This is a genomic window from Hydrogenophaga sp. (assembly GCF_030373225.1).
In the GTDB taxonomy this organism is placed as follows: Bacteria; Pseudomonadota; Gammaproteobacteria; order Burkholderiales; family Burkholderiaceae_C; genus Hydrogenophaga.
Genome location: NZ_JAUCZG010000009.1, coordinates 1 through 115,343, shown reverse-complemented (window position 1 = coordinate 115,343; position 115,343 = coordinate 1). Strand labels below are relative to the sequence as shown.

The 115,343-nt window shown below is 66.2% G+C and carries 75 protein-coding genes and 2 pseudogenes (1 of these 77 running past the window's edge); 18 read left to right on the top strand and 59 right to left on the bottom strand.

Going from position 1 to position 115,343, the window contains the following annotated elements; translation table 11 throughout:
- Nucleotides 1–35,419, bottom strand: partial view of an LEPR-XLL domain-containing protein gene (locus QUV35_RS07415; protein ID WP_300872129.1) — the 5' portion only. The gene continues 6,905 nt to the left of window position 1, outside the view; only the first 35,419 of its 42,324 coding nucleotides appear in the window; it begins with the start codon at nucleotides 35,417–35,419; its stop codon lies beyond the left edge, outside the window.
- A 408-nt stretch (nucleotides 35,420–35,827) separates the two neighbouring features.
- Nucleotides 35,828–36,529, bottom strand: a complete 702-nt coding sequence (locus QUV35_RS07410) for a response regulator transcription factor (RefSeq protein ID WP_300872127.1) — start codon at nucleotides 36,527–36,529, stop codon at nucleotides 35,828–35,830.
- A 149-nt stretch (nucleotides 36,530–36,678) separates the two neighbouring features.
- Here QUV35_RS07410 and QUV35_RS07405 point away from each other — a divergent pair, with 149 nt between their 5' ends.
- Complete coding sequence (locus QUV35_RS07405; RefSeq protein WP_300872125.1) at nucleotides 36,679–38,766, top strand: sensor histidine kinase; 2,088 nt, start codon at nucleotides 36,679–36,681, stop codon at nucleotides 38,764–38,766.
- Complete coding sequence (locus tag QUV35_RS07400; RefSeq protein WP_300872123.1) at nucleotides 38,763–39,464, top strand: response regulator transcription factor; 702 nt, start codon at nucleotides 38,763–38,765, stop codon at nucleotides 39,462–39,464. The genes QUV35_RS07405 and QUV35_RS07400 overlap by 4 nt, the downstream gene beginning before the upstream one ends.
- Nucleotides 39,465–39,485: 21 nt before the next feature.
- Here the strand turns inward: QUV35_RS07400 and QUV35_RS07395 are convergent, their stop codons facing one another.
- The 31 genes from QUV35_RS07395 to fliF form a co-directional block, all read right to left on the bottom strand.
- The gene (locus QUV35_RS07395) at nucleotides 39,486–40,604 is read right to left on the bottom strand and encodes an EscU/YscU/HrcU family type III secretion system export apparatus switch protein (RefSeq protein WP_300872121.1); all 1,119 of its coding nucleotides are present in this window, start codon (nucleotides 40,602–40,604) and stop codon (nucleotides 39,486–39,488) included.
- A gap of 3 nt (nucleotides 40,605–40,607) precedes the next feature.
- Nucleotides 40,608–41,189 carry a tetratricopeptide repeat protein gene (locus QUV35_RS07390; RefSeq protein WP_300872119.1) on the bottom strand — a complete coding sequence of 194 codons (582 nt, stop codon included), beginning with the start codon at nucleotides 41,187–41,189 and terminating at the stop codon, nucleotides 40,608–40,610.
- Between the two features lie 180 nt (nucleotides 41,190–41,369).
- Nucleotides 41,370–42,134, bottom strand: a complete 765-nt coding sequence (locus QUV35_RS07385; RefSeq protein WP_300872117.1) for a hypothetical protein — start codon at nucleotides 42,132–42,134, stop codon at nucleotides 41,370–41,372.
- The gene (gene motB / locus QUV35_RS07380; protein WP_300872115.1) at nucleotides 42,134–43,201 is read right to left on the bottom strand and encodes a flagellar motor protein MotB; all 1,068 of its coding nucleotides are present in this window, start codon (nucleotides 43,199–43,201) and stop codon (nucleotides 42,134–42,136) included. Before motB ends, QUV35_RS07385 begins: the two co-directional genes overlap by 1 nt.
- Nucleotides 43,201–44,061 (bottom strand): flagellar motor stator protein MotA, encoded by an 861-nt coding sequence (motA, locus tag QUV35_RS07375; RefSeq protein ID WP_300872113.1) that lies wholly within the window; start codon nucleotides 44,059–44,061, stop codon nucleotides 43,201–43,203. The genes motB and motA overlap by 1 nt, the downstream gene beginning before the upstream one ends.
- 33 nt (nucleotides 44,062–44,094) lie before the next feature.
- Entirely contained in the window at nucleotides 44,095–44,931 is an 837-nt protein-coding gene (locus QUV35_RS07370; RefSeq protein WP_300872111.1) for a hypothetical protein, read from the bottom strand.
- Between the two features lie 23 nt (nucleotides 44,932–44,954).
- On the bottom strand, nucleotides 44,955–46,331 hold the full coding sequence (flgK, locus tag QUV35_RS07365) for a flagellar hook-associated protein FlgK (RefSeq protein WP_300872109.1): 1,377 nt from the start codon (nucleotides 46,329–46,331) through the stop codon (nucleotides 44,955–44,957).
- A gap of 1 nt (nucleotide 46,332) precedes the next feature.
- On the bottom strand, nucleotides 46,333–46,710 hold the full coding sequence (locus tag QUV35_RS07360; RefSeq protein ID WP_300872107.1) for a hypothetical protein: 378 nt from the start codon (nucleotides 46,708–46,710) through the stop codon (nucleotides 46,333–46,335).
- A 1-nt stretch (nucleotide 46,711) separates the two neighbouring features.
- On the bottom strand, nucleotides 46,712–47,842 hold the full coding sequence (locus QUV35_RS07355; RefSeq protein ID WP_300872105.1) for a flagellar basal body P-ring protein FlgI: 1,131 nt from the start codon (nucleotides 47,840–47,842) through the stop codon (nucleotides 46,712–46,714).
- Nucleotides 47,842–48,564: a flagellar basal body L-ring protein FlgH gene (locus QUV35_RS07350; protein WP_300872103.1), complete on the bottom strand. Its 723-nt coding sequence runs from the start codon at nucleotides 48,562–48,564 to the stop codon at nucleotides 47,842–47,844. Before QUV35_RS07350 ends, QUV35_RS07355 begins: the two co-directional genes overlap by 1 nt.
- Entirely contained in the window at nucleotides 48,561–49,343 is a 783-nt protein-coding gene (flgG, locus tag QUV35_RS07345) for a flagellar basal-body rod protein FlgG (RefSeq protein WP_300872101.1), read from the bottom strand. The genes QUV35_RS07350 and flgG overlap by 4 nt, the downstream gene beginning before the upstream one ends.
- Nucleotides 49,344–49,362: 19 nt before the next feature.
- Nucleotides 49,363–50,100, bottom strand: a complete 738-nt coding sequence (flgF, locus tag QUV35_RS07340; protein ID WP_300872099.1) for a flagellar basal body rod protein FlgF — start codon at nucleotides 50,098–50,100, stop codon at nucleotides 49,363–49,365.
- Nucleotides 50,100–52,370: a flagellar hook-basal body complex protein gene (locus tag QUV35_RS07335; RefSeq protein WP_300872097.1), complete on the bottom strand. Its 2,271-nt coding sequence runs from the start codon at nucleotides 52,368–52,370 to the stop codon at nucleotides 50,100–50,102. Before QUV35_RS07335 ends, flgF begins: the two co-directional genes overlap by 1 nt.
- Nucleotides 52,371–52,380: 10 nt before the next feature.
- Nucleotides 52,381–53,088, bottom strand: a complete 708-nt coding sequence (locus tag QUV35_RS07330; protein WP_300872095.1) for a flagellar hook capping FlgD N-terminal domain-containing protein — start codon at nucleotides 53,086–53,088, stop codon at nucleotides 52,381–52,383.
- Complete coding sequence (gene flgC, locus QUV35_RS07325; RefSeq protein WP_300872093.1) at nucleotides 53,085–53,492, bottom strand: flagellar basal body rod protein FlgC; 408 nt, start codon at nucleotides 53,490–53,492, stop codon at nucleotides 53,085–53,087. The genes QUV35_RS07330 and flgC overlap by 4 nt, the downstream gene beginning before the upstream one ends.
- The gene (gene flgB / locus QUV35_RS07320; RefSeq protein WP_300872091.1) at nucleotides 53,489–53,902 is read right to left on the bottom strand and encodes a flagellar basal body rod protein FlgB; all 414 of its coding nucleotides are present in this window, start codon (nucleotides 53,900–53,902) and stop codon (nucleotides 53,489–53,491) included. The genes flgC and flgB overlap by 4 nt, the downstream gene beginning before the upstream one ends.
- Nucleotides 53,903–54,056: 154 nt before the next feature.
- Nucleotides 54,057–55,208: a carbonic anhydrase gene (locus QUV35_RS07315; RefSeq protein WP_300872089.1), complete on the bottom strand. Its 1,152-nt coding sequence runs from the start codon at nucleotides 55,206–55,208 to the stop codon at nucleotides 54,057–54,059.
- A 31-nt stretch (nucleotides 55,209–55,239) separates the two neighbouring features.
- Nucleotides 55,240–55,881 (bottom strand): hypothetical protein, encoded by a 642-nt coding sequence (locus QUV35_RS07310; protein WP_300872087.1) that lies wholly within the window; start codon nucleotides 55,879–55,881, stop codon nucleotides 55,240–55,242.
- The gene (locus QUV35_RS07305; protein WP_300872085.1) at nucleotides 55,871–56,644 is read right to left on the bottom strand and encodes a flagellar biosynthetic protein FliR; all 774 of its coding nucleotides are present in this window, start codon (nucleotides 56,642–56,644) and stop codon (nucleotides 55,871–55,873) included. Before QUV35_RS07305 ends, QUV35_RS07310 begins: the two co-directional genes overlap by 11 nt.
- A gap of 2 nt (nucleotides 56,645–56,646) precedes the next feature.
- Entirely contained in the window at nucleotides 56,647–56,916 is a 270-nt protein-coding gene (locus tag QUV35_RS07300) for a flagellar biosynthetic protein FliQ (protein WP_300872083.1), read from the bottom strand.
- 3 nt (nucleotides 56,917–56,919) lie between these two features.
- Nucleotides 56,920–57,687 (bottom strand): flagellar type III secretion system pore protein FliP, encoded by a 768-nt coding sequence (fliP, locus tag QUV35_RS07295; protein ID WP_300872081.1) that lies wholly within the window; start codon nucleotides 57,685–57,687, stop codon nucleotides 56,920–56,922.
- A complete protein-coding gene (locus tag QUV35_RS07290; RefSeq protein WP_300872079.1) occupies nucleotides 57,684–57,977 on the bottom strand; it encodes a flagellar biosynthetic protein FliO in 294 nt (97 codons plus the stop codon). The genes fliP and QUV35_RS07290 overlap by 4 nt, the downstream gene beginning before the upstream one ends.
- Nucleotides 57,974–58,354, bottom strand: coding sequence for a flagellar motor switch protein FliN (fliN, locus tag QUV35_RS07285; protein WP_300872077.1), 381 nt, complete (start codon nucleotides 58,352–58,354; stop codon nucleotides 57,974–57,976). The genes QUV35_RS07290 and fliN overlap by 4 nt, the downstream gene beginning before the upstream one ends.
- Complete coding sequence (gene fliM / locus QUV35_RS07280; RefSeq protein WP_300872075.1) at nucleotides 58,351–59,361, bottom strand: flagellar motor switch protein FliM; 1,011 nt, start codon at nucleotides 59,359–59,361, stop codon at nucleotides 58,351–58,353. The genes fliN and fliM overlap by 4 nt, the downstream gene beginning before the upstream one ends.
- A 22-nt stretch (nucleotides 59,362–59,383) precedes the next feature.
- A complete protein-coding gene (locus QUV35_RS07275) occupies nucleotides 59,384–60,106 on the bottom strand; it encodes a flagellar basal body-associated FliL family protein (protein WP_300872073.1) in 723 nt (240 codons plus the stop codon).
- A gap of 29 nt (nucleotides 60,107–60,135) precedes the next feature.
- Nucleotides 60,136–61,632 (bottom strand): hypothetical protein, encoded by a 1,497-nt coding sequence (locus QUV35_RS07270; protein WP_300872069.1) that lies wholly within the window; start codon nucleotides 61,630–61,632, stop codon nucleotides 60,136–60,138.
- Between the two features lie 24 nt (nucleotides 61,633–61,656).
- On the bottom strand, nucleotides 61,657–62,145 hold the full coding sequence (gene fliJ / locus QUV35_RS07265) for a flagellar export protein FliJ (protein WP_300872067.1): 489 nt from the start codon (nucleotides 62,143–62,145) through the stop codon (nucleotides 61,657–61,659).
- Between the two features lies 1 nt (nucleotide 62,146).
- Nucleotides 62,147–63,544, bottom strand: coding sequence for a FliI/YscN family ATPase (locus QUV35_RS07260; protein WP_300872064.1), 1,398 nt, complete (start codon nucleotides 63,542–63,544; stop codon nucleotides 62,147–62,149).
- Nucleotides 63,541–64,188, bottom strand: a complete 648-nt coding sequence (locus QUV35_RS07255) for a FliH/SctL family protein (protein ID WP_300872062.1) — start codon at nucleotides 64,186–64,188, stop codon at nucleotides 63,541–63,543. Before QUV35_RS07255 ends, QUV35_RS07260 begins: the two co-directional genes overlap by 4 nt.
- A gap of 36 nt (nucleotides 64,189–64,224) precedes the next feature.
- Nucleotides 64,225–65,334: a flagellar motor switch protein FliG gene (fliG, locus tag QUV35_RS07250; protein ID WP_300872060.1), complete on the bottom strand. Its 1,110-nt coding sequence runs from the start codon at nucleotides 65,332–65,334 to the stop codon at nucleotides 64,225–64,227.
- Between the two features lie 54 nt (nucleotides 65,335–65,388).
- On the bottom strand, nucleotides 65,389–67,299 hold the full coding sequence (fliF, locus tag QUV35_RS07245; protein WP_300872058.1) for a flagellar basal-body MS-ring/collar protein FliF: 1,911 nt from the start codon (nucleotides 67,297–67,299) through the stop codon (nucleotides 65,389–65,391).
- Between the two features lie 127 nt (nucleotides 67,300–67,426).
- On the opposite strand from fliF, the gene QUV35_RS07240 reads away from it, so the two are divergent.
- The 4 genes from QUV35_RS07240 to QUV35_RS07225 are packed head-to-tail and all read left to right on the top strand — an operon-like array spanning nucleotide 67,427 to nucleotide 70,587.
- A complete protein-coding gene (locus tag QUV35_RS07240; protein ID WP_300872056.1) occupies nucleotides 67,427–68,578 on the top strand; it encodes a HAMP domain-containing sensor histidine kinase in 1,152 nt (383 codons plus the stop codon).
- Between the two features lie 8 nt (nucleotides 68,579–68,586).
- Complete coding sequence (locus QUV35_RS07235; RefSeq protein WP_300872053.1) at nucleotides 68,587–70,014, top strand: sigma-54 dependent transcriptional regulator; 1,428 nt, start codon at nucleotides 68,587–68,589, stop codon at nucleotides 70,012–70,014.
- The gene (gene fliE, locus QUV35_RS07230; RefSeq protein ID WP_300872050.1) at nucleotides 70,011–70,340 is read left to right on the top strand and encodes a flagellar hook-basal body complex protein FliE; all 330 of its coding nucleotides are present in this window, start codon (nucleotides 70,011–70,013) and stop codon (nucleotides 70,338–70,340) included. Before QUV35_RS07235 ends, fliE begins: the two co-directional genes overlap by 4 nt.
- A 40-nt stretch (nucleotides 70,341–70,380) precedes the next feature.
- Nucleotides 70,381–70,587 carry a hypothetical protein gene (locus QUV35_RS07225; protein WP_300872046.1) on the top strand — a complete coding sequence of 69 codons (207 nt, stop codon included), beginning with the start codon at nucleotides 70,381–70,383 and terminating at the stop codon, nucleotides 70,585–70,587.
- 50 nt (nucleotides 70,588–70,637) lie between these two features.
- Here the strand turns inward: QUV35_RS07225 and QUV35_RS07220 are convergent, their stop codons facing one another.
- From QUV35_RS07220 to QUV35_RS18905, 8 genes are all read right to left on the bottom strand, one after another.
- Complete coding sequence (locus QUV35_RS07220) at nucleotides 70,638–72,257, bottom strand: FMN-binding glutamate synthase family protein (protein ID WP_300872044.1); 1,620 nt, start codon at nucleotides 72,255–72,257, stop codon at nucleotides 70,638–70,640.
- A 111-nt stretch (nucleotides 72,258–72,368) separates the two neighbouring features.
- On the bottom strand, nucleotides 72,369–72,719 hold the full coding sequence (locus tag QUV35_RS07215; protein ID WP_300872042.1) for an EscU/YscU/HrcU family type III secretion system export apparatus switch protein: 351 nt from the start codon (nucleotides 72,717–72,719) through the stop codon (nucleotides 72,369–72,371).
- A 15-nt stretch (nucleotides 72,720–72,734) separates the two neighbouring features.
- Complete coding sequence (locus tag QUV35_RS07210; RefSeq protein ID WP_300872040.1) at nucleotides 72,735–73,778, bottom strand: hypothetical protein; 1,044 nt, start codon at nucleotides 73,776–73,778, stop codon at nucleotides 72,735–72,737.
- A 43-nt stretch (nucleotides 73,779–73,821) separates the two neighbouring features.
- The gene (gene fliS / locus QUV35_RS07205) at nucleotides 73,822–74,232 is read right to left on the bottom strand and encodes a flagellar export chaperone FliS (protein WP_300872038.1); all 411 of its coding nucleotides are present in this window, start codon (nucleotides 74,230–74,232) and stop codon (nucleotides 73,822–73,824) included.
- A 90-nt stretch (nucleotides 74,233–74,322) separates the two neighbouring features.
- On the bottom strand, nucleotides 74,323–75,720 hold the full coding sequence (gene fliD / locus QUV35_RS07200) for a flagellar filament capping protein FliD (protein WP_300872035.1): 1,398 nt from the start codon (nucleotides 75,718–75,720) through the stop codon (nucleotides 74,323–74,325).
- A gap of 72 nt (nucleotides 75,721–75,792) precedes the next feature.
- Complete coding sequence (locus tag QUV35_RS07195) at nucleotides 75,793–76,185, bottom strand: flagellar protein FlaG (protein ID WP_300872033.1); 393 nt, start codon at nucleotides 76,183–76,185, stop codon at nucleotides 75,793–75,795.
- 101 nt (nucleotides 76,186–76,286) lie between these two features.
- Nucleotides 76,287–77,540 (bottom strand): flagellin, encoded by a 1,254-nt coding sequence (locus QUV35_RS07190; protein WP_300872030.1) that lies wholly within the window; start codon nucleotides 77,538–77,540, stop codon nucleotides 76,287–76,289.
- 153 nt (nucleotides 77,541–77,693) lie between these two features.
- Nucleotides 77,694–77,969: a flagellin gene (locus QUV35_RS18905; RefSeq protein WP_366945408.1), complete on the bottom strand. Its 276-nt coding sequence runs from the start codon at nucleotides 77,967–77,969 to the stop codon at nucleotides 77,694–77,696.
- A 96-nt stretch (nucleotides 77,970–78,065) separates the two neighbouring features.
- Between QUV35_RS18905 and QUV35_RS18900 the strand changes: the two genes are divergently transcribed.
- The gene (locus QUV35_RS18900; RefSeq protein WP_366945407.1) at nucleotides 78,066–78,401 is read left to right on the top strand and encodes a pentapeptide repeat-containing protein; all 336 of its coding nucleotides are present in this window, start codon (nucleotides 78,066–78,068) and stop codon (nucleotides 78,399–78,401) included.
- Nucleotides 78,402–78,935: 534 nt separating this feature from the next.
- Here the strand turns inward: QUV35_RS18900 and QUV35_RS18895 are convergent.
- The 3 genes and pseudogenes from QUV35_RS18895 to QUV35_RS07175 form a co-directional block, all read right to left on the bottom strand.
- Nucleotides 78,936–79,346 (bottom strand): annotated as a pseudogene (locus QUV35_RS18895) (flagellin FliC); the annotation flags it as partial.
- A 160-nt stretch (nucleotides 79,347–79,506) separates the two neighbouring features.
- Nucleotides 79,507–79,662: pseudogene (locus QUV35_RS07180) on the bottom strand (flagellin); the annotation flags it as partial.
- Nucleotides 79,663–79,711: 49 nt separating this feature from the next.
- Nucleotides 79,712–80,086: a hypothetical protein gene (locus tag QUV35_RS07175; RefSeq protein ID WP_300872024.1), complete on the bottom strand. Its 375-nt coding sequence runs from the start codon at nucleotides 80,084–80,086 to the stop codon at nucleotides 79,712–79,714.
- A gap of 256 nt (nucleotides 80,087–80,342) precedes the next feature.
- Here QUV35_RS07175 and flhA point away from each other — a divergent pair, with 256 nt between their 5' ends.
- The 4 genes from flhA to QUV35_RS07155 all read left to right on the top strand — a co-directional run bounded on the left by flhA (nucleotide 80,343) and on the right by QUV35_RS07155 (nucleotide 85,817).
- On the top strand, nucleotides 80,343–82,424 hold the full coding sequence (flhA, locus tag QUV35_RS07170; RefSeq protein WP_300872021.1) for a flagellar biosynthesis protein FlhA: 2,082 nt from the start codon (nucleotides 80,343–80,345) through the stop codon (nucleotides 82,422–82,424).
- A 63-nt stretch (nucleotides 82,425–82,487) separates the two neighbouring features.
- Nucleotides 82,488–84,170 carry a flagellar biosynthesis protein FlhF gene (gene flhF / locus QUV35_RS07165; protein WP_300872018.1) on the top strand — a complete coding sequence of 561 codons (1,683 nt, stop codon included), beginning with the start codon at nucleotides 82,488–82,490 and terminating at the stop codon, nucleotides 84,168–84,170.
- Nucleotides 84,167–85,093: a hypothetical protein gene (locus QUV35_RS07160; protein WP_300872016.1), complete on the top strand. Its 927-nt coding sequence runs from the start codon at nucleotides 84,167–84,169 to the stop codon at nucleotides 85,091–85,093. The genes flhF and QUV35_RS07160 overlap by 4 nt, the downstream gene beginning before the upstream one ends.
- Nucleotides 85,094–85,097: 4 nt before the next feature.
- Nucleotides 85,098–85,817, top strand: coding sequence for a sigma-70 family RNA polymerase sigma factor (locus QUV35_RS07155; RefSeq protein WP_300872013.1), 720 nt, complete (start codon nucleotides 85,098–85,100; stop codon nucleotides 85,815–85,817).
- Here the strand turns inward: QUV35_RS07155 and QUV35_RS07150 are convergent.
- The 12 genes from QUV35_RS07150 to QUV35_RS07095 form a co-directional block, all read right to left on the bottom strand.
- Complete coding sequence (locus QUV35_RS07150; RefSeq protein WP_300872010.1) at nucleotides 85,803–86,225, bottom strand: hypothetical protein; 423 nt, start codon at nucleotides 86,223–86,225, stop codon at nucleotides 85,803–85,805. The two genes, QUV35_RS07155 and QUV35_RS07150, sit on opposite strands and share 15 nt — an antisense overlap.
- 2 nt (nucleotides 86,226–86,227) lie before the next feature.
- Nucleotides 86,228–86,551, bottom strand: coding sequence for a flagellar biosynthesis anti-sigma factor FlgM (locus QUV35_RS07145; RefSeq protein ID WP_300872007.1), 324 nt, complete (start codon nucleotides 86,549–86,551; stop codon nucleotides 86,228–86,230).
- Between the two features lie 11 nt (nucleotides 86,552–86,562).
- Nucleotides 86,563–87,276, bottom strand: a complete 714-nt coding sequence (gene flgA / locus QUV35_RS07140) for a flagellar basal body P-ring formation chaperone FlgA (RefSeq protein ID WP_300872004.1) — start codon at nucleotides 87,274–87,276, stop codon at nucleotides 86,563–86,565.
- On the bottom strand, nucleotides 87,273–88,748 hold the full coding sequence (locus QUV35_RS07135) for a hypothetical protein (RefSeq protein WP_300872001.1): 1,476 nt from the start codon (nucleotides 88,746–88,748) through the stop codon (nucleotides 87,273–87,275). Before QUV35_RS07135 ends, flgA begins: the two co-directional genes overlap by 4 nt.
- 38 nt (nucleotides 88,749–88,786) lie before the next feature.
- The gene (locus QUV35_RS07130; RefSeq protein WP_300871999.1) at nucleotides 88,787–90,271 is read right to left on the bottom strand and encodes a hypothetical protein; all 1,485 of its coding nucleotides are present in this window, start codon (nucleotides 90,269–90,271) and stop codon (nucleotides 88,787–88,789) included.
- Nucleotides 90,268–90,627 carry a hypothetical protein gene (locus QUV35_RS07125; RefSeq protein WP_300871996.1) on the bottom strand — a complete coding sequence of 120 codons (360 nt, stop codon included), beginning with the start codon at nucleotides 90,625–90,627 and terminating at the stop codon, nucleotides 90,268–90,270. The genes QUV35_RS07130 and QUV35_RS07125 overlap by 4 nt, the downstream gene beginning before the upstream one ends.
- Nucleotides 90,624–91,778, bottom strand: a complete 1,155-nt coding sequence (locus QUV35_RS07120) for a PDZ domain-containing protein (protein ID WP_300871993.1) — start codon at nucleotides 91,776–91,778, stop codon at nucleotides 90,624–90,626. Before QUV35_RS07120 ends, QUV35_RS07125 begins: the two co-directional genes overlap by 4 nt.
- Before the next feature lie 11 nt (nucleotides 91,779–91,789).
- Nucleotides 91,790–92,632 (bottom strand): hypothetical protein, encoded by an 843-nt coding sequence (locus QUV35_RS07115; RefSeq protein ID WP_300871991.1) that lies wholly within the window; start codon nucleotides 92,630–92,632, stop codon nucleotides 91,790–91,792.
- Nucleotides 92,625–93,212, bottom strand: coding sequence for a hypothetical protein (locus QUV35_RS07110; protein WP_300871990.1), 588 nt, complete (start codon nucleotides 93,210–93,212; stop codon nucleotides 92,625–92,627). Before QUV35_RS07110 ends, QUV35_RS07115 begins: the two co-directional genes overlap by 8 nt.
- Nucleotides 93,213–93,544: 332 nt before the next feature.
- Complete coding sequence (locus tag QUV35_RS07105) at nucleotides 93,545–94,606, bottom strand: AAA family ATPase (protein ID WP_300871987.1); 1,062 nt, start codon at nucleotides 94,604–94,606, stop codon at nucleotides 93,545–93,547.
- A gap of 181 nt (nucleotides 94,607–94,787) precedes the next feature.
- On the bottom strand, nucleotides 94,788–95,225 hold the full coding sequence (locus QUV35_RS07100; RefSeq protein WP_300871984.1) for a polymer-forming cytoskeletal protein: 438 nt from the start codon (nucleotides 95,223–95,225) through the stop codon (nucleotides 94,788–94,790).
- Between the two features lie 480 nt (nucleotides 95,226–95,705).
- Entirely contained in the window at nucleotides 95,706–96,293 is a 588-nt protein-coding gene (locus tag QUV35_RS07095; protein WP_300871982.1) for a response regulator, read from the bottom strand.
- Between the two features lie 226 nt (nucleotides 96,294–96,519).
- Between QUV35_RS07095 and QUV35_RS07090 the strand changes: the two genes are divergently transcribed.
- From QUV35_RS07090 to QUV35_RS07075, 4 genes are all read left to right on the top strand, one after another.
- A complete protein-coding gene (locus QUV35_RS07090) occupies nucleotides 96,520–96,900 on the top strand; it encodes a hypothetical protein (protein WP_300871980.1) in 381 nt (126 codons plus the stop codon).
- Between the two features lie 426 nt (nucleotides 96,901–97,326).
- Nucleotides 97,327–99,153: a TolC family protein gene (locus QUV35_RS07085; protein ID WP_300871978.1), complete on the top strand. Its 1,827-nt coding sequence runs from the start codon at nucleotides 97,327–97,329 to the stop codon at nucleotides 99,151–99,153.
- A gap of 7 nt (nucleotides 99,154–99,160) precedes the next feature.
- On the top strand, nucleotides 99,161–101,410 hold the full coding sequence (locus tag QUV35_RS07080; RefSeq protein WP_300871976.1) for a type I secretion system permease/ATPase: 2,250 nt from the start codon (nucleotides 99,161–99,163) through the stop codon (nucleotides 101,408–101,410).
- Between the two features lie 20 nt (nucleotides 101,411–101,430).
- Nucleotides 101,431–102,594, top strand: a complete 1,164-nt coding sequence (locus QUV35_RS07075; RefSeq protein ID WP_300871974.1) for an HlyD family type I secretion periplasmic adaptor subunit — start codon at nucleotides 101,431–101,433, stop codon at nucleotides 102,592–102,594.
- 448 nt (nucleotides 102,595–103,042) lie between these two features.
- Here the strand turns inward: QUV35_RS07075 and QUV35_RS07070 are convergent, their stop codons facing one another.
- Nucleotides 103,043–103,246 carry a hypothetical protein gene (locus QUV35_RS07070; protein ID WP_300871972.1) on the bottom strand — a complete coding sequence of 68 codons (204 nt, stop codon included), beginning with the start codon at nucleotides 103,244–103,246 and terminating at the stop codon, nucleotides 103,043–103,045.
- Between the two features lie 393 nt (nucleotides 103,247–103,639).
- Here QUV35_RS07070 and QUV35_RS07065 point away from each other — a divergent pair, with 393 nt between their 5' ends.
- The 3 genes from QUV35_RS07065 to QUV35_RS07055 all read left to right on the top strand — a co-directional run bounded on the left by QUV35_RS07065 (nucleotide 103,640) and on the right by QUV35_RS07055 (nucleotide 109,830).
- Nucleotides 103,640–105,832, top strand: a complete 2,193-nt coding sequence (locus tag QUV35_RS07065; protein ID WP_300871969.1) for a PAS domain-containing hybrid sensor histidine kinase/response regulator — start codon at nucleotides 103,640–103,642, stop codon at nucleotides 105,830–105,832.
- Between the two features lie 224 nt (nucleotides 105,833–106,056).
- The gene (locus tag QUV35_RS07060) at nucleotides 106,057–106,554 is read left to right on the top strand and encodes a hypothetical protein (RefSeq protein WP_300871966.1); all 498 of its coding nucleotides are present in this window, start codon (nucleotides 106,057–106,059) and stop codon (nucleotides 106,552–106,554) included.
- Between the two features lie 66 nt (nucleotides 106,555–106,620).
- Nucleotides 106,621–109,830 carry a VCBS domain-containing protein gene (locus QUV35_RS07055; protein ID WP_300871964.1) on the top strand — a complete coding sequence of 1,070 codons (3,210 nt, stop codon included), beginning with the start codon at nucleotides 106,621–106,623 and terminating at the stop codon, nucleotides 109,828–109,830.
- A 236-nt stretch (nucleotides 109,831–110,066) separates the two neighbouring features.
- Here the strand turns inward: QUV35_RS07055 and QUV35_RS07050 are convergent, their stop codons facing one another.
- Together QUV35_RS07050 and QUV35_RS07045 are read right to left on the bottom strand one after the other, a co-directional pair.
- The gene (locus QUV35_RS07050; protein ID WP_300871961.1) at nucleotides 110,067–111,326 is read right to left on the bottom strand and encodes a DUF5666 domain-containing protein; all 1,260 of its coding nucleotides are present in this window, start codon (nucleotides 111,324–111,326) and stop codon (nucleotides 110,067–110,069) included.
- 44 nt (nucleotides 111,327–111,370) lie between these two features.
- Nucleotides 111,371–115,060, bottom strand: a complete 3,690-nt coding sequence (locus QUV35_RS07045) for a peroxidase family protein (RefSeq protein ID WP_300871959.1) — start codon at nucleotides 115,058–115,060, stop codon at nucleotides 111,371–111,373.
- Nucleotides 115,061–115,343 lie beyond the last annotated feature (283 nt).

Below are 115,343 nucleotides of genomic sequence, written 5' to 3'. Positions count from 1 at the left end.
AATTCAGCGTGACCTCGTTCTTGTCGATACCACCGGTACCCGGCACAAACTTGCCGCCGACAAAGTCAGGCAGGCTGACATCGCTGATGAAGAAGCCGTCGACCACCTGCAGGACGTTGCCCGTCTCGAAGGCCTTGCGGATGCCGAAGGTATCAAAGCCGAACGCGAGATCGACCTTTGCCGCGACGCCCCCGAAGGCGCCAATTTCCAGCACCGGAATCGGGCTGGGAATGCCCACCAGCGGCAGCAGGGGAATGCTCGCGATGACCGCATCAAAGCGGAAGCCGAACTGCAACAGCGGCATCTCGTAAGTGAACAGGGTGGCGTCACCACCGCTCAGGATCTTGGCCCAGTTGGCGATGTCGCTGACGTATTCCCACATGCGGAAGCCGGAGCGGGCCGACATGCTGCTGCTCCCGCCTGTGGACCCGTTCTCGACTTCCTGGATCAGGGCCGCAAACTCGCTGCTGGGCGTGCTGCTCACACCGCTGCCCAGTCCGACCATGTCCAGCAGGTTGCCGGTCTCGAACGACACGTTCTGGCTGCCAATGCCGTAGATGCTGCCCAGCAGCAGTTCGCCGCCGTTCTTGGCAATGCCGTCCAGCATGGCCGGCAAGGCCAGCATGGTGCGCGCAGCGTCCACGAAAGACCAGTCGATGGTTGGAATTTTCGGAACCCTGGGGGCATTGATGTCGTTGATGACATCGACCAGCAGGTCGATCACGCCCTTGAGGGTGGGATCGGACAACAACACATCGAGGCCATCGATGGGGGTGTACAAGGCATCGAGAATCGGGCGAATCGGCTCCAGCATGTCGGCCACCTTCTGGGCCACCGGGGCCAGGAAGTCCAGCACGAAGGAGTTCAGATCCATCCGCAGGTACTCGACGTTGAGCGAGGGTGCCGCGAAGTTGTCGCCCAGACGCCAGTTCCAGTCAAAGACGATGTCGGCCTTGAGTTTCGGCAGGATGCTCGCCCCCGCAATCGACAGCGTGGTGGCCAGACGCACATTGGCCTGCAGACCAAAGTCAAGGTCGAAGGCCTGCGTCGGGTTGCCCAGGATGCCGCCCAGGGTGAGGCGGTTGGCGCTGTTGCCGTTGAGCCCGATGTACAGGCCACCCGCCAGCCCGCTGGGCTGAAAGCCGGCCTTGAGCGCATCGGTGTCCTGGTCCTCGACCTCGGCCTTGAAGAACAGGAATTGCCCATCGCCGGCAAACGGCGTGGTGACATCGGGGTCCAGCGGCGCGCCGTCCAGGTACAGACCCACATCGAAGGCGAACTCCGGCGTGCCGTCGGCGTTGCTGCTCAGGTAGAAGCCGTCCTTGGCGGACAGGCCGAAGCCGAAATCGAACGACCAGTCCACAGCCAGCGCAAAGCCGCCATCGATGTTGAGGTTGATGCCGGGAATGTCGAAATCGATCGGGATGTCGATGCCGCCGCCAATCAGGCGTCCACCCAGCTGGGCATTGACCTGCAAGGCGTCGGCGTGGTCGGGCAACTCCATGCCCAGCTTCCACTCGGTGATGCGCACGCCATTGGCGTCGTACAGGCCCACATCGACGTCGTCGATGCCGACCACACCATCGCCATTGGTGTCCTGCAGCATCTGCAGTGAGGTGAAGGTCTGGTACAGCGTTCCCTGCACCACTTCCAGCAACTTGCCTTCGCCGCGCAGGCTTTCGCGCAGATCCAGCAGCAGGCCGCTGCGCAGATCGCCGATCATGCCGCCGGCCTGCACCAGCTTGCCGCCAATCAGCGGAATGTCGCTGGCCAGACTGCTTTCGAACAGGTCTTGAACCACGCCCAGACCCATGTCGATGCCGTCGAGCAGCGGCGACGGATCGTTGATGAGGTTGAGCAACACATTGCCGGCACCGGCGGCCGCGTCTTCAACCACGCCGACGATGTCGGGCAACTCGAACAGGATGGGCGAGTCCGCGCCTTTGGTGGGGTCGTTGGCCAGATGCAGGAAGAGCTGGCGAAGACCATCACCTTCGTACACCGGGTTGGTCTGCAAGCTCATGCTGCCCAGCGGCAGCTGGAGCGCGCCCAGCATCACCGCCATCGGCAGGTCCATCGAGAAACCGCCGATCAGGTCGACCGTGACGTCGCCCTGCTTGTAGCCCAGCACCAGACGGGCGGCCTCGGGGGTTTCGCCCTGCGCATCGAGCTGGCCATCGGCATCGAACACGATGTGGCCATCCACCACGCCCACAGCCAAGGCACCAATGCCGAACTTGAGGGCCAGATCTTCGCCCACGAAACGCGCGCCGACCTCCAGCCTGGTGGCCTCGCCGATAGCGATCACCGGTGGCTTGTCTTTGGTGTCCCGGCCCGGCAGTGCGATTTCCACCGCCAGCACCAGGTTGGCAAAGGCTTCCAGGTCGATGCGGGCACCCCCGTTGATGTTGACCAGATTGCCCAGCTTGCCGTCCGACGGCAAGCCGGCCAGCGCCAGCAGGCTGTCCACGTCGAGGTTGACGTTGAAGCTCGACGCGTAGGCCGCGCCCAGGTTCAGGCTCATCTCGAGCACGCCCTTGTCGGCGTTGACCGCGAGCCGGAAGAGATCCGGGTCGCGGATGCCGAGTGCCGCCTCGATCGTGAGTTCAACCTGCTGGAACAAGGCCGTCGGGGTGGAACCCGCGGCCTGGATGCCGGCGAGGAAGGTGTCGGTGAAGTCGAGCAACTCGCTCAGCGAACGGTCGATGATGGGCAGCGCCTGGGTGTAGAAGGCCTGCTGGCCCAGCACATTGGTCACCACCTCGATGCCCGAGCGCAGGCCTTCGACGATGACCGCATAGCCCAGGTTGCTGACGTCAAACGCCCGGCCCAGATCGGGCAGCACCGCGATGACGTCGTTCACGCCGGTGGGGTTGGCCCGCTGCCAGGCATCCAGGTCAAACGCGGGGTCGGTCACGACCTGGAAGGACGAGAAGTCCAGCAGGTTCTGCACATAGATGCCCAGCTCGAGGTCTGGCGCGATCGCAATGTCGATGACACCACCGCTGACGCTCAGGCCCTTGATGCGTGCATAGGCTTCGCCGCTTGCACCGAATTTGAAGTCACCCAGGAAGGAGCCGGTGAGCAGGTCCCCGAAGCTGTAGCGCGCGCTGTCGGTGGTGGCCGGATCGCGATCGCGGTCCAGCACCAGCTCGATACCGGCGCTCAGGCCCACACCCGAGCCGCTGCCTGCGCCACCTGCGGTCATGCCCAGGAAGCCCAGGGCAACGGCGACTTCGAGGTCGACCACCGTGAGCGTCACATCGCCAGCCAGACGCAGCTGGTCGATCGCAAACGCCACGCCAGTCGGGCCCAGGTTGAGGATCAGGTCCACACCGGCGCTCAGATCGAGATCGAAGGTCCCGCGCGCTGATGTGGACAGCGCCAGGGCACTGCCGAAGTTGAAGCCCAGATCGATCGGTGTGTCGATGCCGACCAGCTTTTCCTTGAACACGATGGGCAGACGCAGGTCTCCCGTGACCGGGTTCCAGGACGCCAGTTGCCCGGCCCCCAGCACGCCCGAGGCGTTGAGCGCTGCGACGAATTCCTGCACCGTCTGGATGCGCTGCACCGGGGCCTCGACCTGGTAAGGAAGGACGGTGGTGGTGACGCCAAAGACGCTGGAGAGCACCAGCGAATCGCCGGACGCACTGACCTCGGTGATGCTCACGGTGCGCGGACTGCCGTCAATGCGCACCAGCTTGCCCACCATGTCGGCGGTGAAGACGGTGCCATCCGTGGCACGCAGGACGGTGGAGCCCTCGGTCACATCGGCCAGGCCCGAAGCCAGCACGGTGACCGGGCGGTTGAAGTTGATCTTGCCGATCACCTCGCGGTCAAACAGGTCCGCCAGATCCAGCACCTGGTCCAGTGCGTCCTTGATGAAGGGCAAGTCGCCCACCAGGGCGGCGGTGTCGACCGTCTGCAGGTAGTCGAGCAACTCGGGAAGCGCCAGGATCAGACGTTCGATCGAGACACTGCCAAAACTCAGGAACTGGTCAAAATTGACCGCGGCAAATTCAAGCGGCGGTCCACCGAACAGGCTGCCGTCCACCGTGAGGCGGGCGGCCTTGGCCGGATCCAGCGAACCGAGCTCGACACCGGCCACCGAGGCGTACACCGGCAGGTCAAGCTGGACGTTGTTCTGGGTGAGCGCGAAGTTGAATGCCCCGTTGACCAGACTGGCCGTGCCGCCCAGGACAGCCGAGAAGCTGCCTTTTTCGGCCCCAAGCTCGTTGCTGCCGATGCTCACACCCAGCGGACCGAGCAAGGCAGCAAAGACGATGTCGTTGGCTGCCAACTCGGCGCCAAAACTCAGTTCGTTGAGCGCGAAGCTGGCTTTCAGACCATCGGTCCAGTCGACCTTGAACTCCAGATCAACCGCTGCAGACACGGCCGCCGTGAGCGCCACCGAGCCGTCCAGCGTCAGGCCGATGGCCTCGAAGCCGGCGGAGAAATCGACAGGGAGCTCCAGCACCGACGCCAGCGCTCCCTTGAAGCCCAGCTGCAGGCCCTGGGTGTCGAAGACAAAGAACAGGCCTTCCCCGGCCTCGTTGGACACTTCGTCCAGCAGCTGCGGCGCCCAGTTGGCTTTCAGGTAGGCGTCCAGACCGCGCAAGGTCTTCAAACCGCCGGCCAGCGCCGGCGCGGGCAGCAGCGGGTAGGTTGTGGGATCCAGATAGGCCTGGATGTAGTCGCCCACACCCAGCAGGCGCGAGATGCCCACCAGTTCGTCGAGGCGCAGGTCGATGAAAGGCAACGGTGCGGCCGCTTCCAGACCCAGCTTCAACTCGCTCAGCGGCGCTGCAAGACCCATCAGGGCACTTTCCAGCACACCCCCGATGGAGACGTCAATACCGTCGCTGAGCTGCAAGTCCACCACATCGGCAGCGTTGGCGAACTGAACCACCACGGTTTCACTGCCCGCCAGCACACTGCGGTTGATGGACTGGCCACTCTGGTTGATGCGAATGGCCAGGCCGGCAATCAGGTCCACCCCTTCAAGCAGCGGCACCACGGTGCGACCGGAGGCGTTCAGCGCCCAGCCGCCGTTGGCTGTGACCACCAGACCGACCTCGCCGTCGTAAACAGACACCGTCTTGCCGCCCAGCTCCACCGTGAGCTGCAACGCGGTGCCACCCACCAGCATCTCACCGCCTTCGAGCGTGAAGCCGAAGCTGCCCTGGATCTCGAACAGGTCGGCCAGCGCCAGCGTCAGGTCGCCCCCGATACTCAGCAGCTCGCCGCTGTGGCCCAGCTTCACGCCACCGGTGCTGGTGGCAGGCGTCTGGGTGAAGTCGATGGCCACACCGGCGCTGTCGGCGGTGTTCAGGCTCACGGACAGGCCACCGGCCTTGACCGTCAGGCCGGGAACACCCTGCAGGCTCACGGCTTGTGCACCGGCCTGCAAGGCCACATAGCTCTGGCCGACCGTGCTCTGGCCAATCACCATGGACAGGCTGGCACCTTCGACCACCAGCGCCACGCCGCCGTATCCGGCGCGCATCGTCAGGCTGTCGGCGGTGAAGGTGGTGACGGACGTCATCAGTTCGGATATGCCGTTGCTCATCACCACCCGCTGGTCAGAGGCGCTGCCGATGCCGACCCGGCCCTCGATGCTCAGGTAGTCGCCCACCGTGATCGCCACATCGGCGCCCAGCGAGAAGAACGCACCCCGGCTGGCCGCAAAGTTCAGCGCCAGCGAGGTGTTGGCGTCCAGCGCCAGGGTCAGCGGGTCCTTTGCCCAGTCATAGACCGGGGTGGTCGTGCCCGACACACCACCGGCGGCCTGGTTGAACTGCAGGCCAATGCGCGTGGCCGAGAAGTTCAGACCGGCCACATCGGCCAGACCGAAGTCGACCTCGACCCCCACGCTGGCCGCCTTGGCGTCCATCGCAGACCAGCTGCGCGCGGTTTGACCCGCTGCCGGCCTGGCCTCGGTGTACAGGGCAAAGCCGAGCTCGACACCACTCAAGGCAATCGCCGCACCGCTGCCACCGGCCACGCCGGCATCCAGCAAGGCTTCAAGATCGCTTGCAGCGGCCACCAGGGTGTTGACCACCACGGTCTCTTGGCCCACGGTGATGCTGCGCTCGGCCTGGCGCAACAGCACCGTGCCGGAAGCGGTCAGCGCATCGCCGACCCCCAGGTTGAACGTGCCTGCTGCTTCGAACAGCTGTCCCTTGAAATCCAGGGTGGCCACCGGCGTTGCCGGGCTGCCAAAGCGCTGAACCTGGGCCGTCCAGTCCAGGGTGGCGGCATCACTCAGTGGGGAGATGACCACACCGCTTGACCCGCCCTGCTCGTCGACGCCGGACGTGATGCCATACACCTGGTTCAACCGCAACCGCACATCGGTGCCCTGGGCCACCAGGCCAAACGACTCGGCGCCCACCACTCCCAGCGCAGCGGCGCTGCCGTCCAGGCTGAGCCAGCTGCGTGTCTCTGCGCCCACCTGGCCCGTGGCCAGCACCAGGCCGACGTTCAGATTCTCGATCGCAAAGCCCAGTCCGCTGCCGGAACCGGCAAAGCCGTCCACGCCCGCACCGCTCACGCGCAGCACCGTGGCCTGCACCGTGCTGCCGTCGCTGAGCATGAGGTCCTGCCGGCCCTGCTCGAAGCCCATGCGCCCATTCAGGCGCAGCGTGTCTCCGACTGCGATCTCCACATCGCCCACCACACGCACCACCGGCCCGACGCTGCCGTCCAGCGCCAGGTGGATGCTGCTGGTGTTGCCGGTGCCGATCACCAGCGGCGTGGTCTTGAAGTCCAGCACACTGCCGTCGCTGGCAGCCTGGTTGATTTCCACAGCGAGCGAGGTCACCGACAGCGTGATGCCATCGACACCCACCACCGCAGCCCGTGCGGCCTCGGCGGTGAGCGCAGTCCACTGGCGGGACGGTGCGGCCTGGTCGCTCAGCAAGGCCAGGCCAAAAGCCATGTCCTCCAGCACAAAGCCCACCGCATCGGGGTTGATGCCGTCCGGCTGGCCGTCACCGTTGGCATCGGCACCGACGCGGTAGGGCCCGTTGACCCCCGCAAAGGCACTCAGCCCCGTGCCGCCCACCGTCAACGCATCCACCGTGACGGACGTGCCGTCGGCCAGCTTCAGTTCACGGGTCGATTTCGCAAAGCCCAGGGAGCCCGAGACCTGCAGGTAGTCGGCCACACCCAGCTCGAACGAGCCCGAGGCACGCACCAGCGGGCCGGCGGCACCGTCCAGCGTCAGCGCCATGGAGGTGCCGGTTCCGGTCACCACCCCGAGGTTCTTGCGCTGGAAGTCGATCACGCGCTGGGCCGCCTGCTCACCGGCTTGCAGGCCGGAGACCAGGTTGATGTCGACCACGATGCCCGAGGCCGCCAGGGTGATCCCGTCCAGACCCACCACCGCCACCTCGGCGGCGCTGGCCTGCAGCGCCAGCCAGCGGGCGCTGGCCAGCGCGGCCGGGCTGTCGCCAGGCACGGCCGACAGCAGCGCCAGGGCGAAGTCCACACCGCCGAGCGTGAAGCCCATGGCGTCTTCATTCACGCCGTCGGGCACGCCGTCGCCATCGACGTCTGCGCCCGTGCGGTACGGCCCGTTCAGCCCAGCAAACGCGTTCAGATTGCTGCCGCCCACGGTCAGGGCGTCCACCGTCACATAGGTGCCATCGGCGAGCACCACCTCGCGGGTGGACTTCTCGAAGCCGAGCGTTCCACCGACATGGAAGAAACCCCCGACGCTGATCTCGAACCCGCCCGAGACCCGGATCAGCTCGCCGAGCTTTCCGTCCATGGCCAAGCCGAGGCTGCTGCCGGGGCCGGTGACCACGCTGATCGCGGTGCCGGCGTTCTTGAAGTCAATCACCCGATCGGCCCGCACGGCGCCCGCGCCCAGTCCGTTGACCAGGTTGATCGCCACGTTCAGGTTCTCTGCCTGCAGGGTCAGGCCATCGACGCCCACAAAGGCGACCTTGCCTGCGCTCGCTTCGAGCGCCGTCCAGGTCACACCCTCAAGCCCCGGCTGGCCAGACTTGGCCGCGAACAGGGCCAGACCAAACTCCACCTCTTCCAGCACGAAGCCCAGGGCTGCGCTGTTGATGGCGCCCGCTGCGTTGCGGTACGGGCCGTTGAGGCCGGCAAACGCGTTCAGACCGGTGCCGCCAAACGACAGGTAATCGGTCTCGACCACCGTGGCATCGGCCAGCGTCACGCTGCGGCTGGACTTCTCGAAGCCCATCGAGCCGCCGACGTTGAAGAACCCGGCCACACCGAGCTCAAAGTCGCCCGAGGCGCGCAGCAACTCGCCCACGCTGCCGTCCACGCCGAGCTGGCGAGCGGACTGGCTGCCGGTGGCCACCTTGAGCGAGCTCGCTCCCGCGGAAAAATCGAGCACCCAGGCATCGGCGTCCTGGCCGGCGGCCACGCCGGCCACCAGGTTCACCGCCACCTCGATCCGGCTCGCCGATGCCGTCACCGACGGCACACCGACCAAAGCCACCTCACCCGCGCTGGCTTCCAGCGTGGTCCATTGCAGGCCCGCCGCCGGGCCCGAGGCCTCGCGCGACCAGGCCAGTGCGAGGCCAAACTCCGCGTCCGACATCGTCAGCCCGAGCGCGCTGGCGCTGGTCTCGTCGGGCAGGCCGTCGCGATTGGCGTCCGCACCGCTGCGGTAAGGGCCGTTGATACCCACAAACGCGTCCAGGCCGGTGCCCCCGAAGGTGAGCACGTCGGCCACCATGGTGGCGTCGTTGGCCAGGGTCAGCGTCTGGCGCGATTTCTCAATCGCCACGCTGCCATTGAGGTGGACAAAACCGCCCACCGAGATCTCGAACTGGCCGGCAGCCCGCACCACCTCACCCAGTTGGCCGTCGACGCCCAGCAGCAGCGACTTGCCCGTGCCGGTGACCACTTGCAAGGGCATGGCTGCAAAGTCGATGACTTTGCGCTCGTCGTCGCTGCCGTTGACCTGGTTGATCGTCACCGAAAGGTCGGTGGGTTTGAGCACCAGGTCGGCGGGCAAGCCCACCAGCAGGTCGATCGCACCCACGCTGGCCTGCAGGGCGGTCCAGCTCAGGCCGTCCAGCGAAGCCGAAGCCGCGTCTTTCTGGCCCGGCTTGGCACTGAGCAGGGCCAGGCCGAACTCGACCTCGCGCACACCAAAGCCGCGTGCTTGCGGGTTGACGCTGCCGTCCTCCAGCAGGTAGGGGCCGCCGATGCCCACAAAGGCATCCAGGCCGGTACCGCCCACCGTCAAGACCTCGGTCTCGACCTCGCTGCCATCGGCCAGCGTCACGGTGGTCGAGGACTTCTCGAAGCCCAGCGAACCCTCCACATGGAAAAATTCGCTCACCGACAGGGTCACGTCGCCCGTGGCCCGCACCAGCTGGCCCTGTGCGCCGTCCATCGACAGCGCCAGGCTGCGCCCGGTGCCGGTCACCACCGACAGGTTGCGGGCCGCAAAGTCGATCACCTTGCGGTCGGCATCAAAACCGGCCGGCACGCCCGACACCAGGTTGATCGCCACGCCGATGTTGCGCACCGCGATCTCCACATCGGGTATGCCCACCACCGTCACCTCGGCGGCCGACGCCTGCAGCGCGGTCCAGTTCAGACCTGCTGCCGCCGGCTGCCCGGGCTGGGCCGAGAGCAAGGCCAGGCCAAACTCGACCCCGCTCAGGCTCAGGCCGATCGCGTCAGGGTTGACCACCTGCGTGCCCTGCTTGTAAGGCCCGCCGACACCGGCAAAGGCCTCCAGGCCGGTGCCGCCCACCGTCAGCACCCGGGTTTTCACGCTGCTGCCGTCGGCCAGCACCACCTGCTCGTCGGCGGTGCGAAAGCCCATGGAGCCGGCCACGTGGAAGAAGCCCCCCACGGCCAGCTGGAAGTCACCGGCCAGCACCAGCTGGGTGCCGTTGGCTCCCAGGAAGTCAATGGCCATCGTCTGGTCGCCGACCGCCACCAGCCGCACCGCCGCCGGGGCGGGAGCGAAGTCGATCACCGTGCCGTCGCTGCCCAGGTTGATGGCCACCGACAGGTTCGAGGCCTGTGCCTGCACACCTGCGATGTCCAGACCCAGCGGCGTGCCCTGCTCGGCGCCGGCCTTCAGGCCCAGCCAGCTGCGATCGCTGCCCTGCTCTCGGTGGAAGCTCACGCCCACATCCACACCCGTCAGCGCAAAGCCGGTGGCCAGCGGGTTGAGGTCGTCCGGCACGCCGTCGTTGTTGGCATCGGCGCCGGTGAACTGCGGGCCGTTGAGGCCCGCGAAGGCAGACAGACCCGTGCCTCCCAGGCGCCAGGCCAGGGTCTTGGCCAGCGAGCCGTCGCTGAGCGATACCTCGCTCAGACCGTTCTCCAGCTGCAGCCGCCCGGCCAGGTGGAAGAAGTCCGACACCCGCAGGCGCACATCGGCCTCGTAGCGGCGCTCAAAACCGAAGTGATCGGGGTTGAGGAACAGACCAATGGCGTCGTTGTCGGCCTGGGTCGCACCCAGCAAGCCGAGTTCGGCCACCGGGCGCTGCGCCACCACCAGGCGCAGACCGGTCTGGGCGGTTTCGCCGTCCACCGCATCGACCCGCAGGAAGCTGCTCCCGTCGTCGTGACCAAACAGGCCGCTGGCGTCGTTGAACCGACCCAGGATCGACGTGGCCTGCAACAGCTGGAACGCCTCACCGAGCACGGGTGTGAAGCCATCCTCGTTGTGCAGCGCCAGCCGGCCGCTCAGCGTCAGCTGGCCGGTCACTTCCATGCGGTCGAACTGGCCGACGATGCGGCCGGTCTCGGCATCGACCGCAGCCGGTGCGACCCCGCCGAGGCGGAAGGTGTAGGTCTGGCCGGCCAGCAGCGTCTGGTTGCCCAGCACCTGCAACAGGCCCGGCGTGCCACCGAAGGCAAAGCCGGCCCGCGCCTCCAGGCCGTTGGCCGCGGCGATGCGCACCAGGCCGGCACCCGCCAGCAGGCGCGCCTCGCCGTTGAGGATCACCCGATCGGCCGCCGCCAGATGGATCTCACCGTCGCCGGTGACCGCGCCGCCAGGCATGGCGCCGGTCTGGGACGCACCTTCAAATTCGATCACCTGACCGGTGGTCGACACACGAATATCGCCCCCGGCTGCCTGCAGGCCCGCGCCCACCAGGCGAAGCGAAGCCGTCGATGCCAGGTGAATGCCACCCTGGCCGGCCTGCGCCTGCAGCGTGGTGGCCGCCACGTCCAGCACGCGGCCCGCGCGGCCCACCGCATCGGCCACGTTCAGCGCGATGTGCAGAGCCTGCAGATCCAGGTCGTCGGCTCCCGCCGCATCGGCATCGAGCAAGGCGCCCAGGCGCGACGTCACGCCCAGCGTGCCGGTGCTGGCCACCGAGGCCAGCACCACGTCGCCCGCCGCACTCAGGTCCACCGGACCGGTTGCCGTGATTTGTGCGCCTTGAGCCTGCGACAGGGAGCCCCCCTGCGCGTTCAAGCTCACCGAGGCCGCCGTCAGGCTTGACCCGTTCAGCTGGGCCCAGTTGCCGGCGGCGCTCAGGTGAACCGAACCGTCCACCGCCTGCACAGCGCCCACCAGGCGCATGCTGCCGGACGCATTCAGCCGCAGCTCGTCCGCACCCAGCAGGTCGAGCGCCAGCACGTCCACATCCCCGGCCACGGTCATGCGGGCATTGCCCGCCTGCACCGAGACGCTCAGGCTGCCGGTCTGCACCCGCAGCCCGGCGGTCTGGCCGGTGGCCCCGATGCCGGTGGCCGCACCCAGGCTGACCTGGACGCCGGCGACATGGGGATAACCGTCGTCCGAAGCGCCGTCGATGGCGCCGGCCAGGGCGCTCAGCACAACACTGCCGCGCTCGGCCACCACGGTGCCCACACGCAGGTCGCCCGCCATGGCATGGATGTGAATGTCGGCCGTGCCGCTGCCTTCGGCCAGACCGGCCGCGGCGCTGAGCACCCCGCCGTCCAGCACCACCTGCAGCGCCGCGCCGCTGGCGCCCACGCCCTGGCCCGCGGCCAGCACGATGTTGCTGGCCTGCAGCTGCCCCGCGGGCAGCGAATGCACCAGTGCACCCGTGGCACTGAGGTCCAGCGTGCCGCTGGTGAGCAGGCTCGCGCCCAGGGCAATGTCGCCACCGGCCACCAGCTTCACGCTGCTCAGCACGTGACCACTGGTCACGCCCACGGTGATCGTGCCCGTGGCGCGCACCCACAGCGCCCCGTTGAAGCCGCTCAAGCCGCTCAGGAATGCATCGTCGATCGTGACATCGCCGTCGCGCAACACCGCGCCTTCCCGCTTGGTCTGGTTCTGGCTCAAGCGGCCGCCACCGATGAACCCCACCGCCAGCAGCGACAGGGACAAGGTGGTCAGAGGCTCGATGGCCTCGGCGTCGAGGTCCATGGTGCCTTCAACGCTTTCCAGCGTGACCTGCGCACCCGCTGCGGCCTGCACCGTCTGCACCACCAGGTCGCCCGCGTTGCGCACGTCGATGCCGCCACCGGCGGCCCGCAGGTCGACCAGCGTCAGCGCACGCAGGCTGCCGTCCGCATTCGCCGCCTGGCTCAGGGTGATGCCGCCCACCGCACTGCTGGCCGACACCTGGTCCACCGAGAGGGTGAGGGCGGTCGCGATCTCGCGGGCCGACAACACCAGGTCGGCCGCGCGCAAGGCTGGGTCCCGCAACGTCGCGGCCTGACGCAGCACCCCCTGTGCCGCGCTCAGTTCCAGCCGGCCTGCGGCCGACGCATCGATGCGCCCCTCCAGCACGATGTCGCCCGCACCACCGGCCACCAGGGCCACACCGCCGCTGCCGCTGCGGATGGCAAAACCACCGTCGAGCACCGGCGTGCTGCGCACGGTGATGCTGCCGTCCACCGTTGCCACCCGCACGCCCCCGGTGCCCGAGGTGAACAGGCCGCTTTGTGCACGGTCGGTCACCTGCACGGCATCGGAACCGGCCCACGACCGGAACAGCACCAGGTCGCTCACCGCACCCAGGGTCAGGTCGCCCTGGTTGAGCAACACGATGTCGCCACCGCCGCTGCGGGCGCTGAGCGTCTGCACATCGGTGCGCAGCGCCGCGCCGGTCTGGCCGATGGCGCTGCCGGCTTGCAGACGCAAGGAACCGGCACGGATGTCGGTGATGTCGGCCAACCCCCGGCTGATCGCGCCGCCCTGCGCCACCAGGCTCACCATGCCGGAGCCGGCATCCACCCGGCCCAGCGCCAGGCTGTCCAGGGCCGCCAGTCGCACCGTTCCGCCCTGGCTGTCCACCACCGTGCCGCTGGCCATGGTCAGTGCACCACCCAGCGCCTCCATGTCGATCACACCCCCGAGGGTGGACACCCTCGAATCGCCTTCGATCCGCAGGGCGCCGGCCGATTGCAGCAGCACCGTGCCCGCCACACCCGAGGCCTGACCCGCTGCCGGGTCCACCGCCAGCGTGCGCACATCCAGCGCCACCACCACATCGGCCGCCAGCGTCAGATCACCGGCCAGCGTGGCCAGGGCCACACCGCCGGCCGTGCTGTTCAAGCCGGTGGCGGTGTCGCTGAGCGCCTGCGTGCCGGTGGGCACCACGCGTGAGAGCGCCACCGCGACCGCGTCGATGCGAATCGCCTGCGCCGCACGCAGCGCCAGCTCGCCACCCGCTTGCGCGGCCACCCGGGCCACGCCGATCTCCAGCGGCTGCCCGGCACGACCGAGGCTGCCCACATTGCCTGCGGCCTTCACCAGCAGGGCGCCGCCTTCCAGCGCCAGCACACCTGGGGTGCCGCCGACGATGTCGCCCGTGGCCGAGACCAGGGCGATGTCGCCACTGCCCGCCACCACACGGCCCAGGAGGATGTCGCCCGCCGCGGCCAGGCGCACCGAGCCACCCAGCGAAGCGTCTGTGGTGATCAGCGCACCCGGGCGCTGTTCCAGTTGGCCGGTCATGGCCTCGATGTCGATGCTGCCGCCGCGGTTGCTCACCGTGGCCGTGGCACGCTGCACCACCGAGCCCTGCGCCAGCAGGCTCATCGACGCGCCCACGGCGTTCACGGTGGAATTGAGCGTCAGGTTCCCTGCGCCACCCGACACGTCCGTGCCCAGATCGGCGCCCGCCTGCAGCAGCAGGCGGAGCGGGCCGTTGCCCTGGCCGTCCAGCGCCACTTTCGCGTCCATGCGCAGGTCGCCACTGGTGCGAACCAGCACGCCGGCGTCGGTGTTGCCGATCACCAGACCGTCGCCCACCACCGCCAGGTCGCCCCGGTTGTCGATGGCGATCAGGCCGCGCAGCGAAGCTGGCCCCGTGGTGGTCGCCTGCAAGGTCGACACCTCGGTGACCAGTGCGCCGTCCGGGAAGGAAGGACTTGCAAACTGGCCGATCAGGCCGCTGGCCTTGAGCACCAGGTCTGTGGCGCGCAGGTTGGCGCGCTCGCCATCGAGCGCGTCGCGGGCGTCCACGATGTCGCCCGTCTGCACAACCAGTCGGGCTGTGCTGCCGGCTTGCAAGGTCCCCAGGCGCGCATCGCCAGACACCACGTCCAGGTTCAGATGCCCGCCTGCGGTGGCCTGCAGACGCCCACCGATGATGGTGAGCAACAAGGCATCTGTCGCAGCGCCGCCGATGTCGCCACCGGCACGCAGTTGCATGTCGCTCGCCTGCAAGTGGGTGGTCTGGCCGGCAGCACCGGTCACGTCACCCGTTGCATCGAGCCGCAACCGGTCCAGCCCCTGAAGGCGCTGGACCGTGATGTCGCCGTTGGCACCGATGACGACATCGCCTTCGGAGCGCACGTCAACCTGGCCACTGACGGCCACCCGCACTTCGTCCCACACCTGCACCAGCACACGTTCGATGACGAAGTTGTTGGCCACCACGTCGCCGGTCTTGAGGTCGGCGACGTTGTCCCGTGAGGAGGCCACCACGGCGGCGTTGCCAGCCGCGGAAGGGGGCACTTTTTCCCAGAACTCGATGTTGTTGAACACCGCTTCGCTGCCGATGAAGAAAGTGGCGTCCGGTCCCTTGTAGCGGTAGAGCGCGTAATCCACCCGAAGAACGTCGCTGGGTCGCGCCTGGGCCAGCACCGCCTTGTGCTCTGCCGACAGCAGATCAAACTGACCCGGGTTGCTGATCGTCATGCGGCCGCTGGAGCGGCCCACGTCGGTGCCGTCGCCCCGCGTGAGCAGCGTGAGGTTTTTCGCCTCGATGTTGAGCAGGCCGGTGGCCTCCACCGGCGCCTGGCCGGGCATGGGTGCATGCGGATACAGGCGGGCCATCAGCGCCGGTGAGAGCGTGTAGCGGACCTGGTCTGCGCTCACCAGCCCTTTGTCGACCAGGGCCTGCAGGCGCGCGTCGAGCACGCCGCTGCTGCTGTCCAGGCGCAGGCCGGTGTAGGCGGCGTTGACGATGGAGCCGTCGCGGGTGTCGAGCAGAACGTCGCCGCCGATGGACGTGATGGAGGCCGTGGCACCGGCGATGGTGCGGGCCGCGATCAGCCGCAGATCGCCGGCCACTTCCTGGATCCGGATCTCGCCGCTGGCGCGGGCGGCCACACCGCCATTGCCGGTGCGGTTCGAGTCGAGCCGCACTTCCATGCCGCCCAGGCCGGCGTCGAGTTCGACCCGGTTGCCTTCGACCATGCCGTTGCGACCGTCGATGCCGTTGTAGGCACGCACACTGACGTCGCCACCGGCCAGGATCTGGCCCAGCTTGAACGACCGATCGGCGTCGTCGTCCAGCAAGGTGATGTTGATGTCGCCCGCCGAGCGGATGTGGGTGAGTCCGGTGACGTTCTGCAGCGTCACGCTGATGCTGCTGAGCGTGTCGATGATGGGCGCAGCGCCCGAAATGACGGCGTCCCGACCAAAGCTCAGTTGATCGGCACCGATCGAGACGGTGCCCGGGGCAGCGCCGGCGAACGGATTGTCCAGCGGTGGCAGGATGCCCAGGGCGTCGGGGTCGCCACCCAGGCTGACGCTGCCAGACATGACCAGCGCGCCCTTGCTCTGGATGTTGATTTCAGGGGTCCTGGGCCCTTCAATGAAGCTGACGGCGATCGGGTGGTCGGCGCGCAGCGCATGCGTGTAGTAGTCCTTCAGGCCGGTGACCGTGATGGTCTCCACGTGGATCGTCTTCTTGCTGAACCACCCACCGCCGGTCTTCCAGGTCTTGACCGTGCGGCTCGAGTTGACGTAGTCGCTGGCGTATTTTTCCGTCTTGGTGTCGACCCAGGCACGCGCCTGCTCGATCGTGCCGAAGGATTCTCCGGTGGCGATCCAGAGCGAGGTGTCACCGAAATCGGTGCTGATCAGGCTCACCTGTTCGGCAGAGCCGACATAGGTGTAGACACGGCGTGACGCGACATCGACCACCTTGGAGAGGTCCTTGACCAGCGCCACGGTTTCATCGACACGCTGCTCGTACACCACCAGGTAGGCGAAGTCACTGGCCACGGCGCCACTGGGCAGCCGGATACCACTGGTCAACCCTTCGGACTCCAGCAATGGCGTCGCGTCGCGGAAGGCATCGTCCTCCTTCACCTTGTTCTTGTCGGCGATCAGACCATCGATCTCGAACAGGCCCGGAATGATCGAGAAGCTGTTTTTCTCGAACTTTTCCAGCCGGGTGCGGGTTTTTTCCTGGCCCTCGACCCAGACGTAGTACTGCCCCTCCTCGGGGCGGTACAGCAAGACCTCGTCGATGCCGTGCAGGCCGGTGGCGCCCTGTTTGTCGTAACGGATGGCCTGGATGTCGCCCGGGATCGCCGGATCGGCCGGCACCAGCACACCCTGGAACTGCTCGACGGTGACCTGCCCGTTGCGGGCCTCATAGACGCTTCTGCTCAGGGTGCCGCTGTCGGTGATGGTGATGGTGCCGACCCGGTTGGTCGACACATCGATGCGGTCGGCCGCCAGCTTCCAGTTGCTGTGGTTGGTGATGTTGACGCTGGCGTAGCCGCTGGCCACCCGCAGGTGACCGTTGCCGGTGCTGACGATCTGCCCAGTCAGGTTGATCTTGCCGCCTTTGGCGACGATGGGGTCGAGCAGGATGGTGCCGCTGGCCGCATCAAAGAAACCGGTGACCGGCACGTTGTCCGGCCCGTAGCTGATGCCCGCCAGGGTGTTGCCCAGCGCATCGGTGAACCCGGTGGAAACACCGGGGCTGAAGCTCTCGTCGATCACCAGGGTGTACTGGTCCACCCCGCTTTGCACCAGACCGTTGATGTTGAGGTACTTGGCACGGATGTTGATGTCACCCAGCGCCAGCACCCGCGAACTGTTGTCCAGGATGCCGCTGAGCAAGCCCGACAAGGCCGGATCGCCGAGCGAACCGAACACGATGGCCGCTGACCGTCCCTGGTCGTTGAACACCCGGGATGAAAAGTCGCGGGTGTAGTTGACGTACTGGCGCGGGTCGGCCCCGGTGTGGTACCAGGCGTCGCTGCTGAGGTCAAAATTGCCTTTGGCGGCGATTTCGACCGTCTTGGCGCGCAGCTCGCCGGTGACCGAAATGCTGCCGTCCAGGTTTTTCAGCACCAGGCGGCCGGCCTCGTTGACCACGTTGCCGCGCACATACAGGTCTTGCGGCAGCGGGGGAATCGTCAGGTCGTAGGCGGCGCTGGGGTAACCGTCCTGGACGATCTGGATCAGGCTGTCGGCTGCACCGGTGCCATCGGCCGAGACCTTGACCGAGTTGAAATAGACATGGCCTGCATCCAGCACCACCAGCTCACCATCGATCATCGTGGTGCGGCTGTTGCCTGACACACCCACGTTGTTGACCTGCAAACCGAACGGGGTCGTGTTCAGCACGTTGATGGTGGCGCCCTGTCGGGCCACAAACTGGCTGGCAATGGTCGCGGGCAGCGGTTTGCTCGCGGCATCGGCCTCGATGAGGATGGAGCCGGGCGAGGCGAACAGGTCGGGCAACTCAACCACAAAGACATCGAGGTCCTTGGGCGCGACCAGCGTGCCCCCCTCGCTGCCCAGGGTCTCACCGATGCCCAGATCCTTCAGGGCTTGCTCGACCTGATCGAGTTCGGCCTGGTAACGCGCAATCGCTTCGGCGTTGCCGGCGTGGCTGGCGATCCAGCCCAGGATCGTCTCGCGCTGGTCGATCAGCTTGTTGCCCACATTGGCGTAGACCAGGCGTGGCGTGGCCAGCTCGCGCGGCTTGATGATGTAGAACTTGCCTTCCAGGCTGGTGCGGAAGTTGCGGCCAATGTCGCTGCTGAACAGCAGCGCCTCGGACCAGACGTCCGAGCTGGTGTAGTTCTGCGCGGCCAGATCCAGCGTCTGTTCTGTGCCGCTGTAACGGTAGATCTCGCCGTTGAAGCGCACATAGGTGATGCCCGCCTGGGCCAGCACCGTGCCGCTGGTGACTTCCAGCACCTGCACCTTGTTCCACTGCCGGGCGTCGCTGTAGTCCTGCAGTTCCAGCTGCAGGTCGGTCTGGGCGTCGGCGCCCGGATTGAAGACATAAAACGCGCCGGTCTCACCGCCGAGGGCCACGCGGCTGCCATCGAGCTTGTCGGCAGCGACCTCCACCAGAGTGCCCGCGCCAATGTTGATCGCGATGTTGTCGGCCTGCAGCAGGGCATACACATAGTCCTGGTCGGCGTCCAGGTTCAGCGCCGCCTTCTCCAGCGTCGTCAATGCGGTGCCGATGCGGACCGGATCGAGCTTGGGCTCACCGTTGACCACCATGGGCAGCACATGCATCAACAGCTGGTTCTGAATGCCCGCTTCAATGCGCACCTGCTCGGTCACGCTGACGCGGTTGCTGCTGTTGATCTTCCCGCCATCGGGCACATCCACGGCGTACGGGATCAGCGACAGGGACAACACCAGTCCATCGGTGTTGGGCAGGCTCAGGCTCTCCTTGGCCACCAGATTGACATCTCGCAGCGCGCGCAGCGACGAGCTGCCCGAGAGCAGCACCTCGTTCTTTTCATCGATCACCATCGTCGGCACCGGAATGCCCACCCCGGCCAGACCCACCAGGGTCATGTTGGCCTGGGCATCGCCGCGCAACAGGTTGGGAATGGCAAAACCGTCACGACCCGCGTAGAGGTTGACGTTCATCGCACGCAACGAGGCGTCGTGGGCCGAGATCACGTTGCTGGCGTTGATGCGGCCGGTGGCGATCGAGCCACCGCCACTGACCGCCGCAGCGGAGAACAGCGTGCTGCCGGGGTTCACCCGGGTGTCCGTCTTGGCGGTGACGGTGATGTCGCCACTGTTGTTGGAGAGCGTTGCCCCGTTGAGGAACACACCGGTTTCGGTGTGGGTCCTGAGCGCCGATTCACCCACCGACAGGCCCAGGCCCGAGACGCCCTCGATCCGCACGTTGTCGGTCGCAAGGACGTCGATGAAGGCCTCCATGCGCAGTTTGCCGGGGGCGGCAGCGTCACCCGCCACCACCATGCGCGTGCCGTCGCCCAGGCTGACCCGCGCGCTCATGGGATTCGATGCACTGCCGAAACTGGTTTCGCTCAGCAGCACGCTCACATTGACCAGGCCGGCCGAGCCGGAACGCAGGTTGTCCTGCAGGGAATAGCGGTCCTTCTTGACCCGGTTGTTGGCCAGCACGGTGATGCTGCCGGCCTCGATGCTGTTGTTGGCGCCAATGCGGACATCGGCGGAGCTGTTGAAGCTGTTGCTCACCAGGGCGCCACTGCCGGCGAGCAAGCCCACCGCCAGGTTCAGGCTCTGTGAGTCCACGTCCTGGTCATGCACCACGCTCAGCACCAGGGTGCCCACGGCAATGTTGTTGTTGTCGCCCATCACCAGCACGGCCTGGCTGTCCATGGACAGGCTGGAATAACCACCCGAGATACCCACCAGCGAGCCGCCGGTGGCGGCCACGCTCTGGACATCGAGGATGTCCTTGCTGTCCACATCGATGTTCAGACGGCTGGCCTGCAGGTCCACCGCATGGCCCAGGCCGGCCAGCACGCGGGCACGCTCCTTGATGGTGGCCGAGGACACGCCCACCGAGACCCCGGTGCTGACACTGATGGATGCGGTCTCGACGTTGGCCGTCTGGCGCCCCAGCGCCTTGATGTCGACTTCGGCGGCGCGCACCGTGCTGGTGCGAATGCCGGCGGTGATTTCCGGATTCAACTCGATCAGCGTCACGGTGCCACTGGCAGCGGCGGCGATCGCGCCCAGGCTCACGGCGGTGGCCTCGACCAGTGCGTCGGCCCGCATCAAACCTTCGGACACCACCAGCAGCTTGCCGGTGGTCTGAACCGTGGCATCGCTGATGTCGGCATCGATCAGCGAGTCGATCACGGCACTGGCGCGCGCACCACCGCCGGCCAGTGAAATCAGCCCCGCCGCGGCGGCCACGGCCTGTGCCCGGGCGTCGATCACGGCACCCCCTCGGGCGCTCACCTGAATGTCGCTGCCCGCCTGAACATTGGCGCCCTTGAGACCGGCCAGCACCGACTGGTCGATGCGGTTGTCGGCCAGTGACACACCCACTGCGGCAGCGCCGCCGATGCCGATGGCCGCCGCCAGCGAGACCGCCTTGGCATCTGCATCGATGCTGGAGAAGTCCTGTGCCCGCAGGGTGATGTTGCCCTGGGCCAGCAGGGTCGCGTCGCCCGCCGTGACGCTGCGCCCGGCAACAGCTTGAACCACCGCGTTCACATGGTTCTCGGTGTTCACCCCGGCGCCGCTCAGACTGACCGCGACCTTGCCGCCCGTGATCGCTGCGGAGACCACCAGGATGCTGGCATCGACCCTCTGCATGGCGTCGGCCAGTACCTCGATGTGGCGCCCTGCGCTCAGGCTGGCACCCTCGATGACTGCCTGCACCCGCAGCGGCTGCTCGACCACCACCTGCTCCCACAACTCGCGGTCAGCGTAGTCCTGGGTGACCAGCAGGTTGTCCTTGACCCCGTCACCGTCCACGTCCTTCTTGCCCAGCGTCTGCTTGCCGATGTAGCGGTAGGTGTCGCCCGCGCGGGCACCACCACTGCCAGGGGCGAGGTACACGGTGTCGCCGGTACGGATCTGCAGCGGGTTGTCAAGGCCCGAGGTGTGGGTCGCCGAGGTGCTCGAACCGGGGTCCGAGCCAATGTAGTTGCGGGCAATGCCCACGCCGATGGAGGCACCGACACCGACGAGGCCACCCGCCGCGGCCACCGAAAGGCCCATGATGGATGAGGTGATGGTGGCTGAGTTGATGGCGCTCACGGCCACGTCGCGGGCCGCCAGCAGCGTGCTGTCGATCACCAGCGCGCTGCTCTCGCCCAGGATCACGTTGGTGGCCGAAGCGCCTGCGCCGGACAAGGCAATGCCCGCGGTGCCGCCAAAACCGGCCGCCACAGAGGCCGCGATGGCGGTGGATGCGATGTAGGCCTGTTCAAACGAACGAACCTGCACATCGCCTGCGCGGGCGACCAGCTGATCCTCGACCGCTCGCACCGCCGCCACCACCCGGTTGTCGATGTGGTTGCGCGCCAGCGCAGCGCCGATCGACAAGGAAACGCCTGCTGTCCCCCCCACCGAAGCGGCAATGGAGGCTGCACCGGCAAACACGTTGATCACCGAGCGATCAACCGCCAGCACCTCGACCGCATTGCCTCGAATGCCGCGCGCCCGGTCACCATCGATCTCGGCGGTGATGTCCATCGCGATCCGGTTGTTGGCGCCCACGCCCGAGCCACTGGCCGCCACGCCCGCCGTGCCGCCGCCGGCAATGGCTGCTGAGCCGCTGAGCACCAGCGCACCGATGCGCTGTTCTGCGGTGGCCAGCACCTGGATGTCGCCGCCCGCGTTGATGCTGGCATCCAGCACCGAGGCCCGGGTTTGCGCCCGCAAGGCCGGCGCCTCATCGGTGTAGCCGATCCAGTTGCGCGCCAGCGCGATGCCGATCGACGCCCCCACGCCAGCAGTGCCCCCGGCGCCCACTGCCAGGGAAACAGCCGCCACGATCGAGCTGATCGCCGCCGTGTTGACAGCGGTCACAAACACGTTGCCGGTGGCGGTGGCATCGCCGTTGGAGAGTTGCGCCACCGTGCTGTTGAGCACCTCGTTGTAGGCCACGGCGCCCGCGCCGCTGACCGCAATGCCCGCCGTGCCCCCCACCGCCAGTCCCAGCGCGGCCGCGGCCGACACCGCGTGGATGGTGCTGTTGCCCACCTGCAGAAGCGTGGGGTTGGCCGCGTTCAGCTGCAGCGTGTAACTGCGGCCATTGGCCAGCAACAACTGCCACGAGCGACCACGCTCCAGCACCCGCAGCACAAGCTCGGGCTCCACCACCTTGAAGCGTGTCGTGTCGGCGTAATTCAGCGTGCCGAGATCCCCATCCAGGGACGTGCTGCCGGTGAATTCGTAGACCCGCCCACCCGTTCCGCCCAGGGCGTAGCCCCCGGCCAGCTTGACTTTCTGTCCTGGCTTGAGCTCTTTCTGGCCATCGCCCGAGGTGAGGTCCCAGTCGGCCGTGAGGCTCGGTGCGGACGGCAAGGCCATGCCGTTCAATCGCAGCGCATCGGCCAGTTTCGACAGCAGACCCAGGTCCTTGCTGCGGTCCAGCATGTATTCGTCCCGGCCCTCCGTGTCCTCATCGTCCGGGTCGCTGGTGGCAGCATCATCGAGCACCGCGGCCGACAAGCCGGCGGTGGTGGCGAGATCGATGGTGAACAGGGGCACCGACCGGGAGACCGCGCTGATGCGCAGGTCGCCAGAGCGCGCCGTCACCGTCTGCGCCGCATCGATGCTGGCCAGCGTGTCGCCGGCCACCGCGTTGAAGGCGAGACTCAAACCGATGGTGACCGAAATGCCGGCCTTGCCACCCAGCGATGCGCCGATCGAAGCCGCACCGGCGATCGCGTTGATGCTGGCCGCGTTGTCGGCCAGCACCGTGATCTGGTTGGCAGCGATCGCACCGCTGTTGCGGATCTGCGCGCGCACATCCACCAGGATGTTGTTCTCGGTGTAGACACCGGCGGCAGACACCGCCACACCCGCCTTGGCCGAAGCCGCCACACCAACCGTGCCGGCCAGCACCACCGCGCCGATGCTCGCGGTGGAGGTGGCCAGCACCGTCAGGTTGCCTCCGGCCTGAACGCCGGAGCCTTCGATCAGTGCCGTGGTCTCGGCCCGGCTGGGGGTGATCGCCACACGGCGCCACTGGGCCCGGTCGTGGTAACTCTGCGCGCCCAGGCTGATGCCGTCCTTGTCGTTGCGGCTCTCGCCGGTGTATTCAAACACCTGCCCGATCTGTGGGCCCTTCGTGATCAGCACGGTATCGCCCGTGCGCAGCGCGTTGGGTTTGTCTTCGTTGTTGTAGGTGATCGGCGGCGTCTGGCTGCGGTCCCAGCCAATTTCGTTCATCGCCACCGACAGGCCCAGGGCCACCGCCGGCGTGGCTTTGGACCCAAACCCCACGGCGAGGGCAGCGGCGCGCACCAGTGCATCGATGCGCGCGGTATCCAGCGCCAGCACATCGACATGGCCGCCAGCGCTGATGTCGCTGTTGCGGATCACGGCGCTGCTGCCGCCCAAAATGGTGTTGACCGCGATCGCGCCGCCGCCGGCCACGGCCACCGAACTTTTCAAACCAGCCGCCACGGCAACCGCCGTGGCAGTGGCCGTGGCCTCAATGGAGCCGCTGCGCTCCACTGTCACCAAGACATCACCCGCCACCGACACCGCCAGGCCAGCGGCCAGGGAGGCCGATGCCTCGCTGCGCAAGGTGTTGCGCGCCATCGCAAAACTGATGGACACAGCGGTGGCTTCACCGGTACCGACGCCAACAGAAATCGACGCCGCCTCGACGTCGGACACGATGGACGAACGCTCGATGGTGCTGACCGACAGCTTGCCACCGGCCTTCACGCCAGACGCACTCGCGCCCAGCGTGGCCGCACTCGACGTGCTGACCAGGTTCAGGCTCAGGATCGCGCCCACGGTGATGCTGCTCGCCCCGCCTGCGGGGGTCACACCAATGGCCGCCGACGCGTTTTCAATGCGGGCGTCGATGGCGGCGTTGGAGTCGGCTCGGATCACGATGTCGCCACCCGCCGCGATGGAAACCGCCTCGGTCACGGCGCGCGCGTGCACCGGATCTTCGGTGCCGAACACGCCACCCGCGAGCGTGTCGATGGCGTTGGCGAACACGTTCTGCGGGTTCCAGCCCACCGTGTTGAAGGCCAGCACCGCACCAATGGCGTAGCCGCCCGAGCTCACGCTGGAGTCGATGGTGCTGACAATGCGCGCGCTGTCCACGGCTTCCACACGGAAGTTTCCACCGGACTGCACACTGCTGCGGTTCGCCAGCGCATCGGCGGAGGCCAGCACCAGGTTGGTGACGATGACCGCGTTGACAGCCACGTCCTCGCCCTCGCCAAACGCACTGCCGCCGCTGGACTTCACCGTGCTGTCGGTCTGCGCGAGGATGCTGGCGTTTTCGGTCGCCAGAATGTGCACATGGCCCACGGCTTCAACCTGCTGCCCCAGCAGCAGGGCCTTGACGCCGCTTCGAACGTCGTTGCGCACGATCAGGCCACCAAAGGCCATCGAGTCCGAATCCGAAATGTTGGTGCTCAAGCCCGGCACCAGATCTTTCGGATCGGTGGAAGGCAGCGACTGCCAGCGCGACTTGTTGGTGAAGTCCTGCACGCCCAGGTCCAGCGCGCCTGGCGTGCCGAGAAACAGGTAGACCTGCCCGGCCTCGCCGAGCACCTTGCGCCAGCGCTGGCTGTTGCTCCAGTCTTCTTCGACCAGATCGGGCGTTTCCAGGGCGGTGCTGCCCACGTATTCAAAGACATCGCCCTCGGCCGCGCCCTCGCTGTCGAACTTGATCTCGACCCGGTCACCGGCTTGCACGGTGTCGGGTTCGTCGTAGCTGTTGTAGGCCGCACTGCCCACGCGCACCAGAGTGCCCTTGGCCACGGTCTGCGTGCCGGACCGGTCGGTAAAATCCGTGCCTGCGCTGTTCACGATGAAGCCCGTCACCAGGCCCATGCCACCGTCGTTCTGGGTGGATGCGATGGCGGACAAGCGCGAGATGGCGCGGATCGACGCGTTTTCCGTGGCCTCAATGACGACGTTGCCCGCTGCTTTCACCACCTGGTTGGTGGCGTTGCTGCTGCGGATCGCGGCATCGGTGACCGCGCTCACCATGTTGCTGCTCAGCACGGCGCCCACGGCCAGACTGGACGCGTCCGTGAGGGCCGAGGCCTTGGACTCGGTGTCGTTGTCCACCAGCGCGCGCAACACGGCGCGGTTCGTGGCGGTGACGCTGACGTTGCCGGCTGAGGTCACCTGGGAATCGGTGATGTAGGCGCGCACACGCGCCGGGTCTTCGTTGCCGATGTCGGTTCCGATGAGGGCGTCGATCGTCTGGAACAGGATGTTCTGTGCTTCCCAGCCGATGGTGTTGAAAGCCAGGGTGACGTTCACGCCGGTGTCACCCGACTGCACATTGGCCACGTTGCGCGCGTCGATGAACGCATGGTTGTCGGCGTTCACGGCCACGTCGCCGCTGCGGCTCTGCACCTGGCTGCGCAGGATCTCGGCGTCGGCATGCGACAGCACCAGGTTGGTCGCGATCACACCGTTGACGGCCAGGCTCGTGCCCTCGCCCAGCGCACTGCCGCCCGACGAGGTGGCCTCGCTGTTGTTCACGGCACGGATGATCGCCTCTTCGAGTGCCTGCACCTGGATGGCAGCGGCGTCGATGCGCGCGTCCGAGATGCGGGCCACAGCGCCACTGCGCACGTCGTTGCGCACCACCAGCACGCCCACCGCCACCGAATCGGAATCGCTGATGTTGAGTTCGGGAATGGCCTGGGTCGAGGTCTTCTCGAACCAGTAACCCAGATCGCTGAAGTCGGCGGCCGCCAGATCCACCGTCGAGGCGGTGCCCATGTAACGGTACAGACCGCCAGGCGTGCCGCCGGCATCGTGGTCCTGCGCCAGCCGCACCAGGTCGCCAAAGACCAGGCTTTGTTCGCCGTCGGTGCTCAGGTAGTCGAAGTCCTTGACGGAGAGGGCGTTGAGCGAGTTTTTCAACACGCTCACACCGCCGGTGTTGCTGGTCACCGACGAGGCGACCAGTTTCATGTTGGCGTAGACGCCAGCCGCATCGCTGGCGCGCAGGACAAAATCGCCGCCCGCCACCACATCATCGGTGCGGCCCTGCGGCCGGACGTAGGTCGATCCGTATTCGATGGTGGCCACGGCGCCCGCCGCCACCATGTTGCTGGCCAGCACCGCCGAGGCACCCACGCCCGAGGCGTCATACAGCGCCGAGGCCGAGGACGACGCGGCGTTGCTCAATGTGGCATTGAGCTGAACCGCATTGGTGGCTTCCACCGTGAGGCTCCCGCCGGCAGACAGGGCGGTGTCGAGCACCCGGACCCGGGCCTGGGACGGCTGCGCATCGCCGATGGAGGTGCCGATCAGCGCGTCCAGCGCCTGGAAGAGGATGTTCTGTGACTCCCAGCCCAGCGTGTTGAAGGCCAGCGACACGCCCACCGCGGTGTCGCCACTGGTGGTCACGCTGTTGAGGGTGGCGTCGATGCCGCTGGCGTTCTCCGCCGTCACCGACACGTTGCCGGTGGCATCCAGCGTGCTGGAGAGCGCTTCGACCACGGCGTCGGACAACACCAGGTTGGTCACGATCATGGCGTTCACCGCCAGGCTGGTGCCGGTGCCAAACGCGCTGCCGCCAGAGGAGCTGACCATGCCTTCAGACAGGGCCTTGAGATCGGTCGCTTCCAGCGCAGATAGCAGCACATCGCCGCCGGCGCGCAGCTGGCTGTTGTTGACCATCGACTTGACCGAACTGCGCAAGTCGTTGCGCACCACCAGGCCGCCGACACCGATTGCATCGGACTCTGTGAAGCTCAGCGACGGGATGGCCGCGGCGATGTTGCCCGGCACCACACGGGCCCAGTCGGCGCCCAGAAAGTCTTCCTTCGCGAGATCGATCAGCGTGCCACCGAAGTCGACACTCGGATCGCTCGCCACCGGAACCGCAGCCACATAGCGGTACACGCCGCCGCTCACGCCCCCGGCGGTGTGACCGCTGGCCACACGAACCAGGTCACCGCTGGCGATCGTCCGGTTGCCCGAGCGGCTGGAATAGTCGTAGCTGCGGGTCAGGTCGCTGATCAGCCCGCCCACCAGGCTGGAGCCCAGGTCGTTGGTCGTGCTCGAAATGGCCTTCAGGTCGCTGCTGGCGTCAATGCCCGCTCTTTCACGGGCGTCCACCTTGACAGTGCCACCGGCCGTCAGGCGACTGTTGTCCACCGTGACCAGGGCTTCACTGGCCACGCGGTTCATGGCCAGCACGGCACTCACGGCCATGCTGGAGGCGTTGAACAAGGCCGAGGCTGCCGAGGTGCTGTCGTTGGTGAGCTTCGCGGTGATTTGCGCGGCCTGGATCGCCTCCACCTGCACATGGCCGCTGGCGGTGACGGTGCTGTTCGTCACGCGGGCCACCGCACCCGACGCCTGCATGTCGGCAATCTGGGTGCCGATCAGGGCATCCACCGCCTGGAACAGGATGTTTTGCGGTTTCCAGCCCAGGGTGTTGAAGGCCAGCATCACGCCCGCGCCGGTGTCACCGCTTTTGGTCACGCTGTCGTTGGTGGCGTTGATCGCGGAGGTGTTGGTGGCGCGCACCACGGCATCGCCGCTCAGGGTGTCCACCACGCTGCGCAGCAACTCCGCCGTGGCGCCTCCCAGCACCAGGTTGGTCGCAATGGTCGCGTTGACCGCCAGGCTCGTGCCCTCGCCAAACGCACTGCCGCCCGAGCTCTCTGCGTAACTGTCGAGCACCGCCTTGATGGTGGACTGCGCGCGCGCATCCACCAGGGCACTGGCCGACTGGACACTGGCGTCGCTCAGTTGCGCCGTGGCGCCACCGCGCACATCGTTGCGGACCACCGCAGCGCCGATGGCAATGGCGTCGGAGTCGCTGACGTTGCCGATGCCGGGAATGGCGTTGGTGCTGAGCACCTCTTGCCAGAGGTCCAGGTCGGTGTAATCGGCGTCTGCAGGCGTGAAGCTCCCGCTGACACCCATGTAGCGGTAGATGTTGCCCGCGTCGTCCCCGTCAACGAGCTTGACGCGTTCGTCGAACTTGATGGTGTAGGTGCCGGTGTCGGTGTTCAGGAATTTGGGCGCCTTCACCATGTCCGACACGGTGGACACGGTGTTGCGCAAGATGTCGACACCACCGAGGTTGGTGGTGGTCGAGGAAGCCACCAGCTTCACGTTGGCGAACACGCCGGCCGTGTCGCTGGCACGCACCGCAAACGCGCCGCCCGCGGTGATCTGGCGCACCAGGTCGGAGGGCAGCACAAAAGTGGCGCTGAAGTCCACCTGTGCCAGCGCGCCGGCGGCCACCATGTTGCTGGCCAGCACCGCCGATGCGCCGGTGCCGGAAGCGCCAAAAAGGGCCGAGGCTTCCGACGTGGCGGCGTTGCTGAGGGTGGCGTTCAGTTGCGCCGCATTGCTGGCGTCCACCAGCACGTCACCACCGGCGACCAGCACCGTGTCCAGCAACAGCGCCTGCGCCCGCGACGGTTTGGCATCACCGATTTCCGTGCCGACCAATGCATCGATTGAACGGAAAAGTATGTTCTGCGGCTCCCACCCGAGGGTGTTGAAAGCCAGCACCACGCCCACGGCCGTGTCGCCGCTCTTGGTCACGCTGTTGAGCGTGGCGTCAATGGCGCTGTCGTTGTCGGCCGTGGCGCTCAGGTTCCCCCCGGCGCGCAGCGTGCTGGCTTTCACATCCACCAGCACATCGGCCAGCACCATGTTCGTCACGATCATGGCGTTGACCGCCAGGCTCGTGCCCTCGCCAAACGAGCTGCCACCCGAGGAGGTCACCATGCCTTCGGACAGCGCGCTGAGCTGGGTCAGGGACACGGCGGCCATGTTCAGGTCAACGCCGGCCGAGGCCTGGCTGTTGGTCACCGCGACCTTGACCTGACCACGCAGGTCGTTGAGCACCACCAGACCGCCCACGCCAATGGCGTCGGAGCCGGAGAGGTTGAGGTTCGGCAGCAGTTTGGAAGCGGCCTCGGGCAGCACGCGCTGCCAGTCCGCACCAAAATAATTGACACCCGACAGTTTGGTGCTGGTGTCCGCTCCGCTGTAGCGGTAAACGCCGCCGGCCACACCGCCGGAGCGGTGGTCAGATGCCACCCGCACCAGGTCGCCTGCCTTGAGGGGCTGTGTGCCCGAGCGGGTGGTGAACTGGTAGCCCGCGCTCAGGTCGCCGATCAAGCCGCCGACCAGGCTGGCACCTGCATCGTTGGTGGTGCTCGATATCGCCTTCATGTCGCTGTTGGCCTTGATACCCGCCTCTTCCCTGGCCAGTACATCGATGCGACCGGTCGCACCCAGCGTGCTGCCCTCCACCGTGGCCAGGGCTTCGCTGGCCACCCGGTTCATCGCCAGCACGGCACTCACCGCCAGGCTGGAAGCGCCAAACAATGCCGACGCCGCCGAGGTGCTGTCGTTGCTCAGGCTGGCTGTCAGTTGTGCGGCCTGGATGGCCTCCACCTTGACGTGGCCGCTGGCTGTCACTGTGCTGTCCACCACGCGGGCCACGGCGCCGCTGGTGTCGATGTCACCGATCGACGTCCCCACCAGGGCGTCCACCGCCTGGAACAGGATGTTTTGCGCTTTCCAGCCCAGGGTGTTGAAGGCCAGCATCACGCCCGCGCCGGTGTCACCGCTTTTGGTCACGCTGTCGTTGGTGGCGTTGATCGCGGAGGTGTTGGTGGCGCGCACCACGGCATCGCCGCTCAGGGTGTCCACCACGCTGCGCAGCAACTCCGCCGTGGCGCCTCCCAGCACCAGGTTGGTCGCAATGGTCGCGTTGACCGCCAGGCTCGTGCCCTCGCCAAACGCACTGCCGCCCGAGCTCTCTGCGTAACTGTCGAGCACCGCCTTGATGGTGGACTGCGCGCGCGCATCCACCAGGGCACTGGCCGACTGGACACTGGCGTCGCTCAGTTGCGCCGTGGCGCCACCGCGCACATCGTTGCGGACCACCGCAGCGCCGATGGCAATGGCGTCGGAGTCGCTGACGTTGCCGATGCCGGGAATGGCGTTGGTGCTGAGCACCTCTTGCCAGAGGTCCAGGTCGGTGTAATCGGCGTCTGCAGGCGTGAAGCTCCCGCTGACACCCATGTAGCGGTAGATGTTGCCCGCGTCGTCCCCGTCAACGAGCTTGACGCGTTCGTCGAACTTGATGGTGTAGGTGCCGGTGTCGGTGTTCAGGAATTTGGGCGCCTTCACCATGTCCGACACGGTGGACACGGTGTTGCGCAAGATGTCGACACCACCGAGGTTGGTGGTGGTCGAGGAAGCCACCAGCTTCACGTTGGCGAACACGCCGGCCGTGTCGCTGGCACGCACCGCAAACGCGCCGCCCGCGGTGATCTGGCGCACCAGGTCGGAGGGCAGCACAAAAGTGGCGCTGAAGTCCACCTGTGCCAGCGCGCCGGCGGCCACCATGTTGCTGGCCAGCACCGCCGATGCGCCGGTGCCGGAAGCGCCAAAAAGGGCCGAGGCTTCCGACGTGGCGGCGTTGCTGAGGGTGGCGTTCAGTTGCGCCGCATTGCTGGCGTCCACCAGCACGTCACCACCGGCGACCAGCACCGTGTCCAGCAACAGCGCCTGCGCCCGCGACGGTTTGGCATCACCGATTTCCGTGCCGACCAATGCATCGATTGAACGGAAAAGTATGTTCTGCGGCTCCCACCCGAGGGTGTTGAAAGCCAGCACCACGCCCACGGCCGTGTCGCCGCTCTTGGTCACGCTGTTGAGCGTGGCGTCAATGGCGCTGTCGTTGTCGGCCGTGGCGCTCAGGTTCCCCCCGGCGCGCAGCGTGCTGGCTTTCACATCCACCAGCACATCGGCCAGCACCATGTTCGTCACGATCATGGCGTTGACCGCCAGGCTCGTGCCCTCGCCAAACGAGCTGCCACCCGAGGAGGTCACCATGCCTTCGGACAGCGCGCTGAGCTGGGTCAGGGACACGGCGGCCATGTTCAGGTCAACGCCGGCCGAGGCCTGGCTGTTGGTCACCGCGACCTTGACCTGACCACGCAGGTCGTTGAGCACCACCAGACCGCCCACGCCAATGGCGTCGGAGCCGGAGAGGTTGAGGTTCGGCAGCAGTTTGGAAGCGGCCTCGGGCAGCACGCGCTGCCAGTCCGCACCAAAATAATTGACACCCGACAGTTTGGTGCTGGTGTCCGCTCCGCTGTAGCGGTAAACGCCGCCGGCCACACCGCCGGAGCGGTGGTCAGATGCCACCCGCACCAGGTCGCCTGCCTTGAGGGGCTGTGTGCCCGAGCGGGTGGTGAACTGGTAGCCCGCGCTCAGGTCGCCGATCAAGCCGCCGACCAGGCTGGCACCTGCATCGTTGGTGGTGCTCGATATCGCCTTCATGTCGCTGTTGGCCTTGATACCCGCCTCTTCCCTGGCCAGTACATCGATGCGACCGGTCGCACCCAGCGTGCTGCCCTCCACCGTGGCCAGGGCTTCGCTGGCCACCCGGTTCATCGCCAGCACGGCACTCACCGCCAGGCTGGAAGCGCCAAACAATGCCGACGCCGCCGAGGTGCTGTCGTTGCTCAGGCTGGCTGTCAGTTGTGCGGCCTGGATGGCCTCCACCTTGACGTGGCCGCTGGCTGTCACTGTGCTGTCCACCACGCGGGCCACGGCGCCGCTGGTGTCGATGTCACCGATCGACGTCCCCACCAGGGCGTCCACCGCCTGGAACAGGACGTTTTGCGCTTTCCAGCCCAGGGTGTTGAAGGCCAGCATCACGCCAGCCCCGCTGTCACCACTCTTGGTGATGCTGTTGTTGGTGGCCGTGATGCCGGCGGTGTTGGACGCACGCACCAGAACGTCGCCGCTCAGGGTGTCCACCACACTGCGCAGCAACTCGGCGCTGGTGTCTCCAAGAACCAGGTTGGTGGCAATGGTCGCGTTGACCGCCAGGCTCGTGCCCTGACCAAACGCACTGCCGCCCGAGCTCTCCACATAGCTGTCGAGCTTGGCCTGGATCACCGAGCTGGCCACGGCCTCGATCGTCAGCGAGGCGCTGGCGCTCTGCACATCGCTCACCGATGCCTTCGCCCCACCGCGCACATCGTTGCGCACCACCACACCGCCGACCGCGATCGCGTCGGAGTTGCTGATGTTTCCGATGCTCGGAATGGCGTCGGTGCCGAGCACCTCCTGCCACAGGTCCAGGTTGTCGTAGGCCTCGGTGCTGGGCTTGATGCTGCCCTGCTCACCCAGGTAGCGGTAGATCTTGCCGGCATCATCGCCCTCGGCCACCTTCACCCGGTCGCCAAACTGAACCGGCACCGTGGCGGTGTTGCTGCTCAGGTACCGGGCCGGGTTGACGGCGTCCTGCAAGCTGCCCGCGAGGTCTCTGAGCACCTGGACGCCACCGTCGTTGCTGGTGGTCGACGAGGCCACCAGCTTCACATTGGCGTGCACGCCGATGTCATCCTCGGCACGCACCACCAGGTGGCCACCCACCACCGCCTTGGCCGGTGTTCGTTCAAACGAGGCGCGTGCGCCGGTGTTGATGCGGTTGCTGGCAAGCACGGCCGCCGCGCCCGCGCCGGACGCGCCGTACAGGGCAGAGGCTTTGCTCTCGGCCGCATTGGTCACGGTGGCGTTGACGTCGGCGCCCTGCACCGCTTCCACCGTCACGTCGCCACCCGCCTGCAGCCGCGTGCCCGCGATCTTAGCGACCACCTCGCTGATCTGGTTGTCGTTCCAGGCCGTGCCCAGCAGCGTGTCCATGCCCGCTGCCCAGACGCTGCCGATCGCCGCGCCGATCGAGTTGAAAGCCACCGCGATACCGACCGCCGCCCCGCTGCCGCCGGCCACGCTCGAAGCCGCCTCCGTGCGCGCCGACACAGCCGATTCGTTGTTCGCCAGCACCCGCACGCCGCCGTCTGTGCGCAGCTGGCTGTCCGTGACCACCGCCATCACGTCGCCGGTGACCTCGTTCCAGGCCACGCTGCCACCCAGGGCCAGCGAATAGGTGGGCAACAGCGCGCTTTGGCCGCCGTTGTCGACCAGGCTCTGCACATCCACCCGGGACGACAGTTCCTGCGCGTTGAGCGCCACCACGCTGATCGCAGCGGCATCCACCGAGCTGCTGGTGACCGATGCGGAAACAGACCGGTCCACCGTGTTGCCAGCCAGGGCCCGGCCCAGCGCCACCGACGGGAACTGCTTGAGATCGAGCTGGAAATCGCCCGACCGGGCCAGATACGAGCCGCGGTCGGCGGCGTCGACCAGGACACCGTCGCCCTGCGCCGGGCCCTGGAAGACTGTGTTGTCCAGCGTCGCCCAGACGCCGCCATCCATGGTCTGACGAACATCCTTGGCGCGGCCGATGTATTGACCGGCATGCTGCGCCGAGACCATGAGCCCCGCCGCCGACAGATCGGATTGCGCCACCGACGCCCTGGCACTGTCGGAGGCGTTGGTCTGCACGCTGCCCACCAGCGAAGAAACCACATCGGCGATCACCGCGCCACCGCTGGCGGCCCGAACCACCACGCCACCGCTGGCTCCGCCCGCCAGGCCACCCAGGCTCAGGCGCGCCGCCGTGGCACTGGTCGATGCGGTCCCAAGAGACGCCAGGGTGGTCTTGTCCAGATCGATGACGGTGTTGAGCAGGTCAAAACCGGTCAACGAAGTCAGCAGTGCATCCTGACTGGTCATCTTCACCAGCACATCGGCGGTGTTCAGGGCCTCCACCAGCAGGCTTTCGCTGCCACCCGCTGGAGACACCAACTGGCCGATCTGCAGCACCACGCCGCCCTGGATATCGGCCTCGGCACGCTGAATGGCGCTCACCGTGACCGAGCCCGTGCTGGCGAGCGACAACGCAGACGGTGCGGCCGAGGCGCTGTAGTTGCCCTGGCTGACAGCCACCACCGACAGACCCCCGGCACGAATCGAAGCCCCGGCCAGCAGCCGGGATTGCGCAACGCTGGAGGCCTGGATCGACAGATTGAGGGTGTCGGGGCTGTTCAGGCCCGCTTCGACCTCGCTGCGCGATTCAATCGCCAGCCAGCCCGAGGTGCTGATCTGACCACCCACGATCACCGATGACGCGGCATCGAGCTGCGCCCCGACGCCCGATGCGGCCGTGGCCAGGTCGCTTGCCAGCAAAGAGATGTTGCTGCTGGACAGCGTGACGCTGCTCTGGGGCACCACGATCTGCTCGGCCAGCACGGTGAGGGCGGTCGCGCCCAGTTGCAGCGCGCCCAGGGTGATCTGGTCGCGTCCCGTCCCGCCCTCCACCACCAGCTGCTGCGCCGGCAGCTGAACGACCACCCGGGTCGCCGCATCGGCACCGCTGCCCTGCACCGACAGGAAGGTGGTGGCGCCGTCGCTGAAGGTGCTCAGTTCGGCCGCGTTGTCGCCCGAACCCAGGGTCACGGTGGTCTGGCTCTCCAGGGACCGCGCGGTCAGCCAGACGCCATCGGCGTCCTGCCGGTACTCGAGGTAGATGCCGCTGCCCACAGCCAGACCACCGATGGCCGAGAACGAACCCTCGACGGCGCTGTAGTCAAGAATCTTGAAAGAGTCGCCCGCAGTCAGCTGAAAACCATCCAGCAAGACCACATCGAGCCGGCCATCGAGCTGGGCCAGACCCGCGATGTTGATCTGGTCATGACCCACACCCGGTGCGAGACCGGCGATCTCGATCTGCAGCACGGCATCGCTGCCCTGGGTGTAGTTGGCAAGGTTCTGGAGACCGGGCGAATAGCCCGGGCTCAGCGTGCCTTCGTTCACCAGATCGCCCACCAGCGTTCCGCTGCCCCCCAGCACCGCGCCGGGATTGATCTTCAAATGGGCATCCAGAGCACCCGCGGCCGGCGCCAGCAGGGCCAGGTCCACGTTTCCAGACCCGATGGTCATCCATTCGAGACCCGCGACCGCACCGGGGTTTGCCGCGCCGGCCGAACTGTGGTCGCCGTTGACCTGTGAGCCCAGTTCCTCGCCCGGCATGTCCGGCAGCTGGATGCGCTCGCCCGCGACACGAGCGCCCGTTTCGCCGAACCCGCTGCCGGCATCCCCTGCCGGCAGTGCCGCGTCCATGTAGGAAGAACGCACAGCGCCGCTTCCGACGCCGAAAGCGGTCCAGTCCACGGCAAACGAAGGCAGGGCCAGATCGAGATCCGATGGATAGCCCGACTGCTCGCGGGCCAGCATCTGGATGCGGTCTCGAGCAGACTCCTCACCCTGCCAGCCCATCCGCTCGTGAATGCCGTCGTACTCACCCCCATTGCGCGGCAGCACCACATGGGCTGCTGCCAGCAGTGGGTCGGCAGACAGCAGCACCCGCTGCTCGAGCGGCTCAACGCTGAACGCATTCCGCATCATGCGCTGCAGCAAGGGAGAGACACAACGGGTCGCAGAGCGGTGTTTGGTGCGGATCATGGTGTTCAGTGGGAAAAGGTGAAAGAGGGGGTGCGGGTGTGGGGAGGACGGGCCGCCATGAACGCTGTCATCGCATGCGTGAGCCGTGAAACCGGGCCGGGCTGCTCATGCCCCTTGCTTGTCCGCACCCGCAGGGTTGGCGGTCCATCCGTCAAGGCCGGCAAACTATGAAAAATGACGTTCAAAATATTGCTAATCGCTTTTATGAGGCAATTAACATTTTCTGGCATTTTTCCTGCGGCAGGTGCGGGGAACGCCCTTGGGCCGCTCGACCATCGGCGACGAATCACGACAAAAACCGACATTCGCCACCCGGCATCGTGTTGGGCGCCGACGCAGCGCAAGCGCGGCGCCAACCCCGTCCCGGCCAGGCCGGCCGTGCCGGCCGGTGACCGGCTCAGTCACGCTTCAAGAAGCACCGCAGCGAACAACAACGCCGCCGGTGAAGGCGTAGCCCAGGCCGTGCGCGGTCTCCACGGGCAAGGGGCAGCCGAGCGTTTCACGCACCTTGTTGCGCAGCCGACGCACCAGAATCTCCATGCGCCTGGGGTCGTAATAGCGGGGATCGTGACCCAGGCAATGCACGAGTTCCTGGCGCGAGACAGCCAGGCCAGGCGATTGCGCCAGCCGAGCCAGCAGCGCATGCTCGGTGGCGGTGAGCTTGACCACGCGACCCTGCGGTGAGGTCAGTTGCCAGGACATCCTGTCGAGCGACCAGACACTGACCGGGCCCGGCTGCAGGCGCTGCGCCAGCTTGTTGATCAGGGTTGACAACTCTTCCATCTGCACGGGCTTGACCAGATAGATGTCGGCCCCGGCCCGCACACCACTGACCCGTTCGCGCACTTCCCCGCGGGCCGTGGTGACCACCACCCCCTGGTCCTGGCTGCGCGCACGTTCACCCAGCCAATCCAGGCCGTCGCCGTCCGGCAGACCCAGGTCCAGCACCAGCACATCCACCGCATGCGCAGCCAGGTGCTGCTCGGCCTGGCGCAGGCTGCCGGCGCCGGCGACCCGATACCCCTCCATTTCGAGGTAGGCGACCATCGCTTCGCGCAGGTCGGGCTCGTCTTCCACCACCAGCACCCGAACCGGAGTGATTTGCTTCACGCTTTGTTTCTCCAGGGCCTGCCGGCCATCATCGGTTGCAAGGTCATCAGGTGTTTTCGCACCTCGGGAAGGGGTGTTTCATGTTAACTTAATGACTTTGATCGTTTAGGTCGTAAAAACCGACTGATTAACATCAAATACGACAAACAATGCTCAAAACACCGCCCCCCCGCACCACCGGGCGTTTGCGAGCGTCATGGACGGCGCGGCGAGCCATCGGGCTGGCGTTGCTGTTGGTGATGGCGGTGTTGGGTTGGCGTCCGGCCAGCGCGCTGCAGGTCACGGGCAGCGAAAGTGGCTCGGTGCGGCTGACAGAGCATGTCTCTGTGCTTGAAGACCCCCGGGCGCAATGGAGCATCGACGACATCCGCAGCCCCACCCTGAACCGGCAGTTCAAGCCGTGGTCTGGTGCGGGCAACATCAACCTGGGTTTTTCGTCGTCTGCCCACTGGGTCAAGGTGACGCTGCAGGGACCCTCGCGCGACACGGTTGCCGGGGTGCTGGAGCTGCCGTACTTTCTGCTGGACACGGTGGACTTTTACGCTCCCGGCCAGACCCCGGTTCACACCGGCAGCCGCTTGCCGCTGGACTCACGCCCCTTCCTGCATTCGGCGTTCGCGTTCCCCGTTCAGCTCGAACCCCGACCCGTTGATGTCTACCTGCGCGTGCAAAGCAACAACGGCGTGAGCGTGCCGCTGTACTGGTGGCCCCAACGGGCCTTCACGCACCACATGCAGAGCGTGCTTTTGCTCCAGGCCCTGTACTTTGGCGCCCTGGTGGCGCTGCTGATCTACAACCTGTTCCTGTTTGTCTCCCTCAAAGACAGGCGCTTTCTGCTCTACACCCTCTTCATGGGCTGCGGCGGGCTGGGCATGATCGCTGGCAACGGCCTCGGGCAGATGTTCCTGTGGCCGGGCCAGGCCGGTTTCGACACACTGGCCCAGACGCTGTTTTTGTCCATGGCCGGCGGCTTCGGTCTGATGTTTGGTTGCGAGTTCCTGCAGGCTGGCCAGCACACACCACGGCTGGCGCAACTGATCAGGCTGTGTGCAGCCGGCTTCATCACCGTCGCGCTGTTGACACTTGGCGCGCTGTGGAGCGCTGCCGTGTTGAATGTGACAGCACAACTGGTGATGTGGATTGCCCTGGGCAGCAGCCTGCTGGTCATGTTCACGAGCGTGCGGGTGGTTCGCCTTGGCCAGAAAGGCGCTTTCATGTTTCTGCTGGCCTGGTGCGTGCTCTGGGCGGGTGTGCTGATCGCCGTGCTTCGCACCTTTGAGCTCCTGCCCACCAACACCTTCACTGCCTATGCGGTGCAAATCGCCACAGCCTTCGAAATGCTGCTGCTGGCCTTCGCCCTGGCCGACATCGTTCGCCAGGAACGCCAGGAGAGGGAGGCGGCACAGCAGGACGCACTGCGTGCACAGCAAAGCCTGCTGGATGCCTCGCGCACAGCCGAGCAGACACTCGGGCGCAATGTGCAGGCACGAACCGAACAGCTCGAACGCGCCCTGACCACGGAACGCCAGCTGCTCACGCAGTACATGTTGTTCGGCGCCCTGATTTCACACGAGTTCCGCAACCCCCTGGGCATTGTGGACAGCCAGATCAGCCTGCTGCGCCGCGAACAGGAGCTGGGTTCGCTCCAACTGGAAAAACGCCTGGACACCATGGGCAAGGCCACGCGCCGTTTGCTCAACCTGTTCGACAAATGGCTGCAGGGGAACCAGCTGAGCCAATACTTCCAAGGCGAAAAACACGAGGCCATCGATCTGGCGCCGTGGCTGGCCACACTCATTGACGTGAGGGGCACGCAGGCCGACACCCCCCGGCTGCTGCTGCTGCCCTCCTCCACGAACGAAAGGGTCCGGGCCGACAAAAGCCTGCTGGAACTGGCGGTGACGAACCTGATCGACAACGCCTTCAAACACGCCGGCGCCTCCAGCGCCGTGGTGATCCAGACGCATGGCAAACCTGGCTGGGTGGGCATTTCCGTGACCGACCAGGGCTGCGGGATCGACGCCAAGCACCACGGCGCCGTGTTCAACGCCTACTACCGGGTCGAACAGGAACACCCGTTGCCCGGCCTGGGGTTGGGGCTGGCCCTGGTGCGCCGGGTGGTGCAACTGCACGCCGGGCATGTGGAACTCACCAGCGCTGCTGGCCAGGGCTGCACCTTTTGTATCTGGCTGCCGGACAGCACGCCCGCAGCACCCACCGGAGAACTTCTTTCATGAACAACAAAGACAGCACACACGGCCGCATTCTGGTGATCGAAGACGAATCCGACTTGCTGGACGCGGTGGTCAGCTACCTCAACCTCGAGGGCTTCACAGCCGACGGGGTGAGCAGCCTGGGTGCGGCCACGAACTGGATGCGAACCCACCAGCTTGACGTTGTCGTGCTCGACCTGGGGCTGCCCGATGGCGACGGACTCGCCTGGCTGAGCGGCAATGAACAGCTCAAAAACAAGGGTGTGATCGTCACGTCCGGACGCAGCAGTCCCGCAGACCGCATCGAGGGCGCGCGCGCGGGCGCCGACAACTACCTGGTCAAACCGGTCCCGCTGGAAGAACTGGGGTCGCTGTTGAGAAACATGCTTCGGCGGCTGCAGACCGAAACCGCGCAGGCCTGGACACTCAACCAGCTGAACTGGACGCTTCAAACCCCGGCCGGTCTGCGCCTGAAACTCACCCATTCGGAACTGATGCTGCTCAGCCGCCTGGCCGAGCAGCCTGGCAAGACCGTGGCGAGAAAGGACCTGGTCAACCTGCTGGGGCACGACCCGGACAACTACGCCTCGCGCCGCATGGAGTCGCTGGTGCGCCGCCTGCGCAACAAGGCCGAAGAGACACTGAACCAGAAACTGCCTCTGGAAACCGTCTACACGCAAGGGTATGCGTTTGCCTCCCCGATCGTGGTCGAGGCGGAGTGAGCGCGGCAGGCTCAGCGCCCTTCAGTCAGCCTCCGCCAGGCTGTCCTCGATGTGCACGAGATGGTCGGGCAGCGCCTGGGCCACACCCTGCTGGCTGGCATAAGCCCAGGCCAGCAACTGGGCAACGATGGCGTACAGGCGGGGCGGCACGGCCGCGCCCAGCTCCACATTCGACGACAGCCAACGCGCGAGCAGCGGTGATTCGGCCAGCGGCACGCCGCTGGAGCGGGCCAGCTCCCGGATCCGCAGCGCCACTTCATCGCAGCCCTTGGCCACCACCACCGGTGCCTCCATGCGCTCCCTGTCGTAGCGCAGCGCCACCGCATAGTGGGTGGGGTTGACGACCACCACGTCGGCCTTCTCGACCGCGCTCATCATGCGCCGCCTGGAGGCTTCGCGTTGCAGGGAGCGCAATCGGGCACGGATTTCCGGCGAGCCCTCGCTCTCCTTGTTCTCGTCCTTCATGTCCTGCAGGGACATGCGCATCTGGCGTCGAAAGTCGAACCACTGGAAGCTGGCGTCTGCAATGGCGATCAGGACCACCACCAGCATCAGCCACTGCAGTCCGCCCCCGAGCACGCCACCCATGCGAACCACAGCCGCCTGAACGGCCGCCGTGGGTGCGAGCATCAGACTGTCCCGTTGCAACAGGAAATAACCCACCCCCACCGCCAGCACGGCCAGCGTCACCAGCACACCCTTGACCAGTGCAAACAGGTTCTGGGCCGAGAACATGCGCCCGAGGCCGGCCACCGGGTCCAGGCGGCTGAGGTCGAACTTCGGTGAAAAAACGGGCTGCAAGCGGGTCAGTGCGAGCGGCGCCAGTGCGCCCAGTGCTCCCGCCACCAGCAGGAACCCCCCGACCACAAGGCCAAAAGCCAACAAGGGACCGGACGCCCAGCGCTTCAGATGCTCGAGCGGGTCGTCCCGTCCGTCCCACTCCAGCGCGCCGCTCACCAGGTGTTCTGTGGCCCTCCAGAAATAGGGTCCGAGCAACAGCACAGCGGCCGCTGCCAGCGCCAGCGCAAACACAAAGCTCAGGTCTCTGGACTGCGGGAACCGGCCCTCTTCGCGGGCTTTTTCCAGTTTTCTGTCACTGGGTTCAAGCGTCTTGTCTTCGCTGGTCTGGTCGGAAGCCATCGCTCACTCCTTCTCGGCCGCCTCCAGCTGCTCCACGATCTGATCGACCCTGGCGAGCTCCTCAGCGGTCAGACGCCGCTCCAGCTGGTCAGCCCACGACCGCGCGGCAGGCCCGCCCGCCTTCAAGGCCATGCGAAACCAGGCCAGGGCGGCCACCTCGTCCCTCGGGACACCGATGCCCTTGAGATACAAGGAGGCGAGGTTGAAGCGTCCGATCGGATCGCCGCGCCGGGCGGCCCGCAGATACCACTGGGCGGCCGAGGCGTTGTCACGGCTGGCCCCCACGCCGTTTTCATAAATCGATCCCAGCTTCACCATGGCCGCCACGTTGCCGCCATCGGCAGACGTGAGCAACCAGTGCCAGGCCCGCTGGGTGTCGCCCTGACCACCGACGCCCTGAAAGTACATCTGCGACAAATCGTATTGCGCGCGCACATCCCCGGCCTCGGCCAGCACGGTGTAGCGCTCGAACGCCTTCGCGTAATCGCCACCTTCAAACGCGCTTCGGGCCCGGTCGTAATCCGAACAGGCCACGACCCCCAGCGCGAGGAGCACCGTCACGAGACGAATCGACCAGGCCCTCATGCGGCTGCTCCGGTGCAGGTTGCGGTGAACAGGGGGCGATGGGACCTGTGGCTGGGCGTGTGCGATTTCATGAAGATGTCCTGCGGGGATCGGTTGGCGATGCAAAAATTCGGGGGCACCGGCGGCGGGGGCTGAGCGTGGAGGCGGGTGCGCTGGCGGCCTGCCCAGTCAGGGCACTGGTCACGGGGCTTTGCCTTCCCCGGTGTTGATGCCCATCTCCGGGCCGGACGGTGGCGGGCTTCGGTCGGCAGCCCTCGAGCGAAAGAGCAGTGAATACGCCTCCACCAGTTCCATGGAAGTGGGCGGTACCGCCTCGCGCATGGAAGCAAACGCATCCAGCGCCGCCGTCCGGCTGCCCTGGGCAGCGAACCCACGCACGGCACACAGGTAAAGCCTGGCCACCAGCACGGGCTCGGGAGGTGGCATCCGCTGTGCGAGATGCCCGGCCATGGCGCGACAGGCCGGGGCGTGATCCGCCTGTGCGGCCCGACCGAGGTAGCGTTGCGCGGTGGCGGCTTCCGTCGAGATCAGCCGCCGCAGGTGCGCCGTTCGGGCAGGCGCTCCCGGCTGGCGGTCCGTGCCCAGGCGTTTGGCATGCTTTTCCATGACCGCCAGCGACAACATTCCGCGCTGGTAGGCGGCTTCTGCGTCACCCGCTTCGGCCAGGTCTGCCACCGCCTGCAACAGTCGCCGGCTGGTCTCCAGGGCCTCCAGCAGGCGCGCCTCGTTGGTGACGCAGCGGGCCTCTGCCAGACAGACCTGCTCCGTCAGCGCCACCCGCTGGGCCGACGCGTACCGCTGCAGCAGCGAGGGCAGCGCGCCGCTGGCCGCCGCGGGAGCGGCCGCGGCCGGCAGGCCTTGTGCCGCCACCGAGGCGGCAAACAGCCCCCACCCCAGCGTCAGCAGGACAGCGGCCGGCAGCGAGCGCACAAATCGGATCCCCATCAACGCTGTTCGGGTAAAACCAGGGCCTGACCTCGGGTGCTGGAAACCGGGCGAGCAGGCGCCGGGGCCACCAGGCCCTCGGCGGCGCGGGGAATGGCCGAAGGATTGCCTGAACGGGTTTCAGGCGAGGCAGGTTCGGCCACGGCCCGCTCTGCCGGTGCAGCAGGCGCCACCGCGTTGGGCGCGAAGGCGCTGTTGCGGCCGTTGGCCGGCCGCGCCTGCTGCTTGAGCACCAGCAGCGAGATGCGCCGGTTCAGCGGATCGTTGGCGTCTGCGGGATTGAGCTGAACGCTGTCGGCAAACCCCGCCACCAGCGAGATCTGGGACGACTCGAACCCGCCGCCCACGATGGCCCGGCGAGCCGCGTGCGCGCGGTCACTCGACAGCTCCCAGTTGCCGTAGTCGGCCATGCTGCCGCCAAATGGGCGCGAGTCGGTGTGGCCTTCAATGCGCAACTTGTTGGGCAGACCACTGAGCACCCGTCCGATGGTGGTGAGCAGTTGCAGCGATTGCGCCGACATCTGTGCACTGCCCGACGGAAACATGGGACGGCTTTTTTCGTCAACGATCTGGATCCGCAAGCCATCGGACGTGATGTCCATGAAGATCTGGTTCTTGAACCGGTCCAGCGAAGCATCCGAGGCGATCTGCTGGTCCAGCGCCCGCTGGAGCTGCTCCAGCCGCTCTTCCTGCATCCGGTTGAACTGCGCCGTGACCTCTTCCTCGTTGCTCACCTTGCGCTGGGGTGTGTTGGAGTCTGCCCGGGCTTCCTGCCCGTCCTGCTTGAAGATGTTGTCGCCGCCGCCCTTGATGATGCGGGCCGCGTCTCCCGAGCCCGAGCCGCCATTGATGGACACGCGCAACGGGTTCTGGAAATAGGCCGAAATGCCGGCGAGATCGCCACTGGTGGTGGAGCCCAGCACCCACATCAGCAGGAAGAAAGCCATCATGGCCGTCACGAAGTCGGCGTAGGCGATCTTCCAGACGCCGCCGTGGTGACCGTGGCCCGCCTTCTTGATGCGTTTGACAACGATCGGCGGCAAGGGCTTGTTGGCGGTGGTGGCCACTATTTGGCCTTCGCAGCTTTGGTTTCGTCATCGAGCTCCTGGAAGCTCGGGCGAAGATCCGGGTAAAGGATCTTGCGGCCAAACTCCACCGAAGCCTGGGGCGTGAACCCGTTCATGTGGGCCAGCAACACCGTCTTGACACACAGAAAGGCCTTGGACTCGGCTTCGTTGTTCTGCTCCATGACGCTGGCCACCGGGCCGACGACCGAGTAGGCCAGCAAGATGCCGAGGAAGGTACCGACCAGCGCGGCGCCGATCAGCTTGCCCAGCTCCTCGGGCGGCAGACCGATCGAGCCCATGGTGTGCACCACGCCCATCACGGCGGCCACAATGCCGAACGCGGGCAAGGCGTCGGCCACTTTCTGCACCACCGTCACCGGCACGTGCGCCACCTGGTGGTGAACATCGAGCTCCTGCTCCATCAGGTTCTCGATCTGCATCACGTTCAGCGCGCCGCCCAACATCATGCGCAGGTAGTCGGTCAGGAATTCCACCAGGTGGTGGTCTTTCAGGATCGTGGGGTACTTCGCAAAAAGGGCGCTGGCTTTCGAGTCCTCGATGTCACCCTCCAGCGACATCAGGCCGTCGCGGCGAATGCGGTTGAGGATTTCGAAGAGCAGGCAAAGCAGGTCGAGATACAGGCGCTTGCTGGTGGCCACAGCGCGAAACGATGCCGGCACCGCCTTCATCGTGTGCATGAGGACACGGGTGTTGTTGGAGGCGATCAGATACCCCACTGCAGCACCCACGATGGTCAACACTTCGGTCGGTTGCCACAGCACGCGGAGGTGCCCGCCATGCAGTGCGTATCCACCGAGGACACACACCATGCCGATTATCCAACCCAAAGGGATAGTCATGAAAATTTCCGGAAGCTAAGAAAAGGTGAAGGCTCAGCGAATGAGGTCGAACAGGCTGGTCGACTCGATGCGCCCGAACATCGAGCGGGCCGCCTGGAGCTGGGCGCTGTACGTGGCCAGGCTCGAGGCCGCCTGCGCCAGATCGGTGTCGACCAGGGAAGAGCGGGCCGCCACCGCCGCATCGGCCACGCCCTGGTTGGCGTCCTGGTAGGTGGCGACCAGGCTCCAGCGGGTACCCACCGAACCCCGGGCGTCCAGCACGGCCGCGCGCAAGGCTTCGATCTGTTGGGCCGCCTGGCCGCGCTGCGCGTCCGTGCTGCTGGCCAGATCGAGCACCCAGTCCTGGCCGATCAACCCGGCCAGCGTGGTTTCCGCGCTGCCTTCCAGGGTGACCTCGGACGACATGGTTTGCCCGGGCCGGACTTCAAGCGCGGGGTGATCCGCGTCGGCCACGCCCTGGGAGAAGATCGGGCGCGCCTGGCTGTCACGGCGGGTGAGCTCGGCCTGGATCGCGGCCGCATCGAGCCGGAGACCGGTCGACAGCGCGTTCTGGGCGTCCGATGCCAGGGCACCGTTGCGCGAGCGGGCCAGGGCCTCGCCCATGCGCAGCAGTGCGTCACCAATGGCGGACAGGCTCAGATCGGCCTCGGCATAACGCATGTCCAGCTCGGACAGGTTGCCGGCATGCACTTCGGTGCGGGCTTTCACCTGGGTCAGGCGGGACGACTGCGACACAGCCGCCACGTCCTGGGACACGGCGTCGATGCCCCTGCCGGAGGCAATGCGGCCGATTTCGCGCGCCATCGCAGCGCTGCCGGAGCCCACCGCGTCGGCCGGCACCTGGTACATCTGGGCAGTGGAAACTCTCATGATCAATACCTTTCAAAAAGGGGTCAGCGGCCGACCACGGCCAGGATTTCGTCGAGCATGGCCGCGTTGGCTTGCAGCAGTCGGCTGGCGGCGGAGTAGGCCTGCTGGTAACGCAGCAGGTTGGCGGCCTCCTCGTCGAGGTTCACCCCCGACTGCGATTCAAAATCGCTTTTCAGTCGCTGCTCCACCGCAGCCGACGACGCCTGCCCGACCTCGTGCACCGTGACCTCGGCACCCAGGTTTGAGACCATCCCCCGCCAGCTCGACAGCAGCCCGTCCTGCAGGCTGGCGGCGTTCTGAGAGGATTCCGTGTCGTTCGCGGCTTGCGCGAGCTGGAGGAAGGCGGCCTTCACATCGGCTTCCGAAACCCCGGGCTGGCGCGAATTCCACGCCGCCAGCCGGGACAGTGCCTGGCTCAGGGGATCGGCGGAGGCCGTGCTTTCGGCGCGGGCGGCATCAAACAACGAGGTCAGGCGCTGCAAGGCCGGGTCCGGCGTGCCCGATGGCTGAAGCACCACCGACGGGTCGCGCGCCAGGCGCAGTTGCCCGCCCAGTGCACCACCCCATTCGTCGGCGCGCAGCGGCACCACCACCGACACCGCCTCCTGGCCCGTCGGATTGAGCCGCAGGCTGAAGCGGATCGGCTCACCCACGTCGTCCTGCAGGCCGGTGCTCTCGATCTGCCCGCCGTGCTCCCCGTTCACCAGCGGCTGCCCGTCCACAAAAATGCGCGCAAAACCTTCGTCGCTCACGCTCACGCCGGCACCGAGCAGTTCACCCGCGCGCAGCAGCAGGGCATCCCGGCGGTCGAGCAAGGCGGCGTCGGCCGTGCCACGGGTGGTGGCCATCGCGCGGTTCATCAGCACCAGTTCGCTGGCGAGCCCGTTGAGCTCATCGACCGCCAGAGACAGGTTGGCGCGTGCATCCGAGCGCACGGTGTTCAGGCTGTTTTCCACTTGCGCGGCCGAACCCAGCAAGGCGGTGCCTCGGGCCCGCACATCGGCCAGCGCCGCACCATCGGCCGGATTGCGCGCCAGGCCCGCCAGGCTCTTGAAAAAGTTGTTGATCGGCGCGTCCATCGCCAGGGCCGGATCGGCCGCCTCGCGGTCCAGGGCAGACAGTCCCTGGGCGACCGAGCTGTGGAACGCGGTGACCCCGGCCTGGGTGATGCGTTGCTGCTGCAGCAAGCCACTCCAGTCGCGGGCGAAGCCCGCCACGCTGACCCCCTGGCCAAAGCCGGGCACGCCGTTGGGCAGGGCACCGGTCACGCCGGTTTCCATGCGCCGGCGTGTGAAACCCACGGTGGCCTGACCCTCGACGTTCTGGGCCGTCAAGGCCATGCCGACCTGGGCACTCTGCAGGGCGGAAAGCGATGTGTGGGCAATGGAATTGGCGCTCATGTCAGTACCTGTGGGGTTGTGTGTTCAAAGGAATGACGGCGCTGCGCGCCCGGTCGATTAATCCGCCATCGCCGCCCGGTGACGGCAAGGCCGCAGCACCTGCGAGCGTCTTGGCCAGTGCAGCGCCCAGCCCCAGCCCGCCCCGGGAGGCGATCAGCTGGGCCAGGTGGTCGTCGGCGATCGCCTGGTAACCCGAAGCCGCCAGGGGCCCTTCACCGGCCTCGCTGAAGCTGGACGCCCTCACCTGCGTGAGCAGCTGGCGCACCAGCAGCTGTTCGAACTGGCTGGTCAGCGCGGGTGTGCCGGTGGCGGCCTGGCGTGCGGGCATCGGCGCATCGAAGGAGCCCGGAGCACGGCTGGGAACAATGGGTACAGGCATGTCAGATCACCTCGATGTCGGCTTTGAGCGCGCCGGCGGATTTCATGGCTTGCAGGATGGCGATCAGGTCACTGACGTTGGCGCCCAGCAGGTTGAGCGCGCGCACGACCTCGTCCAGCGAGGTGGCGGCCGGCAGCGCCAGCAGCGAGGCTGCGGGCTGCTCGATCGATGCCGAATCGATCGAACTCACCACCGTCTCGCCGCGCGAGAACGGTTGCGGCTGGCTCACCTCGGTGGTCCTGCCCACCCGCACCGTGAGCGACCCGTGGGAGACCGCGCAGGCATCGATCGTGACCAGCTGGTTCATGACCACCGAGCCGGTGCGGCCGTTGATCACCACCCGGGGCCGCTCACGCTCGGTCTCCACACGCACCTGCTCCAGCTGGGCCAGGAAGGCCACGCGCAGGGGAGCCTCGGCGGGCAGGCGGATCTGCATGAACCGTGCATCCACCGGCAGCGCGGTCCCGGCACCAAAACGCCGCTCGATGGCTTCGACCGCACGCTGCATCAGGCTGAAGTCGCTGCGGTGCAGCTCGAGCTGCAGGATCTCTTCGTCCAGACGGCCCGGCACCGCGCGCTCGACCGTGGCGCCCGCAGGAATGCGCCCTGCGGCCAGGTGGTTCACCTGCACCGAAGCACCCCCACCGCCAGCGCCCGCCCCCGACACCAGAAGGCTGCCCTGCGCCACGCCATACACCTGGCCGTCCGCGCCTTTCAGGGGCGTCATCAACAGGGTGCCGCCACGCAGGCTCTTGGCATTGCCCAGCGACGACACGGTCACATCAATGGCCTGACCCGGCCTGGAAAAAGCCGGCAGCGTGGCGGTGACGATCGCCGCCGCGGTGTTCTTGAGCTGCAGGGTTTGCCCGGGCGGCAGGGAAATGCCCAGCGCCTGCAACATCGAGACCACGCTCTGGCGCGTGAAGGGGGCTTGCGTGGTCTGGTCGCCGGTGCCGTCCAGGCCCACCACCAGGCCGTAGCCGATGAGCTGGTTGTTGCGCACGCCCGCGATGGACGAAATGTCCTTCAGGCGTTCGGCCAGCACCGCGCCCGGCAGCAGGAACACCAGCAGGGCACACAGCATTCGCCCATGGCGACCCAGGTGCCGCCCGATCGGAGACAGATGGAGCATCAGAACGGCCAGAACTTCAGGATCGCGCGCGTCAGGATGCCCGGTGACTGGGCATCGTCGGCCGCACCGCGACCCCGGTACTCGATGCGGGCGTCTGCCACCAGAATGGAAGGCACCGCATTGCCATTGAGGTCGGTCGGGTTCACGACACCCGAGAACCGGATGATTTCGTCCTCTGCACTGACCGCCAGGCGTTTCTCGCCGGCCACCACCAGGTTGCCGTTGGCGTACACCTCCATCACCGTCACCGTGATGGTGCCCGAGAAGTTGTTGGCCGCACTGCTCGAACCCTTGCCCTCAAAGCTGTTCTCGCTCGACGCACCCAGCGACATGCCCGCCCAGCGCTCGAAGATCGGCACCTTGGTGCCCGCGGTCACGCCCGCACCGAGCGAGCTTTCCTTGCTGGCGGCGGCCGAACTGCGCTTGCTGGCGGTGGTGCGCTCCTCGAGCACCACGGTCAGCGTGTCGCCCACCTGCCGCGCACGGCGGTCCTCAAACAAGGGCCGGTAGCCCGAACCCAGGCCGCCTGCAGAGGGAAACAGGCTGCCCTGACTGGCCGGCAACACCACCACCGGGTTGGGCTTGACCGTGGTCGCTGCGGGTTCGTCGAGGCGGCGATCGGCGGTGGACACCGCGCAGCCCGCCAGCACGAACAGGCACACACCCAGCACCGTGGCGGCCTGCCAGGCCCGGGAGAGGTGGGAGCGGGAAGGCTGGCTCACAGCTGACCCAGACGCTGCAGCATTTCGTCGGACGCCTTCACCGCGCGCGCATTGACCTCGTAGGCGCGCTGCGCCTGGATCAGCGAGACCAGCTCCTCGGCCACGTTGACGTTGGACGCCTCGACATAAAACTGCTTGAGCGTGCCGGCCCCGTCCACCCCCGGAACGCCGGCCGTGGGTGCGCCCGATGCGGCCGTCTCCACCAGCAGGTTGCCGCCGATCGAGGCCAGGCCTCCCTGGTTCACAAAACGGGCGATCTGCAGTTCACCCACCTGGTTCGGCGCCACCTGCCCTGGCAGCTGCACCGACACCTGGCCCGTCTCGCTGACCGTGATCGACAGCGCGTCCACCGGGATGGTGATGCCGGGCTCGAGCACATAGCCCGCCTGGTTCACCAGCTGCCCCTGCGCGTCGCGCGAGAAGTTGCCGTCGCGGGTATAGCCGATCTGTCCGTCGGGCAAGGTGACCTGAAAGAACCCCTGGCCGTTGATGGCCAGATCCAGCGGGTTGCCGGTCTGTGTGAGGTTGCCCTGCAGAAACATGCGCTCGGCCGCACCGGCCCGCACACCGGTGCCGACCTGCAAACCGCTGGGTGCCTGCGCCTGCCCGCCGGTGGGGCCACCGGCCGCGCGCAGGGTCTGGTAGAGCAGGTCTTCGAACACCGGCTTGACCCGCTTGTAGCCGGTGGTCGCGGCATTGGCGAGGTTGTTGGAAATCACGTCCAGGTTGGTCTGCTGTGCATCCAGCCCGGTTTTGGCAATCCAGAGGGATCGGATCATCGATTGGCTCCTGCTCGGGTCAGCGACCCGCGATCAATTGGTTGGCGCTGCGCGCGTTCTGGTCGGCATTGCGCACCAGCTGCATCGAGAGGTCGAACAGGCGGGCCTGGGCAATCATCTGCACCATCGCTTCCGACACGCTCACGTTGCTCGACTCCGAGACGCCCTGGCGCACACGCACCGACTTCGGGTCGGCCGCTGGCAGCGGGTTGCGCGACTCGAACAAGCCGTCGGGGCCACGGTCGAGCGCGCCCGGGTCGGCACGCACCAGTTGCAGGCGACCCACCAGGGTGCCGGTCACGCCGCCTTCGGTGCGCGCATACACGGCGCCGTCTCCGCCCACCTCGAGCAGCGAGCCCTGCGGCATCACCAGGTCACCGCCGGTGCCTTGCAGGGCAGCGCCGGTGGCGGTGCGCAACACGCCCGCTTCGTCCACCGTGAGCCGGCCCGCGCGCGTGTAGGCCGCCGAGCCGTCGGCCCGGCGCACGCTGAACCAGGCATCGCCTTCAAGAGCGAGGTCCAGCGGATTGCCGGTCTGCTCCATGCGCCCGCCCGCGCTGGAAAAGCCCGGCGTGGTCTGCACCGCCGAGGCCCTGGTGGGCGAGCCCGCGCCCTGCACCGGCACGGCGCGAAACGCCGTCAACTGCTCGCGAAAGCCGGGCGTGGCGGCATTCGCGAGGTTGTTGGTGGTGGCGGCCAGCTGGTCGACCGCATTGCGGGCGCCGGCCATGGCCGTGAAAACCATGCGGTCGATCATCAGCGGCTCAGGTTGATCGCGGTGGTCAACACGGTGTCGGCCGCCCTGATGCCCTGCGAATTGGCCTGGTAGTTGCGCTGCTGGATCATCAGCTTGACCAGCTCACCGGCCATGTCGATGTTGCTTTGTTCCAGCATGGCCGAGCGGATCGCGCCGAACGAACCGGCCGTGCCGGTTCCCAGCACCGGCTCGCCGGAGGTAAACGATTCGGTGAACACGCTCTGGGCGACGGCCTGAAGACCCGCCTCACTGTTGAACGTGGCCAGGACCAGCTGCCCTCCCACCAGCGACTTGCCGTTGGTGTACTGGCCGGTGATGACCCCCATCTCGTCGACGCTCACGCCCGTCAGGGCGCCAGGCGCATAACCGTCTGCCGTGGCTTCGCGCACCTGGAAGGCGGTGGCGTATGCCGTGATGTCGGAGAGGTCGAGCTCGAGGTCAAACAGCGGGTTGCCACTGCTGTCGGCCATTTCGGCATGGAACACCGCAGGCAGGGCGGGGTCGCCCGTGACCGAATTGCGCGTGAGGGAGCCGACCAGTTGACCGTCGACAAACTGCAGCGTGCCGATGCGGTTGGCCGCGACCGACAGTTTGTGCGCCAGGTCGGCGCTGGTGGCTGCCGTGTCCGCGTCCTGCTTGGCCAGCAGTGCGGCTGCGGTCGCAACGCTGCCGGCCAGCACGGCGCTGTCGGCCACGCCGTAGGCTTCGATCGCCGCATGGGCCGATGCACTCGCGGTGTTGAGGGAACGCGCGATCACGGCATCGCGGGTCAGTTGCGCCTGCGCCTGGTTGGCCACCAGTTGCGGGTTCGCCGTGTCAAAGTCGGTGAGGGCAGCGACGGCGACGGCGTCGGCCGCAATCAGGTCCACGTTGGTCGGATCCAGTGCCAGTGCGGCGGCAGAAGCCACGCCTGTTGCCTCCAGCGCCGTGCGCTGGGCCACCAGAGCATTCGCCGTGGTCAAGGCAGTCGCAGCTGAAGCCAGTGTGGGAGACGCCTGAAGGGCGCTCTGGAATGCGGTGAACCGGGTGGCCTGGCTCCCCAGAGCCACGGCGTACCCGCCCAGCTCGTAGTCACTGAGTGCGGCTGCCGCGCTGGCGGCCGCAGCCGTGAGTTCGTCGTAGCGAACCGCGTTCAGCGGTGACTCACCCGCCAGCGCCGCATCGGCCGCCGCCCTGGCAGTCTCCAGCAAGCCCTTGCGTCCGGTGGCAACCGCGAGATCGGCATTCGCGGTGGCCAGTGCGCTGGCCGCAGTCACCAGTGCGGCGGCGGCAGGCGACGCAGCACTCAGGGCCGCGCTCGGCGCGACCGCCGCGAGGACCGTCAGGGCCGCATCGCGCGTGGCCGCGGCGCCCGCTTCGTCGGCAACAGCCGCGCGGTAGTTGCCTGCCTTGGCTTCAGCATTCGCCGTGGCGGTGGCCGACGCATTGGCGACTGCGCGAGCCTGGGCAGCCGCTGTCTCTGCGGCAGCACCCAACATGCCGGTGCCCACCGTGCCGGCCGGCGCGCGCGTCAGCAACACACCATCGGCCATCATGTAGACCTCGTACTGGTTGGCGGTGGCCAGGGCAGGCGGTGTCGAAAGGCTTCGCGGATCGTTCAGCACCGTGGGCGCGACCTTCTTCAGGAATACCGTGACCTGGTGCGTGAGGCCCTTGGTGTCGTAAGCCGTGACCGTGGTGCTCGCACTGAAGGTGGACGCATCATCGGCAGCGAAGGTTTTGGGCACGTCGGTGGCCACGCCCCCCACCACCCGAACCGGCATGGCAAGGCGAACGTCCAGGTTCGCATCGACCCGGCCCTCGGAAGAGGCCACCGGCGCCACCGAAGTGGGTGGGAGCTTCAGGCCACCCAGGGCGCCCGTCACGCCGGTCAGGTCGGCATTGGGCTGGTAGCCCGTGAGGAACAGGCCGTTGGCGTTGACGATGTAGCCATTCTTGTCGGCCGAGAACAGACCGTTGCGGCTGTAGTAGTACGAGACCTCGTCACCCGCGGGCAGGCTGGCCATGCGGAACATGCCCTGCCCCTGGATAGCCAGATCCAGCGTCGAGCTCGATGCCTGCAGGGCGCCCTGCTCGTCCACCCGTTTGGTGCCGAAATCCGAGGTGCCCGAGGTGCCGGCCGATTGCACCGCCTTGAAGTACTGGTCCACAAACAGCGACTCGCGCGCCTTGTACCCCACGGTGGAGGCGTTGGACACGTTGTTGCTCGTGACCTGGATCGCTTCGGCCTGAACGGCCAGACCAGCACGGCTGATGTCAAAAATGCTCATGGAGTTGCCTTCAGGGTTTGGACAATTGGAAGAGGTCGACCGGCGCCAGCGAGCGACCGTCTGCGGTGATGAGTTGGGCACCCGAGTCGGTTCGGCTCACGGCGCTCACCAGGCCCTGCGTCAGGGAGGTGGTGGTCACGCTGGTTCCCTGGCCGTCGCTGGCTTCGGCCAGCAAGCGGTAGCGGCCCGAGGCGGCGCGCGCGCCGTCGTATCCGGCCCCGTCCCAGGTGAAGCTGTGCACTCCGGCCGACAGGGCGCCCAGGCTGAGCTCGTCGATCACGCTGCCATCGGCCGCCATCAGCTTGACGGTGGTCCGGGCACTGTCGCTGGCCAGCTTCAGGCCGAAACCGGCCTCGCCTGTTTCGGCCAGCGAAAGCTCATAGCCCGGTGCCAGCACCTGGCTGCCGATCAGCGATGCGTTGTTCATGAAGGCCTGCGCCGAGGTCTGCTCGAGCATGGCGCTGATGCTGCCGTTGAGTCGCTCGATGCCGCTGGCCGTGTTGAGCTGCGTGAGCTGGCTGGTCATCTGGGCAGGATCCTGTGCGTTCAGCGGATCCTGGTTCTGGATCTGTGCCAGCAGCATCTTCATGAAGTAGTCCTGCGTTTCCTTCGCAGAAGTTCCCAGGGTGTTTTTTCCCGCTGCCGCCGCATTCGTGGCGTTGGGGTCGTAGGCACGGATGCCCGCGGGCAGTGAACTGGTCGGGTTGCTTGCCATCATGTCCTCACCATGTCGATCACGCGCTGAAGCAGCTGGCGTGAGTTGTTCATCAAATCGATGTTCATCTGGTAGGAGCGCGACGCCGCCACCATGTTGACCATCTCCTCCACAGGGTCCACGTTGCTGCCCTGCACATAACCCGTGGCATCCGCGTGCGGATGACCGGGCTGGTAGGTGCGGCGCAACGGGGCCGCGCTCTCGGTCACGCCAGCCACCTCGACGCCCGCGGCCACGGAATCGAAGCTGGCCGTCGGGCGAAAGACCACCTGCTTGGCCCGGTAGGGCACGCCGTCGGCCGACGCGGTGGACTCGGCGTTGGCGATGTTGGAGGCGATGGCATTGAGCCGCTGGCTCTGGGCCACGGTGGCGCTGGCGCCGACACGAAACGCATTGATCAGGCTCATGGCTGTCCCGTCAGCGCCATCTGGCGCGAGCGCACGGTGGCGCTCAACAAGGCCGTGGCCATTTCGAAACCAATGGTGTTCTCGGCGTAGTGGGCGCGCTCGATGTCGGGGTCCACGGTGTTGTCGTCCACGCTCGGCTGCATCGAGGTGCGGTAGAGCAGCTCGGGCGCGGCGGGCGCACCCGCGGCGCCCAGGTGCCGGCTGTCGCTCACCGCCAGTGGCAGCTGGTTGCCCGGCTGGGTGCCCTGCATCTGCGCCTTGAGTTCGGCATCGAACGCGATGTCGCGCGCCCGGTAGCCCGGCGTGTCGGAATTGGCCAGGTTGGATGCAATGACCTGCTGGCGAAAGCTGCGCATCTTCAGGGCCTGGGCCTGGAATTGCATCGGGTCGAAGTCGGGAACGGTGTTCATGGTCACTCCACTGCAGATGGACTGGATTCGCAATACGCGTGCCAGCCGGCAACGCCTCTTTTTTGCCGGAACCGGCACGGCGCGGCGCAGGCGGGCGCTACTGGCGACCGCAGATTGCCGCTGGCGGCGGCAAGGTTTGCCGCCGCCGGCCTGGTCAACGGTCTTCCTTGATCAGCCGGCCGTTGGACGGCTGGATCGGTCGAGCATTCATCGGGTACAGGTGGGCAAAGGTCGCGATCTGCTCAGACGAGATCTGCACCGGTGATTTCAGGACCATCCACAACACGCCTTCGGTGCACGGGGGTGTGGTCAGCGACCCCATGTAGGTGACATAGCGGCGGTCCTCGGGCAGCAGCTTGTTCAGGTCCAGCGCTGCCGATGCGGCAACCTCCTGCTGCCTCTCCAGCGGCCAGTTGTTCCAGACCAGCTGCACCTCCGGGTGGTCCTGCCCTTCGGTCAGCAGCACCGCCAGCACCGCCAGCCGTCCATCGAGGTCCTTGTGCACCAGGTGCAGCACCATGTCGAAAGAACGCCCGTCCATGCGTTCTTCGGAGGGACGGTGGAAATGGAACTGGACCAGGTCGTAGCGTTTGCCCATCACCTCGATCGAGCTGCCGCGCGCAGGCGTGACCTGGATGGTGTGACCGTTGTCCAGCACCTTGAAGGCGCCCGAGCGGTAGTCGAAGCCGATCGGATCGAGCTTGACCTGGATGCCCGAGTGGATGTCGATGGGGCTTTGCCGCTGCCCCTTGGCACACAGCTCGTAGCCGGGCTGCAGCTTGCCCCACGCCTGCGGGCCATCAGGGCCGGAGTGAGACCAATGACCGTGACCTTCCGGCGCATGAGCCAGGCGCTGGACCGCAGCGAGGTCGGCCGGCGTGAGGGCGGTCTTGGGCTTCGCCGGGGCGCGACGTGGCTTCGCCGGCTCCACATCGCTGCTGCGCAGCACGATCTCGCCCGAGCCGGCGATGCGCTCGACCAACAGTTTGCGAAGGGCTTCGTTGCTGCCGACCGCATCGTCCGCCACGGCTGCGGGGTCAGGACCGGCCGGTGCTGCCGGGGTTGGCGCGGCAGCGTTTTTGGCCACCGGCCGGGCCTTGGGCAGGACTTCTTCCTGACCAGCCGCGGCCACCAGGGGCTTGACCGGCTTGAGTGCACCGGGAGGCACGGCCGGCGGCGGGCGTGCGCCCGGCGCGGACAAGGTCAGCGTGGGCGCGCTGGTCTCGGCGGCGTGTGTGAGGTTGGCCAAGGCGCACAGCAGTGCCCCGAACAAAAGTGGGGTGCGGATAGGACGGTTGAAGGTCATGGCGGTTACAGGAACAACAGGAAGGACAAGGTCAGAACACGGCCGCCTGGCGCACCGACAGCGAGGTGCTTCCGCGGCTGGGCCCGCGGGAGGGCCGTGGGGGAAGAAGCGGCAAGGCCGGCGCGGGCCGGGCGACACCGGGTCGCAGCTGCAAGGTGGCTTCGCAACGCGACCAGGCGGGCCCCGGCAGCGGCGGCAGCGCGAGCCCGGTGGGCGCAGCGGCTTCAGGCACCCTGGGCGCCACCAGAAAGCGCGACCACGATGGCGCCACCACCGGCGCAGGCCTGGCCCCTTCGAGCGGGCGAACACATTGCTGGATCGCCAGCGTCAGCTCACCGGCGGTCACGGCCAGTCCGGTCTGCAGACCCGCCGCCAGCGGCTGCAGGCAGGACTGGAACGCCAGCACCGAGACGGGTGTGGCAGACCCCTGCCGCGCCGCCAACGCCGCCAGCCCGGTGGACAGGCACTGCAGTTGCCCACCAAACTGCTGCGAGCGCGCGCAGAACTGCGGATCGTTCAGGCTCCACTGGTCCAGGCGCTGCTGGATGTCCGGCTCCCGCAAACCACAAGCCTGCAGGGCCTGCTGCCAGGTGTCCGCGAAGGCAGGGGGCTTGCCGCTCGATGCGCAGCCCATGAGCGCCAGCGTCAGCAGGGCAAGGGCCTCACCGCGCATACAGAAACCCCTGGTCGACAAACTTCAGGGCCGCAGCCGCAATGATTTCAGACAGCACCGGCAGCTGCAAAGTCACCAGCGCGATCACCACCAGGGCCAGCGGCGCGGTGACGGAAAAGCCGACCGACATCAGGTTGAGCTGCGGCGAGATCCGGTTGATCATGCCCAGCGTGAAGTTGGCAAACAGGTACAGCGCAAAGCTGCCGCAAGACATCACCAGGCCGATCGAAAAGGCGGTTGCCATCAGCTCCAGCACCGCAGCAGCGTCCCAGGCCGACGGCCAGCTGCCGAAGGGCACCGAGACAAAACTGAACGCCAGGCGCTCGATGAACAGGAGGTGCACATCGGCCAGGAACAGCGACGCGAGCACCGACATGCCCAGCAACTCACCGATCACGGTGGACGGCAGGGCCGAGTCGGGCGCCACCGTCTGGGCGAAGCTGAAACCCGCGTGCATCGACAGCGATTCGGCGAGGTAGTCCACCGCCAGCATGGCCAGCCGCAAGGACAGGCCGGCCACCACCCCGATGCCCAGCTCGGTGGCCACCGCCAGCCCGCCCTGTTGCGCCAGCTGCGCACTGTCCACCCAGTCCGGCGGCACCATCCCCAGGGTGAGCGCCAGCACGGGTGCGACCCGCAAGGCGAGCGGGAAGGAGCGGAACGCCAGCAGCGGCAAGGCCAGGAACAGCCCCAGCAGGCGAACCGACACCAGTCCCACCGTCAGGACAAATGGCTCGAGCAGGGTCAGGTCCAGGGCGTCCATGCTCAGCCCGCGATGTCGGGAATGCGCAGGATCATTTCGCGCAGGTAGTCCACATACAAGGTCAGCGACACCGGCCCGGTGAGCGCAATGACCACCATCACCGCGAGGATCTTGGGCACAAACACCACCGAGGGCTCGTTGATCTGGGTCGCGGACTGCAGGGCACCGAGCACCACGCCGACCACCAGCACCGCCAGCAGAATGGGCCCTGCCAGCACCACCGCCATCTTCAGGGCCAGCAACACCAACTCAATGACCAGACTGGTGTCCATGGCTTATCTCGACAGGTAGCTGTTGACGAGGGAACCAGCGAGCAGGCTCCAGCCGTCCGCCAGCGTGAAGATGATCAGCTTCAAGGGCAGCGAGAACATCACCGGTGACACCATCACCATGCCCACCGAGGTCAGGATGCTGGCCACCGCCAGGTCGATCACCACAAACGGCAGGAAGATCACAAAACCGATCAGAAAGCCGGTGCGGATCTCCGAGATCGCAAACGCCGGCACCAGCACCCGCAGCGGCACCGAGGCCCGGTCGGTGAGCGGCAGGCCCGACAGACGACTGAAGAGTTCAAGGTCCGCTTCGCGGGTGTGCTTGACCATGAAGGCCTTGAGCGGCTGAACGCCCCGCTCCACGGCCGCCTCCAGGTCGATCTGCTTGGCCACGTAGGGCTTCCAGGCGTCTTCCTGGATCTTCTCCAGCACCGGGTTCATCACGAAGAACGTGAGGAACAGGGAGAGCGCCACCAGCACCGAGTTCGGCGGCATGGACTGCAGACCCAGCGCCTGGCGCACCAGCGAAAACACGATCAGGATGCGGGTGAAGCTGGTCATCAGCATCAGGGCCGAGGGCAGAAAACTCAGCGCACTGAGCGTGAGCAGGGTTTGAACGGGCACGGTGTAGGCGGTGCCGCCGCCCGCCGTGGGGGTTCCGGTGACCAGGGGAATGTTTTGCGCCATGGCCGGCTCGGCCAGCACACACGCGCCCAGGACCGCGACCACCGATGCGCCCACACCCGGCCACCACGATGCGCTGCGTCTCATGAACCCACCACGCCGGCTGATGGCGTTGCCTCCGGTCTGGCCGGCTCCAGCCGGTCGATCAGCTGCACACCCTGCACACCCTGGCTCAACAGATAGCGCCGACCGTCGCACTCAACGAGCAGCAGGCGGTCTCTGCCGCCCAGCGCTGCGGCCTCCAGCGTGCGGATGGCCGCCTTCGAACGCAGGCCACCACCGCCACCCCGCGGACGCCGCCAGATCAACCACAGGGCCAGCACCACCAGCATCAGCAACAACAAGGCGGCCGAGCCGTACCCGGCACCAGCACTCACCGGTTCAGCTTTCGCAGCCGCTCGGCGGGCGTGACGATGTCGGTGAGCCGGATCGCGTAGTGGTCGTTGACGATCACCACCTCGCCCTGTGCCACCAGCGTGCCATTGACCACCACATCCAGCGGATCACCGGCCTGCACATCGAGTTCGATCACCGAGCCGTAGGTCAGGCCCAGCAGGTGGCGGATCTGCATCTTCGAGCGACCCAGCTCCACCGAGATCTGCACCGGCACGTCCATCACCAGCTCGATGTCGTTGCCACCATGGCCGGTTCCGGAGTCTTCCAGCAGGTTGTAGCCCGCGGGTTTCACGTGGGGGCGCCGGGTGTCGGCGCTCGCGGGTTCCGCCGCCTCGTTGGGCATGGTTTCTGTGTTCACGTTGGACCTTTTTCGAAAGAGAAATCGCCCGCGCCGGCTTCGCGTTCGCGGTACTGGGGGCCGAGCAGGCCACGGTCGGCGGGCTGGTTGCTCAAGGCCACGGGATGGTTGATCTCGGAAATCTTCACGGCGTAGCGGCCGTTGCGCACGCCGTAGGCGCCCTTGATCATGGGCAGGCCATCCACCACCACGGTGATCGGCTCCTGCACCTCGATCGGCAGGAGATCGCCGACGTTGAACGACAGCACCTCACCCAGCGTGCCCTGCCGCTTGGCCAGGGTGGCGACCATGGTCACGTTCGCCGACTGCATTTCGGCACGCAGGTTGTCCGACCAGTCGTTGTCTTCTTCGGCCTGGAACGCCTGCATCTGGCTGAACAGCAAGGACTTGATCGGCTCGAAGACCCAGAACGGCACGCAGAAGTCGACACTTCCCTTGCGGCCGTTGATGTCCACCACAAAGCTGCAGTGCAGCACCATCTCGTCGGCGTCGGTGATGCGTGCGAACTGGAAGTTGGTTTCCTGGCGCAGGAAATCGAACTTCAGTTCGTGCACCCCCTTCCAGGCCTTTTCGTACTCGGCCAGCAGGCTGTCCACCAGGCGGCGGATGATGCGCAACTCGATGGCGGTGTACTCCTTCGAGGTCACCTTGGGCGGCAAACGGCCTTCGCCGCCAAACATGTTGTCGATCGCGATGTAGACCACCTGCGGATCGATGATCCAGCAGCCCACGCCGCGCAGCGGCCGGATGTTCACCAGGTTGATGTTGGTGCGCTCGGGGAAGGCATTCACGAACACCTGGTAGGGCTTGAGTTCGGGCAGCCTCACCTCGAGCTCGATCGGGCGACGCACCATGTTGTAGAGCGTGAGTCGTGCGGTGCGGGCAAAACGTTCGTGGATCAGCTCCAGCGTCGGCATGCGCCGCTTGATGACCCGCGAACCCCGGTCAAAGGTGTAGGTCGGCAACGCGGCGTTGTCTTTGCCCGCGGGGGAAGATGGGTCGGTCATCGGGCGGCGGTTCCGGATGCGGTCACTGCATCACCATGGCACTGAACAGCACGGCCTGCACCGGCAGATCCATCTCGGTCACGCGCCAGAACTGCGCAGCCGCTTCCCTGGCCACCGTGCTGTAGGAGGCACCGTCGCTTTGTTTGGGGATGGCGCCCAGGCGCTCGAGGTTGCGCAGGTCGGCGGTGGACGGATCCTGCTGCAGGACAAAGATCGCGGTGAGCTGCGGCTCGATGATGGCGTTGATCACCAGCGCCAGGTCCTTCGACAGTGCCGCCTTGCCCTCGACCGTGGCCAGCTCCGAGACGCTGCGCGACGACAGCACGGTCAACATCCGGTCGCGCACCAGCGGCAGGAAATCGGCCACCCGCTTTTCGGTGGCGGCATCGCCCACCTGCAACACCACCTTGGTCTGCAGGTAGTGCTCACCGCCCTTGCCGGGCAGGTTCACCAGAAACTCGTCCAGCGAGGTGATGAAGACCGGCGGCTTGTTGCTCTTCTTGTTTTCCAGCTGTTTCATCAGGCGCTTTTCAACCGCCTCCGGCGTCGAGGCTTCGGCCTTTTTCTTCTGCTGATCGGCGCTCCACATGGTGTAGCCGCCACCGGCCAGCGCCAGCAGCACCACCACCGCCAGCCCCATGAGAATGGTTTTTTTGCCGCCGCCCTTGGCACTGCCCTGCGCGCCGGCGCCCTCGGGAGCGGATGACGCAGCAGCGCCTTTGATGATGGAGTCGAGTTCAGCCATGAAAACCTTGTTGTTTGAAATTGCCGCCGTCAGGCGTAGACACTGAGGGAAAGTCCACTGGCCTGCACACGGGGCAGGGGCAGCGGTGAATCGGGTCGGGAAGCCCCGGCAGCCGGCGCTGGTGCGCCCGGCCGCTCGTGAAAGCCGCGCTCGCGCTGGGAGAACGACGCGCCGGAGCGGTCGTGGCCCTGGCGAATGTCGACCTCCACACGCAGGCCGAAGTCGTCCAGCGCGTCCTGCAGCTGGTCGGTGCTCTCGCGCAGCGACCGGCCCAGGGCGTCGTCGTTGGTCCGCACGATCACCAGCGCCCGGCCGTTGCCGTCCAGACGCAGATCCATCTGCAGGCCCTCGGCCTCGGCGGGCGGCAGGAGCGGGCTCATGCCGTCAACGGCCGGCTCGGGCGCTGGATCCGCTTCGGCCATGAACACATCACTCGCCGGCGCGCCCGGGGCCGGCACCCCATCGGCGCGCTGCGCGCGCGCGTCAACAACCACCGGCGCATTCACCGGCAAGGGTGCAGCGGCCTCCTGCCGCACCACCACGGTTTCCTGCCCCGCATCCACCAGCAAGGCCTGCAGCCGCTCGGCAGAAGCCAGGCTGTCGATGCGCATTGACTCGACCGCCCGTTCTGTGACCGGCGGCACCCCCGCTTCGAAGGACCTGGTCGGCGAAGGCCCTGGCGGCGCGGCCCGTTGCCGCATGGGCGCGGCCGCATCGCTTTTGACCACGTTGACCATGCTGGCCGCGCCGGCAGACCGCACGGCATCGGCCACCGCCGTGGTGGCAGGCTCGGGGAGCTGCACAGGCAGCGCAGCGACCGCGTCGCGCGCTTCGGGTGCGGCTGACAGCCCGGTGGGCAACGCCACAGCGGCCTGGGCACCTGGCGGCGGCACAGCGGCCGAAACGGTGGCGCCGGACAGCGGCGGGTGCAAGGCGCTCGCCAGCGCCGGCTCCAACGCCTGCGCCGGTTCCACCAACGCAAGGGCAACGGTGTTCGACGGCGTGGGCGGCTCGCGCTCGCCAGCCAGCACCGGTGGCTGCACCGGCGCACCCGTCATCACAGGGGACACCCGCGGGGCACTGGCCTCCACCCCGGCATTCGCAGGCGCGGGGCCCGGCCCGGTTGCCAGAGCCAGAGCCAGAGCCGGGACCAGGGCTTCACTGGCCACCTGCTCCGCCACGTTTTCATCGGTCGCAGGCCGTGGCGGGACGTCGGCCACGGGTGGCTGTTCGGACCGCGGCGGCGCCTGCAGCGTCACGCCCGACACATGGGCGGCCGCGGTCTCGGCAAGCGTTGCCGTTGGCAACCCCGTCTCGTTCCCGGACGGCAAAACTTGCCGTTTGGCCCGGGCCGCCTTGTGCGGCGCCTCGCTGGCCAAGCCGGTGCCCGGTCCGTTGTCCTGCGAAAGCTGGCTCAGGCTCTGGAACTGCTCGGCAAAACTGCCCATCCCGTCCTCGCTCGGCAAGCGCTCAGCATCCCCCGCCAGGCCAGGCGGCATGGGAGAGAACGATGCGGTGGTGGACAAGTTCAGAGAGAAAAGCACAACAAATCAATCAGCAAAGTCAAATTTGGCATTGTTATCAGTGTTCGCACGTTCTGTGCCAGCGCGCCGCACCCAGCGCGAGGCCACCAGCTCGTCGATGCCCCGCTCTTCGCGGCGGGCCAGGGCCAGCTGCTCCTGCTGGCGGGCTTTCTGCCACAGGCGCTGCACGCCCTCGGTTCGCTGGCTTGCCTGCGCCAGTGCGGCGCGGGCGCTGTCGCAACGTTGCTCGTGCTCCTTCACCCGGGCCAGTTGCTCGCTGGCCGTGCCGTGCAGGCGCTGACCGAACGCCAGCGCGTCGGTGGAAAAGCCCACCACGCCGCCGGCACCCGCAGGGCTCAGCGCCGCCGCCCGGTACTCGGTTCCAAACGACTGCAACTGCTGCTGGATCTGCTGCGCACGCTCCAGCTGACGCAGCGCGGCACTCAGGCGGGTCGTGGCCAGGTCTTCATCGCGTCTGGCCAGCGCCAGCAGGGTTTCCAGGGTCTGCTTCTGCATCTCAGGCTCCCATGCCCATCACGCCGTCCATGGCTGCGAGCTGGGCCAGCGCCTGGTCGCGCCCCACGATCTCGTCCGGCGTTTGCTGCAGGTAGGCCTGCAGGCTGGGCCAGCTGCGCAGCGCCGCATCGAGCTCGGGGTCGCTGCCCTGGCTGTAGGCACCCATGGCCACCAGGTCGCGGCTGCGCAAATAGCGGCCAAACAGGCGCTTGACCTGGCGCGCGCGCGCCACCTGGGCGGCATCGGCCACCCGGGGCATCACGCGGGAGATGGAGCGCTCCACGTCGATGGCCGGGTAGTGGCCCGACTCGGCCAGCTCGCGCGAGAGAAAGATGTGCCCGTCGAGCACGCCACGCGCGGTGTCGGCCACCGGGTCGTTGCTGTCATCGCCTTCGAGCAGCACGGTGTAGAAGGCCGTCACCGAGGCCTTGGGATCGGCGTTGTTGCCCACCCGCTCCACCAGCTCCGGCAGGCACTGGAAGACGCTCGGCGGGTAACCCCGGGACACCGGCGGCTCACCCAGGCCGAGCGCAATCTCGCGCTGCGCCATGGCAAAGCGCGTGAGCGAGTCCATGATCAGCACCACGTTGCGCCCCTGGTCGCGAAACCAGGTGGCCACGTCGGTGGCGAACCAGGCACCGCGCACCCGCGCCAGCGGCGAGGAGTCGGCGGTGGCCACCACCACCACCGAGCGCTTCAGGGTCTCCGGCCCGAGGATGTCTTCGCAGAATTCGCGCACCTCCCGGCCTCGCTCTCCGATCAGGCCCACCACCACCACGTCGGCCTCGCAGCACCGGGCCAGCATGCCCAGCAGCACGCTCTTGCCCACCCCCGTGCCCGCAAAAATGCCGATGCGCTGCCCGCGCCCGATCGTCAACAGCCCGTTGATGGCCCGAACGCCCACATCGAGCGGTTCATGGATCTGCGTGCGGTGCAGCGGGTTGAGCCGCCCGCCGCCCTGCCCTGGCAGGTCTGTCAGGGACACCGGCAGGTTGTCCAGCGGACGGCCAAAACCGTCCACGATGCGGCCCAGCAGCGAAGCACCGATCGGCAAGGCCCTGCGCCGCTCTATCAGTTCGAAGCCCAGGCCGGCGTCGGCCGGTGTGCCGGCCGGGTAGACCAGCGCGCCCGGGCCCACGCCCGCATCGGCATCGATCGCCATCAGCTGGGTGATGCCGTGGTCGAACGACACACAGCAGGCCTCGATGGTGCGGCCGTCGCCGGTCCGCACCAGCGCCATCTGGTCGATCGCCAGCGGCAGGCCTTCCACTTCCAGGATCAGGCCGTTGATGCGCACCAGGCGGCCGCAGCGCACCGAGTTGGGTGCCACCGTCAACCGCCGCAGCGCCATGCCCAGGCGGTTGCGGGCCCGTTGCGCCGCGTTCGCAGGCGTGCTCACGGCAACAAGGGCAGGCCCAGGGCCGACCGCACCAGGGCTTCGCGCGCCGCGGGCCCGATGTCCAGGCGCGTGCCGCCCACCTCCACATAGGCGCGACCCGCCGGCACATCGGCATCGATCACGATGGCGTGGCCAAACGGCAGGCGGTAGTTGTTCAGCAGCTCGGCCCAGGTGGCTTCGTCGGCCGGTCCCAGGCGCAGCAGCAGGCGCTCGCCGGGCATGGGCAGGTGCATCAGCGCTTCCTGCACCGCCTGCACAAAGGCCGCGCGCTCGAACTGCTGGCTGCCGCTCAGGCGCTGGGCGATCATCAGCGCCAGATCCACCACCGGCTCGGCAATGGCATCGGGCAGGCCGCGAATGTCGTCCAGCGTGTTCTGCAGCGAGGTCGTGAGGTTGGTCAGGCGCGGTTGCGCCTGCTGGAAAGCATCCAGGTGCCCCTGGGCACGGCCGTCCACCAGGCCTCGTTCCAGGCCCTCGGCATGGCCCTGGGCGAGTCCGGCCGCCAGCCCCTCGGCGTGGCCCTGCTCGCGCGCCAGGCGAAACACCTCCTCCACCTCGGCGGGGTCCAGCTGGGGAACGGGCGGGGGTGGTGGCGGCGCCGGGTCAAAAGACCTTGGCTGCCAGAGACGGGAAGGGTTGGTCACGGCGTGGCCCTGTCAATGCCGGGGTGGGTGTGCGGTTCAGAGGAAGGCATCGGCTTGCTTGTTGCGTTCCATCACGATCAGGCCTTCGGCGTGCAGGCCGCGGCCGGTGCGCAGAATGTCTTTCTGCGCCTCTTCGACCTCCTGCACCTTCACCGGGCCCTTGGTCGACAGGTCGTCGCGCACCACCTCGGCCGCGCGGCGGGCCATGTTCTTGAACAGCTTCTCGCGCAGGCGCGGACTGGCGCCCTTGAGCGCCACCACCAGCTGGGGCTGGGCGATCTCCAGCAGCAGCGTCTGCAGCGAGCGGTCGTCCACCTCGATCAGGTCCTCGAAGGTGAACATCATTTCAATGATGCGATCGGCCAGTTCCGGGTCGTAGCCGCGGATCGTGTCGAGCGCCATCTGGTCCACACCGCCGGAGAGGAAGTTGAGGATGTCGGCCGTGGGCGCCACACCGCCGACCTTGCTGCGTTGCTGCACGTCTTCGCTCCCGACCACCCGGGCCATCACGTCGTTGAGTTCCTTCAGCGCAGCGGGCTGCACTTTCTCCAGCAGCGCCACGCGCAGCAGGATCTCGTTGCGGGCTTCGTCGGGAAACAGCCGCGACACCGCAGAGGCCTGGGCCGCCTCCAGAAACACAAAAACCGTGGCAATGATCTGCGGGTGCTCGTTCTTGATCACCTCGTACAGAACGTCGGACTCCATGCGCGTGAGCGTCTCGATGCCCGACATGTCGATCGCCGACTCAAGCCGGCCCAGCAGATCGGCCGCGCCTTCCATGCCCAGGGCCTTGTTGAGCATGTTCTCCATGAAGGAATCGGTGTCGAACGACACCTGGGCGTTGTCCGCGGTGATCTGCTTGAACTCGCGCAACACCTCCAGCACCAGGTCGCGGTTGAGCGCACGAACGGCGGCCATGCGCCCGCTCAGGCGCTGCACCTCGTAGGGGCTGAGCTGGCGCAACACATCGGCAGCCGCCTCTGCTCCCACGGCCAGCAGCACCACCGCGGCCTTGGCCGAGCTGTCCAGGTCTTCCACACTCGTGATGGAGCCCTTGGAGGCGCGCACGCCCGCGGTGAGCGCCGCTGCGATCGACAGCGGCTGGCCCTTCTCGGCCGGGGCCGCTGCGCCTGCGTCATCTGCCATGGTCCACCTCCATCACCATCAGGGGCTTGCCACTCGGGCGCGGGTCGGCTCGGTTCATGCCTTGGCCTCGGCCTTGTCGGAGAGCCATTCCTTGAACACCGAGGCCACCACCCGCGGATCCTTGGTCACGTATTCCTTGGCGTAAAGCATCAGTTCCTCGTACTCGCGCTGTTTTTCCTGGTCTTGCCGCAGACGGTCTTCTTCCTGGCGGCGACGCTCTTCCTCCACCCGCACGCGATCGGCGTCCTCGAGCATGCGGCGCTCCTCGTCCTCGGCCTGTCGGCGGGTCTTGTCCAGCTCGATCTCGCGCAGACGGCGCTCGCGGGCCTGGGGCAGCAGCGCGGACAGTTCCACCCGGGTCTTCTCGTCCATTTCGTCCTCCAGCTGCTGCGCCTCGTCCACCGGCTTGGGTGGCGGCGGGAACAGCATGGGCCGCACCACACTGAAAAACACAATGCCCAGCAGGCCCAGCAACAGCACCAGCTTGATCGCCTCCTTGGCGATCTCGATGAAGCCGCCGTCCTGCCAGAGCGGCGTCTCCACCACCGGCGCCACGTTGAACGGGAAGTTCGCCACGCTCACCGAATCGCCCCGTTGCGGGTTGAAGCCCATGGCGTCGCGCACCGTCTGGGTGATCTGGCGGATCTCGTCGGGTGAATACGGCCCGGGCAGCGGCTGGCCCGCCGCGTCGGTGCCGCTGCGGTGGTTCACCATCACCGCCGCCGACACCCGCTTGATCAGGCCGCGCCCCTGCTTGGTGGTCTGGATGGAACGATCCACCTCGTAATTGGTGGTGGCCTCGCGCCGGCTGGCGTTGCTGTTCTGCACGCCGGGTGGGTCAACGGTCTCGGGCGCCTCCTCGCCCTGCTGGGTCGGCGGGTCGGCCTCCAGCGGCGTGGCCACGGGCTGCGGGGGCTGGTTGCTCAGCGCACCCGGAATGCCGCCGGCGGTGGAGATCGGGCCCTCGGCTTCAAGCGTGCGTTCGCTGCGGATCGCGCTTTTCTCTGGTGTGGAGTTGGGCCGGAAGGTCTCTTCGGTTCGGTCAACCTGGCTGAAATCCATGTCCACCGTCACCTGGGCGCGCACATTGTCGCGGCCGGTCACCGGCTCCACGATGGCGGCGATGCGCTTGGCAATCGCCGCCTCCACCTCGGCCACGTACTTGAGCTGCGCCACGTCCAGCCCCAGCTCGCCGAGCCGGCTCGAGCGCGGCGCCAGCAGGTTGCCCTCTCCATCCATGACGGTCACCGACTGGGCGCTCATCATGGGCACCGACGAACTCACCAGGTTGGTCATCGCAATGACCTGCATGTCGTCCAGAAAACGGCCCGGGTGCAGGTCCAGCACCACCGAGGCGGTCGGTCGCTGCGCATCGCGGCTGAACGCCGACGACTTGGGAATCGCCACGTGCACGCGCGCGGCCTTCACCTGGGTGAGCGACTGGATGGTTTTGGCCAGCTCGCCTTCCAGGCCGCGCTGGTAATTGATCTGCTCGACAAACTGGCTGGTGCCGAGCTTCTGGTTTTCCAGCAACTCGAAGCCGACCGACCCGCCCTTGGGCAACCCCTGGCCGGCCAGCCGCAAGCGGGTCTCGTGCACCTGCGGCCCCGGCACCAGGATGGCGCCGCCACCCTCGGTGAAGCGGTAGGGCACGTTCTGTTGCTGCAGCGCCGCAATGATGGCCGCACCATCGCGCTCGGATACGTTCGAGAACAGCACCCGGTAGTCGTCCTTGATGCTCCCGGACAGGGACATCGACATCACGATGGCCAACAGAAACACCACGGCAGAACCCAGCAGCAGCTTCTGCACCAGGCTCAATGCCAGCACGCGCTGCTTCGCCTCGACCAGGCGCTGCGACAGGCCCGCCTGCGCCCCGGGGGCCGAGGGGTTGGCTGGCGTGGCTTCGCTCAGGCTGAGCGTGGTGCCCCCCTCGGACGGATCGCGTTTGATCGCGTCGTTCATCTTGCTGGATCTCTCAACATTGTTGTTGAATCTTACATACTTCGAATTTCATTTAGTTCTTTTAATGTATTTTGCAGATCTTATCAGTTTTGCCATAAACTGAGCCATCTCGTTGAAAGGATTGGCCGTGTCTGTCTCGTTGTCGTTGTTGCACCCGCCGCCGTCTGCGAACGACGCTTGCGATGCCGTGAGCGGCAGCGAACGGGCGAGCGAAGGCGATTGGCGGCGACTGGTGGAGAGCCTGCGGCAAGACCTCGTGCAGGCCCATGTGCGGCACGACGCCGAGCAGGAGCGGCGGATCCGCTCGGAGATGGATGCCGGGGCGTTGATGGCACAGGTGCCTTTTGGCCTGGTCACCCTGCACGAGGGGAAGGTGCTCGCCTGCAACACAGCGGCGACCGACCTGATGCCGGGCCTGCGACCCGGTGGCCCCTTTGCCTTGCCGGCCGACTGGCAACGCCGCGGCGACAGCAGCACCTACCACACGGGGCGGGGGGCAGACGCCAGGGTGATGCAGGTTGACTGGCTGAGCGCCCCCAACCTGCCGACCCAGTGGGTCAGGCTGGAAGACGTGACCGCCTCGCAGAACGAGCGCGACACGTCCGAGCGCCAGAGTCGGCTCGCCGCCATGGGCCGCATGACGGCCGAACTCGCGCACCAGTTGCGCACCCCGCTGTGCACCGCCACCCTCTACGCCAGCATGCTGTCCGACAGCGAGATCAACAGCGCCGACCACACCCTGATCGTGCAGCGCCTGGTGAACCAGCTGGGCCAGCTCGACGCGCTGATCGTTCGCATGCTCGCCTTCGTGAAGACGCGCAGCCGCTCGCACGAGGTGTGTGCCATCGAGCCTTTGCTGCGGGCACAGCTCGACGTGGTGGTTCCGCTCATGTCGCAGCGCGGCCGGGTGGTTCGGGTGGACTGGAGCGCACCCGATTGCCTGGTGGCCGTGGACCAGATGCAGCTCGGCTCGGCGCTGCTGGCCCTGCTGGAAAACGCGCTGCAGCACGCGCCGGCGGGCAGCAACGTGGATGTGGGTTGCGTCGCGCGCGGGCACCGGGTCGAGATCACGGTGGCCGACCAGGGCCCGGGCGTGTCCGAGCTGCTGTTGCCCCGGCTGTTCGAGCCGTTTGCCACCAACCACCCCACCGGCACCGGGCTCGGGCTGGCCATCGCCCGCGCAGCGGCCGAGGCGCACGGCGGAAAACTCTCTTACCACGCGGTGCAGCCCCAGGGCGCCTGCTTCAAGCTCACATTGCCGGCGCTGCCGCAGGTCTGACCCCTCCCATGAGCACCCACACCCACCTGCTGCTCGTCGAAGACGACACCGACCTGCGGGTCGCCCTCGAATCGGCCTTGTGCCGCGCCGATTGCAAGGTCACGGCGGTGGCCTCGGCCGAGGCGGGGCTGGCGGTGCTCCAGCACACCCACGCCGACCTGGTGGTCTCCGACATCCGCCTGCCCGGCATGGACGGCATGGCGCTGTTGCAGGAGATCCGGGAGCGCCGCGCCGACCTGCCCGTGGTGCTCATGACGGCGCACGCCGACGCGATGCTGGCGATCCAGGCCCTCAAGGCGGGTGCCAGCGAGCTGCTGCTCAAACCCTTCCGGGTCGACCAGCTGCTGGAGGCGGTTTCGCGCCACGCCTCGGTGGGGCGCGCCGGCCGGCCCGACAGTGGCCTGCTCGCCTGCGACCCCCTGATGCAGGTGGTGGTGGCTCGGGCCGAGCGGGGCGCCCGCGCCAACGCCAGCGTGCTGCTGACCGGCGAGTCCGGCACCGGCAAGGAGGTCATGGCCCGCCACATCCACCTGAACTCGCCGCGCGCCCAGCAGAGCTTTGTGGCCATCAACTGCGCCGCCATTCCGGAAACGCTGCTCGAATCCACCCTGTTCGGGCACGAAAAAGGGGCCTTCACCGGCGCCAGCAAACAGCAGGCCGGCAAGTTCGAGCAGGCCCACGGTGGCACGCTGTTTCTTGACGAGATCGGTGAAATGCCGGTGGAAACCCAGGCCAAGCTGCTGCGGGTGCTGCAGGAGCGCTGCGTGGAGCGCGTCGGTGGTCACCGGGCCATTGCGGTGGACATCCGCCTGATTGCCGCCACCAACCGCGACCTGGCCCAGGCCGTCTCGATGGGCCGCTTTCGCGAAGACCTGTACTACCGGCTGGCGGTGTTTCCCATTCAGCTGCCCACCCTGCGCGAGCGCCCGGGCGACATCGTTCCGCTGGCCCGCCGTTTTGTGGAGCGCTACGCCCTCACCTTCGGCTTCGGGCCCACCCAGCTCTCTGAAGCCGCTGAAGCCGCCCTGATGCAGCACAGCTGGCCCGGCAATGTGCGCGAACTCGAAAACACGGTGCAGCGCGCCCTGCTGCTGGCCGACGCCGGGCCGCTGGAGCCGGTGCACCTGGAGCTGCCCACGACCCCGGCCACGGAATGGCCAGAACCTGCGGCCAACCCCGTTGCCGGCAGCCTGGCCGAGCGCAGCACCCTGCCCAGCATGCCCCAGCCGGTGCGCCCAGCCAACGTGCGCGATGTCGAGCGCGAACACATCCTGTCGGTGCTGGAACGCGTGCAGGGCAACCGGCGCGAGGCCATTGCCATTCTGGGCATTTCCGAACGCGCGCTGCGCTACAAGCTCAAGGCCTACCGCGAGCAAGGCGCACTCGGCGCCACCGACACACCCCCACACAGCCACCTCAGCGGAGCCGCCCCATGAACATCAACAGCGTTGAATCGATCCTCAACCGCATGGAAGCGCTGGAACGCGCCTCGCGCGCCGAAGTTTCGCCCGCCGGCGCCACGCCTTCCAGCGGCGGCGGTGTGGATTTCGCCGCCATGCTGCGCGACGCCGTGCGCGGCGTGAACGCCGAGCAGAACACGGCCTATGCCCAGGCCCAGGCCTTCCAGACCGGCGACCGCAGCATGTCCATCGAGCAGGTGATGATTTCCATGCAGCAATCGGCGCTCTCGTTCCAGGGGCTGGTGGCGGTGCGCAACAAGCTGCTGGAGGCCTACCGCGAAATCAGCAGCCTGCAGGTCTGACATCTGTTTCGCGGTCTCACCGCCCTCCACAGGAGCCGCCATGGCACATCTCCCGGTATCCCGCAGCCAACCCGTGGTGCACTACCTGCCGCCGGGGGCCACGCAGCCGGTCACGGCACGCGTCACCGGTTTTCACCGCAGCCTGGACGGCTGTGAGTCGGTGACCCTGCTCACCCTGGGTGGCGACGAGGCCACGCACCACCTCACGCTGGACGAGCTGAAATCGCGGCGCACCGACCTCGGCTGAGCCGGGCCACCCTGCCCCGCGCCGGCCGCCTCGGCCAGCAAGCAAGGCCCTCAGGCCAGGCCGAACCGGTCGGCGTGCGCCTGTGGCCAGTAGGTGGTGAACACCGCGTGCTGACCCGTCAGGTCGTGCAGCAAGGCGCCGGGCAGGGTTTCGGGCAGCAGGTTGGCCAGCAGGCGGACTTCGTTCTGGCTCACGCGGCGCACGAGATGGTGGGCGGTGATTTCGCCAGGGTGTTGCAGCCCGGCGGCCTGGATGAGTTCGTGCAGCGCCATGAGCGTGCGCTGGTGGAACTGAAACACCCGCTCGGCCTTGTCCGGCACCACCAGCGCCTGCTGGCGCACCGGGTCTTGCGTGGTCACGCCCGTGGGGCATTGGCCGGTGTGGCAGGTCTGGGCCTGGATGCAGCCCAGCGCAAACATGAAGCCGCGCGCGCTGTTGCACCAGTCGGCACCGATGGCCATGGCGCGCACGATGTCGAAAGCGCTGACGATCTTGCCCGCGCAGCCCAGTTTGATGCGGTCGCGCAGGTTCACGCCCACCAGCGTGTTGTGCACCAGGCGCAGGCCTTCCTGCAGCGGCGCGCCCACGTGGTCGGCGAATTCGAGCGGTGCTGCGCCGGTGCCACCTTCGGCGCCGTCGACCACGATGAAGTCGGGCGTGATGCCGGTTTCCAGCATGGCCTTGGCCATCGCGAACCATTCCCAGGGGTGGCCGATGCACAGCTTGAAGCCCACCGGCTTGCCGCCCGAGAGTTCGCGCAGGCGCGCGATGAAGTGCATGAGCTCGATGGGCGTGGAGAACGCCGTGTGCGCAGCGGGCGAGACGCAGTCCTGGCCCACGATCACACCGCGCGCGGCGGCGATCTCGAGCGTGACCTTCGGGCCGGGCAGCACACCACCGTGCCCGGGTTTGGCGCCCTGGCTGAGCTTGATCTCGATCATCTTCACCTGCACGTCCATCGCGTTGGCCGTGAAGCGGTCGGGGCAGAAGTGGCCGCTTTCGTCGCGGCAGCCGAAATAGCCCGAACCGATCTCCCAGATCAGGTCGCCGCCGTGCAGGCGGTGGTACGCCGAGATCGAGCCTTCACCGGTGTCGTGCGCGAAGCCGCCGCGTTTGGCACCGGAATTCAGCGCCTGGATCGCGTTGGCCGAGAGCGCGCCGAAGCTCATGGCCGAGATGTTGAACACACTGGCCTCGTACGGCTGCGCACAGCCGGCGCCGCCGATGGTGAGCCGGAAGTCGTGCGAGGCGATCAGGCTGGGCGCCATCGAATGGTTGATCCACTCGTGGCCCGACACGTTCTGGTCCAGCTGCGTGCCGAAGGGGCGCTTGTCGGTCTCGCCCTTGGCCCGTGCATAGGCCAGGCTGCGCTGGCTGCGCGAGAACGGCGTGGCCTCAACGTCGCTCTCCAGAAAATACTGCCGGATCTCGGGGCGGATCTTCTCCAGCATGAAGCGCAGGTGGCCAATGATGGGGTAGTTGCGCAGCACCGAACTTTTGGTTTGCCCGATGTCGTGAATGCCCACCACCGTCAGACCGGCGAACAGCAGGAACCAGAGGCCCCCGACGCCGAACGTCACCACATTGAACAGGCTGAGCAGCGCCAGCAGCCCACACAGGGCAAGAGCCGTGTAGCGCACGGGGTAGAGGGCGTTGAGGCGATCGAGCATGTGAAATGAACTCCTGAGTGAACAAGGCCACGAACCGTGCAGACACGGCATGCCGTGTCTGATTTGCCTTTTTTTTAAGCGCCGGCCGCAGCGCCAGCAGGGCTGCGGGTCTCACGACTTTCCAGCCTGCTTGTCCACAGCCTGGGGCACAGTTTGTGGGGGTAAGGTGATGCCTTGTCCACCGCGCGCTTCGGCCTCGCGGGCGTCCACGCTGTAGGCCCACACCAGCACCTGGGCCACCACCGCGTAGAGGTCGGGCGGAATCACGTGGTTGAGCTCCAGCTTCATGAGCAGCTGCAGCAGCTCGGGCGCGGTGTTCAGCGGCACGCCGGCGGCCTGCGCCCGGTCAATCAGGGCTTGCGCCATGTAACCCTCGCCCTTGGCCACCACGCGCGGCGCCATGGCGTTGGCCTCGTAGCGCAGGGCCACGGCTTGCCGGTGGTGGGTGGGAGGGGTGGCCACCAGCAATGCCCGGGTTCAGGCGGGGTTGGCGCCGCGCGCCTGCAGGGCCAGGTCCACCGGCGGGTTGGCCAGCGGGGCGAGCGCGGTCTGCAGGTCGGCCAGTGCAGCCTCGAAGCGCGCCGCATGGGGCGCGGCGGGCAACAGCCGCACCGTCATCTGCCCGGCCACCTGCTGCGCCAGCACCACCAGCGGGCCGGTGCCCGGCAGCAGCAGTTCGAGCCGCAGCGCGGTGCCCGGCAGCAGGCGCCCGGGCTGGGCCGGGTCTTCCTGCCACAGGTCTTCGCGCTCCAGTTGCAGCGGCACACCGGGCGTGAGTTCACCGCGCCACTGCAGCTGCCCGTGCAGCAGCAACTGCAAGGCCTGCTGCGCGCGCTCGGCGGGCTGGGCCAGCGCCGTTGCGGCCATGGCCGCTGCCGGTGCAGCCGCCTCGTGGGCCAGCGGCAGCAGCGCGGTGGCAGGCGCCTCTGCCGCCTCGGGCGCCGCCAGCGCAGCACCCGGCGCCGGCAATCCCGCCGCAGCGGTTGAAGCCATTGGCCCCGTACCACCCCACGGGCTTTGCGCCAGCGCGGCCAGCGCCTGCGGCGTGCGCGGGTTGGCCGCGAACAGCGCCGACTGGCCCAGCGCCTCGCGCAGGCGCAGCAGCGCGCTGGCCGGCTCGTCGGCCACCGGCTGCCCGGCCTCGGGCCAGTTCACCACCGGTGGGGCGCCCTCGCCCCCCTCGGTCACGCCCAGCGCCTGCAGCAACTGGAGCAGCTGCGTGAGCTGCGGCGCCACCGCAGCGGCGCGGTTGTTGGGCAGGGCCCGCAGCGCGGGCAACACCTCTTGCGCTGCTGCCCCGCTGCTGCCCACCACACCGCCCCGGGCCAGCTCGGCCTTGAGGCGGGCGGCATCGGCCGCGTCGGTGTTCACCGGCAGCGCGGCGGCACGGGGGTTTTGCGGGTCCACCGGCATCATGGGCCCCACGCCCACCACCGGCTGGGTGGCGCCCACGGCGGGTGTGGGCGCCACACGCGCCGGCCCCGGGTCCACCCCGCCACCCGGTGGCAACACCGGAAACATGGCGCCTCAGCCCCGGGGCGCGCCGCTGCTCACGCCGCCCCCGTCATGAGGCCAGTACCCGGCCCGCTGCCGCGTCTTGCCGAATGAAGGCCCAGCCTTCGCGCAGCTCGGCCAGCAGGCCCGCCACCTCGCGCAGGGCCACCACGTCGCGCCAGAGGTTGGCGTGCAGCAGGCGGCGCACACAGTAGGCGTACACCCGGCCCAGGTTCACCGCCACGTCGCCGCCGCGTTCGTGGTCGAGCGCGGCCACCAGGCCTTGTTCAATCAGGTCCACCACCTGCTGCACCAGCTCGCCGAGTTCGGCGCGCCGGTTGGCGGCAATCGCGGCTTCGGCCATCAGCAGCTTGTCGCCAATGCGGTCGTAGACCAGGATCACCAGCTCGATCGGGTCGCGGCCGGTCACGGCCCCCACGTTGTTCACGGTCTGGTAGCGCGCGCGTGCTCTGCTCAGCATGGGGAAACTCCAGCGTCAAAAAGAGAGGGGGAAAAGGAATCGGTCATGTCATCGGGCTTCGGTCAAGTGGCTCGGTTCAGTTGGCCCAGGTCATTTGTTGGCCTCGTTCTGCGCCTTGATCGAATCGAGCGCACCCTGCAGCGCGGTGCTGGTCTGCTGCATGCCGGTGAGCATGGCGTCGAGCCGGGCGTATTGCGCGGTGTAGCGCGCCTGCTTGGACACCAGCCGCCCGCTCACGGTGTCGCGCTGGTCGTTCAGGCTGTCCACCATGCTCTCGCCGCTGGTTTTGCCACTGGCCAGCAAGCCACCGGTGAGCACCGAGCTGCGTACATAGGCCAGCAGGCTTTGGGTGCCGGTGGCCGGGCGCACGCTGGTGCCGTTGGCCAGAATGGTGCCCAGCGTGCCTTCAAGCGCGGTGGTGAGTTCCGCGCTGTCCACCTTGAGCGTGCCGTCGGCCGCGGTGGTGATGCCCGCGTTGTAGAAGCGCACGTTGTTGCCAGCGCCGTCGTTGAAGCCGCCGTCGATCATGGCGCGAACCTGGCCCATGAAGTTGTGCAGCGTCTGGTCGCCCGAGAGCGGGCCGCGCAGCGAAGCATCTGCATTGCTGCGGGTGAGCGATTTGTAGAGCGTGTAGGCCTCGTTGTAAGCGGTCACCACCGCATTCACCGCCGAGGCGGCCTTGGAATTGCTGGTGCCCACGCTCACGCTGGCGCTGGAGGCGCTGTCCCAGTCGGCTGCGCTCACCGGTTGGTTCAGCGTCAGGGTCACGCCGCTCAGGATGTCGCTGAAGGTGTTGCTGGAGCGGCTGTAGTCGATGCCGTTGACGCGGATCGCCGCATCGGTGGCCGACTGGGGCTCGCTGGTGGTGGTGTTGTCCAGGCTGCCGGCCACACCGGTGCTGGTGGGCGTGAAACCGGTGCTGAAGGCCTGGTCTGCGCCCACGCTGTCGCTGGTGAGCAGCAGGCTCCAGCCGGTGTCGGTCTGCTGCACCACGGAGGCGCTCACGCCGGCATCGCTCTCGTTGATGGCGGCCGCCAGTTCGGTCAGCGTCATGCCCGCCGTCACCGCCACCGCAGTGACCGCGCTGGTGGCCGTGTTGGTGAGGTTGAAGGCACCGGCCTCGGTGCTCACGCTGTCGGCAGCCGAGCCGAAGCCGCTCACCAGCGTTTGCTGGGCCAGCGCGCTCTGCTTGACCTGCACCGCCAGCGTGGCCGCGTCGGCGCTGGTGGTCGCGGCCACCGTCACCAGCGCACTGTTGCTCGAGGTGGTGGTGCGTGCGGTGAAACTGCTGGCCGTGCCCAAGGTGTCCAGCGCGGTCTGCAGCGCGCTGGCCTTGGCCATGAAGCTGCCCAGCGCCGACACCTTGGTGTTCACCGCGCTGATGCGCTTGTCGATCTTGGTCAGCGCGAGGTTTTCAACCTCCATCAGGCCGCTGACGATGCTGACGACGTCCAGCACGCTGGTGCCGGTGGCTGCAATGGTGGCCATGGAAAACTCGCTTTCAACAATTCAAAGACCGGGCAAGGCCCGATCGGTCCAATTCTTCAGCGGCCAGGCCGCTCAGGCGCGCTGGTTCACCAGCACGCTCTGCATGTAATCAACCGCGCGCGCAATGCGCAGCGTTTCTTCGGCGGGCAGTTGTCGCACCACCTCGCCGTTTTCAGGGTTCAGCACCCGCAGCACGTTGTCGCCGGTGGTGGGGTCCACGCTGAAGTCCAGCGAGCGGCCCACCGACTTCACGAACGACTCGATGTGCTTGGCGGCCTGCACCACCGCTTCGCGGCTGGGCTTGGCCACCTCGTCGGCGGTGACGATCATGGTGGGCGGCGGCTTGGCGCCCACCGGCTCGCTGGGCACCGGGGTCGCTTGGGCGGCGCGGTCGCCACGGGCGGGCAAAGTGCCGGCGGACTGCAGCAGCGGCGCCGGCGTGGATGCGGGGTTCACAGACGACATGACAACTCTCCAGATTCAACAACAAAAGCCGGGGTGCCAGGCACCCCGGCCACAGGCCACCAGCCCACACAGGCCGGCAGCCGGTTCCTCACGTCAAACCATCACTTCAGCAGCGACAGCACAGCGTTTGGCATCTGGTTGGCTTGCGCCAGCATGGCCGTGGCGGCCTGCTGCATCACCTGGTTCTTCGACAGTGCCGCGGTCTCGGCGGCGTAGTCGGTGTCCATGATGCGGCTCATCGACGCGGTCAGGTTTTCTGCCTGGACCTGCAGGTTGGCGATGTTGCTGTCCAGGCGGTTGCTCATGGCACCTAGTTCCGAACGGTAGCCGGAAATGGTGTCAATGGCGCTGTCGATGAGGTCGGTCAGATCGCCAAAATCGTCTGAGGTGCCACTCGAAATGATCTGGTCGATCCCGGTGTCCAGACTATTGAAATTACCGAGTGCGTCATCGTCGATACTGACATTTTTAAACAGCGAACCAATGTCGTTCGTATCGTCGCCGGCATCTGTTCCAAGCTGGAACTGCAGGCCGGTCGCACTGGCGGCGGCTACGTAGTCGACTGAATAGGTGGTGCTTGTAACCGCAGCAGTACCATCGATGGCGGTACCGACAGTGGGAACTGTTGCGTTCGTAATGGTAGCGGTGTTGACAGAGAGCCCTGCGGTTGTTTGGGTGATCTTGAGACTTGAGCCCGCACCGTCGAACGCGGCGGTGGCGCCGGCACTTACATTACTAAGCGCAGTGTTAAGGGCGGCCAGGGTTGTAGCGCTATCGGTGGTGAACGCCGCACTGAAGTTTACTCCACCAATCGAACCGGTAATAGTGTCGCCCGCAACAAAAGCCGTAGCGGAGAAAGTCACACTACCTGCGGTTGCGGCCGAGCTAGTGGTAGTCGTTGACGTGCCCACCTGGGAGGTGCCCGCATCGATCGAACCGTCCAGCAAACCCTTGCCGTTGAAGGTGGTGCGCGTGGCGACCTGGTTGACTTCGCTGCGCAGCGCATCGATCTCCGTGGCGATGTAGCTACGCTGGGTGGCGTCCAGCGAGTCGTTGTTGCCTTGGGTGGCCAGTTCGCGCATGCGCTGCAGCATGCTCGAAACTTCCTGCATGCCGCCTTCTGCGGTCTGCACCATCGAGATCGCGTCGTTGGCATTGCGGGCCGACACGTTGGCGCCGGTGATCTGCGCCTGCAACTTTTGCGAAATGCCCAGGCCGGCGGCGTCGTCTTTGGCGCTGTTGATGCGCAGGCCCGACGACAGGCGCTGGACCGATTGGGTCAGATCGGTTTGTGAAGTGGACAGATTGCGCTGGGCAATCAGCGAAGCGTTGTTGGTGTTGATGACCGATGCCATGGAATGCTCCAAATGGGTTGAGGGTGTGGGGCGCCCTGCACATTCAGAACACCCACATGAAACTAGACGGACCTGGGCGGCGAAGTGTTTAGCGCAAAGTTGCGAAAACTAAAAAAACTTGCTGCAGGCAGGCTGCTGGCCCGCGTCAGCCCCTCACTGCAACAACGTCAACACGGCGTTGGGCATCTGGTTGGCTTGCGCCAGCATGGCCGTGGCGGCCTGTTGCATCACCTGGTTCTTCGACAGCGTTGCCGTCTCGGCGGCGTAATCTGCGTCGGTGATGCGGCTCATCGACGCGCTCAGGTTTTCCGACTGGCTTTGCAGGTTGGCGATGTTGTGGCCCAGGCGGTTGCTCATGGCGCCCAGGTTCGAGCGGAAGTCTGCGATGGTGGCAATCGCTGTGTCCACCGTGGCGGTGAGTGAGCCCATCTCGGCTGCGGTGGCGCCATCGGTGGTCAGGGCGTTGATGGTCGTGTTCAAGCCGTCAAAGTTGCTGCCGTTTTCGGCGGTGTCGATCTTGACGTTTTGGAACAGGGCGCCGATGTCGGCCGTGTCGTCGGCGCCGGCTGCGCCCACCTGGAATCGCAGGTCGACGGCAGTGCCGGCCACAGCAGCAGTACCAACCTGCGCAGTACCAACCTGCGCAGTACCGACCTGGGCGGTACCAACCTGGGCAGTACCCACCTGTGCGGTGCCTACCTGGGCAGTACCCACCTGGGCTGTCCCGACCTGGGCGGTGCCAACCTGCGCAGTACCGACCTGGTCCGTTCCACTGCTGACGTATGCCGTGTTGTTATAAAAATCGGGCGTCTCAGGCGACAAGTCGACATTCAAGAATCGAGTGGTCAGCAAGGAGGATGAAGATGAACCCGTGAGGATTGCAGTGATCACCAAAGACCCGGCGTTCACAGAAGCCACTGCGGTCTGACGAAAGTCAACGGAGGCATTGCTGTCTGATGCAGCTTGGGTTGCATCAGTGCCCGTTAAAGTAACTATCCGTATTGGATCATTTCCGACCGAAACGTATATTTCATCGCCAGGAGTCGACGAAAAGTTGGCATAGGTTGCAACACTGGGTGTGCCAGCCTGGTAGTCGGCAGAGGCAGCCTGGTAGTCCGCCGAAGCAGCCTGGTAGTCCGCCGAGGCAGCCTGGTAGTCCCCCGAGGCAGCCTGGTAGTCCGCCGAGGCAGCCTGGTAGTCCGCCGAGGCAGCCTGGTAGTCCGCCGAGGCAGCCTGGTAGTTGGCCGAGGCAGCCTGGTAGTCCGACGAGGCGGCTTGGTAATTCGCCGAGGCAGCCTGGTAGTCGGCCGAGGCAGCCTGGTAGTCCGACGAGGCGGCTTGGTAGTCCGCCGAGGCAGCCGTGCCCGCGAGGCCACCACTGATGGATCCGTTCAGCAGCGACTTGCCATTGAAGGTGGTTCGTGTGCCCACCTGGTTGATCTCGCTGCGCAGCGCGTTGATTTCGGTCGTGATGTAACCGCGCTGCAGGGTGTCGAGCGAATCGTTGTTGCCCTGGGTGGCCAGTTGGCGCATGCGTTGCAGCATGCTTGAGACCTCCTGCATGCCGCCTTCTGCCGTCGACACCATGGAGATGGCGTCATTGGCGTTGCGGGCTGCCACCCTGGCGCCGGTGATCTGAGCCTGCAGCTTTTGCGAACTGCCCAGGCCAGCAGCGTCGTCTTTGGCGCTCTGGATGCGCATGCCCGACGACAGACGCTTGACCGAGGTGGCCAGCGCCGACTGCGAGGTCGACAGCTTGCGCTGGGCGACCAGGGACGCATTGTTGGTGTTGATGACGGATGCCACGTAATCCCTGTGCGCAGCAGGGACGCGATGCAGACTGCACCGCCAACCCCTCTACTGGCTATTTGACGGACATCGGCGACGAAGTGTTTAGCGCGGCGCGGTGACAGCCCACCCTGGCACTGACGCACACGCTGCGCAGGCCGCGGCCCGCGTCAGCCCCTCACTGCAACAACGTCAACACGGCGTTGGGCATCTGGTTGGCCTGCGCCAGCATGGCCGTGGCGGCCTGTTGCATCACCTGGTTCTTGGAGAGCGTGGCCGTCTCTGCCGCGTGGTCGGTGTCCATGATGCGGCTCATGAATGCACTCAGGTTTTCCTGCTGGGTTTGCTGCGCAGGGAAATGTCTGGTGCTGACGTGCGTGGCGTCAGCCAGCCTGGTCAGCGACGTCGGCGACGTCGGCGACGTCGGCGACGTCGTCCACACTCAGTCCGTACCGTTGCATCAGGCCCAGTATTTCCGCAATGGCCGCTGCCCTCTCGGCCTCCACGTCGCGCTCGAAAGAGGCGAAGAACGCGCCTGCGGCGCTCAGCAGCGAATGGAATCGCTGGTCCGTCAGCGGCTCGCGCTTCTCGGGCGGGTGGGCTTTCGCAGCGACGCCGCGGTCTGCCTTCGTTTGGGCACTCCGATGCACAGAACCCGCTGCCACCGCAACCCTGGCTGGAACCAGGCCCGCCGTGCTGGCCGTGGCGGGCTTTGGTCGGCGTGACTGGCCAGAAAACGGCGCGTTGAGACGGGTCATGGCTGGGATTTTGGCAGGGTCGGCGGGTGAAGGGTCTGGGTTTGGAGCGGCCGGGCAATGCCAATGAAGCGCACAACCTGACAACGGTGCGCCCACTGCACATCAAGCAGCCCCTGCAACGGCATTCGCGACTATACTGCCAATGACATTTTAAGTAATTTAGTCATTTAAATCACTTTACTGGCAACTTCTGGGGCGAACGCGCTCCCGCACCGCCGCCCGGGCAGGCGCCGTTCACACCCTCCACCCGTCACGCATGGCCACTTCCCGCCTGGGCGCATTCCGCCTGAACCTGCCACTGGCTTCATCGGCTGCGCCCATCCTGGTGCTGATGGTGCTGGGCATGATGCTGCTGCCGCTGCCGCCGCTGGCGCTTGATTTGCTGTTCACCTTCAACATCGGGGTGTCGATGCTGGTGCTGCTCTCGGCCTTGAGCATGCGCAGCTTCAAGGACTTCGTGGCCTTCCCCTCGATCCTGCTCATGACCACGCTGCTGCGCCTGTCGCTCAACGTGGCCTCCACCCGCGTGGTGTTGATGGAGGGCCACACCGGCCCAGGCGCGGCCGGCCATGTGATCGAGTCGTTTGCCGAATTCCTGGTGGGTGGCAACTACGCGGTGGGCGTGGTGGTGTTCCTGATCCTGACCATCATCAACTTCGTGGTGATCACCAAGGGCGCGGGCCGGGTGGCCGAGGTGGCGGCCCGCTTTGCGCTGGACGCCATGCCCGGCAAACAGATGGCGATCGACGCCGACCTGAACACCGGTGCGATTCGCGAAGACGAGGCGCGCAAGCGCCGCGCCGAGGTGGGCCAGGAGGCGGACTTCTTCGGCTCGATGGACGGCGCCTCCAAGTTCGTGCGCGGCGACGCGGTGGTGGGCATTCTCATTCTGCTGATCAACCTCATTGGTGGCGTGGCGGTGGGCATGTTCCAGCACGGGCTGGACTTCGGCAGCGCCCTGCAGACCTATGCCACGCTGGCGGTGGGCGACGGCCTGGTGGCCCAGGTGCCGGCGCTGATCATCTCCACCGCGGCCGGCATTGTGGTCACGCGGGTCAGCACCGACCAGGACTTCTCGGCCCAGCTCGGCGACCAGCTCGCCGGCGGTGCCCAGTCGTTCTTCATGGTGGGCGGCATCCTGTTCCTGCTGGGCGTGATTCCGGGCATGCCGCACATGGCGTTTCTGGGCTTTGGCCTGTTGTTCGCCGGACTGGGCTGGGTCATTTCGCAGCGCAAGACGGTGGCCGACGCCAAAGCCACCGCCGCGCTGGCCAAGCCGGCCACCGCCAGCGGCGAGGTCGACTGGAACGACGTGCCGGTGATCGAGCCGCTCTGCCTGGAGCTGCCCTACCGGCTCATTTCGCTGGTGGACGCGGGCGACGAGAGCGACCTGATCAAACGCATTCGTGCGATCCGCAAGAAGTTCGTGGGCGAGGTGGGTTTTCTCATTCCCTCGGTGCACATTCGGGACAACCTGCAACTGCCGGCCGAGGTGTACCGTTTTCTGCTCTACGGCGCCGAGGTGGCGCGCGGCCAGGTGCTGCCCGACCGGCTGCTGGCGATCGAGCCGCCCGGCCAGCACACCCCGGTGGAAGGCATTGCGGTGCGCGACCCCACCTACGGCATGCCGGCGCTGTGGATCACGCGCGAGCGGCGCGCTGCGGCCATGACGGCGGGCTACACGGTGGTGGAGCCCGCGGTGGTGATCACCACCCACCTCGACCAGCTGATTGCCCAGTACGCCCACGAGCTGCTGGGCCGCCAGGAAACCCACGAGCTGATCGACCACTTCAAGACGCGGTTCCCGAAGCTGGTGGAAGAGACCATCCCGAAGCTGGTGCAGCCGGCCCAGCTGCAGCGCGTGATGCAGCTGCTGCTGGAAGAAGGTGTCACGGTGCGCGACCTGCGCACGGTGCTGGAGATCACGGCCGAGCAGCTGGCGCGCAACGCGCAGCCGGTGGACATCGTGGCGCCCATGCGCCACGCCCTGCGCCGCCAGATCGTGCAAGACGTGTTTGGTGATGCCACCGAGTACCGCGTGGCCGGCGTGCAGCCCGACTTCGAGCGGCTGATCGACCAGGCGGTGGGCGAAGCCGCGGTGGCGCCCGACGGCGCGCTCGAGCCCAACCTGGTGCGCCGCTTTCTCGAAGAAGCCGGCGCTGCCGTGGACGAGCTGGAAACCCTGGGCCATGCGCCGGTGCTGTTGTGCGGGCTGCGCTCGCGGCTCACCCTGTCGCGCCTGCTGCGCCGGGTGCGCCCGCAGGCGGTGGTGCTGGCGATGTCGGAGCTGCCACCCACGGCCAAGCTGCAGTTCCAGCGCGTGATCTGCCAACGCTGAACGAGCCACCTGCCCGCCCGCCTTCCCGTTCAACCCGATACCCGAACCCGCAGAACCTGAACCATGAGCGCTCAACGATTCCAGGCACCGACCACCATCGAGGCGCTGCGGCGCATCAAGGCCGAGCTGGGCCCGGACGCGGTGGTGCTCTCCAGCAACGACGTGCCCAGCGGGGTGGAGATCGTGGCCATTGCGGCCGCCGACCTCGTGACCCTGAAACCCGCACCGGCCCCGGCACCCCAGCCAGCGGCCCAGGAGCCCCCGGCCAGCGGCATCAGCCAGCGCTGGGCCAACCGGCTGGCGCAAGACAACGCCGCGCCCGACCTGCCCCTTGAGCGCCCCCCCGTGAGCCAGACGGCGGTGCGCCGTGCCATTCGTGACCTGCCGCCGCGCGACGAAGCCGAACTGGCCGCTCTCTACAACCAGCGCATGCCGCAGCCCGCGAGCCGCCCCGAGACCACCGAGGCGCCCTGGCGCAGCGGACTGGCCGCTTCAACCACGGCCAGCCCCGTTCCGGTGCGCGTGCCCTTCCCCACCCCGGCGGCGCCCTCCCCGGCCCCGGTGCAGGTTCGCACACCGGAGCTGCCGCGCATGCCGGCACCGTTGACACGGCGGCCAGCCGCCCCCGTGCCGGTGGCCGCACCGCCAATGGTCGTGGCGCAACCCGCGCCCGTCCCGAAGGCCAGTGCCGCAGCCACCATTGCCCGGGCAACCGCACCCGTGCCGCCACCCCAGAAGATCCAGCAGCCTTCCCTGCCGCCCGCTCCCGCCGTGCCCGACCCGGCCGTGACCGGCCTCACGGCCCAGATGAGCGAGATGAAGGCCATGCTCTCGGGCCACCTGGCCGCCAACATGTGGAGTTCGCTGCAGCAGGAAGCGCCGGCGCGCGCGCTGCTGACCCGGCGCCTGCTCAACGCAGGGCTGTCTTCGCAGGTGATCGCCCAGATGCTGGCAGAGCTGCCGGCCGAGGACACGCTCGATGCGCTGCTGGTGCATGCCCACCGCTGGGTGCAGGCGCGCCTGGAAACGCGCGACGCCTTTGCGCTGTTCGACCAGGGCGGTGTGTATGCCTTTCTCGGCCCCACCGGCGTGGGCAAGACCACCACGGTGGCCAAGATCGCGGCGCGCTGCGTGTTGCGCTACGGCCGCCAGCAGGTGGCGCTGCTGACCACCGACACCTACCGGATCGGCGCTCAGGAACAGCTCAAGGTATTCGCGCGCATCCTCGGCCTGCCGGTGGTCTCGCTGCGCGACAGCGAAGACCTGCAGACCCAGCTGGCCGATCTCTCCAAACGCAAGGTGGTGCTGCTCGACACCGCCGGCGTGGGCCAGCGCGACACCATGATGCTGGAGCAGCTGGAGATGATTCGCGAAGGCTGCGCCGATGTGCACCGGGTGCTGGTGATGAGTGCGACCACCTCCACCCGCACGCTCGACGACGTGGTCGAAGCCCACCAGAACGCGCTGGGCGAGCACAACATCGACGCGGCCATCGTGACCAAGATGGACGAAGGCATGAGCCTGGCGCCGGCCATGGACTGCGTGATGCGCCACCGCCTGCCGCTGCTGTTTCTGGCCAACGGCCAGCGCGTGCCCGAAGACCTGTTCACCGCCGATGCGGCCTACCTGGCCCACCGCACGGTCAGCCCGCGCGGACGCGACGCCGGCGACACCGATGTCTCCCACATTCCCGCCCTGATGGCCGACGAGATGTCGACCTGGACCGAGCACCTGAAGAAGCCATGACACCACTGCAGGAAAACCCCACCGACGCCAGCGAACCGGCTGGCCCTTCCAGCCCCTTCGAGGCTTCTTCCGCCCCCCTGGTGGCCGGGCCTGCACCACACGCACCAGTTGCACCAGACGCAGAGGAGCCCGACACCACGCAGCCCAGCGGCATTGCGCGCAACCAGGCTGACGGCCTGCGCACCCTGTTCGGCCAGCGCGAGCCGGTGGTGTTCTGCGTGGCCAGTGCGCTCTCGCCCGACGCCACGGTGGCGCTGGGCCTGGGCACCGCGCACGCGCTGCGCCGCCGCGGGCACCTCACGCTGCTGGTGGACGAGGTGCCGCTGTTCGAGCGCCAGTCGCTCACCACGCCGTTTCCGGTGCGCTACGACCTGGGCCAGGTGTTCGGCGGCGATGTGGCCTTGAACCGGGCGCTGCGCAAGGTGATGGACAACCTCTGGTTCGCCTCGGGCGTGCGGGTGCGCGCGGCGGTGGACAGCAAACGCGCGCGCGGCCCGTCGCTGGTGCGCATGCTGCAGGGCACCGAGATGGACTTTGACGTGGTGGTGGTGGCCACCTGCGAGCCCTTTGGCAGCACCATGCGCTGCTACGGCCACCAGATCCACCGCCTGATGGTGGTGGGCACCGACGACGCTTCGCTGACCCGGGGCCTGTCGCACGTGCGCGAGCTGTCCATCATGAGCGGCGGCGAAGCCGTGCCGGTGATGGTGGTGGGCGGCCAGGACGCCGACAGCGCCCAGCAGGCCTTCCAGCGGCTGGAGGCGGCTTCCATGGACCTGCTGGAGCAGCCGCTGGAGTGGCTGGGGTGGTTTCGCGCCGCCAGCACCAGCGCCTTTGGCGACAGCCCGCTGGCCGGCGACTTTCTGCCGATCTCGATGTACCAGCTGCTGGCCCGCCACATGGCCGAACAGACCACGGCCTGAGGCCATGAGCCTGCAACACGCCCGCAAGGCGGTGGCCTATGGCGCCGCCCTGGCCAACGATCTGGTGGTTGAACACGCCCCGCTGGCGCGCCGCCTGGCGCACCAGATCGCCTCGCGCATGCCGGCGTCGATCGAGGTGGACGACCTGATCCAGGAGGGCATGCTGGGCCTGCTCGACGCCGCGCGGCGCTGGCAACCGCAGCCCGACGGCGCGCCGTTTGCGGTGTATGCGCGCCTGCGCATCCGCGGCGCCATTTACGACTGGCTGCGCGGCAACGACCTGCTGCCGCGCCACCAGCGGGGCAAGCTGCGCGCAGCGCAAGAGGCCATCACCGAGCTCTCGCACACGCTGGGGCGCGAGCCCGAAGACAGCGAGGTGGCCGACTCACTGGGCCTCTCGATCACGCAGTACCACACGCTGCTCGAAGGCGCGGTGTCGATCGCGGTGGTGGACGAGATCGCCGAGACCGACGAGCCGGTGGCCGACCACAACAGCGACCCGTTCGAGCAGGCCTCGGTGCGCGAGACCCTGCAGCAACTGCAGCCCCTGCTGGCGCGGCTGGCGGTGAAGGAACAGCAGGTGCTGGCGCTTCATTACACGGAACACTTGAGCTACCGGGAAATCGCGCAGGTGCTGGACCTCACGCCGGGGCGCATCAGCCAGCTGCACACGCAGGCCATGCTGCGGCTGCGTGGCTGGCTGGCCGGATCAGGCGCGCCGTGACAGCTGTGAGCCGGTGACCGGCGCCAGCCCGGGCGCGTAGGTGGCGCCTTCGCTGCCCGCGAGGTGAAAGGCCTGCAGCGCGGCAATGCGCTGGGTGGTCACGCGGATCAGTTCACCGCTGGTGCGGTGGTTGAGCTGGATATGGCGAAGCTGAGACAGGGCCGCCTGGCGCGCTTCGTCAGGCAGCGCTTGCACGCCGGCCACAAAGCCCGCCACCCCACCGGCCCATTGCTCCATGCGGCCAAAGGTGGCCTCGAGTTCGCTGTTGAGCGGCGCCAGCTGGTCGAGCTGCCCGCCTTCGAGCGCGCTGCGCTGGCGCGCCAGCACACCGGCGAGTTCGTTCAGCAGTTCGGTGACGGCCTCAACACCCGCGGGCGCGACAGTGGGTGCAGACAGCTGGATGGCCATGCTCAGCGCCGCCGGCCGATGGATTGCAAGGCGTCTTCCACCAGCGAGCGGGCCAGGCTGCCGTAGTCGATGTGGAACTCGCCGGCTTCAATGCGGGCCTTCAAGACCGAGAGCAGCTCCTTGTCGCTGGGGTCCTGGTCGGCCAGCGACACGGCAGCGGCCAGGCTGCCCGCTGCGGCGCTGGACACCTGCACATTGGCCGCCGGTGCTGCCGGTGCGGTGGGCGGCGTGCCCGGGCGAGACGCCTGTGCATCGACGCGCGCGGTGGCCACCCGCTCGGCGGCCGCGGCAGGCACCGGTGTGCCACTGAGTTGTCGAAGGTTCATGAAAGGCCCCGTTAAAGTCGTATCGTTACTTCGCCGCTGCTCACCACCTCGGCAGTGATCTGTTTCCCGTCGGCCATTTTCACCCGGATGCTGTCTCCGGCCCCACCGTTTTGCTGGGCCACGCCCTCGCTCAGGATCTCGAAGGTGCTGCCCAGCAGCCGCACGGAAACGCGATCGCCTGACCTGATGACGGTTGCCGCGCGCAAAACGTTTAGCGCGATGGCACTGCCCTCGCGCAACGGCCGCGAAATTTCCCGCCCGACCACCTCGTCCAGCCGGGTGGCGGCACCGGCCGGCTCCACCGAAAAGTCCACCTCCACCAGCCGCAGGTCGGCGGGCTGAAGCACCGTGCCGCTGGCCAGCGCCCGCTGCGCCTGCACCACCTGGCCCAGGCGCTGCACCTTGGCCGTGACCGTCCAGCGCCAGACCGGCTGCGAACACTGCAGCTGGACACGAACCCGGCCACGCCAGACGGCCTGCAACGGCCCGGCCACACGCAGACCGCTGCGGCACGGGGGCGGTGCCGGCTCGTCGGGCGAAAACTCCAGCACCGTGCGCACGCCCGCGGAAACCTGCTGCGCTTCGGCATGGGTCTCGATGAGGCTTTGCCAGCCCGACGGTCCGCGGGTCTGCGCATGACCCGGCAGCGCAGCCCAGAGGCCGGCGCACAGGGCTGCCCAGGCGCACACCAGCCAGAGGCGGGAAGACAGCTGGCTGCGCATCATGTGAATTCGGTCAGCTGGTACTGATCGCCGCCGTGCACCGCCTGCGGAACCAGCAAGGGCATGAGACGGCCGCTGTCGTCCGCCACCAGCGCGTCCCAGCCGGGCGGGCAGGGCCAGTGTTCCGGCGAAGGCAGTTCAAAGCGCCAGACCTCGGAAATCCCTGTGGGCGTCGTGAAGCTGGCCATGCCGGAGCGCAGCGGGAAGTCGGCTTCCAGCGCACCGAGCCGAAGGGCGAGTGACCCGCCGCGAGCCTCGCCGTCGATGGCCAAAGACGAATGGACCTCATCGGCCACCCAGGCTTCGAACTGCAGGGCATGAACCGCCAGCGGCCCGGCGTCGGTTTCGATCACGACCACGCTGAGCAGATCGGTGTCGGCCGGCACCGTCAGGCGCCAGCCGGCCGGGCTGGCGTCGATGCGCCCCCCGCAGTGGCCAATGGCCTTGCTGGCGGCCCACATGCCGTTGGCCGACGAGCTGGAGACTTCCACGTCGATGCACACCAGGGCGGCATCGACGGCCCGCGGCTCGGCCCGGCTCACCGACAAGTGCTCGAACGCCACCCCGAGTGCCCCGAGCGAGAGCAAGGAGGCCGACACCGGCGTGGCCAGAGGCACCGGGCCGATCTGGCTGGCGGCCATCCGCAGGCCCCGCAGCAGTTGCCTCACCTCTTCGCCCAGCGAGGTCTTGTCGGCACCGGCTGGCAACCGGTTCAGCCCGGCGTGCAGCCGGCGTGCCTGCGCCAGCACGGTCACCCGCTGCGGGTTCTCGAATCCGAACACCTCGAGCGCCCGTGGTGATGAAAAGCCGGCACCCGGCGGCAGCGGCAGGAACAGGTCGTCAGCGCCATCGCTGACCTCGGGCACCATGTCGCCCGGGGACAACGGGTCTGGCAGATCCGCATCGAGTTCGTCCGGCATCGTCGCTGCGAACCCGTCATCAGGCTGCAAGCCCGGCTCACCCACCTCGGGCCCGGCCTCCAGGGGTGAGGGCTCGGTGGGCACGAAGTCGTCCGGTGCTTCGACACCATCGCCGGGCGCCTCGCTGGCGGGCTCGGCGGGCTCCACGGGCGTGGGCTCGTCGGGAGCAACGGCGGCGGTGACAGGCGCCTCACCGCCGTATTCGGCCAGCCACATGGCGGCGAAATCGCTGCCGTCGTCCTTCAGCTTCTTGTGGCGCAGTTCCTCGATCAGGTCGTTCAGGCGCGCGGCCAGCGTGGCGGCGGCGGCACGGCCCGTGTCGGTGTCCAGCGGCGCCCCGGGGTCGCGCAGGCGCAACGAGAGGCGCTGCGAACAGACGGCGTAGTGGTTCAGCCCGAGTGTTCGCAACAGTTCACCCAGCGCATCGGCGGCACTGGCGGCGGCGCTGAGCGAACTGGCGGTGCCGGCCTGGCGGCCACGCGCATGGCGCTGCAACTCGCTGATGAGATGCGCGGCATCGATCAAAAACAACTCGTTCACATCATCCAGCAGCACGATCGACCCCGTTCAAAAAAAGCATCCACAAGAGCCGCTCATGGCGCATGCCGCTGCGAAGCCTGAACTTGCTGCAAACGCCTGGAGAGGTTTCTGAGCTCCGCCTGCTGTCGCGCCAGCTGGTGTTGCAGCTCGAACTGCAGCGCGACCAGGGCACGGCGCGTCACCAGGGGCTGCTGCCCTCCTTCGGCGAGGTTCTGGGCGCTCCAGCCCTGCCACCGCTTGAGGCAGGCCATGCCGGCAGCGAGCAGTTGCTCGAGCCGCTCGGCAGCGGCGAACCGCTCTTCACCGGCCGGGCTGTCGTCCAGGCCAAACGCCATGTTGAGTGCGCCTTCCCGCGCGCGCCGCAGCAGGCCTTCGAGCTCTTCAAAGCTGGCCTGTGCCTGCTCAAGCAGCTCGTTGGGCTGGACGTCTGCCCCTTCGACCAGGGCCCGCACGCGCCGCTCCAGGCTCAGACTCGACTCGATGGCGCTGTCCACCGAGCGCCGGGCTTCCAGCAACGCCTCATCGACCACCACCGGCACGGCGGCTGCGACGGTCGCAGGTGCAACCGGCGCGGCGGGTGCCGGCGCATCGGACAGCTGGAGAAAACCGGGCAGCGCCCGCTCGGCTTGCGGCTCGCTGCCCAGGCCCGGCAACTGTTGCCATTCAAGGTCGTCCACCCGCGGCTCGATCGGAAACGCCGTTTCGCTAACGTCGCTCACCGCTTGCACGGGAGCGGACCGGATGCCCCGAAAGCGCTCGGGGCGCACCGGCTCTTCAATGGGCTCGGTGCGCCGGCAGGCCCACAGCCCGAGCAGCACCACGCCGACGATGGCGGCCAGCGTCAGCACGAACTGGGCGGGCAGTGGCCAGGCTCGGGCATCCGCGACGGCCGACTTGTGGGCCTCGCCCAGCAGCACCAGAACCTCGGTCCGGCGGGCCTCGATCCGGTCCACGGTGGCCAGCGCCGCACGCAGCTGCTCCGCTGCGTTGTCCACCCCGAGCAGGAACGGGTCGGGCTCCGCACCCGGCTCGACGACTGGTTTGCGGGCCGCCAGAAACGCCCTGAGGCGCATCAGGTCATTGGCCGGCCCCGCGGGCGCCTGCAGGTTTTGCTGCAGTCGGTCGAGTTGCGTATCGGTCGACTCCTGATCGACCATCTCCTCGAACAGCTGCTCAAGCACGACCAGCTCCTTGAGATCGCCCTCGAAAGCTGCGACGTCGGCGCGCAATTGCTGCAAACGCAGGCGCTGGCCGTGCAGGCCGATCAGGCGCCATTCGTCCTGCAGGCGTTCTTCCATCTGCTCCACGACACGGCCCAGCAGAGCCACGCGCTTGACAAACGCCGGGTCCAGCAACGCGGGGCGCAGCAACAGACCCGAGGCATCGCTGTTGAGCTGTGCCATGTCTGCACCGAGCAGCTGGCGCGCCTGGCGCATTTCGCCCAGCAGCAGAACCCCGATCAGAAGGACCAGAACGGTCAGCCAGACCAGGATGGCGCCCGGATTGAACCGGGCACGGTGGGAGGAGGATGGGCTCATGACGAGAGGGGGTCCACAGTGGGTAAGAGGGTTCTGGAGAGCACCGCGGGGCTTGGCGACTGGACAAAGCCGAGCACCTCACACACGGCAAACGCCAGCACCGGTTGTTCGCTCCCGGCGGGAACCACCGCCCAGGCCGGCTCGGGGGAAGGCAAGGCGCCCGGGAGGAACGCCGCGGCCGAGAGCACCGCCACCGGACCGTGGTCGGTCTGGGCCAGCAACAACGGCCCGCCCTGGGCATCTGACCCCGACCAGCTGACCCGGACCAGCAGGCCCACACGGGCCACGGCGGCCAGCGGCAGGTCCAGAAAATCGGCGCCGATGCGAACCCGAAGACTGCGGGTGAGCTGGCTCATGACAGCGCCCACCGGGCCTTGATGGCCAGGGCGATGGCCACCAGCGCGGCCAGGGCGGCGGCCCACAGCGCCAGACCCAGCTGGAACAGCGTCTCGCTCTGATGGGCCTGCAGACGGGCCAGGGTGGTGCGGTGCGCTTCCGTGGCATCGAGCAGCCGCGTGTGGTACCAGCCCAGCAGGTCCTCGCTGCGCACATAGCCCTTGCTGTCGGTGGGCACCGCCGCCAGCGACGACAGGTTGGCCACCAGCTCCTGCGAGATCAACAGCAGTCCGTCAACATAGGCGCGGCGCCACTCGGAAGCCTGGGCGTTCACATAGGTGGAGCGAACCTGCTTCGCCAGCCGGCTCACATCGGTGCGGCCGAGGTAGCGGATGTGATCGGGCACACCAAACATCAGCCCGTGGTTGGTCATGTCGAACGCTGCGTCCTCATCGAGTTCCATGAGGACACGCAAAGACTCCGTTCCCCGCTGCAGCGTGAGTTCAACCGATTGCTGCGGGGTCTCGGTGATCCCCTTGTAGAGATCCCAGACGAAGTCCGCCGGTCTGACGTTGACGCGGGTCACCCGGTCACCGGCCATGACGCCTGCGCGCGCGGCCGGGGAGCCATCGACCACCGATTGAACCAGGGCAGGCGTGGAGCGAAGCACCTCTTCGGAGCGGGCATTCTCGAAGGCGGCAATGTTCTGGAACACCCGCACCAGACTGTCTTCTTCGGGAGACAACAAACGCAGGACGTCCTGGTCCAGCGCCTGGGAAGAAAACAACCGCGTGTTGGCCAGCACAGGGTAGTGCTTGAGTGACGGCACGACCAGGCGCTGGGAAGAGATCGCATGACCCGTGGACAACACGGCCCAGGCAGAGAACATGATCCAGACGGCGAGAGCGGCGCACCCGGCCAGCGCTGCCACCGACATCCACTGCCCGGTGCTGCGCAAGACCGGTGGCGTGCCGGTGGTCGGCGCATCCGGACTGCTGGCGGACTTGCTGGCGCCGGAGGTCGGCAGCTGGAGCCGTTTGCGGAACTCCTGGATCAGGAGCGAGGAACGACCCGGCGCGCCGATGGCGGCGGCAACCTGCTTGCTGCTTGGGGGCAGCGAGGTGGGTTTGCCCAGTGAACCGCCTGAACGGCTGAAGCCGACAAGAGACATGACTTTCTGGATCACAGGCCCAGCCTCCGGGTGAACAGGTTGGCATCCAGGCCAAAGTCATCGCGCATTTTTTCGAGGTCCCGGTATTGAGAGTGAAGAAGAAGGGTTTCGCGGCGCTCGTCCATCAGCAGCCGGGATTCGACCAGCAGGTCCACCCAGGGGCCAGGCCGGTGACTGGAGACGGTGGCCTCCACAATGTTCAGCCGCTGGGGGTCCGGAACCACGCGGGCGGTGAGCACCGGCTGCTCCTGGTCATCAAAGAGGCTCAACTCGTCAAACACGGCGCGGGAGAGCTTGAAGGTGCGACCCGTGATCCGCATGGCGCGTCCAAAACATTCAAAGTCGACCACGCAGTGGGATGAAGCGGCATCCAGCACCAGAACCGGCCCGGGCTCGATGCCCACCAGACGGTGCCACTCGCGATCAGCCTGCTGCGCCTGCGCCGACTTGCGGGGCAACAGACGCAAGCTCTCGAAAATTTCGTGCACCGTGTGCGGCAGGCGCATTTCAACGGCCGACTGGCGCAGCAGCCCGGCTTGCGATTCCATGCGCACGCGGGCCGACGCCGTCTGCTGGCGTGTTGTCTGCAGCCGCTCGCGAAGGCTGCCCTGCAAGCGGTCGTACTTCTCCAGGCTGCCCAGGGTATTGCGCAAGGCCTCCAGGGAGGCCTCGTCGGTTGGCTCGACACCATCCCGGGAGAGGGCCTGGCGTTCGGCACGGGAATGTTCTGCCTGGCGACGTTGCCGGCGAATCTGGCGCAGGCCGATCACCCACACCACACAGAACAGCGTGGCGAGTACCCAGGCCACCTGGTACCCGGGGCGCAGCGGGAAACCGAGCAACCACTCAAGCATGCAGCGTCCCCGGGCCCGAAGGCCACTGGCCCGTGACCAGCCACTTTTTGAAGCGTTCAGGCAGGTCAGGCGCATCGGGTGCAGCAAATCCCAGGGAGAGGTGCTGGTTCAGTGCCGACATCACCACCTCGGTGCTCGATTCGTCCATCACGGGGTCCTGCCGGTTCAGCACCACCGTGATGGGGACCGCCGCTGGCACGACCAGCGAGACAAAGTCGGGCGCAAGCATGCACTCGGCGGCCTGGGCCCACGAGACACTGCCGGCGGGATAAACCCCTTCGAGTCCCATCGATTCGGAACTGATGGAGACGCCGGAGAGGACCTTGCGACCCAGCACGGTACCACCCAGGTACAGCAACGCCTCGGCGGCCTGGGTGGATCGTCCCACCTGGCCATAGGGCGGCGCGTCAACACCCAGAAAGGGAAACAGGGCCAGCACGCCCCGGTCGTCCAGCCCTTCCGGATGACTCGCGGCGGCCAGCAGCAGCGTGCCCGCCAGGCCCACGCCCACGAGGTCGGACTCCTTGCAATTGCGAAGTCGCTCCAGATGGTCCTGCACCCGGCCCTTGCCCAACGTCATCTCGACGAATGGACACGGAAACCGCTCCGCGGCCCTGAGGAGTCCGTTCGAAACCGGATCAGGCAAGCTGGAAAACGTGACCAAGGCGCAAGATCTCACGCAGTGTTTACTTTCGGCGAACAGAAGCACAAATAAATCAGGACCTGCAGGACCCCCGGCTTGGACGGTTCCATTTCCAGGGTGGCATTCAACCTGACCACCCGGAAGGCAAATCGCATTTTTGTGATTTTAGCGAGTTTTAACAAATGACAACCAGAGCCGTGCGGATTCAGGTTCGGCGTGGAAGCGACGATTCATGACCCTCGGGCGCCGTCGGCGGAGCCGTCTCGGGGTCAGAACCGGCCGGTCCAGCGCGACAACCAGCCTCTGGGCGCGGGCACTGCCATCGCAGCGGGCTGCCCGGGCACGCTGGCCATGGGCGAAACCACTGGCGCAGACGGCTTCGGCGGTGGAACGACCGTCAGCGGCGGCCGGGCTGGCTCGGGGCTACCCGTCAGCGCGGCCATGAACGAAGCCGACTGGCCCTCTGATCGCCCACGACGCAGGTAGGCAGGCATGCTCACAGCGGCATCTGGCGACAACAGCGCCTGGGCGCCAACGGCGGTTGATGGCTTTGCGCAGCCAGGCGCCAGGCCGGTGTGGCCAACAAGGAAGACGCCGGGTTTGGGCGGCGGCTGAACAACAGGATGAACCCGCGCCGGCGTCGGCTGGCGCGTCAGGGCCGCGCCACTCCCGCGCGGCGGGCTGGCGGCGGTTCTGGCGCGCGGATCCAGCCAGATGTGCTGGAGCCACCCCAGCAGGGGCAACCAGCACTCTGCATCCGGATGGTCCGGGTCCTGGACCTCATCAAAAAAACTGCTGCCGGTGTCCAGATACGAGCGGTACCGCTCATCCTCAGGGATGACGGTGAGCAGTGGGATCTCCCAATGCTGATCTGTTTCCCGCCAGGTGTTGATGCGCGCACGGGACCATCGCATGCCCACCGCGACCAGTTTGCAGTGACCGGCCACAACCCGGGGATGCCGTCTCAGCTCGAGAAAAAACCGGACCGACGCCTCCCGGTCGAAGTAGGACGGACCGACAGGGACCACGATGGCGTCCACACGAACAATGAGCTTCGCCAGGTCAAGGTCGTACAGCGCGCCGGGCGTGTCCAGCACCACGTGGGTGGTGCCGCGCGGCGCACGCAGAACCGTGCCGTTGTCCACAGCCCACGTGACGATGGGCGCGGACCGCGCGTCTCGCCGCTCCAGCCAGCTGCGGGTGCTCTGCTGGCGATCCACGTCACCCAGCATCACCCGCCAACCGTTTTGGGCACACCATGCTGCGATGTTGGTGGCCAATGTGCTTTTGCCACTGCCGCCCTTGCGATTGAGTACTGCCAGAACAGCCATGAGCGACTCACCTGTGGGATGGGATGGAGTGCGCGTGGAGGCGGGCCGGACAGGCTGCCTGAGGCACCAGGCGCGAGCCCTCAGGCAGGTCTGACCATCCCCAGGGCGCGCCGCAAAAGACAAATATCGACATTGCACCGCACCCTGTTCAGGATCAGCGCAGGGACGGACACCGCAGGGATCAGGCCCGAACGGCCGCCAGTTCCTTGTCTTCCTTGACTTGGGGGGGCAGATCAAGAAGCCCGTTGGGCAAGTCGATCTCTTTGGCACTGGCGGCTGCAGGCATCGACTCGGACGGTCCGATCTTGCCGACCATGACGCCACCGCGTGCGATCTCGATCTTCCCGTAGGACGCCGTGCCGTGAACCTGGCCCGTGCTGCGAATGGTCAGCTGCTCGGTGGCGGAGATGCTGTCGTGCGTCGAGCCGTGAATGTCGGCAATGCGAACCACGACCTTGCCAACGACCTTGCCTTCGGTGCCGACCGTCAACTCATCAGCGGTCAACTCGCCTTGAATCCAGCCATTGATGGTGGCCTTGCCCGGAACGCTCAGCGTGCCCGTCACGGTCACTCCCTCGCCGATGGTGATGTTGCCGCTTTTCTCGCCGTCTGTGCTCATGATGATTGGAAGGATGGTTGGAAGAAGCACTGCCGATGGTGGATGACTGATTCAGACAGTCCTTCAGCAGGCACCAGAAGCCGGGCGGTCACTGGGCAAGCCCCGCCACACCCCAATTTCGCCATGAATATTATCACTTTCAGCACTTAAATCACTTTTAAAAAATCACAGCTGTGCGGCGACGGCATCGGTTTTTCGGACATTTGTCACAAACGTGGGAGTGCAGTCAGCCATGGTCCACGACCAGGAGGCCGCTCTGTCAAACATTTTCGGGCTTGCTGGCAACCTGTTGGCAGGTACAACAGGTCACGCAGAAGGGCGGCATGCGCCAGAAGGACATGCTGTGCCGCGCGATCCGCTCCCGGGGACTGCGCAGGCTTGCAAGAGGGTCGAGCGAGGTGAACAACCGCGTGGATGCGGTCAGGCTTGCGTCAAGCCACCGCCTTGGGGCTCAAAAGGGAGCGAGAGGCCTGAGCCCCTTCAGAGCTGGCGAATGGCGACCAGGGCGGCAAGAAAACCTTGAAGCCACCGCATGTCCACGGGCTTCTGGATCGTGACCGCCTGCGCGGGAAGACCGCCCCGCTCGGCAATTTCTTCTGCGGAAAGGCCCGTCATGGCCACCAGCACCATCGAAGAAAACGCAGGATTGGCCCGCAAGGTTCGAAGCAGCTCGAAGCCGTCGACCCCGGGCATTTTCAGGTCGGTGATGAGCAGGTCGGGCTTGATGGTGTGGATGTCGATCAGGGCTTCCATTGCAGAAGACATGAGGGAGCAGTCAACCGGCAGCGTCCACCCGTCGATGGTCGACTTGAAGACCTCCAGCATGGCAGCGTCGTCTTCCACCACCAGCACCTTGAGGTAACGGGTCTTGTCGGACGCCTCCGTCATCCCATGCTGGCGCTGGTAGTCCCGAATGGACTGCATGGAAATTCTTCGGTGTCCACCCTGCGTCTTCCAGGCGTGGAGTTCGTTTTTCTCGACGAGCCCCTGGATGGTGCCCACGGAAAGCCCGAGCAGCTTGGCCGCAAGGAATGTTCCGCAATAGTCTTCCTGTGTGGATGTGTTCATCTCATTTCAGCCAAAACGCAAGTTTTTTGAAGTTTAGCTGAAAGTTTCAAGAAATATGTCTTTCCATCTGTGGCTCGCAGGTTGCCGGACGCCCGCAGACCACCAAAGAGATCAGTTTGCCATTCCGTGACATATTGGCTGTCATAAACATCATTTGTGTCATATAAACTGTACCAACATGCCGTCTTGACCGCACGATCACCACCCGAAGAGAAAGCCCAGTGCCATGAACATGCCAGCCCTCAAAGACCTCCATCGTGCACACGACATCGATGCCCAGGATGGCTTGCCACCAAGTCATCCGGTCACGGCCGTCGGCGAGCTGGAGCTGGTGGAAAGCTACACCATCGAAGCCTCCGGCCTTCCGTTGACGATCTACAAAACGGCAGCGCTGGCGGCAGGAGACTGGATCCAGATTGACGATCTTGAGCTTTCGGTGGACGAAAGCCTTTCGGAAGATGAAGTGGCGCAATGCATCTTTGCCATCTGCGGCGGAGATCTGCTTGAAGCCAATGGCACGGGCGAAACGTCCAGACATTGGGTTTACTACAGCACCGACATGCGCGGTTTGCTGGGTTTGTCACCCAAGCTGGCAGCAACGGCCTGAAGGTGGCAACGTGAATCAAAACAACAGTTGCTCAGGCCGGTTCAGGTTGTCGCCGATTCGCCAACGGCGGCAAATTCGGCAGGCCAACGCATTCGATGGGGGTCCGGATTTCACCGTGCGCGGCGCAACACTGGGCCCAATGCATCCGCCACACCACTCGAAGAGAGGCGACGAACCCACCCCACGCATTGACAAGGTCTCCGTGAGTCTTTGTCTGCTCATTTTTCTTGCGCTATACATCTTCGTCCTCTGAGCTTTGGAACGGGGCAGCCAGGCAGACCTCATGAGGTGAGGTCGACGCCCTCAAGCACCACGCGAAGCGCCACATTTTTTATATTTTGTCTGACCACAAGAACAAAAAGCATTAATGCTGTTTGTTGGTTTTTTGACAGAAGAATCTGCCCAACCCACTATCCGTCACCCGCGATGCACCTCGACACACGACGCTCCGACCCCCGCGCGATCCAGCAGCCCGACACCATCCGCTCAACCCGGTTGGTCAAGCCTGCGTTGGGCTTGCTCGCGGCCCTGATTTCGATGGCCTGTTCGGCCCAGACAGGCTCTGCGGCGCTGACCCTGGAGGACGCACTGCGGATTTCTGCCATCGAGCACCCGAGTGTTCTGGCGCGTCGCAGCGAACGACGGGCTGCCGATGCAACGCTGGACGTGGCCGAACGACAGAAATATCCCAACCTCTCGTTTCAGTCCACCGGCGATTCGTTTGGTGGCAGGGCCAACACGGTTCGCCTTGAGCAGCCCTTGTGGTTGGGCGGGCGCATCAAGGCAGGTGTTGATTCTGCACGGGCCTCCATTCAGCAAGCCGACGCGGGAGTGCTTCAGGCGCAGATGGACATCATGCTCAAGGTGGTGGCATCGTTCACCGAACTTGGCCGGATCCAGGCACGCCAGGTGGCAGCCCGATCCAATGTGGAAGAACATGCCCGTCTGGCGAGGATGATCCAGCGCCGCGTGGACAGCGAAATCAGTCCCGCCAGCGACAGCACGCTGGCCACTGCCCGGTTCTCCCAGGCCCGTGCGGAACTCAACCAGCTGGACTCGCTTGCCGTGCGCGCCAGATCGACCCTGGGGCAGGCGATTGGCAAGTCGGTGGGCGGCATCGAACTGCCCGTGCAGCGGGACCTGTTTCCGTACACGCTGGACCGCATGATCCAGGCTGCCCTCGACTACGCGCCGTCCATCCGGCGTCTCGAAGGTGAAACCCAGGCGGCCACGGCCGAGATCCATGCGAGGCGCAGCGACGTCCTGCCACAGCTCAAGTTGCGCCTGGACCGCACGCAAAGCCGCTCCACGTCGAACACACAGGTGTACGTTGCACTCGATGTCCAGACCGGTGCCGGCATGTCGGTGCAGGCGTCTGTGCGGGAAGCGGAAGCCCGCAAGGATGCCTTGCAATCCCAGATCGACGCTGTTCGCAGGGAAACCATCGACGCGGTCAGCGCCGACTGGGCCGACCTGACTTCCTTCTCGGAGCAGGCGCGTGACCTCCAGAAGCAGGTGGAAACCACCACGTCGGTGTTCGACTCCTTCGTGCGGCAGTACGCCGTTGGCCGAAAGGGCTGGAACGATGTGCTGAATTCACAGCGCGAGGTGGCGCAGGCCCGCTTCCAGCTGGCCGATGCCACCTGGGGGGAGCTCAGGGCATCGATGCGCCTGCACCTGCTGACCGGGTTGATCACCGGCGAACACGTTGCGCTCTCCGGGCCCACCCTGCTCGATGGTGCGCTCGCCCCTGCGAAACCTGCGTCCTCGCTTGAAAGCCCGGCAGCATCAGCCGCCGCCGTCAATGAGCCGGCAGCGGCTGGCGCAGCACCGGTTTCACCGGTGCAGTCGATGTGGCAACGCATCACCGAGGTTGCCCCCCCCGCTGCACCTGTTGTTGAACCACCCGTTGCGCCTGCCATGGCGGCAGACGTACCGACGGCTCCCCTGATCAACCCGAGCGACAGCCGCGCAGACACCCGGGACGCCCCGGCGCCGGACAGCACGCCCGCCCCGCTCGCAACAGCACCCGAGCGCGAAGGTTCGGCAAGGCCGCCTGCAACACCCGACGCACCCAGGGTCTCACCCTGGGATCTCATCATCCTGCCCACTCCGCGGCCGCAGCTGGGAGCCATGACTTCACCGGTACCAACCATCGTGGTTGCCGAGTCACCGATAGAGTCTTCAACGTCTGTGAGCAACGACCGCCCGGTCGAGCCAGAGACGACTGCACCAGCAACTTCACCTCGATAAGGCTCCCATGGATACCAACCGTCAGGCGGAGACTGAAAACTCCGAGCTGAAAAGCCGGCTCGCGCTTTTGCTGGCCCGCATCGCCTCGTTGCAGGGACAGTCCGTTCCGTGGCACCGTTTCACCCTGGTTTCATCCACCGCCGATGGAGCCCCGCTGGATGACCTGTCGCCCGCGTCGCAGGCCATCGAGCTCTGGCGCTCGCGCTTCATGACGGGCGACGCCTTTCGCGCGTCATGGCCACTGACGGCCGGCATGACGCCCGCCCTGTGGATCGGTCCCGATCCGCAGGCGGTACTTCCGGTTCCAGGCATGCTGGTGATTCGCGGCCTGCTGTCCAGCGGTGCGATGAGCTGCCTTGACGCCGAGGGCCATGTCCACGAAATCCCTGCCGCACTGGCCAACAAGGGTCAGTTGGTCGTGTTGCGTTCCGACGAGGCCATTTCAGCCGACCGGGACGAATCTCGCCTGATCACCGAGGGGCGCAGCAGCGGCCAGCGCATGACGGCCAGGCAGTGGTTCAACCATGCCATTCGCAAACGCTGGCGTGTCTTCTCGGAAGGTGCCATTGCCACCCTCACGCTCAACGTGATCGCGCTCGCGTCCTCGTTCTACAGCATGCAGGTGTACGACCGGGTCATTCCAACCCAGGGCCACCAGACACTGTGGGTGCTCTCCTTCGGCGTGGGCATGGCCATCGTGCTGGAGCTCGTGATGCGGCAAGTTCGAAGCCGCCTGGTCGATCGGGCCTGCAAGGCCATCGACGAAGAACTCTCCGGCGTGTTCTTCGGCCAGGCCCTGGCCATCCGCATGGACATGAGGCCGCGCACGGTGGGCACGTTTGCAGCCCAGATCCGGCACTTCGAGATGGTGCGCAACTTCATGACATCCACGACCTTGTTCGTGTTTGCAGATGCGCCCTTCGCCCTCTTCTTCGTCGCCGTGATAGCGCTGGTGGCCGGCCCGGTTGCGCTGGTGCCCCTGGCCTTCATTCCGCTGTCGATCCTCGCCGGCATGGTTTTTCGCAAAAAGCTGGCGCGGCTGACCGAACTCCACATGGAGGAATCCAACCGCAAGAACGGCCTGCTGATCGAGGCCATCGACGGCATCGAGTCCATCAAGGCCGCGGGCGCCGAGTGGAAGATGCAGGACCGCTGGCGGCAACTCACCCGGGTGCTCGCACAAGACGAAATTGCGATCCGCGACCTGACCGGACTTTCAAGCAACCTCACGCAGACCTTGCAGCAGCTCAGCTACGTGGGCCTGGTTGCTGCGGGCGCGCTGGCCATCGGCAAGGGCGACCTGACCATGGGCGGCCTGATCGCCTGCACCATCATCAGCGGTCGCGCCCTCGGTCCCATTGCGCAAATCGCCAGCCTCATCGTGCAGTGGCAACAGGCCAAGGTGGCCCTCAAGGGGCTCGACGCCATCATGGCCATGCCGACCGACTCCATGCCCGGGGAACGCCGCGTGGTGCCGGACCACTGCCGTGGTCAGCTGCGCATGGAATCGGTTCGCTTCGCCTACGGCAGCGATCAGCCAGCCCTCTCCGTGGATGCGCTGAAAATCAACCCGGGCGACCGGGTGGCGGTGCTCGGCCCGGTGGGTTCGGGCAAGAGCACGCTGGTCAAGGTGCTCTCCGGCCTGTACCGGCCCACCGATGGTCGAGCCTTTCTGGACGATGTCGACATGGCCAACCTGGCGCCAGACTTCGTGCGCGAGCACGTGGGTTACCTGTCGCAGGACGTCCGGCTGTTTCAGGGCACGCTGCGGGAAAACATTGCACTGGGTCTGCCCTCCCCGACCGACGAGCAGATTCTCGAGGCGGCGCGTCTCACCGGCCTGGACAAACTGATCGCGTCCCACCCAAGGGGCCTGAGCATCGAGATCAGCGAAGGCGGTCGCGGTTTGTCGGGCGGACAGCGCCAACTGCTGGGTCTGACCCGCATGGTGCTGGCACGCCCACGGGTGATGCTGCTGGACGAGCCCACAGCCTCCATGGACCCACAGCTTGAAGAGCAGGTGGCCGAGCGCGTGTTCGGCATGCGCCCCCAATCGACAACCCTGGTGGTGGTGACCCACAAGCTGGCCATGCTCAAACATTTCACCCGCATCGTGGTGGTGGACAAGGGCCGGATCGTCGCCGACGGTCCTCGCGACGAGATCATCACGCGCATGAGAGGCGCGGCAAGCCAAGGCGCCGCCACCACCATTCCGGACAACAGGGCGGTCGCCAACCCCTCGGTTGCCACGGCCTGATCCACCACAACACCCTACACATGATGTCGTCGCGTAACAACGAATCCACCCGAGGACTGCGCCTGAGCGTGTGGTTCAGCGTCCTGGCCATTGCCCTGTTCGGAACCTGGGCGTACCACGCCGAGATCGACCAGATCACACGCGGCCAGGGCCAGATCATTGCCAGCTCCCGCACGCAGATCATCCAGGCACCCGATGGCGGCGTGATTGAAGACCTGCGTGTGCGCGAAGGAGTCGTGGTCCAGCGCGGCGAAGTGCTCGCCGTGCTGGAAAGCACCAAGGTCGAAGCAGCCTATCGCGAGTCCGAATCCAAGGTGGGTGCCCTGAGTGCCACGGTCAGCCGACTGAGGGCCGAGGTGTTTGGAGGCGCGCCCGCTTTCAACGAAGAGTCGGAAACTTTCCTCGACTTTCGCAAGAACCAGCTGGCCCTGCTGAGAAAGCGCCGCGAGTCGTACCGCCAGGAGATCGCCAGCATGGAGCGCATGCGCGCACTGGCCTTGAAGGAGCTGTCGATGACCGAGCCGCTGCAGGCCACCGGTGATGTGAGCATGGCCGACGTGCTCAAGCTGCAGCGCCAGGTGGCCGACCTCGAAGGCCAGATGAGCAACCGCCAGAACAAGTACCTGCAAGAGACGCAGGCCGAACTCAACAAGGCTGAAGAAGAGTTGTCCACTGCGCGTGAACTGCTCATTCAGCGCAAGGAGCAGGTCAACAACACCGTGTTGAAGGCCCCCCTGAACGGCACCATCAAGAATGTGCGTGTGACCACACTGGGCGGCGTGCTGCGTCCGGGTGACGAACTGATGCAGATCGTTCCCGAAGAGGACAACCTGCTGGTGGAGGCCAAGGTCAAGCCCGCAGACGTGGCCTTCCTCAAACCAGGCCTGCCGGTCAGCGTGAAGATCGACGCCTACGACTACACCATCTATGGCAGCCTCAACGGCAAGCTCACCTACATCAGCGCCGACACGATGAGCGACGATCTCAAGCGCGACGAGCAGGCCTCGTACCGGGTTCAGGTGAAAACCGACTCCCTGCAGTTCGACCGCAACCCCGGCCAGGAACTGCCACTGCAGCCCGGCATGACCGCCACCATCGAAGTCAAGACCGGCCGCAACACGGTGTGGAGCTACATCCTCAAGCCGATCGTGAAAACGCTGAACGAATCCATGGGTGAACGCTGAAGTTGGATCAATTTCGGAGAAATGGCGTCATGTGCCCAGTACTCCAGCTCGGTCAGTGAGCCATCAAAGGGGCACACCTGCTGGCGTCTCGCAAGGCAACATTCGATGTCGGTTTTGTTGGATGGCAGAAGACAAAACCATAAGAACAACATGACCGAGCTATATTTTTCGAAGCAAAGAAGTCATCCATCACAGGCACGCCAAGATGCTTTGACCCATGTCAGTTGTCACCGGTTTTGAACAAAATTCAATAAAAGTCAGAGGTGTGTTCGGTATCGGACTATCTATTTTCCTGGGCATGTGGCCCCATCGTCGGACAAGATGATCTGATTCTGGATCCGGGTTAAAAACCGCCCCAGGATGCGACCAACAGCTCGCAGGTGCAGCGAAGCTGAAGTTCCCACGAATGCCCTGTCTGACAACACTCCATGCACCCGCGCACCCCGGATCAGTCGATCCATTGCTCAAAGAACTTCTCCAAGCATTGCGCCGTGCCGACACCACCTCCATCGCGCTCTCCCTGTGCGACGAAATCCTTGCCAAGGCGAATCGCGCTGCCCTGCGGCAACTCATTGAAGACCGGCTCCATCATCTGGTGCCCGTGGCAACAGCCAACCGCTGGCCTGATTTGCGGTTTGCTGGGCGTGACCATGGAACAGGTGTCTGTCGGCGGAAGGTCCGGATGGAAGTTGCCAGCCGCTTTGGGCGAGCCGCCAGGTCCCCACTTCCCGTCCCCTCCAGCCGCCTACCAACCGGCCGTCCTTTTGCGCTTTCCCCGCGAGGAGTGGGAGGCCAAGTTCGATCGGGGCGTGGTGCGCACGCGCTACTGGGCTTGGGCACTCGTTCGCGCTCTCGAAACGCTGGGAGATGCCTCTTGATCACCCTCTCCAAAGGCCAGTTGCGACCTTCAAATGCGGTTCGAAGCGGTCGACGCCTGGTTTGCCCGCGGCAGGCTTCACACCGCTCGTCGCTCCGACCCCCAACATGTCATATGTTCGTTACCGTACACTGATATCCCAATATTTTTAATCTATAGAGCTCGTATATGAAGGATTTGAACCCCCAGTCGCCCCAGCGGCTGGCACTGGACCTTCAGCGGGCCCACAACAGTCTCAAGCAGGAGAAAGATCGCACCGAACTCCTGCTCACTGAAGTGAATCGCTTGCAGGCCGAACTGGAGCGAATACAGGGGTCGGCGCGCAGGGAGGTGAACAGCAGGCTGCAGGCAGAAGAAGCGCTGAACGAAACCGAGGAACGCCTGCAATTCGCCATCGAGGCCGCGGGTCTGGCGCTGTGGGACCTCCGGGCTCCATTCGATGACGTCTACCTCACGGCCCGATGGGGCGAGTTGATTGGTGATGTCGCGCTGGCAGGCAGCTGGAAGAGCTCCGATCTGCTGCCGCGGCTCCACCCTGGGGATGCGCCACGCGTGGCTGCCGAACTCAGGCGCCTGCTCAGGGGTGAAACAAGCCGCGCGTCTGGCGAATACCGTTTCAGGGCACATGACGAATGGATCTGGCTTGAAACGCACGCCATGGTGGCCGAGCAAGACAAACAAGGGCGCGTCATCCGCGTCATGGGCACACACGCCAATGTGACCGAGCGGAAACTGATCGAGGAAAAGGCCGAACACGCCAGGGCTCTGGCTGAACAGGCCAGCCGCGCCAAGAGCGAGTTTCTGGCCAACATGAGCCATGAAGTTCGCACGCCGCTCAATGCCATCATGGGACTTAACCAGTTGTTGCTGGGGACATCCCTGAGCAGCGAGCAGAGGCAATGGCTGCAGCTGATGGACGACTCTTCACGCTCGCTGCTCAACCTGCTCAATGACGTGCTGGATCTCTCACGCATCGAAGCGGGCAAGCTGCAGCTGGAACGCGTCAATTTTCCGCTGCGTCCGCTGTTGGAGAGCACCGTCTCCACGTATCGCGATCAAGCGCAGACCAAAGCGGTGCAGCTGACGATGTCGCTGTCACCCCAACTGCCCGCCCAGATGAGCGGCGATCCGTTTCGCATCCGTCAAGTGCTCACCAACCTGCTGTCCAACGCATTGAAGTTCACGCCGGCCAACGGAAAAGTTGCGCTGATGGCCGATGTAGGCACCCGGGGCAAGGATTCATCGACCCTCGTGATCCGGATCGTTGACACCGGGATCGGCATTGCGGCGGCGCAACAGAAAGAGATGTTCGATGCCTTCACCCAGGCGGATGCGTCGACGGCTCGCCAATACGGAGGCAGCGGCCTTGGGCTGGCCATCTGCTCGAAACTGGTCAAGAAGATGGGTGGCTCCATTGCCCTGGAGAGCTCACTGGGCAGTGGCAGCACGTTTGAAGTCCAGTTCCCGCTGACCAAAGCCCTGCCAGGTTCTGCCATCAGCCCTGCGAAGAGCCAGCTGTCTGCCGCCGAACTCGCATCGATGCGCAGGAGGTTCCAGAAACTGCGCGTGATCGTGGCTGAAGACAATTCGATCAACGAGCTGTTGATCCGCAAGCTGCTGGAAGGGGTGGGCTGCGAGGTGCGTCTGGCCAAAGACGGTGCCGAGGCATTCCGCCTTTGGGAAGAATGGGCCGTGGACCTGATGCTGATGGATGTGCAGATGCCCATTGTGAATGGACTGACAGCGACGGCCCGCATACGGGAAGCCGAGCGCAAAGTCAACCGAGCGCCCACACCCATACTGGCGGTCACGGCCAACGCGATGGCCGGCGACCGGGAAGCCTACATGGCCGCCGGCATGACCGGCTACGTCACCAAGCCGATCGAAGCCCCTGCCCTGTTCAGTGCCATGGCGCAGGCCCTCGAAACACGCGAAAAGCCCACGGCCGCAGCCCGGAACAGTCGTGCGGCAGAGCCTGCAGAAACGCCTGGTCTGCCGGCAACAGCAGGAGCCCGGTCATCGGCCTTGACGCGCAAAAAGCATCTCTTGTCTTCCAAGTTGTCGAGTTTTCAGACCGATGTTCCAGACTCCACGCGACGGTTGCGAGTCGCCCTTGAGCAGCAGGACACGGTGTCGGCCCAGACAGAGCTGGAAAAACTGAAGGAGACGTTTGCCTACTTGCAGGCCGATCGGGCCCTGCGCATCAGCCGAGGGCTGGACATGGCGAGACATGCCGGTGAATGGGGATTGTTTGCACGCGCCTTGCCACTGCTCGAGTCCGAGATTGGCACGCTGCTCGCCCGTTTGGCCGTAGACGGCGGCTCGGCAACCGAGGGCGAGGGTGAGGCCAGGAAAGTCTGAGCGGCAGCTCTCGCCCATGGGAACGATGCCCTGAACGCTTTCCACAAAGGAAAGTGGATGAGGGGCTTTCGGCTGGAGACCCATCAGGTTTCCAAAACCAGCAACATCCGTCCGTTTCGACGACATCCGACCTTTTGTGGCCCATTGCCCATTCGGATGGAACGTGCAGTCAACGCGACGCCAAAACCTGACGCCGAGGCCAACGCCGGCCGCGCGCTCCAACCATGGCTGCTTCGCAAACGCTTCCTCTCCTGAGCAGGAGCGAAAAAAGCGCACACAAGCCTCAGGCGTCAGCCCGTTCTGAGAGCTTTCGATATGTTAGTTTTGCGCTTTTTGATATATTCTCTTGCTGGAATTATCTTAATCTGGCTGAAATATTTTCATTTCACCCACCGCGCAAGGACCTCATCTTGAAACTCCATTGGCTGTTCACCGCCCTCCTGAGCCTCACCCTCGCTGGCTGCGCCACATACCCCTCTGCTGGCACCAAACAGGGCGATACCCCGCCGCAGATCGTGGTGAAAAACGACGTCAAGACCTGGGACAACCCAGGCGCGTTCGGCCCTGTGCCGGACGACCTGAAGGCGGTTGCTGCCACGGTGTGCTCAACGCTGAACACCGACAAGGTCAAGCACGAGGCGCGCGGCTACCACGCAAACGCACTCAACCTTGAAGGCAAAGCGTTCAAGGGTGGCGGGTACTACTGCGTCCCAACCCTCTGACCTCACCTCTTCGGACCGATCACGGTTCCGGGCGACGGCATCCGCTCACACTTCTCGGACATTTCCATGAAACTCACCTCCACATTGACCGCTCCGCAAACCGTCACCACCCCCGGGGCGATCCCTGGCACTTCTGTCGTTCGCGCCCGAGTAGGTTTGTCGACCGACATCCAGGGCGCCGACATGAAGGCCTTGCAGCAATTCAACGACACCCTGCCCCAGCCCGGCGTCAAAGCCCGGCGACTGGCTGGCCGCAAGCCTGGTGAAGAGGAAGCCATTGCCGACGGCGAGGTGGTGGTTGATGCGCCGGAAATGCTGGTTGCGCAGGCGGAGGCAGCCGCCGCCGTTGGAACTGCCACAACCGAGGCGGCCGCCGGTGCGGCAGCGGGTGCGGGTGGTGCAGGTGGTGCAGGTGGTGCGGGAGCTGCAGCAGGTGCAGGTGCAGGTGCAGGTGCAGCGGCCGCTGCAGCGACCGCGTTCAGCCCGCTGGCGGTATTGCCCGCCCTGGTCGTTCCCGCCGCCGCAGGAGGCAGTGGAGATGTGCGCGTCAACACCGCGCCAGTGGTGGCAGGCTTCGATGTGACGGGTGAAGTGACGGAAGCGGTCACGCCCGATGTTGCTCTCATGGTCAGCGGCAGCATCGGCTTCACTGACGTGGACCTGGCCGACGAGCACTCGGTCAGCGAAGTGATCGCCCTCGAGGGTGCCCTGGGCGCCCTGACCGCGAAGGTGAGCACGGGCACCGACAACGGCACCGGTCTGGGCGGCGTCCTCAGCTGGAATTACAGCGTGCCCGCCGCAGACGTGGAGTACCTCGCTCTAGGCGAAACCAGGGTCGAGACCTTCACCTTCAGCCTGCTGGATGGCCAGGGCGGTTCGGTTGAACGCACCATCACCATCACCATCACCGGTACCAACGACACCCCAACGATCACCAGCGCCATCGCTGACTTCGGGTTCACCGAAGTGCTCGTTGCTGCAGCCCAGGACCTCTCCAGCAACGGCACGCTGAGCTTCGATGACATCGACACCAACGACGTCATCGACGTGACCCACGCCGTGCAGACCGCCGCCGTCTGGAGCGGTGGCACGATCAATGACGACCTCAAGTCGGCACTGGAAGCCGGCTTCAGCATCTCCGGCACCGACCTGGCCGCTCCAGGCTCGGTCAACTGGACCTACTCCGTCAACGACGCTGCCCTGGACTTCATCGCCAAGGACGAAACCGTCACCCTGACCCACCGCGTCACCGTCACCGACAACAACGGTGCCACCGACACCAGCGACGTCACCATCACCATCACCGGTACCAACGACGCTCCGACGATCACCAGCGCCATCGCCGACTTCGGCTTCACCGAAGATGTGGTCGCCTCTGCACAGGACCTCTCCAGCAACGGCACGCTGAGCTTCGATGACATCGACACCAACGACGTCATCGACGTGACCCACGCCGTGCAGACCGCCGCCGTCTGGAGCGGTGGCACGATCAATGACGACCTCAAGTCGGCACTGGAAGCCGGCTTCAGCATCTCCGGCACCGACCTGGCCGCTCCAGGCTCGGTCAACTGGACCTACTCCGTCAACGACGCCGCCCTGGACTTCATCGCCAAGGACGAAACCGTCACCCTGACCTACCGCGTCACCGTCACCGACAACAACGGTGCCACCGACACCGACGACGTCACCATCACCATCACCGGTACCAACGACAAGCCGATCCTGACCCTGGATCAAGCGGCCATTTACGTCACGGTCAACGCCGAAGAGGGTGAGGTTGGCTGCGTTGTGGTCTCGGCCACCGACGTGGATGTGACCGACACGCTTTCTTTCTGGTTCCTCGTTCCAGGCGAGCTTGAAGGCGAACAGGTGCGCAGCGCCACATCGGAGAATGGTTTCTTTGCCATCGATGGCGCTACAGGCCAGATCAGCCTGACCGAAGAGGGCGAACTCAACGCGGGCGCCGGCAACTACGCTTTGCCCAACGCCAGTGACACGGTCACGGTGGTGGCGTATGACGGACATGCCAACAGCGAACCGCAAACCATCACGATCGAACGCGTGTTGCCCGACCTGCAGCCCGGTGGTGTTCCAGACACCTTGTATCGCCTCTCGGACATGTTGGCTCCAGTGGACGAAACGTATGCTTACGCGCCTGAACAGGTCAGGGTCGAGGTCGTACAACCCAAGGACGAAGATGACCGCAGAGGCGACCAAGAGGAGCGCGTGGTCAACATTCTGATTGACGACACACTGTCCAGCTTTGATGGACGCAGCTTTGACATTCTTGACCTCGATGTCCACATCGTCGGGATCGATGTTGACAACAAGCCGGTTCTGGGCCCCGCAGGTGTTCTGGCAGAACTGGAAGCCAGCCGGGAAGACGACGATCTGGTGATTGAGCTCCAGGCGGAAAGCGGCCCGGCCGTGTTGGTGACGGTGAGCAAACACTTCGACCCAGCGTCTGCCGGAAACCTCGAATATGTGCGTTTCGCACCCAACACGAGCTACGCAGGCTACGATTTGGAGGTTGACACCGATGACGTGCTGAACAGTTGTGACGAGACCTTCTCCACCAAAGACGGTGCTTATCTGATTTCCAACCAGCGGTCGACGCTGACTGACGCCACTCTTTTGGGCACCACCTACAACGACCTGATTGTGGGCTCAGAGAAATTCACCGAGGTGCTCTCCGGTGGTCTGGGCAACGACCTGCTGTTCGCCAGCGGCGACGGCGACACGCTGATCGGTGGCGAAGGCAACGACCTGCTGGTGCTCTACGGTGAGGGTGGAAGGGTTCATTTCGAAGCCGCAGCCTCCAACGGGCTGGACACGGTGGTGGGTTTTGACCGCTTCCAGAGCATGCAGCTCAGCAGTGGAGACACCTCTCTGCCCACGACCGAACCCGTCTCCTTTCTGGATGGGGCATGGTCGAATGAGGCCATCGATCTCGTGCCGGCAGCGGTGGTGAAGATCTCCAGCCTTGACGGTGGCGATGCGCTGAACGTCCGTCTGCAGGATGTGGGGAATCCTTTCGACGTCTTTGCCTTGGGTACTGAGAACAAGGGGGAAAGCCTGTTCTTCCTGGTGGAATCCACCTTGGGGGATGACGATGCCAACACCCTGCTGTACCAGGCAGTCGATACCAACAACGACGGCTTCCTCTCCGGAGGCGAATTCACCCACATGGCGACTTTCGCTCACGCTGGCATTGGCGAATTCTCAGCACTGAACGTGTCGTTCATGAACCCGCCGAACACATCGTTCATCGTCTGACCCGCTGGGCGCGGCCGGCTCCGCGCAAAAAAACAGGCCTGGCATCGCTGGATGCCGGGCCTGTTTGAAGACAGTGGTCAGATTGCGCGAGGGCCAACAAGAAACGCCCTCTGAAGCCTTGTGTTTCAGAGGGCGTTTTTGCGCCGACAGGTTTCCATCGGGTGTCAACAACCGCCGGATCATGTTCGTCGAGCCCATCGCCTGCACAAGGCGATGGGCTCGGCGGTGGGTGATGTTCAGTTCTCGAAGCTGATGCGGGTGGCTGCGACCTGGTTGCCATTGACCAGCAAGCCCTTGACTTCCACCCGGCTGCCATTGACCAGGTTGACAGCCGAACCGTCGGGGAACAGAACGTTGCCAGGCCAGTCAACCAGCACCGACACACCACTGCTGGAGGTCAGTGTGAAGCTGCCGCCCGAACCCGACGTGGCAGCGTTCGAGATCGTTCCATGCAGCTCGAACTCATCACCCACGCCGCCAGGCTGGACACCATCTTCCAGCTTCACGCGGGTGGCCACCAGCACACCGTCGACCAGCGAGCCTTTGACCTCGACATACGCCCCGCCTTCGATACGGCCAGTGCCCTCCGGGTAGGTTGCCATCGACACACCCGACACGATCACCGGCACATCGTTGACGCTGAAGCTGGTGTGGCTGGTGAAGGCGGTGATGGTGCCCTTGAGCTCCACTTCGCCGTTGAAGGCGTTCAATGCGTCTTCCGGCTTTCGGATGCGGTTGACCGGATAGGCACTGCTCACCGCTGTGGTGCCCAGACGCACACGCACCAGGCTATCCGCTGCTGGCGTGATTCGGACACGGTCCGGGTCGGTGCTGGCGTAGTTCAACTGGAGGCTGCCGATACTGAAGGTCCTGGCGGTGGCGTCATGGGTCGTCACACGGCCCTGGATCCGGTACTCGGAGGGCGAAGACTTCTTCTCCACATAGGTCGCCCGAAGGGTGTTGTTGGCGAGGTCGGTGATGCCGTGCACCTCGACCACATCGCCCGAGTTGAGCGCATCCAGACCGCCGCCGCTGGCAAACACGGTGCTGTCCCCAATGGTCACGGTCTGGCCGAGCACCACCAGGCTGTCTGCGCCCTTGGATCCGATGGGGCCGACCAGTTCGCCGCCGAGCACGATGCGGGTGGCACTGGACCGGCCGCCAACGGATGGCGTTCCCTGCACCGCCACCACCATGCCCAGGCGCAGGTCCTCACGCCGGAAAGCACTGTCGTCGCTGCTGATGCTGGCGCTGGAATCGTCATAGCGGATGCCGTTGACAATGATGGATCCGATGCCGGTGATGGGGTCCACCGAGAACGAGCCAGGTACCGCAGAGCCCAGGCTCGCGCCATCGCCCCCGCCACCGCAGGCGCTCAGCCCGGCAGCACTCAGCCCGGCGGCGCCCAGCGCGCCCAGCAAGGTTTGCCGACGCGTGAAGCCAGCTGAAGTCGAATCGTTGAAGCGCATGTTGAATACCGTTTTGGGTTGTGTCATGGAATGTGTCTGCGTGTGGAGGAGTTCGTCGCGATCCGGTTGAATCAGATGACGACAAAATCATGGTGCGTCAGGGTGGCGCGGTTGCTCAGGGTGGCAAACAACACCTGGGCGCCAGCACCCGAGCCGTCGGCGTCGTAGTACAGGTCACCCGTGGTGTTGTTGTAGACGATGCGGTGGGCTGCCGTGGTGGCCGCAGTGCCAACTTCGAAGGCAGCTGCGTCCAGTTTGCCCCTGGACAGACCATTGAACAACCCGGCACCTGTGTTCTCGAGGTGGAACGTGTCATCGTTGCGCCTGACATTGCTGAAGTCGGTGATCACATCCACGTTGCCGTTGCCCAAAGTGGTGTTGAAAACGAATGTGTCGTCGCCTGCTCCGCCGGTCAACACATCCGCACCCAGACCACCGTTGATCACATCGTTGCCGGTACCGCCATCGATGGTGTCGTTGCCCGCATGACCATTCAACACATCGTTGCCACCAAGTCCGTTGATGGTGTCGGCGTTCGCCGTTCCTTTCAGGGTGTTGGCATTGTTGTTGCCATTGATGGCTTTGCTGACAATGGCAGGAGCCACCGCTTGCGCACCAATGAAGTCCGACGCTGCCAGGGTGTTGAACACCGTGCCCAACGCGATCGAAAAGTCAGCGGCCGTGTTGCCGGTGGTGTTCGCCTCGATGACCGTCTGGTTGCCCACCGTGCTGTAGCGCAGCTGGTTCGTGCCCGAGAAAGCGGCCGTGCCGATGAAGTTGAAGTTGTTGCTGATGCCGGACAGGTCAATGCGGTCCTGACCTCGCGTGAAGTCGGTGATGAGGTCCCGCGTTTGCGCCGTGGGGCCGCTCTCGCCGATCGACCCGTACACGAACAGGTCGCTACCGGTGCCGCCGGTGAGCCGGTCTGCGCCCAACCCACCCGTGAGCCGGTCGTTGCCCGTGCCACCGTCCAGCGTGTCGTTACCCTCACCGCCGTCCAGTGCGTCGTTGCCCGCAGCCCCGTTGAGCACATCGTCGCCGGCTCCGCCGCTGAGCACGTTGGCCGCGCCGTTGCCGTTGATGGTGTTGGCCAGACCATTGCCGGTGCCGTTGATGTTGCCGTTGCCCGTGAGGTTGAGGTTCTCCACGAAGTCGCCCAGGGTGTGGCTCACCGAGGCGTTCACCGTGTCGGTCCCCCCCCCGGCTGCTTCCACCACCACGTCGCCCGCGTTGTCCACCGTGTAGCTGTCGTTGCCAAGGCCACCTTCCATCGTGTCGGCACCGGCGCCACCGTTCAAGGTGTCGTCGCCTGCCCCACCGGTGATCACGTTGTTCAAGGCGTTGCCGGTGCCGTTGAAGTTGCCGCTACCGATGAAGCTCAGGTTCTCGATGTTCACCCGCGCGTTGGGTGCCAGGCTGTAGGTGGTGAGCGTCGTCTCGATGGTGTCAACACCTTCGCCCACCAGCTCGATCACCACGTCGTTGTTGGAGTCCACCACATACGTGTCATCTCCCACACCGCCCACCATCGTGTCATTGCCCGTGCCGCCGTCCAGCCTGTCGTTGCCGCCATGGCCCACCAGACGGTCATTGCCGGCCAGACCTTCGAGGTGATCGTCCCAGGCACCGCCAGCCAGAACATCCCGGCCGCTGGTACCGATCTGATGCACAACACCCAGGGTGCTGAATTCGAACGATGAAGTACCTTCGTAGTCGTTGCCGGACAGGTCCATGAGGGCAGCGGCAGGGATCACCAGAACATAGGTTTTCCCGGGTTCGAGATCGCTGGAAGGATCCACCGTCAGGGTGTCGCCTGAAATCAGCAATCGTGCACTCGACTCTGCTTCGAAAGACTCCACCAGCTGACCTGAGGCGGAGCCGAGGCGAAGCTCGATCAACCCGATGCCTGCCATGACGGCCTCCGAGAAACGCACCGAAACCGGGGAGTCCACGGTCACGTCCACCGTGCCCAAGCCGGGCATGAAAGCAACGACGGTTGGCGCGATCTCGTCAATGGGCTCAGGCGGCTCCGGTGGCTCGATCGGCTCTGGCGGCTCTGTCGGGATGATCGGTACAACAGGATCCGTGGGCTCGACCGGCTCGGGTGGGACGACAGGCGTCGGCGGCTGCGTCACCGTGAAGATGTTGTCGGTGTAGTCCATTCCCGTGGTGCGGGCAACGATGCCGGCAAAACCGATGTCCTTGACGGCTTCGTAAAAATCGAAGTCCTTGACACGATCGAAGTAGTAGAACCGGTCGGCTTCCTGAAGGCGGTCGAGCTGTTCGTGAATGATCACCCAGAAGGTGCCGCCCACCACGCCGTCGTTGACGTGGGACTCTGCAAGCCCACCCACCCAGAGGTCGAGCCGGTCCACACCCTTGACGGTATTGCCGTTGACCAGTTGCACGCCCGGGTTGTAGAGCTGGAAGTCGGCGATTTGTTGAGCGTCGGTCAACACAAGGTCCGGGTAGGCCTCACGGAACTTGGCAATGGTTGCCTCGCTGAGGTTGTTGCGGCTCTGGAAGTTTTCCCACGAGGTGTAGGGGGTCAGATCCACATCGGAGCGCTTGAGCGAGTCCACCACATAGGGATCGCGTGAATCGAGCAGCGACTGACGCACCTGGTTCAGTGTGCCCAGCCCCAGATCTCTTCCCCGCGCTACGTTCAGTGCGAACAGGTCGGCACTGACGCGCACCAGGTCGTTGCGGATGGCATCAACAATCTGCGTGTCGACTTCTTCGGCCGCCTGTGCGGCAATACCCGCAATGATGGAATTGGTCCCAACCTGCGCGTAGCCTGGCTGGGGCACGTAACCATACGCACGCAAGGTCTCCAGCGGCAGCATGAACTGCCCCTCGTTGCCCGGGTTGAGAAACGCATCAAACAATTTGATGCTTTGCATCTGGTTGGCCGCGTCAAGAATCTGAACCGTCTGACCCACCATCGAATGACCAAAGCGGTAGGCCGCGGCCGCGAACTCATGGGAAACGCCGGCATCCACCGTTGGAAAATACTCGTCGTGCCCGTGCGATCCGGAGCCTTTCATGCCCCCGAGCAACACATCGGCAAAGTCCGTGTAGATGACCCGCTGGTATTCGGTCTCGTTGATGATCTTCGCAGCCTGGTAAACCGCTTCGGCCGATCCCTCGAAGCCCGCCACACGCAAGCTGTCCACATGCATGTTGTGGTTGCGGGCCCAGATGGTGTGAACAGCGGTGAGCGTGAAGTTTTCGTTGGCTCTGCCGTCGCCTGCGACCGCATGGTCCAGGGCGCTGATGTAGGGATTCAGGTCAATGAGCAGGGGCTGACCGCTGCCCATGAAATTTTTGTAGAGGCTGGTGGCCATGACCTCGTCGATCTGCGACTGGTCATTCACCAGCCCGACGTGGTAATCCCGGAAGCTCACCGTGCCGTCCCCCATCGTGAACACGGTGTTGTTGTTCCAGTGGGCCAGGATCAACGCGCGCAGTGTGGGGACCTGGTCAAACGCAGGATTCGAAGGATCGGGCGCACCCACCGCCAGTTTCGCACCCACGCCGCCCTGGCCGTCGGTTTCACGAAGGAAGGTTCCAACCAACGGGTTGGCACCGTAGGCCTGGTTCTGGTCGATGAAGGCTGAGGTGTTGTTGAGGTGGAAGGGCACACCGGCGGCATCAAAGCCTGCAACCGTGGTGCGGGTCAGGTCGGCCGGGTTGTCGGTGCCGGGCGCTCGCCCGGTGCCCGGTGCACCGACCAGCAGCGTGCCGCTTCCGCCCTTCATGCTGACGGTCAAACCATGGTCAAAATACTGACCAAAAGCCATGAACAATATGTTCGCGCCTGCAGCCTGCAAAGGCGTGGTGTTGCCTTGTACACCGACCACGTTGCTGATGGCCCTGGGGTCCAGCCCGGCAAATATCGGGTTGATGTCCAGCTGCGTCGAGGTGGAAACACCGTTGACGTCGGAGTAAATGGGCGCGCCGTACGAAGGTGTGGTGAGCCTGAGGAACCCCCCCGCGTCAGAATAGTTGTCGCCCCGATAGAACCAAGAACCTGGGGGCGGC

Bases quoted from the DNA above. Each gene is read 5' to 3' on its own strand.
- QUV35_RS07405 (WP_300872125.1), top strand. From the start codon at position 36,679: ATGCTCAAAACACCGCCCCCCCGCACCACCGGGCGTTTGCGAGCGTCA.
- QUV35_RS07400 (WP_300872123.1), top strand. From the start codon at position 38,763: ATGAACAACAAAGACAGCACACACGGCCGCATTCTGGTGATCGAAGAC.
- QUV35_RS07395 (WP_300872121.1), bottom strand. From the start codon at position 40,604: ATGGCTTCCGACCAGACCAGCGAAGACAAGACGCTTGAACCCAGTGAC.
- QUV35_RS07390 (WP_300872119.1), bottom strand. From the start codon at position 41,189: ATGAGGGCCTGGTCGATTCGTCTCGTGACGGTGCTCCTCGCGCTGGGG.
- QUV35_RS07385 (WP_300872117.1), bottom strand. From the start codon at position 42,134: ATGGGGATCCGATTTGTGCGCTCGCTGCCGGCCGCTGTCCTGCTGACG.
- motA (WP_300872113.1), bottom strand. From the start codon at position 44,061: ATGACTATCCCTTTGGGTTGGATAATCGGCATGGTGTGTGTCCTCGGT.
- QUV35_RS07370 (WP_300872111.1), bottom strand. From the start codon at position 44,931: ATGAGAGTTTCCACTGCCCAGATGTACCAGGTGCCGGCCGACGCGGTG.
- flgK (WP_300872109.1), bottom strand. From the start codon at position 46,331: ATGAGCGCCAATTCCATTGCCCACACATCGCTTTCCGCCCTGCAGAGT.
- QUV35_RS07360 (WP_300872107.1), bottom strand. From the start codon at position 46,710: ATGCCTGTACCCATTGTTCCCAGCCGTGCTCCGGGCTCCTTCGATGCG.
- QUV35_RS07355 (WP_300872105.1), bottom strand. From the start codon at position 47,842: ATGCTCCATCTGTCTCCGATCGGGCGGCACCTGGGTCGCCATGGGCGA.
- flgG (WP_300872101.1), bottom strand. From the start codon at position 49,343: ATGATCCGATCCCTCTGGATTGCCAAAACCGGGCTGGATGCACAGCAG.
- flgF (WP_300872099.1), bottom strand. From the start codon at position 50,100: ATGATCGACCGCATGGTTTTCACGGCCATGGCCGGCGCCCGCAATGCG.
- QUV35_RS07335 (WP_300872097.1), bottom strand. From the start codon at position 52,370: ATGAGCATTTTTGACATCAGCCGTGCTGGTCTGGCCGTTCAGGCCGAA.
- QUV35_RS07330 (WP_300872095.1), bottom strand. From the start codon at position 53,088: ATGATGGCAAGCAACCCGACCAGTTCACTGCCCGCGGGCATCCGTGCC.
- flgC (WP_300872093.1), bottom strand. From the start codon at position 53,492: ATGAGCCTGATCAATGCGTTTCGTGTCGGCGCCAGCGCCACCGTGGCC.
- flgB (WP_300872091.1), bottom strand. From the start codon at position 53,902: ATGAACACCGTTCCCGACTTCGACCCGATGCAATTCCAGGCCCAGGCC.
- QUV35_RS07315 (WP_300872089.1), bottom strand. From the start codon at position 55,208: ATGACCTTCAACCGTCCTATCCGCACCCCACTTTTGTTCGGGGCACTG.
- QUV35_RS07310 (WP_300872087.1), bottom strand. From the start codon at position 55,881: ATGCGCGGTGAGGCCCTTGCCCTGCTGACGCTGGCGCTCATGGGCTGC.
- QUV35_RS07305 (WP_300872085.1), bottom strand. From the start codon at position 56,644: ATGGACGCCCTGGACCTGACCCTGCTCGAGCCATTTGTCCTGACGGTG.
- QUV35_RS07300 (WP_300872083.1), bottom strand. From the start codon at position 56,916: ATGGACACCAGTCTGGTCATTGAGTTGGTGTTGCTGGCCCTGAAGATG.
- fliP (WP_300872081.1), bottom strand. From the start codon at position 57,687: ATGAGACGCAGCGCATCGTGGTGGCCGGGTGTGGGCGCATCGGTGGTC.
- fliM (WP_300872075.1), bottom strand. From the start codon at position 59,361: ATGACCGACCCATCTTCCCCCGCGGGCAAAGACAACGCCGCGTTGCCG.
- QUV35_RS07275 (WP_300872073.1), bottom strand. From the start codon at position 60,106: ATGGCTGAACTCGACTCCATCATCAAAGGCGCTGCTGCGTCATCCGCT.
- fliJ (WP_300872067.1), bottom strand. From the start codon at position 62,145: ATGCAGAAGCAGACCCTGGAAACCCTGCTGGCGCTGGCCAGACGCGAT.
- fliG (WP_300872060.1), bottom strand. From the start codon at position 65,334: ATGGCAGATGACGCAGGCGCAGCGGCCCCGGCCGAGAAGGGCCAGCCG.
- fliF (WP_300872058.1), bottom strand. From the start codon at position 67,299: ATGAACGACGCGATCAAACGCGATCCGTCCGAGGGGGGCACCACGCTC.
- QUV35_RS07235 (WP_300872053.1), top strand. From the start codon at position 68,587: ATGAGCACCCACACCCACCTGCTGCTCGTCGAAGACGACACCGACCTG.
- fliE (WP_300872050.1), top strand. From the start codon at position 70,011: ATGAACATCAACAGCGTTGAATCGATCCTCAACCGCATGGAAGCGCTG.
- QUV35_RS07225 (WP_300872046.1), top strand. From the start codon at position 70,381: ATGGCACATCTCCCGGTATCCCGCAGCCAACCCGTGGTGCACTACCTG.
- QUV35_RS07220 (WP_300872044.1), bottom strand. From the start codon at position 72,257: ATGCTCGATCGCCTCAACGCCCTCTACCCCGTGCGCTACACGGCTCTT.
- QUV35_RS07210 (WP_300872040.1), bottom strand. From the start codon at position 73,778: ATGTTTCCGGTGTTGCCACCGGGTGGCGGGGTGGACCCGGGGCCGGCG.
- fliS (WP_300872038.1), bottom strand. From the start codon at position 74,232: ATGCTGAGCAGAGCACGCGCGCGCTACCAGACCGTGAACAACGTGGGG.
- fliD (WP_300872035.1), bottom strand. From the start codon at position 75,720: ATGGCCACCATTGCAGCCACCGGCACCAGCGTGCTGGACGTCGTCAGC.
- QUV35_RS07195 (WP_300872033.1), bottom strand. From the start codon at position 76,185: ATGTCGTCTGTGAACCCCGCATCCACGCCGGCGCCGCTGCTGCAGTCC.
- QUV35_RS07190 (WP_300872030.1), bottom strand. From the start codon at position 77,540: ATGGCATCGGTCATCAACACCAACAACGCTTCGCTGATTGCCCAGCGC.
- QUV35_RS18905 (WP_366945408.1), bottom strand. From the start codon at position 77,969: ATGGGCTCACTCACCGCCACGGTGGACACAGCGATTGCCACCATCGCA.
- QUV35_RS07175 (WP_300872024.1), bottom strand. From the start codon at position 80,086: ATGACCCGTCTCAACGCGCCGTTTTCTGGCCAGTCACGCCGACCAAAG.
- flhA (WP_300872021.1), top strand. From the start codon at position 80,343: ATGGCCACTTCCCGCCTGGGCGCATTCCGCCTGAACCTGCCACTGGCT.
- flhF (WP_300872018.1), top strand. From the start codon at position 82,488: ATGAGCGCTCAACGATTCCAGGCACCGACCACCATCGAGGCGCTGCGG.
- QUV35_RS07160 (WP_300872016.1), top strand. From the start codon at position 84,167: ATGACACCACTGCAGGAAAACCCCACCGACGCCAGCGAACCGGCTGGC.
- QUV35_RS07155 (WP_300872013.1), top strand. From the start codon at position 85,098: ATGAGCCTGCAACACGCCCGCAAGGCGGTGGCCTATGGCGCCGCCCTG.
- QUV35_RS07150 (WP_300872010.1), bottom strand. From the start codon at position 86,225: ATGGCCATCCAGCTGTCTGCACCCACTGTCGCGCCCGCGGGTGTTGAG.
- QUV35_RS07145 (WP_300872007.1), bottom strand. From the start codon at position 86,551: ATGAACCTTCGACAACTCAGTGGCACACCGGTGCCTGCCGCGGCCGCC.
- flgA (WP_300872004.1), bottom strand. From the start codon at position 87,276: ATGATGCGCAGCCAGCTGTCTTCCCGCCTCTGGCTGGTGTGCGCCTGG.
- QUV35_RS07130 (WP_300871999.1), bottom strand. From the start codon at position 90,271: ATGAGCCCATCCTCCTCCCACCGTGCCCGGTTCAATCCGGGCGCCATC.
- QUV35_RS07125 (WP_300871996.1), bottom strand. From the start codon at position 90,627: ATGAGCCAGCTCACCCGCAGTCTTCGGGTTCGCATCGGCGCCGATTTT.
- QUV35_RS07120 (WP_300871993.1), bottom strand. From the start codon at position 91,778: ATGTCTCTTGTCGGCTTCAGCCGTTCAGGCGGTTCACTGGGCAAACCC.
- QUV35_RS07115 (WP_300871991.1), bottom strand. From the start codon at position 92,632: ATGCTTGAGTGGTTGCTCGGTTTCCCGCTGCGCCCCGGGTACCAGGTG.
- QUV35_RS07110 (WP_300871990.1), bottom strand. From the start codon at position 93,212: ATGACGTTGGGCAAGGGCCGGGTGCAGGACCATCTGGAGCGACTTCGC.
- QUV35_RS07105 (WP_300871987.1), bottom strand. From the start codon at position 94,606: ATGGCTGTTCTGGCAGTACTCAATCGCAAGGGCGGCAGTGGCAAAAGC.
- QUV35_RS07100 (WP_300871984.1), bottom strand. From the start codon at position 95,225: ATGAGCACAGACGGCGAGAAAAGCGGCAACATCACCATCGGCGAGGGA.
- QUV35_RS07095 (WP_300871982.1), bottom strand. From the start codon at position 96,293: ATGAACACATCCACACAGGAAGACTATTGCGGAACATTCCTTGCGGCC.
- QUV35_RS07090 (WP_300871980.1), top strand. From the start codon at position 96,520: ATGAACATGCCAGCCCTCAAAGACCTCCATCGTGCACACGACATCGAT.
- QUV35_RS07085 (WP_300871978.1), top strand. From the start codon at position 97,327: ATGCACCTCGACACACGACGCTCCGACCCCCGCGCGATCCAGCAGCCC.
- QUV35_RS07080 (WP_300871976.1), top strand. From the start codon at position 99,161: ATGGATACCAACCGTCAGGCGGAGACTGAAAACTCCGAGCTGAAAAGC.
- QUV35_RS07075 (WP_300871974.1), top strand. From the start codon at position 101,431: ATGATGTCGTCGCGTAACAACGAATCCACCCGAGGACTGCGCCTGAGC.
- QUV35_RS07070 (WP_300871972.1), bottom strand. From the start codon at position 103,246: ATGGTCACGCCCAGCAAACCGCAAATCAGGCCAGCGGTTGGCTGTTGC.
- QUV35_RS07065 (WP_300871969.1), top strand. From the start codon at position 103,640: ATGAAGGATTTGAACCCCCAGTCGCCCCAGCGGCTGGCACTGGACCTT.
- QUV35_RS07060 (WP_300871966.1), top strand. From the start codon at position 106,057: ATGGCTGCTTCGCAAACGCTTCCTCTCCTGAGCAGGAGCGAAAAAAGC.
- QUV35_RS07055 (WP_300871964.1), top strand. From the start codon at position 106,621: ATGAAACTCACCTCCACATTGACCGCTCCGCAAACCGTCACCACCCCC.
- QUV35_RS07050 (WP_300871961.1), bottom strand. From the start codon at position 111,326: ATGACACAACCCAAAACGGTATTCAACATGCGCTTCAACGATTCGACT.
- QUV35_RS07045 (WP_300871959.1), bottom strand. From the start codon at position 115,060: ATGAAGGGCGGAAGCGGCACGCTGCTGGTCGGTGCACCGGGCACCGGG.